General features: G+C 72.5%; 96 protein-coding genes, 1 tRNA gene and 5 pseudogenes. 44 read left to right on the top strand and 58 right to left on the bottom strand.

Annotated elements, in window-relative coordinates; translation table 11 throughout:
- Positions 1-38: 38 nt before the first annotated feature.
- The 4 genes and pseudogenes from ACZ4K2_RS05610 (at position 39) to ACZ4K2_RS05595 (ending at position 3,236) form a co-directional block, all read left to right on the top strand.
- Complete coding sequence (locus ACZ4K2_RS05610) at positions 39-545, top strand: SigE family RNA polymerase sigma factor (RefSeq protein WP_467474085.1); 507 nt, start codon at positions 39-41, stop codon at positions 543-545.
- A gap of 10 nt (positions 546-555) precedes the next feature.
- Entirely contained in the window at positions 556-1,119 is a 564-nt protein-coding gene (locus ACZ4K2_RS05605) for a hypothetical protein (RefSeq protein WP_467474084.1), read from the top strand.
- Between the two features lie 33 nt (positions 1,120-1,152).
- Positions 1,153-1,968 (top strand): annotated as a pseudogene (locus ACZ4K2_RS05600) (dolichyl-phosphate beta-glucosyltransferase); the annotation flags it as partial.
- Between the two features lie 23 nt (positions 1,969-1,991).
- Positions 1,992-3,236 (top strand): hypothetical protein, encoded by a 1,245-nt coding sequence (locus tag ACZ4K2_RS05595; RefSeq protein WP_467474083.1) that lies wholly within the window; start codon positions 1,992-1,994, stop codon positions 3,234-3,236.
- 16 nt (positions 3,237-3,252) lie between these two features.
- On the opposite strand, the pseudogene ACZ4K2_RS05590 reads toward ACZ4K2_RS05595, so the two are convergent.
- A pseudogene (locus tag ACZ4K2_RS05590) lies at positions 3,253-3,351 on the bottom strand (DNA-binding response regulator); the annotation flags it as partial.
- Positions 3,347-3,940: pseudogene (locus ACZ4K2_RS05585) on the bottom strand (ABC transporter ATP-binding protein); the annotation flags it as partial. The pseudogenes ACZ4K2_RS05585 and ACZ4K2_RS05590, both read right to left, overlap by 5 nt.
- Positions 3,941-4,063: 123 nt before the next feature.
- Between ACZ4K2_RS05585 and ACZ4K2_RS05580 the strand changes: the two are divergent.
- From ACZ4K2_RS05580 to ACZ4K2_RS05565, 4 genes are all read left to right on the top strand, one after another.
- Positions 4,064-5,863, top strand: a complete 1,800-nt coding sequence (locus ACZ4K2_RS05580; RefSeq protein ID WP_467474082.1) for an ABC transporter ATP-binding protein — start codon at positions 4,064-4,066, stop codon at positions 5,861-5,863.
- The gene (locus ACZ4K2_RS05575; protein ID WP_467474079.1) at positions 5,860-7,722 is read left to right on the top strand and encodes an ABC transporter ATP-binding protein; all 1,863 of its coding nucleotides are present in this window, start codon (positions 5,860-5,862) and stop codon (positions 7,720-7,722) included. Before ACZ4K2_RS05580 ends, ACZ4K2_RS05575 begins: the two co-directional genes overlap by 4 nt.
- A gap of 723 nt (positions 7,723-8,445) precedes the next feature.
- Complete coding sequence (locus ACZ4K2_RS05570) at positions 8,446-10,104, top strand: M4 family metallopeptidase (RefSeq protein WP_467474076.1); 1,659 nt, start codon at positions 8,446-8,448, stop codon at positions 10,102-10,104.
- A 71-nt stretch (positions 10,105-10,175) separates the two neighbouring features.
- The gene (locus ACZ4K2_RS05565; RefSeq protein ID WP_467474075.1) at positions 10,176-10,697 is read left to right on the top strand and encodes a DUF1990 domain-containing protein; all 522 of its coding nucleotides are present in this window, start codon (positions 10,176-10,178) and stop codon (positions 10,695-10,697) included.
- A 158-nt stretch (positions 10,698-10,855) separates the two neighbouring features.
- Here the strand turns inward: ACZ4K2_RS05565 and ACZ4K2_RS05560 are convergent, their stop codons facing one another.
- Positions 10,856-13,474, bottom strand: a complete 2,619-nt coding sequence (locus ACZ4K2_RS05560; protein ID WP_467474074.1) for a glycosyltransferase family 1 protein — start codon at positions 13,472-13,474, stop codon at positions 10,856-10,858.
- Between the two features lie 331 nt (positions 13,475-13,805).
- Between ACZ4K2_RS05560 and ACZ4K2_RS05555 the strand changes: the two genes are divergently transcribed.
- From ACZ4K2_RS05555 to glgB, 4 genes are all read left to right on the top strand, one after another.
- Complete coding sequence (locus ACZ4K2_RS05555) at positions 13,806-15,908, top strand: alpha-1,4-glucan--maltose-1-phosphate maltosyltransferase (RefSeq protein ID WP_467769946.1); 2,103 nt, start codon at positions 13,806-13,808, stop codon at positions 15,906-15,908.
- Positions 15,905-17,605 carry a maltose alpha-D-glucosyltransferase gene (gene treS / locus ACZ4K2_RS05550; protein ID WP_467769945.1) on the top strand — a complete coding sequence of 567 codons (1,701 nt, stop codon included), beginning with the start codon at positions 15,905-15,907 and terminating at the stop codon, positions 17,603-17,605. Before ACZ4K2_RS05555 ends, treS begins: the two co-directional genes overlap by 4 nt.
- Before the next feature lie 109 nt (positions 17,606-17,714).
- A complete protein-coding gene (locus ACZ4K2_RS05545; RefSeq protein ID WP_467479555.1) occupies positions 17,715-19,100 on the top strand; it encodes a maltokinase N-terminal cap-like domain-containing protein in 1,386 nt (461 codons plus the stop codon).
- A gap of 27 nt (positions 19,101-19,127) precedes the next feature.
- Complete coding sequence (gene glgB / locus ACZ4K2_RS05540; protein ID WP_467479553.1) at positions 19,128-21,494, top strand: 1,4-alpha-glucan branching enzyme; 2,367 nt, start codon at positions 19,128-19,130, stop codon at positions 21,492-21,494.
- A gap of 476 nt (positions 21,495-21,970) precedes the next feature.
- On the opposite strand, the gene ACZ4K2_RS05535 is transcribed toward glgB, so the two are convergent.
- Together ACZ4K2_RS05535 and ACZ4K2_RS05530 are read right to left on the bottom strand one after the other, a co-directional pair.
- Positions 21,971-24,202, bottom strand: coding sequence for a HelD family protein (locus ACZ4K2_RS05535; RefSeq protein ID WP_467479552.1), 2,232 nt, complete (start codon positions 24,200-24,202; stop codon positions 21,971-21,973).
- 210 nt (positions 24,203-24,412) lie between these two features.
- The gene (locus ACZ4K2_RS05530) at positions 24,413-26,086 is read right to left on the bottom strand and encodes an MFS transporter (protein ID WP_467479550.1); all 1,674 of its coding nucleotides are present in this window, start codon (positions 26,084-26,086) and stop codon (positions 24,413-24,415) included.
- 138 nt (positions 26,087-26,224) lie between these two features.
- Between ACZ4K2_RS05530 and ACZ4K2_RS05525 the strand changes: the two genes are divergently transcribed.
- Entirely contained in the window at positions 26,225-26,839 is a 615-nt protein-coding gene (locus ACZ4K2_RS05525) for a TetR/AcrR family transcriptional regulator (RefSeq protein ID WP_467479548.1), read from the top strand.
- A 319-nt stretch (positions 26,840-27,158) separates the two neighbouring features.
- Here the strand turns inward: ACZ4K2_RS05525 and ACZ4K2_RS05520 are convergent, their stop codons facing one another.
- Positions 27,159-28,547 (bottom strand): cation:dicarboxylate symporter family transporter, encoded by a 1,389-nt coding sequence (locus ACZ4K2_RS05520; protein ID WP_467479546.1) that lies wholly within the window; start codon positions 28,545-28,547, stop codon positions 27,159-27,161.
- A 152-nt stretch (positions 28,548-28,699) separates the two neighbouring features.
- Here ACZ4K2_RS05520 and ACZ4K2_RS05515 point away from each other — a divergent pair, with 152 nt between their 5' ends.
- Positions 28,700-30,379, top strand: a complete 1,680-nt coding sequence (locus ACZ4K2_RS05515; RefSeq protein WP_467479544.1) for a sensor histidine kinase — start codon at positions 28,700-28,702, stop codon at positions 30,377-30,379.
- On the top strand, positions 30,376-31,071 hold the full coding sequence (locus ACZ4K2_RS05510; protein ID WP_467479542.1) for a response regulator: 696 nt from the start codon (positions 30,376-30,378) through the stop codon (positions 31,069-31,071). The genes ACZ4K2_RS05515 and ACZ4K2_RS05510 overlap by 4 nt, the downstream gene beginning before the upstream one ends.
- 123 nt (positions 31,072-31,194) lie before the next feature.
- Here the strand turns inward: ACZ4K2_RS05510 and ACZ4K2_RS05505 are convergent, their stop codons facing one another.
- Positions 31,195-31,752, bottom strand: coding sequence for a hypothetical protein (locus tag ACZ4K2_RS05505; RefSeq protein WP_467479541.1), 558 nt, complete (start codon positions 31,750-31,752; stop codon positions 31,195-31,197).
- A gap of 33 nt (positions 31,753-31,785) precedes the next feature.
- On the opposite strand from ACZ4K2_RS05505, the gene ACZ4K2_RS05500 reads away from it, so the two are divergent.
- Both ACZ4K2_RS05500 and ACZ4K2_RS05495 read left to right on the top strand, forming a co-directional pair.
- Complete coding sequence (locus ACZ4K2_RS05500) at positions 31,786-32,628, top strand: 5'-methylthioadenosine/S-adenosylhomocysteine nucleosidase family protein (RefSeq protein WP_467479539.1); 843 nt, start codon at positions 31,786-31,788, stop codon at positions 32,626-32,628.
- A 166-nt stretch (positions 32,629-32,794) separates the two neighbouring features.
- Entirely contained in the window at positions 32,795-34,708 is a 1,914-nt protein-coding gene (locus ACZ4K2_RS05495; protein ID WP_467479538.1) for a tetratricopeptide repeat protein, read from the top strand.
- Positions 34,709-34,716: 8 nt separating this feature from the next.
- Here the strand turns inward: ACZ4K2_RS05495 and ACZ4K2_RS05490 are convergent, their stop codons facing one another.
- Positions 34,717-35,076, bottom strand: a complete 360-nt coding sequence (locus ACZ4K2_RS05490) for an ATP-binding protein (protein WP_467479536.1) — start codon at positions 35,074-35,076, stop codon at positions 34,717-34,719.
- Positions 35,077-35,280: 204 nt separating this feature from the next.
- Between ACZ4K2_RS05490 and ACZ4K2_RS05485 the strand changes: the two genes are divergently transcribed.
- Positions 35,281-35,994, top strand: a complete 714-nt coding sequence (locus ACZ4K2_RS05485; protein ID WP_467479534.1) for an XRE family transcriptional regulator — start codon at positions 35,281-35,283, stop codon at positions 35,992-35,994.
- A gap of 54 nt (positions 35,995-36,048) precedes the next feature.
- Here the strand turns inward: ACZ4K2_RS05485 and ACZ4K2_RS05480 are convergent, their stop codons facing one another.
- On the bottom strand, positions 36,049-37,074 hold the full coding sequence (locus tag ACZ4K2_RS05480) for an ATP-dependent 6-phosphofructokinase (RefSeq protein WP_467479532.1): 1,026 nt from the start codon (positions 37,072-37,074) through the stop codon (positions 36,049-36,051).
- A 213-nt stretch (positions 37,075-37,287) separates the two neighbouring features.
- Here ACZ4K2_RS05480 and pta point away from each other — a divergent pair, with 213 nt between their 5' ends.
- The 3 genes from pta to pyk all read left to right on the top strand — a co-directional run bounded on the left by pta (position 37,288) and on the right by pyk (position 42,098).
- Positions 37,288-39,378, top strand: a complete 2,091-nt coding sequence (gene pta / locus ACZ4K2_RS05475; RefSeq protein ID WP_467479530.1) for a phosphate acetyltransferase — start codon at positions 37,288-37,290, stop codon at positions 39,376-39,378.
- The gene (locus ACZ4K2_RS05470) at positions 39,375-40,586 is read left to right on the top strand and encodes an acetate kinase (RefSeq protein WP_467479528.1); all 1,212 of its coding nucleotides are present in this window, start codon (positions 39,375-39,377) and stop codon (positions 40,584-40,586) included. The genes pta and ACZ4K2_RS05470 overlap by 4 nt, the downstream gene beginning before the upstream one ends.
- Positions 40,587-40,670: 84 nt before the next feature.
- Positions 40,671-42,098, top strand: coding sequence for a pyruvate kinase (gene pyk / locus ACZ4K2_RS05465; protein ID WP_467479526.1), 1,428 nt, complete (start codon positions 40,671-40,673; stop codon positions 42,096-42,098).
- A gap of 69 nt (positions 42,099-42,167) precedes the next feature.
- Here pyk and ACZ4K2_RS05460 read toward each other — a convergent pair whose 3' ends face one another.
- From ACZ4K2_RS05460 to ACZ4K2_RS05440, 5 genes are all read right to left on the bottom strand, one after another.
- On the bottom strand, positions 42,168-42,557 hold the full coding sequence (locus ACZ4K2_RS05460; RefSeq protein ID WP_467479524.1) for a hypothetical protein: 390 nt from the start codon (positions 42,555-42,557) through the stop codon (positions 42,168-42,170).
- A 156-nt stretch (positions 42,558-42,713) separates the two neighbouring features.
- Positions 42,714-44,150, bottom strand: coding sequence for a hypothetical protein (locus ACZ4K2_RS05455; protein ID WP_467479522.1), 1,437 nt, complete (start codon positions 44,148-44,150; stop codon positions 42,714-42,716).
- The gene (locus tag ACZ4K2_RS05450) at positions 44,140-44,685 is read right to left on the bottom strand and encodes a DUF6114 domain-containing protein (protein ID WP_467479520.1); all 546 of its coding nucleotides are present in this window, start codon (positions 44,683-44,685) and stop codon (positions 44,140-44,142) included. Before ACZ4K2_RS05450 ends, ACZ4K2_RS05455 begins: the two co-directional genes overlap by 11 nt.
- Positions 44,686-44,802: 117 nt before the next feature.
- Positions 44,803-45,462, bottom strand: a complete 660-nt coding sequence (locus ACZ4K2_RS05445) for a DUF6230 family protein (RefSeq protein ID WP_467479518.1) — start codon at positions 45,460-45,462, stop codon at positions 44,803-44,805.
- A gap of 623 nt (positions 45,463-46,085) precedes the next feature.
- Positions 46,086-47,057 (bottom strand): tetratricopeptide repeat protein, encoded by a 972-nt coding sequence (locus ACZ4K2_RS05440; RefSeq protein ID WP_467479516.1) that lies wholly within the window; start codon positions 47,055-47,057, stop codon positions 46,086-46,088.
- Between the two features lie 207 nt (positions 47,058-47,264).
- Here ACZ4K2_RS05440 and ACZ4K2_RS05435 point away from each other — a divergent pair, with 207 nt between their 5' ends.
- Positions 47,265-47,930: a TetR/AcrR family transcriptional regulator gene (locus tag ACZ4K2_RS05435; RefSeq protein WP_467479514.1), complete on the top strand. Its 666-nt coding sequence runs from the start codon at positions 47,265-47,267 to the stop codon at positions 47,928-47,930.
- Positions 47,931-48,049: 119 nt separating this feature from the next.
- On the opposite strand, the gene ACZ4K2_RS05430 is transcribed toward ACZ4K2_RS05435, so the two are convergent.
- The 4 genes from ACZ4K2_RS05430 to ACZ4K2_RS05415 all read right to left on the bottom strand — a co-directional run bounded on the left by ACZ4K2_RS05430 (position 48,050) and on the right by ACZ4K2_RS05415 (position 52,022).
- Positions 48,050-49,750 carry an acyl-CoA mutase large subunit family protein gene (locus tag ACZ4K2_RS05430; RefSeq protein ID WP_467479512.1) on the bottom strand — a complete coding sequence of 567 codons (1,701 nt, stop codon included), beginning with the start codon at positions 49,748-49,750 and terminating at the stop codon, positions 48,050-48,052.
- Between the two features lie 95 nt (positions 49,751-49,845).
- Positions 49,846-50,184: a DUF3817 domain-containing protein gene (locus tag ACZ4K2_RS05425; RefSeq protein WP_467479510.1), complete on the bottom strand. Its 339-nt coding sequence runs from the start codon at positions 50,182-50,184 to the stop codon at positions 49,846-49,848.
- A gap of 43 nt (positions 50,185-50,227) precedes the next feature.
- Positions 50,228-50,737, bottom strand: a complete 510-nt coding sequence (locus ACZ4K2_RS05420; RefSeq protein ID WP_467479508.1) for a MarR family winged helix-turn-helix transcriptional regulator — start codon at positions 50,735-50,737, stop codon at positions 50,228-50,230.
- A 22-nt stretch (positions 50,738-50,759) separates the two neighbouring features.
- The gene (locus ACZ4K2_RS05415; RefSeq protein ID WP_467479506.1) at positions 50,760-52,022 is read right to left on the bottom strand and encodes an MFS transporter; all 1,263 of its coding nucleotides are present in this window, start codon (positions 52,020-52,022) and stop codon (positions 50,760-50,762) included.
- A gap of 100 nt (positions 52,023-52,122) precedes the next feature.
- Between ACZ4K2_RS05415 and ACZ4K2_RS05410 the strand changes: the two genes are divergently transcribed.
- Positions 52,123-53,103: an ArsR/SmtB family transcription factor gene (locus ACZ4K2_RS05410; RefSeq protein ID WP_467479504.1), complete on the top strand. Its 981-nt coding sequence runs from the start codon at positions 52,123-52,125 to the stop codon at positions 53,101-53,103.
- Positions 53,104-53,415: 312 nt separating this feature from the next.
- Here the strand turns inward: ACZ4K2_RS05410 and ACZ4K2_RS05405 are convergent, their stop codons facing one another.
- From ACZ4K2_RS05405 to ACZ4K2_RS05385, 5 genes are all read right to left on the bottom strand, one after another.
- Entirely contained in the window at positions 53,416-54,063 is a 648-nt protein-coding gene (locus tag ACZ4K2_RS05405) for a TetR/AcrR family transcriptional regulator (protein WP_467479502.1), read from the bottom strand.
- A complete protein-coding gene (locus tag ACZ4K2_RS05400) occupies positions 54,060-54,740 on the bottom strand; it encodes a DUF4166 domain-containing protein (RefSeq protein WP_467479500.1) in 681 nt (226 codons plus the stop codon). Before ACZ4K2_RS05400 ends, ACZ4K2_RS05405 begins: the two co-directional genes overlap by 4 nt.
- Complete coding sequence (locus ACZ4K2_RS05395; RefSeq protein WP_467479498.1) at positions 54,737-55,489, bottom strand: hypothetical protein; 753 nt, start codon at positions 55,487-55,489, stop codon at positions 54,737-54,739. The genes ACZ4K2_RS05400 and ACZ4K2_RS05395 overlap by 4 nt, the downstream gene beginning before the upstream one ends.
- A 167-nt stretch (positions 55,490-55,656) precedes the next feature.
- The gene (locus ACZ4K2_RS05390; RefSeq protein ID WP_467479496.1) at positions 55,657-55,950 is read right to left on the bottom strand and encodes an MTH1187 family thiamine-binding protein; all 294 of its coding nucleotides are present in this window, start codon (positions 55,948-55,950) and stop codon (positions 55,657-55,659) included.
- Complete coding sequence (locus ACZ4K2_RS05385) at positions 55,947-56,291, bottom strand: DUF3817 domain-containing protein (RefSeq protein ID WP_467479495.1); 345 nt, start codon at positions 56,289-56,291, stop codon at positions 55,947-55,949. Before ACZ4K2_RS05385 ends, ACZ4K2_RS05390 begins: the two co-directional genes overlap by 4 nt.
- A 153-nt stretch (positions 56,292-56,444) precedes the next feature.
- Between ACZ4K2_RS05385 and ACZ4K2_RS05380 the strand changes: the two genes are divergently transcribed.
- The 4 genes from ACZ4K2_RS05380 (at position 56,445) to ACZ4K2_RS05365 (ending at position 59,103) form a co-directional block, all read left to right on the top strand.
- On the top strand, positions 56,445-57,077 hold the full coding sequence (locus ACZ4K2_RS05380; protein WP_467479561.1) for an AIM24 family protein: 633 nt from the start codon (positions 56,445-56,447) through the stop codon (positions 57,075-57,077).
- 1 nt (position 57,078) lies between these two features.
- Entirely contained in the window at positions 57,079-57,729 is a 651-nt protein-coding gene (locus ACZ4K2_RS05375; protein ID WP_467479494.1) for an AIM24 family protein, read from the top strand.
- Complete coding sequence (locus ACZ4K2_RS05370) at positions 57,726-58,535, top strand: AIM24 family protein (RefSeq protein ID WP_467479492.1); 810 nt, start codon at positions 57,726-57,728, stop codon at positions 58,533-58,535. Before ACZ4K2_RS05375 ends, ACZ4K2_RS05370 begins: the two co-directional genes overlap by 4 nt.
- A 91-nt stretch (positions 58,536-58,626) precedes the next feature.
- Positions 58,627-59,103: a MarR family winged helix-turn-helix transcriptional regulator gene (locus tag ACZ4K2_RS05365; RefSeq protein WP_467479490.1), complete on the top strand. Its 477-nt coding sequence runs from the start codon at positions 58,627-58,629 to the stop codon at positions 59,101-59,103.
- 42 nt (positions 59,104-59,145) lie between these two features.
- Here the strand turns inward: ACZ4K2_RS05365 and ACZ4K2_RS05360 are convergent, their stop codons facing one another.
- The 3 genes from ACZ4K2_RS05360 to ACZ4K2_RS05350 form a co-directional block, all read right to left on the bottom strand.
- Complete coding sequence (locus ACZ4K2_RS05360; RefSeq protein ID WP_467479488.1) at positions 59,146-60,375, bottom strand: MFS transporter; 1,230 nt, start codon at positions 60,373-60,375, stop codon at positions 59,146-59,148.
- 147 nt (positions 60,376-60,522) lie between these two features.
- Positions 60,523-61,479, bottom strand: a complete 957-nt coding sequence (meaB, locus tag ACZ4K2_RS05355) for a methylmalonyl Co-A mutase-associated GTPase MeaB (protein ID WP_467479486.1) — start codon at positions 61,477-61,479, stop codon at positions 60,523-60,525.
- A gap of 49 nt (positions 61,480-61,528) precedes the next feature.
- A complete protein-coding gene (locus ACZ4K2_RS05350) occupies positions 61,529-62,728 on the bottom strand; it encodes an acetyl-CoA C-acetyltransferase (protein ID WP_467479484.1) in 1,200 nt (399 codons plus the stop codon).
- Positions 62,729-62,877: 149 nt separating this feature from the next.
- Here ACZ4K2_RS05350 and mce point away from each other — a divergent pair, with 149 nt between their 5' ends.
- The 8 genes from mce (at position 62,878) to ACZ4K2_RS05310 (ending at position 73,111) form a co-directional block, all read left to right on the top strand.
- Positions 62,878-63,318, top strand: a complete 441-nt coding sequence (gene mce, locus ACZ4K2_RS05345; protein ID WP_467479483.1) for a methylmalonyl-CoA epimerase — start codon at positions 62,878-62,880, stop codon at positions 63,316-63,318.
- 206 nt (positions 63,319-63,524) lie between these two features.
- Positions 63,525-67,439, top strand: coding sequence for a polarized growth protein Scy (gene scy / locus ACZ4K2_RS05340; protein ID WP_467479481.1), 3,915 nt, complete (start codon positions 63,525-63,527; stop codon positions 67,437-67,439).
- Between the two features lie 183 nt (positions 67,440-67,622).
- Positions 67,623-68,558: a cellulose-binding protein gene (locus tag ACZ4K2_RS05335; protein WP_467479479.1), complete on the top strand. Its 936-nt coding sequence runs from the start codon at positions 67,623-67,625 to the stop codon at positions 68,556-68,558.
- Between the two features lie 140 nt (positions 68,559-68,698).
- Entirely contained in the window at positions 68,699-68,959 is a 261-nt protein-coding gene (locus ACZ4K2_RS05330; RefSeq protein ID WP_467479477.1) for a DUF3253 domain-containing protein, read from the top strand.
- 123 nt (positions 68,960-69,082) lie between these two features.
- Positions 69,083-70,036 (top strand): ATP-binding cassette domain-containing protein, encoded by a 954-nt coding sequence (locus ACZ4K2_RS05325; RefSeq protein ID WP_467479475.1) that lies wholly within the window; start codon positions 69,083-69,085, stop codon positions 70,034-70,036.
- 3 nt (positions 70,037-70,039) lie between these two features.
- The gene (locus ACZ4K2_RS05320) at positions 70,040-70,813 is read left to right on the top strand and encodes an ABC transporter permease (protein WP_467479473.1); all 774 of its coding nucleotides are present in this window, start codon (positions 70,040-70,042) and stop codon (positions 70,811-70,813) included.
- Positions 70,814-70,943: 130 nt separating this feature from the next.
- Positions 70,944-72,248 (top strand): ABC transporter ATP-binding protein, encoded by a 1,305-nt coding sequence (locus ACZ4K2_RS05315; RefSeq protein WP_467479472.1) that lies wholly within the window; start codon positions 70,944-70,946, stop codon positions 72,246-72,248.
- On the top strand, positions 72,245-73,111 hold the full coding sequence (locus tag ACZ4K2_RS05310) for an ABC transporter permease (RefSeq protein ID WP_467479470.1): 867 nt from the start codon (positions 72,245-72,247) through the stop codon (positions 73,109-73,111). Before ACZ4K2_RS05315 ends, ACZ4K2_RS05310 begins: the two co-directional genes overlap by 4 nt.
- 22 nt (positions 73,112-73,133) lie before the next feature.
- Here ACZ4K2_RS05310 and ACZ4K2_RS05305 read toward each other — a convergent pair whose 3' ends face one another.
- A complete protein-coding gene (locus tag ACZ4K2_RS05305; protein ID WP_467479468.1) occupies positions 73,134-73,466 on the bottom strand; it encodes an ATP/GTP-binding protein in 333 nt (110 codons plus the stop codon).
- A gap of 221 nt (positions 73,467-73,687) precedes the next feature.
- Between ACZ4K2_RS05305 and ACZ4K2_RS05300 the strand changes: the two genes are divergently transcribed.
- Positions 73,688-74,716, top strand: a complete 1,029-nt coding sequence (locus ACZ4K2_RS05300) for an LLM class flavin-dependent oxidoreductase (protein WP_467479466.1) — start codon at positions 73,688-73,690, stop codon at positions 74,714-74,716.
- Positions 74,717-74,837: 121 nt separating this feature from the next.
- Here ACZ4K2_RS05300 and ACZ4K2_RS05295 read toward each other — a convergent pair whose 3' ends face one another.
- The gene (locus tag ACZ4K2_RS05295) at positions 74,838-75,230 is read right to left on the bottom strand and encodes an SCO5389 family protein (protein WP_467479465.1); all 393 of its coding nucleotides are present in this window, start codon (positions 75,228-75,230) and stop codon (positions 74,838-74,840) included.
- A 276-nt stretch (positions 75,231-75,506) separates the two neighbouring features.
- On the opposite strand from ACZ4K2_RS05295, the gene nucS reads away from it, so the two are divergent.
- Positions 75,507-76,178 (top strand): endonuclease NucS, encoded by a 672-nt coding sequence (gene nucS / locus ACZ4K2_RS05290; RefSeq protein ID WP_467479463.1) that lies wholly within the window; start codon positions 75,507-75,509, stop codon positions 76,176-76,178.
- Positions 76,179-76,284: 106 nt separating this feature from the next.
- Here the strand turns inward: nucS and ACZ4K2_RS05285 are convergent, their stop codons facing one another.
- The 3 genes from ACZ4K2_RS05285 to ACZ4K2_RS05275 all read right to left on the bottom strand — a co-directional run bounded on the left by ACZ4K2_RS05285 (position 76,285) and on the right by ACZ4K2_RS05275 (position 80,577).
- Positions 76,285-78,963: an ATP-binding protein gene (locus tag ACZ4K2_RS05285; RefSeq protein ID WP_467479461.1), complete on the bottom strand. Its 2,679-nt coding sequence runs from the start codon at positions 78,961-78,963 to the stop codon at positions 76,285-76,287.
- A gap of 260 nt (positions 78,964-79,223) precedes the next feature.
- A complete protein-coding gene (locus ACZ4K2_RS05280; RefSeq protein WP_467479459.1) occupies positions 79,224-79,547 on the bottom strand; it encodes an STAS domain-containing protein in 324 nt (107 codons plus the stop codon).
- A gap of 181 nt (positions 79,548-79,728) precedes the next feature.
- Positions 79,729-80,577 (bottom strand): 3-hydroxyacyl-CoA dehydrogenase family protein, encoded by an 849-nt coding sequence (locus ACZ4K2_RS05275; protein WP_467479457.1) that lies wholly within the window; start codon positions 80,575-80,577, stop codon positions 79,729-79,731.
- Between the two features lie 610 nt (positions 80,578-81,187).
- Between ACZ4K2_RS05275 and ACZ4K2_RS05270 the strand changes: the two genes are divergently transcribed.
- A complete protein-coding gene (locus tag ACZ4K2_RS05270; RefSeq protein WP_467479456.1) occupies positions 81,188-81,760 on the top strand; it encodes a cob(I)yrinic acid a,c-diamide adenosyltransferase in 573 nt (190 codons plus the stop codon).
- A gap of 25 nt (positions 81,761-81,785) precedes the next feature.
- Here the strand turns inward: ACZ4K2_RS05270 and ACZ4K2_RS05265 are convergent, their stop codons facing one another.
- Entirely contained in the window at positions 81,786-82,328 is a 543-nt protein-coding gene (locus ACZ4K2_RS05265; RefSeq protein WP_467479454.1) for a hypothetical protein, read from the bottom strand.
- Positions 82,329-82,479: 151 nt separating this feature from the next.
- Between ACZ4K2_RS05265 and ACZ4K2_RS05260 the strand changes: the two genes are divergently transcribed.
- From ACZ4K2_RS05260 to ACZ4K2_RS05250, 3 genes are all read left to right on the top strand, one after another.
- On the top strand, positions 82,480-83,652 hold the full coding sequence (locus tag ACZ4K2_RS05260; RefSeq protein ID WP_467479453.1) for a sensor histidine kinase: 1,173 nt from the start codon (positions 82,480-82,482) through the stop codon (positions 83,650-83,652).
- Entirely contained in the window at positions 83,649-84,290 is a 642-nt protein-coding gene (locus tag ACZ4K2_RS05255; RefSeq protein ID WP_467479451.1) for a response regulator, read from the top strand. The genes ACZ4K2_RS05260 and ACZ4K2_RS05255 overlap by 4 nt, the downstream gene beginning before the upstream one ends.
- A gap of 125 nt (positions 84,291-84,415) precedes the next feature.
- Positions 84,416-86,236: a glycosyl hydrolase family 18 protein gene (locus ACZ4K2_RS05250; RefSeq protein WP_467479450.1), complete on the top strand. Its 1,821-nt coding sequence runs from the start codon at positions 84,416-84,418 to the stop codon at positions 86,234-86,236.
- Between the two features lie 97 nt (positions 86,237-86,333).
- On the opposite strand, the gene ACZ4K2_RS05245 is transcribed toward ACZ4K2_RS05250, so the two are convergent.
- The 25 genes and pseudogenes from ACZ4K2_RS05245 to ACZ4K2_RS05125 all read right to left on the bottom strand — a co-directional run.
- Entirely contained in the window at positions 86,334-86,780 is a 447-nt protein-coding gene (locus tag ACZ4K2_RS05245; RefSeq protein ID WP_467479449.1) for a DUF2550 domain-containing protein, read from the bottom strand.
- A 154-nt stretch (positions 86,781-86,934) separates the two neighbouring features.
- Entirely contained in the window at positions 86,935-87,309 is a 375-nt protein-coding gene (locus tag ACZ4K2_RS05240) for a F0F1 ATP synthase subunit epsilon (protein ID WP_362163079.1), read from the bottom strand.
- Positions 87,310-87,419: 110 nt separating this feature from the next.
- Positions 87,420-88,856, bottom strand: coding sequence for a F0F1 ATP synthase subunit beta (gene atpD, locus ACZ4K2_RS05235; protein ID WP_467479447.1), 1,437 nt, complete (start codon positions 88,854-88,856; stop codon positions 87,420-87,422).
- Positions 88,856-89,773, bottom strand: a complete 918-nt coding sequence (locus ACZ4K2_RS05230; protein WP_467479445.1) for a F0F1 ATP synthase subunit gamma — start codon at positions 89,771-89,773, stop codon at positions 88,856-88,858. Before ACZ4K2_RS05230 ends, atpD begins: the two co-directional genes overlap by 1 nt.
- 20 nt (positions 89,774-89,793) lie before the next feature.
- Entirely contained in the window at positions 89,794-91,386 is a 1,593-nt protein-coding gene (atpA, locus tag ACZ4K2_RS05225; protein ID WP_467479443.1) for a F0F1 ATP synthase subunit alpha, read from the bottom strand.
- Positions 91,387-91,521: 135 nt separating this feature from the next.
- Positions 91,522-92,337 carry a F0F1 ATP synthase subunit delta gene (locus tag ACZ4K2_RS05220; RefSeq protein WP_467479442.1) on the bottom strand — a complete coding sequence of 272 codons (816 nt, stop codon included), beginning with the start codon at positions 92,335-92,337 and terminating at the stop codon, positions 91,522-91,524.
- Positions 92,334-92,879, bottom strand: coding sequence for a F0F1 ATP synthase subunit B (locus tag ACZ4K2_RS05215; RefSeq protein ID WP_467479440.1), 546 nt, complete (start codon positions 92,877-92,879; stop codon positions 92,334-92,336). Before ACZ4K2_RS05215 ends, ACZ4K2_RS05220 begins: the two co-directional genes overlap by 4 nt.
- Before the next feature lie 42 nt (positions 92,880-92,921).
- Positions 92,922-93,155 carry an ATP synthase F0 subunit C gene (gene atpE, locus ACZ4K2_RS05210; RefSeq protein WP_467479438.1) on the bottom strand — a complete coding sequence of 78 codons (234 nt, stop codon included), beginning with the start codon at positions 93,153-93,155 and terminating at the stop codon, positions 92,922-92,924.
- A gap of 76 nt (positions 93,156-93,231) precedes the next feature.
- Positions 93,232-94,077, bottom strand: a complete 846-nt coding sequence (atpB, locus tag ACZ4K2_RS05205; RefSeq protein WP_467479437.1) for a F0F1 ATP synthase subunit A — start codon at positions 94,075-94,077, stop codon at positions 93,232-93,234.
- A 210-nt stretch (positions 94,078-94,287) separates the two neighbouring features.
- Positions 94,288-94,728, bottom strand: a complete 441-nt coding sequence (locus ACZ4K2_RS05200; RefSeq protein ID WP_467479435.1) for a hypothetical protein — start codon at positions 94,726-94,728, stop codon at positions 94,288-94,290.
- Positions 94,729-95,029: 301 nt separating this feature from the next.
- On the bottom strand, positions 95,030-96,361 hold the full coding sequence (locus ACZ4K2_RS05195) for an MraY family glycosyltransferase (RefSeq protein ID WP_467479433.1): 1,332 nt from the start codon (positions 96,359-96,361) through the stop codon (positions 95,030-95,032).
- A gap of 182 nt (positions 96,362-96,543) precedes the next feature.
- Positions 96,544-97,782, bottom strand: coding sequence for a serine hydroxymethyltransferase (locus ACZ4K2_RS05190; protein ID WP_467479431.1), 1,239 nt, complete (start codon positions 97,780-97,782; stop codon positions 96,544-96,546).
- Positions 97,783-97,943: 161 nt separating this feature from the next.
- Positions 97,944-98,621 carry an arsenate reductase/protein-tyrosine-phosphatase family protein gene (locus tag ACZ4K2_RS05185; protein WP_467479429.1) on the bottom strand — a complete coding sequence of 226 codons (678 nt, stop codon included), beginning with the start codon at positions 98,619-98,621 and terminating at the stop codon, positions 97,944-97,946.
- A complete protein-coding gene (locus ACZ4K2_RS05180; protein ID WP_467479428.1) occupies positions 98,618-99,265 on the bottom strand; it encodes an L-threonylcarbamoyladenylate synthase in 648 nt (215 codons plus the stop codon). The genes ACZ4K2_RS05185 and ACZ4K2_RS05180 overlap by 4 nt, the downstream gene beginning before the upstream one ends.
- 52 nt (positions 99,266-99,317) lie before the next feature.
- Positions 99,318-100,163: a peptide chain release factor N(5)-glutamine methyltransferase gene (prmC, locus tag ACZ4K2_RS05175; RefSeq protein WP_467479426.1), complete on the bottom strand. Its 846-nt coding sequence runs from the start codon at positions 100,161-100,163 to the stop codon at positions 99,318-99,320.
- A 35-nt stretch (positions 100,164-100,198) separates the two neighbouring features.
- Positions 100,199-101,266 carry a peptide chain release factor 1 gene (gene prfA, locus ACZ4K2_RS05170; protein WP_467479424.1) on the bottom strand — a complete coding sequence of 356 codons (1,068 nt, stop codon included), beginning with the start codon at positions 101,264-101,266 and terminating at the stop codon, positions 100,199-100,201.
- 121 nt (positions 101,267-101,387) lie between these two features.
- Positions 101,388-101,609: a 50S ribosomal protein L31 gene (gene rpmE / locus ACZ4K2_RS05165; RefSeq protein ID WP_467479423.1), complete on the bottom strand. Its 222-nt coding sequence runs from the start codon at positions 101,607-101,609 to the stop codon at positions 101,388-101,390.
- 142 nt (positions 101,610-101,751) lie between these two features.
- Positions 101,752-102,882, bottom strand: coding sequence for an LCP family protein (locus ACZ4K2_RS05160; RefSeq protein ID WP_467479421.1), 1,131 nt, complete (start codon positions 102,880-102,882; stop codon positions 101,752-101,754).
- A 425-nt stretch (positions 102,883-103,307) separates the two neighbouring features.
- Positions 103,308-105,278 (bottom strand): transcription termination factor Rho, encoded by a 1,971-nt coding sequence (rho, locus tag ACZ4K2_RS05155; protein WP_467479419.1) that lies wholly within the window; start codon positions 105,276-105,278, stop codon positions 103,308-103,310.
- A 403-nt stretch (positions 105,279-105,681) separates the two neighbouring features.
- Positions 105,682-106,599: a homoserine kinase gene (gene thrB, locus ACZ4K2_RS05150; protein WP_467479417.1), complete on the bottom strand. Its 918-nt coding sequence runs from the start codon at positions 106,597-106,599 to the stop codon at positions 105,682-105,684.
- A 275-nt stretch (positions 106,600-106,874) separates the two neighbouring features.
- Positions 106,875-107,933, bottom strand: coding sequence for a threonine synthase (gene thrC / locus ACZ4K2_RS05145; RefSeq protein WP_467479415.1), 1,059 nt, complete (start codon positions 107,931-107,933; stop codon positions 106,875-106,877).
- A gap of 6 nt (positions 107,934-107,939) precedes the next feature.
- Positions 107,940-109,232, bottom strand: a complete 1,293-nt coding sequence (locus tag ACZ4K2_RS05140) for a homoserine dehydrogenase (protein ID WP_467479413.1) — start codon at positions 109,230-109,232, stop codon at positions 107,940-107,942.
- 159 nt (positions 109,233-109,391) lie between these two features.
- Complete coding sequence (gene lysA / locus ACZ4K2_RS05135) at positions 109,392-110,783, bottom strand: diaminopimelate decarboxylase (RefSeq protein ID WP_467479411.1); 1,392 nt, start codon at positions 110,781-110,783, stop codon at positions 109,392-109,394.
- Between the two features lie 54 nt (positions 110,784-110,837).
- On the bottom strand, positions 110,838-111,905 hold the full coding sequence (gene nrtL / locus ACZ4K2_RS05130; RefSeq protein WP_467479409.1) for an ArgS-related anticodon-binding protein NrtL: 1,068 nt from the start codon (positions 111,903-111,905) through the stop codon (positions 110,838-110,840).
- A 526-nt stretch (positions 111,906-112,431) separates the two neighbouring features.
- Positions 112,432-112,878, bottom strand: a pseudogene (locus ACZ4K2_RS05125) (response regulator); the annotation flags it as partial.
- A gap of 166 nt (positions 112,879-113,044) precedes the next feature.
- Here ACZ4K2_RS05125 and ACZ4K2_RS05120 point away from each other — a divergent pair.
- From ACZ4K2_RS05120 to ACZ4K2_RS05110, 3 genes and pseudogenes are all read left to right on the top strand, one after another.
- Positions 113,045-113,116: transfer RNA gene (locus tag ACZ4K2_RS05120), tRNA-Arg, on the top strand.
- Between the two features lie 305 nt (positions 113,117-113,421).
- Positions 113,422-113,850, top strand: coding sequence for an ATP-binding protein (locus tag ACZ4K2_RS05115; protein ID WP_467479407.1), 429 nt, complete (start codon positions 113,422-113,424; stop codon positions 113,848-113,850).
- Positions 113,844-114,059, top strand: a pseudogene (locus tag ACZ4K2_RS05110) (hypothetical protein); the annotation flags it as partial. The gene ACZ4K2_RS05115 and the pseudogene ACZ4K2_RS05110, both read left to right, overlap by 7 nt.
- Positions 114,060-114,115: 56 nt before the next feature.
- On the opposite strand, the gene ACZ4K2_RS05105 reads toward ACZ4K2_RS05110, so the two are convergent.
- On the bottom strand, positions 114,116-114,268 hold a 153-nt coding region (locus tag ACZ4K2_RS05105; protein WP_467479559.1), incomplete at its 5' end, for a transposase.

Below are 114,268 nucleotides of genomic sequence, written 5' to 3'. Positions count from 1 at the left end.
CCTGGTGAGAGACAGCCGGCGAGGACAGGACCGTGAGGATGGAGCAGGCTCGGGCCGGTGAGTACGACGCGTTCGTGGCGGCCCGCTGGTCGGTGTTGTTCCATCTGGCCCGTCTGCTCACCGGCGGCGATCGGCACCGCGCCGAGGACTTGTTGCAGGAGTCCTTGGTCACGTTGTGGTTCGTCTGGCCGAAGGTCGCCGACGAGGCGCCGGAGGCCTACGTGCGCAAGGTGCTGGCGCGCGCCGCGGCGCGCTCGGCCCGCCGGCGCTGGTGGGGCGAGCGGCCGGTGGAGGAGCTGCCCGAGGCGGCGGCGGCCGGCGACCTGTCGGCGACCGTCGCCGAGCGCTCCCGGCTGGAGGCGGCGCTCGCGCAACTGAGCCCGCAGCAGCGGGCCGTCGTCGTCCTGCGCTACTACCAGGACCTGCCCGACCGGCAGGTCGCCGAGGCCCTGGGCTGCCCGGTGGGCACGGTCCGGTCCCACGCCGCGCGCGGGGTGGCCCGGCTGCGCCGGCTGCTGGCCGACGTCATCGAGCCGGTGGGGTGAGGGAGGACCCATGGACCGCAAGGACCGCGAGGACCGCACGGATCACGACGACCGCACGGATCCGGCGGAGCGCACGGATCACTTCGAACGGCAGCTGACCCGGCTCATGCACCAGGACGGCCGGCCGGCGCGCTTCGAGCCCCGGCACCGGGAGGCGCTGCGCGCCGGCGTGCGCACCCGGCGCCGGGTGCGCACGGTGCGCCGGGCCGCCGGTTCGGTGCTGGTGGTGGCCGGGGTCGGCCTGGGGCTGTTCCTGTGGCCGCACGGCCACACCGCGGACCGGCCCAGCGCGCCGCGGCCCGGGCCCGTGGTCAGCCCGGTGCCCGCGCCGAGCGCGTCCCCGTCGCAGACGCCGCCCCGGCCGCCGTCCACCACGGCGGCGACGCAGCTCCCGTCCCCGGACGGCAGCACGCCCACCAGCGAACCGCCCGCGACCGGCGGGAGCACGGCCACCGCCTCGCAGCCGCCGCCCACGGACACCGCACCCCCCGGCGGGCCGGGCGGCACGTACCCGGCCGACCCGACCACCGAACCGGCGGACCGCTCCCCGGCGACGGTCGGTCCGGGCGGCTAGCGCCGGCCGGTCCGTCCCGCCCGCGCCTCCGCCATGCCCGACACTCCAGAACAAACGGGGAACCACGTGACACACATCCGACCGAGCCGGCTCGCGGCCGGCACGCCGGCGCCCCGGCGCGCGCCCCTGGGTACGCCCCAGGAGGAGCCCGTCCTGGACGTGACCGTGCCGGTGTACAACGAGCAGAAGGACCTGGAGCCCAACGTCCGGCGGCTGCACGCGCACCTGCGGGACACGTTCCCCTACCCGTTCCGGATCACGATCGCCGACAACGCGAGCACCGACCGCACCCCGGCCATCGCCGCCCGGCTGGCCGCCGAACTCCCCGAGGTGGCCTCGCTGCGGCTGGCCGAGAAGGGCCGTGGCCGGGCGCTGCGGGCCGCCTGGTCGGGCTCGCGGGCACCCGTGCTGGCCTACCTCGACGTGGACCTGTCCACCGGGCTCGCCGCGCTGCTGCCGCTCGTCGCCCCGCTCATCTCCGGCCACTCCGACCTGGCCATCGGCACCCGGCTCGCCCCCGGGTCCCGGGTGGTGCGCGGGACCCGGCGGGAGGTCATATCCCGCTGCTACAACGTGCTGCTGCGCTGCACGCTCTCCGTCGGCTTCTCCGACGCGCAGTGCGGTTTCAAGGCGGTACGGCGCGAGACCGCCGAGCGGCTGCTGCCGCTGGTGCGGGACGGGGAGTGGTTCTTCGACACCGAACTGCTGGTGCTCGCCGAGCGGGCGGGGCTGCGGATCCACGAGGTGCCGGTGGACTGGGTCGACGACCCGGACAGCAGCGTCCACATCCTCGCCACCGCCCTGGCCGACCTGCGCGGCATCGCCCGCATGCGGCGCACCCTGGCCCGCCGCGCCCCGGGGCCGGTGGACCGGTGACCGCGACCCTGCCCGTCATACGCCCGGCCGCCCCCGCCGCGCCCGCCGGGTTCCGCTCCCGGTTCGAGGCCGCCGCCCGCCGGCACGGACCGGTCCTCGCGGTGTTCGGCACGCTGAAGCTGGCCGGTTTCTGCTCCTTCATGTACCTGCTGTCCTCCACCGGTGACTACCGTGCCCGGCACCCGCGGTTCGGCGGCGGCGCGCACGCCTGGGACGTGCTGGCCACCTGGGACGGCTGGTGGTACCAGCAGATAGCGCTGCACGGCTACGACCCGAGACTCGTCCCGGTCCCGGGCGCCACCGGCCTGATCACGCTGGAGGGCAACTCGGCGGCGTTCTTCCCGCTCTACCCGGCCCTGATCCGGCTGACCTCCACGGTCACCGGGCTCGGCTCGTTCGGCGCCGGCCTGCTGGTGTCGATCACCGCCTCCTTCGCCGCCGCGCTCGGCATCCACGCCGTCGCGGAGCGGTTCGGCGGCCGGCGGGCCGGGTTCGCGGCGGCCGGGCTGTGGGCGGTGTGGCCGGGCTCGGGCGTGGAGTGGGCCGTCTACTCCGACTCGCTGTACGTGGCCCTGGCCGCCTGGGCCTGTCACGCGGTGCTCACCCGCCGCTGGCTCACCGCCGGTGTGCTCACCTTCGCGGCGGGTCTCAACCGGCCCACGGCCGCCGCGCTGATCGCCGCGCTCGGCGTGGCCGCGCTGCTCTCCCTGCGCCGCCGCGAGGAGGGCGCGCTGCGCCCCCTGCTGGCCCTCGGCCTCGCCCCGCTCGGCCTGTTCGGCTACCTGCTGTGGGTCGGCGACCGCATGGGCGACCTGGGCGGCTACTTCAAGCTCCAGTCGGGTGCCTGGGCGCACAGCTTCGACTACGGCGAGCAGACGCTGGACGTGCTGACGTCCGTGCCCGTGGGCAAGTTCGACTACCTCTTCGCGTTCCCCTTCGCGGACGTCATCTCCGTCTGCGTCATCCTGCTCGCCTGTCTGCTGCTGCCGCTGCTGCTGCGGCTGCGCCCGCCGGCCGTGCTGGTCGTGTACACCGTCCTGACGCTGGCGCTGGTGCTCGGCAGCCAGCAGATCGTCGCCAACATCTCCCGCTACCTGCTGCCCTGCTTCCCGCTGTTCCTGCCGCTCGCGGTGGGGATGCGCCGGCTGAGCCTGCCCGTGCTGTGCACGCTGCTGGGCGTCGCGGCCCTGGCCTCGGGCTCGTACGCCGGCTACGCCCTCTTCGAACTGGGGGTGCCGTGATCCGCCCGGCGGCCCGTCAGCCGAGGATGCCCCGGTCGTAGCCCGCCGCCACCGCCGCCGCCCGGTCGCTGACGTCGAGTTTGGCGTAGAGGTGGGTGAGGTGGGTCTTCAACGAGCAGCACGGTGACCCCGTTCGCGCGGACGTCCTCGATCAGCGCCCAGGTGTCCCGCCGGGCGCGCGGGTCCAGGCCCGTGGTCAGCTCGTCGAGCACGACGACGCGCGGGTTCCCGATCAGGGCGAGCGCGATGAACAGCCGCTGCCGCTCGCCGCCGGACAGCGCGGCGAAGCGGGTGCCGAGCTTCGGCGCGAGTCCCAGGCGTTCGGCGAGGGGCCGCCAGTCGGCGGGGCGCGGGTGGAAGGAGGCGCACAGCTCCAGCGCCTCCCGGACGGTCAGCTTCGGCTGGAGTTCGCTCCGCTGGAGCTGGGCGCCGAGGATCGGCGCGACCTCGTCGTGCTCGGCGACCGGGTCCCGGCCGGCCACCCGGACCCGGCCGCCGTCGGGGACCCGCAGCCCCTCGACGCACTCCACGGTGGTGGTCTTGCCGGCGCCGTTCGGGCCGAGGACGCCGAAGATCTCGCCCTCCTCGACGGCGAAGGAGACGCCGTCGACGACGGGCCGGCCGCCGTACGCCTTGCGCAGATCGGTGACTTCGATGACGGATGGCATGTCCCGAGGATCGCGGCCGCCCGGGTCCCGGCACATCGGCCGGTCCGCTCGAAGCGGCATCCGCCGATCGGTTGATGCCCGCCTACGACCCCGCGCCGCGCCGGTGCCGCGGCCGAAACTCGGTGGGCGACGCCCGTGCCGGTCCGTACGCTCGCGGTGATGCCCACGACACGTGCGACCTCCCAGGACCGCTCCGCCGTCCGTACCCTGCTGCGCCTGTGGCCGTTCGTCCGCCCGGTGCGGGCGAGGATGTGCGCGGCCGCCCTCGTCGCGGTCGCCGCCTCCTGCACCGGTCTGGTGATCCCGCTCGTCCTGAAGTGGATGGTGGACGGGCCGGTCGCCCACCGGGACCCCTCCGGGGTGTGGCTCGGCGCGCTGTACCTGCTCGCCCTCGGGATCGCCGAGGCGGTGCTGTTCGGCATCCGGCGCTGGCTGGTGGCCCGGCCGCTGTCGCAGGTCGAGGCCGAGATGCGGGCCGCCCTCTACCGGCGGCTGCAACGGCTGCCCGTCGCCTTCCACGACCGCTGGGCGTCCGGCCAGCTGCTGTCCCGCGCCACCACCGACCTGATGCTGCTGCGCCAGTTCCTGGCCTTCCCCCTGACGTTCCTGTTCGTCAACGCCGTCACCATCGCCGTCGGCGTGCTGATCATGCTGTTGCAGGACTGGGTGCTGGGCCTGGTCATCCTGGTGCCCGCGATCCCGCTGATGTGGACCTGCGCGGTCTTCGAGCGGCGCTACTCCCAGGTCGCGCGCCGGGCGCAGGACCAGGTCGGCGACCTGACGACGGTGGTCGAGGAGAGCGTGCTCGGCATCCGCGTGATCAAGGGGTTCGGCAGGCACCGCAGCCAGGCGCGGGCGTTCCGGGAGCTGTCGGCCACCCTGCGCGGCACCGAACTGCACAAGGCGCGGCTGCTGGCCGTCATCTGGGGCGTCATCGTGACCCTGCCCGAGGTCGCCATCGGGGCGGCGCTGGTGCTGGGCGCCGTCCGGGTCGCCGACGGCGGGCTGTCGGCCGGCACCCTGGTCGCCTTCCTGAGCACGGCCCTCGCGCTGCGCTGGCCGGTGGACTCGATCGGGTTCCTGCTGGCCATGAGTCAGGAGGCGGCGACCGCGACGCAACGGTACTTCGAGGTGATGGACGAGGCGCCGGAACCGCGGACGGGTGCGGCCGCCGCGGCGGCGGACGGGGGACGGCCGGATCCGGGCGTCCGCACCGGACTCCGCTTCGAGGGCGTCCGGTTCCGCTACCCCGACGCGCCCCCCGACTCCCCGCCCGTGCTCGCCCACGTCGACCTGCACATCCGTCCCGGCGAGTCCATGGCGCTGGTGGGAGCCACCGGCAGCGGGAAGACCACGCTCACCGCGCTCGTGCCGCGCCTGCACGAGGCCACCGGCGGCCGGATCACCCTGGACGGCGTCGACATCACGACCCTGCCGCGCGAGGAGCTGCGCGCCAAGGTCGCCGTCGCCTTCGAGGAACCCACGCTGTTCTCCGCCAGCGTCGGCGAGAACGTCCTGATGGGCGCCGGGGACGACGCCCCGGCGGCCGACCTCGACCGCGCGCTCGCCGTGGCCCAGGCCGACTTCGCGCACAGCCTCCCCGAGGGCACCGCCACCCGGGTCGGCGAGCAGGGGCTCAGCCTGTCCGGCGGCCAGCGGCAGCGGCTCGCGCTGGCCCGCGCGGTGGTCGGGCGGCCGGAGTTCCTGGTGCTGGACGACCCGCTGTCCGCACTCGACGTGCACACCGAGGCCGCGGTGGAGGCCGCGCTGCGGCAGGTGCTCGCCGACACCACCGCGCTGATCGTGGCCCACCGGCCGTCCACGGTGCTGCTCGCCGACCGGGTCGCCCTGCTCTCGGGCGGCCGGATCGCGGCCGTCGGCACCCACCAGGAACTGCTGCGCACCAGCGCCGAGTACGCGCACCTGATGTCCGGGGACGACGAGGAGGACCACCGTTGAGCGCGCCGACCGCCGCCACCTCCACCGCCGAGGACGACGAGCGCTCCCGGCCGGGCGCCGACGGCGGCGGGGACGACTTCGACCGCGACCTGCTGCCCACCGAGCCGGGGGCGACGGCCGCCCTGCTGCGTTCCCTGCTCGCGCCCCTGAAGGCGTGGACCGCCGTGACCGCCCTGCTGCTGCTGTTGCAGCAGGCGGCGGTCCAGGTGGGCCCGCTGCTGGTGGCGTACGCCATCGACACCGCCGTACCCGCGTTGCGCGACCACCGGACCGGTCCGCTGGTCGCGGTGGCCGTCGGCTACCTGCTGTGCGCGCTGCTGTCCGGCGCGCTGCAGTTCGCGTTCATCAGGACCTCCGCCCGGGTCAGCCAGGACGTGCTGCTGGACCTGCGGGGCCGGATCTTCCGGCACGCGCAGGCGCTGAGCGTCGACTTCCACGAGCGGTACACCTCGGGCCGGCTGATCTCCCGTTCCACCACCGACGTGGAGTCGCTGCGCGAGCTCCTGGAGGAGGGCCTCCAGGAGCTGGTGACCGTCGTGCTGTCCTTCGTCTACATCTCGGCGCTGCTGCTGTGGCTGGATCTCGGTCTGGGCGCGGTCGCGGTGGCCTCCTTCGCGCCGCTGTACCTGCTCGTGCGCGTCTACCGGCGGCGGGCGGGCCGGGTGTACCGGGCCCGGTCCACGGCGATCGCCGCGGTGATCGTGAAGTTCGTCGAGACGATGAACGGCATCCGCCCGGTGCGCGCCTTCCGGCGGGAGGACGCCAACGACGCCGCGTTCGCCGTCCTCAACCGGCGCCACGCGCACACCAACGGCGACGCCCTGCTGGAGATGGCCCGCTACGTGGTGGGCTCCCGGCTGGTGGCGAACACGGCGGTCGCCGGGATCGTGCTGTGGGGCGCCCACCGGGTGGCGTCCGGCTCGCTGGAGCTGGGCGTGCTGGCGGCTGCGGTGCTGTACCTGCGCCGGCTCTACGACCCGATCGACCGGCTGGGGATGTTCCTGAACTCCTACCAGTCGGCCGCGGCCTCGCTGGAGAAGATCGCCGGGCTGCTGGCGCAGACGCCGACCGTGCCGGAGCCGGCGGCCTCGCGGGAACTGCCGCCGGCGAAGGGCGGTCTCCCGGGCCGGGAGGTCGTCTTCGAGGGGGTCCGGTTCGCCTACCGCACCGGCGGCGAGGTGCTGCCCCGCTTCGACCTGGCGCTGCCGGCCGGGCAGACGGTCGCCGTGGTCGGTTCCACGGGGGCCGGCAAGTCCACGCTCGCCAAGCTCCTCGCCCGGTTCTACGACCCCACGGAGGGCCGCGTCCTGCTGGACGGGGTGGATCTGCGCGAGCTGTCCGTGGCGGAGCTGCGGCGCGGGGTGGTGATGGTGACGCAGGAGGCGTTCCTGTTCTCCGGCACCGTCGCGGACAACATCGCCATCGGCCGGCCGGACGCCGGCCGCGCGGAGATCGAGCGGGCCGCGAAGGCGATCGGCGCGCACGAGTTCATCAGCGCCCTGCCCGACGGCTACGACACCGACGTCCGCAAGCGCGGCGGGCGCATCTCGGCCGGGCAGCGCCAACTGGTCTCCTTCGCCCGCGCGCTGCTCGCCGACCCCGCGGTGCTGATCCTGGACGAGGCGACCAGCGCGCTGGACGTGCCGGGCGAGCGGGCGGTGCAGCGGGCGATGTCGACGGTGCTGCGGGGCCGTACGGCGGTGGTGATCGCGCACCGGCTGTCCACGGTGGAGATCGCGGACCGGGTCCTGGTGATGGAGCGGGGCCGGATCGTGGAGGACGGCCGCCCCGACGAACTGATCGCCGGCACGGGCCGGTTCGCGTCCCTGCACCAGGCGTGGCGGGACAGTCTCGCCTAGGAATGCCGGGGCGGCCCGGCCTGCCGGGCCGCCTGCGTGGCGCGGCGGGTGTCCGGTTCGCATACCGGACCGGAACATCCGGTCAACGGGACCTTTCCGGCCAACTTCATGACGCGGTCCTGACAGGCGGGGAGATCCCCTGTCACTCTTCCCGGACCGACTCACAGCGACCCCACGGCTCCCGTGCCGCCGCGTGAGCCGGCCCGGCACCCGTACGCGTACAGCACTGCACCGCACCTGGTTCCGCATGACGCCCCGTTCTGCCCGGACGCCCCGGACGGCTGTCCGGTCCCCCCGGCCGCGCGCGCCGCGGTCCCGCAGAAGGAGTCCAGTGTTGAGAAGCAGCTCCCCCCGCGGACACGCCGCCACGCCACGATCCGGCGAACCGGGCGTCGGCATGCGGACATTGCGGGGACGGAATCAGGCCACGCACGACACCGCGACGGTCGACGACCGGAAGCCGACGTTCCCGTGAACCGCCCGGCGCGGACCCGGGACAACGGCGTTACGCGAGGCCACGGCACCCGCGGACGGCACCCGTTCACACCCCCGAAATGTTCATCGCCCTGTCGAGTTTCAGCCAACATCACTTCAGGGTCCTGACATGTACGCGCCGCTGATGTCACTCTCTCTCCACCCGCCGCAGCACAGCATCCTCACCACCCCACACAGCCGGCCAGTGACCCCACTCGGGCCGGACTCCCCACCTGAAGGAGAGCTTGCGTGAGCCCCCTCCACACGCGCCACAAGCGCGCCACCCTGGCCATCGCCACCGCTGTCGCCGCCGGAGCCCTCCTGGCCACCGGCGTGACCACCACCGCCAGCGCGCAGACCCCGGCGGGCACCTCCGCCCGGACCCTGGCGGCCGCCCCCACCACGCTGTCCGCCGCCGCCCGCACCACCCTGATCCAGCAGGCGCAGACGGGTGCGGCCGAGACCGCGCGGCACATAGGCCTCGGCACCCAGGAGAAGCTGGTCGCCAAGGACGTCGTCAAGGACGTCGACGGCACCCTCCACACCCGCTACGAGCGCACCTACGCGGGCCTCCCGGTGCTCGGCGGCGACCTGATCGTCCACACCGCCAAGTCCGGCGCGACCGAGGGCGTCACCAGAGCGAACAACTCCGCCATCAAGGTGGCCTCGCTCAGCCCGCGGGTCACCGCGGCCAAGGCCGAGCAGCAGGCGGTGTCCGCCGCCAAGTCCCTCGGCTCCGCCAAGACCGCCGCGGACGGCGCCCGCAAGGTGATCTGGGCCGGCAGCGGCAAGCCCGTCCTCGCCTACGAGACGGTCGTCGGCGGCTTCCAGGAGGACGGCACGCCGAACCAGCTGCACGTCATCACCGACGCCGTCACCGGGAAGAAGCTCTTCGAGTACCAGGGCGTCGAGAACGTCACCGGCACCGGCAAGACGCTGTACTCGGGCACCGTCAGCCTCAACACCAACCTGTCGGGCTCGACGTACCAGCTCTACGACACCTCGCGCGGCGGCCACAAGACGTACAACCTGGCGCGCGGGACCTCCGGCACCGGCACCCTGTTCACCGACGCCGACAACGTCTGGGGCACGGGCGCGGCCTCCAGCTCCTCCGCGGACCAGACGGCCGCCGCGGACGCCGCCTACGGCGCGCAGGAGACCTGGGACTTCTACAAGAGCGCCTTCAACCGCAGCGGCATCAAGAACAACGGTGTCGGCGCCTACTCCCGCGTCCACTACGGCAGCTCCTACGTGAACGCGTTCTGGGACGACAGCTGCTTCTGCATGACCTACGGCGACGGCTCGGGCAACACGCACCCGCTGACGGCGCTCGACGTGGCCGGCCACGAGATGAGCCACGGTGTCACCTCCAACACCGCGGGCCTCAACTACAGCGGCGAGTCCGGCGGCCTGAACGAGGCCACCTCGGACATCTTCGGCACGGGCGTGGAGTTCTTCGCCGGCAACGCCTCCGACGTCGGTGACTACCTCATCGGCGAGAAGATCAACATCAACGGCAACGGCACCCCGCTGCGCTACATGGACAAGCCCAGCAAGGACGGCGCCTCGGCGGACAACTGGTCCTCCACCGTCGGCAACAAGGACGTGCACTACTCGTCCGGCGTCGCCAACCACTTCTTCTACCTGCTGTCCGAGGGCAGCGGAACGAAGACGATCAACGGCGTGACCTACAACTCGCCGACGTACAACGGCTCCACCGTCACCGGCATCGGCCGGGACAAGGCGCTGCAGATCTGGTACAAGGCGCTCACGACGTACATGACGTCGACGACCAACTACAAGGCCGCCCGCACGGCGACCCTGAACGCGGCGTCCGCGCTGTACGGCTCCACCAGCGCCGAGTACAAGGCCGTCGGCGCCGCCTGGTCCGCGGTCAACGTCGCCTAACGGCACCCGCTCCGGCGACGGGCGGCACCCGGGAGGTCCTCCTCCCGGGTGCCGCCCTACCCTTGTGTCCCATGTCCTCGGCGCCCTTCACCTACGAGCCGGTCGGCACGACCCGTGACGACCTGACCTCGTGCCCGCCCGGCTTCCACCCCATGTTCGTCCGCACCCGCCTCGGCGAGGGGCGCCAGGTGTTCCAGCGGGCCGCCGAGGCGGTCCTGACCTGGGAGATGCACCGCGCGCTGGGTGTCGGCATCGACGCCACGGCCGACCGCGCGGCCCCCGGCGTCGACGTCACGGTCACCCTGGCCGGCGTCGTCAAGGCCCCCTGCCGCATCGTCTGGACGGCCGAGGAGCCCCGCCGCGCCGGCTGGGCCTACGGCACCCTCGAAGGCCACCCCGAGTGCGGCGAGGAGGCCTTCGTGGTCGACCGCACCGGTGACGGCACGGTCTGGCTCACCGTCGCCGCGTTCAGCCGGGCGGCCAAGTGGTACGCCCGCGCGGGCGGCCCGGCGACCCGCGGCCTCCAGCACGCCTACGCCCGCCGCTGCGGCACCGTCCTGCGCAGGCTCTGCACCGGCCTGTCCGAGGACTGACCCGCCCGCACCCGGCCGGACCGCGGGCGTGGGGGGGGGGGGGGGGGGGGGCGGGGCGCCCCCGCCCCCCCCCCCCGCGGCCCCCCCCCCCCCCCCCCCCCCCGGCCCCCCCGGGGGGGGGGGGCCCCCGGGGGCGGGGGGCCCCCCCACGCCGGGCGTCACCTGAGCACCATCCCCGCCCCCTCCACCACCTCCTGCGAGGGGAGCGCCAGCAGGCCCGGTTCGGCGCCGGAGGCGAGGAGGCGGTGGGTGGGCAGGACGCGGACCGTGTAGCCGTAGGGGCCCGTGCGGTCCAGGGCGAGCGGCCCCTCGTACAGCACGCGGCCCTCCAGGTCGGGGGCCCCGGCCGGCTTCAGCGGCACGACGTTGGCATCGGTGATGCGGTCCTCCGCGTCCACCCGGCCGGACACCGCCTGCACCTCCACGTCGTCCGGGCCCAGCTCGCCCAGGGCCACCCGCACCCGCAGCCCCACCGTGGCGCCCAGCTCCGCCGTGGCCGTCGGCGCGGTCGTCTCCACGTGGTCGACGCGCACCCCCGGCCAGGCGGCCCGCACCCGGGCCTTCCACCCGGCCAGCTCCCGCGCGGTGTCCGGGGTCAGCGCCCGGTGCGCCTGCGCGGCCGGGGCGTAGAGCCGCTCGACGTACTCGCGGACCATGCGGCCGGCCAGCACCTTCGGGCCGAGCAGGGAGAGGGTCTGGCGGACCATCTCGATCCAGCGGTCGGGCAGCTCGTCCCGCCCGCGCTCGTAGAAGCGCGGGGCGATCCGCTGTTCGAGGAGGTCGTACAGGGCCGCGGCCTCGATGTCGTCCCGGCGGTCGGGGTCGGTGCCGGCGCCGTCGGCGGTCGGGATGGCCCAGCCGAAATCCGGCTTGAACCATTCGTCCCACCAGCCGTCCAGCACCGACAGGTTGAGGCAGCCGTTGAGGGCCGCCTTCATCCCGCTCGTGCCGCACGCCTCCAGCGGGCGCAGCGGGTTGTTCAGCCAGACGTCGCAGCCCGGGTACAGCTTCTGCGCCATCGCCATGCCGTAGTCGGGCAGGAAGACCAGCCGGTGCCGTACCCGCGGGTCGTCGGCGAACCGCACCAGCTCCTGCACCAGCCGCTTGCCGCCGTCGTCCGCCGGGTGCGCCTTGCCCGCGACCACGATCTGCACCGGCCGCTCCGGGTGCAGCAACAGCTCGGTCAGCCGCTCGCGGTCCCGCAGCATCAGGGTCAGCCGCTTGTACGACGGCACCCGGCGCGCGAACCCGATCGTCAGCACGTCCGGGTCCAGGACCCCGTCGATCCAGCCCAGCTCGGCGTCGCCCGCGCCGCGCTGCCGCCAGGACGCGCGCAGCCGCTCGCGCACCTCCAGCACCAGTTGCTCGCGCAGGGTGCGGCGCAGCTCCCAGACCTCCTGGTCCGGGATGCCCGCGACCGCGTCCCAGCGCTCGGAGCCGCCGACGGACAGCGCGTCCTCGGCCCGCTGGGCGCCGATCTGCCGGGCCCCGAGCCGCAGCACCTCCGGCGCCACCCAGGTCGGTGCGTGCACCCCGTTGGTCACCGAGGTGATCGGCACCTCCTCGGCGTCGAACCCCGGCCAGAGTCCCGCGAACATGCCCCGGCTGACCTGCCCGTGCAGCAGGGACACCCCGTTGGCCCGCTGGGCCAGCCGCAGTCCCATCACGGCCATGTTGAAGAGGTTCTCCTCGCCGCCCGGGTAGGTCTCCTCGCCCAGCGCCAGGACGCGCCCCACGTCGATGCCGGGGAGTTCGGCGTCCGGGCCGAAGTGCCGGCCGACCAGCTCCCGGTCGAAGCGGTCGATGCCGGCCGGGACCGGGGTGTGCGTGGTGAACACCGTGCCGCCCCGCACGGCCTCCAGCGCCGAGTCGAAGTCCAGCCCGCCGGCGCACAGTTCGGCGATCCGCTCGAGCCCGAGGAAGCCGGCGTGCCCCTCGTTGGTGTGGAAGACCTCCGGCACCGGGTGCCCGGTGAGCCGGCAGTACGCCCGTACGGCGCGCACACCTCCTATGCCGAGCAGCATCTCCTGGAGCAGCCGGTGCTCGCCGCCGCCGCCGTAGAGCCGGTCGGTCACGCCGCGTTCGCCGGGGGCGTTCTCCTCCACGTCCGAGTCGAGCAGCAGCAGCGGCACCCGGCCCACCCGCGCCAGCCAGATCCGGGCGCGCAGCGCCCTGCCGCCCGGCAGCGCGAGCGCAATCCGGGCCGGGGTGCCGTCCGGCTCCTCGAGCTGGGTGAGCGGCAGTTCGTTGGGGTCGAGGACCGGGTAGTGCTCCTGCTGCCAGCCGTCCCGCGAGAGGGTCTGGCGGAAGTAGCCGTGCCGGTACAGCAGGCCCACCCCGATCAGCGGCACCCCCAGGTCGCTGGCCGCCTTCAGGTGGTCGCCGGCGAGGATGCCGAGGCCGCCGGAGTACTGCGGGAGCGCGGCCGTGATGCCGAACTCCGGGGAGAAATAGGCCACGGCGGCGGGCAGGCCGTCCGACTGCGCCTGGTACCAGCGGTCGCCGGTCAGGTAGTCGTCGAGGTCGTCCGCGACCGCGGTGAGCCGGCGCAGGAACCGCCGGTCCCCGGCCAGCTCGGCCAGCCGGTCCGGCCGGACGCTGCCCAGCAGCCGCACCGGGTCGCCGCCGGCCGCGGCCCATGCCCCGGCGTCGACGGTCTGGAACAGATCACGTGTTTCCGCGTGCCAGGACCAGCGCAGATTGCGCGCCAGGTCGCTCAGCGGCCGGAGGGGGTCGGGGAGAACGGGACGGACGGTGAACCGACGGATCGCCTTCACATTCCTACCTCGGGACGCGTTGCGGGGAGACGCACACGCTGTACGCCTCGTCGTCGTCTTCGACGGTAGTGGTTACCGCGCGGTCGGTGGGGACGTACCGGCCGGGGGTGTCGAGGGGGCGTCAACACCCGGACACCGGGCACCTGGAAGGAGGGACCGGTCTTGTGCGTAGCCATACGCGTGAGTAGTTAACAAGGTGCCGGGTTGCCCACCCGAACCGGGTGGGCAGGCTCCTTCGGTGCGACCCCACAGGCGCACCACTGCACGACAGCAGGACCCACCTCCCCATATCCATCCGCCCACACCGAAGTTGATGCGGACAGGAGCGGTCATGCCCGCCACGCACCACTCGTCAGCACCTCCGACCAGCAGCAAGGCCGGGGCCGCACGGCAGACGCCGGGCGGGAAGGGCCCGGCACCGGCCGGCGCCGGGGGACGGTCGTCCCCGGACGCGGCCACGAGCCTGGGCCGCATCCCGGTCCTCGACGTACGCCCCGTGGTCCAGCACGGCCGCAGGCCCGCCAAGGCGGTGACCGGGGAGTCGTTCGAGGTGTCGGCCACCGTGTTCCGGGAGGGCCACGACGCCGTCGCGGCGAACGTGGTGCTGCGGGACCCGGCGGGGCGGCCCGGCCCCTGGACGCCGATGCGGGAACTGGCCCCGGGCACCGACCGCTGGGGCGCCACCGTCACCGCGGGCGAGCCCGGCCGCTGGACCTACACCGTGGAGGGCTGGTCGGACCCGCTCACCACCTGGTGGCACCACGCCGGGATCAAGATCCCGGCCGGCATCGACAGCGAACTGGTCCTCACCGAGGGCGCACTGCTGTACGAACGGGCCGCCGCCGGGGTGCCGGAGGAGCACCGCGGGACCGTCCTCGACGCGGCGGCCGCGCTGCGGGACGAGGCCCGGCCGCCCGCCTGGCGCCTCGCCGCGGCGCTGTCGCCGGAGGTGCGGGGGGTGCTCGCCCGGTATCCGCTGCGGGAGCTGGTGACCGCCTCGGACCCGATGCCGCTGCTGGTGGAACGCGAACGCGCCCTGTACGGCTCCTGGTACGAGTTCTTCCCCCGCTCCGAGGGCACCGCCGAGCAGCCCCACGGCACCTTCCGCACCGCGGCCCGCCGGCTGGAGGCCATCGCGGCGATGGGCTTCGACGTCGTCTACCTGCCCCCCGTCCACCCCATCGGCACCACCTTCCGCAAGGGCCGCAACAACACCCTCACCGCCGGCCCCGACGACGTCGGCGTGCCCTGGGCCATCGGCTCCCCCGAGGGCGGCCACGACGCCGTGCACCCCGCGCTGGGCACCCTGGAGGACTTCGACTTCTTCGTCGCCGAGGCCCGCGCCCACGGCCTGGAGGTCGCCCTCGACTTCGCGCTCCAGTGCTCCCCGGACCACCCGTGGGTCCACAAGCACCCCGAGTGGTTCCACCACCGCCCCGACGGCTCCATCGCCCACGCGGAGAACCCGCCGAAGAAGTACCAGGACATCTACCCCATCGCCTTCGACCAGGACATGGACGGCCTGGTCACCGAGACGGTCCGGGTGCTGCGGCACTGGACGGACCACGGGGTGCGGATCTTCCGGGTGGACAACCCGCACACCAAACCGGTCGTCTTCTGGGAACGGGTGATCGGCGAGGTCAACCGCGAGGACCCCGACGTGATCTTCCTCGCGGAGGCGTTCACCCGGCCCGCGATGATGCACACGCTCGCCCAGATCGGCTTCCAGCAGTCGTACACGTACTTCACCTGGCGCAACGACAAACAGGAGCTGACCGAGTACCTCACCGAGCTGTCCGGCGAGGCGGCGGCCTGGATGCGGCCCAACCTCTTCCCCAGCACCCCCGACATCCTGCACGCCTACCTCCAGCACGGCGGCCGCCCCGCCTTCGAGGTCCGCGCCGTCCTCGCCGCCACCCTCTCCCCCTCCTGGGGCGTCTACAGCGGCTACGAACTCTGCGAGAACACCCCCCTGCGGGAGGGCAGCGAGGAGTACCTGGACTCGGAGAAGTACCAGCTCAGGCCCCGCGACTGGGAGGCCGCCGCACGCGAGGGCCGCACCATCGCCCCCCTGATCACCCGGCTCAACGAGGTACGCAGGACACACCCCGCGCTGCGGCAGTTGCGCGACCTGCACTTCCACCACGCCGACCAGGACGCGGTGATCGCCTACTCGAAGCGGAGCGGACCGGACACGGTCCTCGTGGTCGCCAACCTCGACCCGCAGCACACCCAGGAGGCCACGGTCTCGTTGGACATGCCGCAACTCGGCCTGGACTGGCACGAGTCCGTGCCGGTGCGCGACGAGCTCACCGGCGAGACCTACTCCTGGGGCAGGGCCAACTATGTGCGCCTCGAACCGGGCCGCCGGCCCGCGCACGTCTTCACCGTCCTGCGACCGTCCAACCCGCAGACCGGAGGGTCACCCACATGATCGTCAACGAGCCCGTTCAGGACACTTTCGAGGACACCCCCGCCAAGGACCGGGACCCGGAGTGGTTCAAACGCGCCGTCTTCTACGAGGTCCTGGTCCGCTCCTTCCAGGACAGCAACGGCGACGGCGTCGGCGACCTGAAGGGCCTGACCGCGAAGCTGGACTACCTCCAGTGGCTCGGGGTGGACGTCCTGTGGCTGCCGCCGTTCTTCAAGTCCCCGCTGCGGGACGGCGGTTACGACGTCTCCGACTACACCGCCGTGCTCCCGGAGTTCGGCGACCTGGCCGACTTCGTGGAGTTCGTGGACGCCGCCCACCAGCGCGGCATGCGCGTGATCATCGACTTCGTCATGAACCACACCAGCGACCAGCACCCGTGGTTCCAGGAGTCCAGGCGGGACCCGGACGGCCCCTACGGGGACTACTACGTCTGGGCCGACGACGACAAGCAGTACCAGGACGCGCGGATCATCTTCGTCGACACCGAGGTCTCCAACTGGACGTACGACCCGGTGCGCAAGCAGTACTACTGGCACCGCTTCTTCTCGCACCAGCCGGACCTGAACTACGAGAACCCGGCCGTGCAGGAGGAGATGATCTCCGCGCTCAAGTTCTGGCTGGACCTCGGCATCGACGGGTTCCGGCTGGACGCGGTGCCCTACCTGTACCAGCGGGAGGGCACCAACTGCGAGAACCTGCCGGAGACCCACGACTTCCTCAAGCGGGTCCGCAAGGAGATCGACGAGCAGTACCCGGACACCGTGCTGCTCGCCGAGGCGAACCAGTGGCCCGAGGACGTCGTCGACTACTTCGGCGACTACGGCGCGGGCGGCGACGAGTGCCACATGGCGTTCCACTTCCCCGTCATGCCGCGCATCTTCATGGCCGTGCGCCGCGAGTCGCGGTACCCCGTCTCGGAGATCCTGGCCAAGACGCCGGCCATCCCCACCCACTGCCAGTGGGGGATCTTCCTGCGCAACCACGACGAGCTGACCCTGGAGATGGTCACCGACGAGGAACGCGACTACATGTGGGCGGAGTACGCCAAGGACCCCCGCATGCGCGCCAACATCGGCATCCGCCGGCGCCTGGCCCCCCTGCTCGACAACGACCGCAACCAGATCGAGCTGTTCACCGCGCTGCTGCTGTCCCTGCCCGGCTCGCCGATCCTCTACTACGGCGACGAGATCGGCATGGGCGACAACATCTGGCTCGGCGACCGCGACGCGGTGCGCACCCCCATGCAGTGGACACCCGACCGCAACGCGGGCTTCTCCTCCTGCGACCCCGGACGCCTCTTCCTGCCCACGATCATGGACCCCGTCCACGGCTACCAGGTCACCAACGTGGAAGCCTCCATGTCGTCCCCGTCCAGCCTGCTGCACTGGACCCGCCGCATGATCGAGATCCGCAAGCAGAACCCCGCCTTCGGACTCGGCACCTACACCGAACTGCCGTCCTCCAACCCGGCGGTGCTGGCGTTCCTGCGCGAGTACGAGGACGACCTCGTGCTCTGCGTGCACAACTTCTCCCGCTTCGCGCAACCCACGGAGCTGGATCTCAGCCGGTTCGAGGGGCGGCACCCCGTCGAGCTGTTCGGCGGGGTCCGGTTCCCGGCGATCGGCGAACTGCCGTACCTGCTCACCCTCGCGGGCCACGGCTTCTACTGGTTCCGGCTGCGCCAGGACGCCGTGTAGTCCCGGCCGTCGGCCGACCGGGCGGGGCGGAGCCGCGTTTCCACCGCCCCGCCCGGGGCACGCGCTAGTAACACCCCGACGACCTTCCGGGGAAAGGACGTGTCGCCCCATGGCGCAAACGGTCACCCCTTCCGGCACCACCGGCCCCCTGCTCGACTCGCTCGACCCCCTGCTGCGCGCGTGGCTGCCCCGGCAGCGCTGGTTCGCCGGCAAGGGGCGCCCGGTCACCGGTTTCACCCCGGTGGCCGTCACCGAACTGCTGCCGACCGACGGCCGGCTGGGCCTGTACCACCTGCTGCTGCGCGTCCACCAGCCGGCCGCGCAGGGCGGCCCGCCCGGCCCGGGCGACTGCTACCAGCTCCTCATAGGCGTGCGCGAGGCGCTGCCGCCCCGGTTGGCGCCCGCGCTGATCGGCCACGTCACCGAGGGCCCGCTCGCGGGGTCCACGGTGTACGACGCCCTGTACAACCCCCGCCCGGCCGAGGTGCTCCTGGAGGCCCTGCGCACCGGGGCCCGGGTCGGCGTGCTGCGCTTCGAGCGGGACGCCGGGCAGGAGATCCGGCCGGGTCTGGCGGCCCGGCTGATGACCGCCGAGCAGTCCAACTCGTCGGTGGTCTACGGAGATACGTTCATCCTCAAGTTGTTGCGCCGGGTCGTGCCGGGCGTCAACCCCGACCTGGAGATCCCCCTCGCACTGGCCCGCGAGGGCTGCCCCCGGGTGCCCGCGCCGACCGGCTGGCTGCGCGCCGAGCCGGGCGGGGAGCCGTACGTGCTCGCCGTGCTCCAGCCCTTCCTCAACGGCGCGAGCGACGGCTGGGAGCTGGCCCTGAGCGAGCTGGCCAAGGGCGGGGACTTCGCCGCGGAGGCCCGCGCCCTGGGCCGGGCCACCGCCGAGGTGCACACCGCCCTCGCCCGGGCCCTGCCGACGGTGACCCTCGGCCACGCCCAGCTCGGGCTGCTGGTCGACGGCATGACCGAGCGGCTGGCGGCGGCCGTGCGGGCGGTGCCCGCGCTGCGGCCGTACGAGGGCGGACTGCGCTCGGCGTACACGGCGCTGGCCGCGCTGGCCACCGAGGGCCGCACCTGGACCGCCCAGCGCGTCCACGGCGACCTGCACCTCGGGCAGTGCCTGCGCGCCCCGTCCGGCGACTGGTCGCTGATCGACTTCGAGGGCGAGCCGGCCCGCCCGCTGGCCGAGCGGCGCATGCCCCAGCCGCCGGTGCGGGACGTCGCGGGCATGCTCCGCTCCTTCGACTACGCGGCCCACGCGGCGGATCCGCCCGCCCCCGACTGGGCGCACGCCTGCCGGGCCGCCTACTGCTCCGGTTACGCGGAGGCATCCGGCGGCGACCCGCGCACCGACCCGGTGCTGCTGCGGGCCTACGAGACCGACAAGGCGGTCTACGAGGTCGTCTACGAGGCCCGGCACCGCCCCGACTGGCTCCCCGTACCGATGTCGGCGATCCGCCGCCTCGCCGCGTCCGACCCGACCTGACCCGCATCTCGCCCGGGAGACCCGCTCGTGACGTCCAAGAAGCCAGCCACCAGGAAGAAGTCAGGCAAGTCCGGCAAGACCGAGGCCGCCAGGACGGCCGGGCGGACGCCCGGCGGCGCCGAGGCCGAGAGGAGGGCGGAGGAGGCACGGCAGCCGCGGGCCGGGCAGGTGCCGCCGCAGCCGGCGCCGCCCGTGCTGGAGACCGCCGCCTCCCCCGCCCTCGACGCCGCCGACCGCGAGCGGCTGCTGCACGGCACCCACCACGCCCCGCACTCCGTCCTCGGCGCGCACCCGGTGCCCGGCGGGGTCGCCTTCCGGGTCTTCCGCCCGCACGCCCAGGCGGTCACGGTGGTCTCCGGCGAGGTGCGGGCGGTGCTGCACGCCGACGGCGACGGGTTCTTCTCCGGACTGCTCCCGCTCACCGACGTCCCCGCCTACCGGCTGCTCGTGACCTACGACGGCACGGTCCACGAGGCCGAGGACCCCTACCGCTTCCTGCCCACCCTGGGCGAGCTGGACCTGCACCTGATCGGCGAGGGCCGGCACGAGCAGCTCTGGCAGGCGCTCGGCGCGCACGTCACCACCCACCAGGGCGTGACCGGCACCCGGTTCGCGGTGTGGGCGCCGAACGCGCGGGGCGTGCGGGTCACGGGCGGCTTCACCTTCTGGGACGGCACCGGCTTCCCGATGCGCTCGCTCGGCGGCACCGGGGTCTGGGAGCTGTTCGTGCCGGGGATCGGCGAGGGCGAGCTGTACAAGTTCGAGATCACCCGCCCGGACGGCTCGCGGACCCTGCGCGCCGACCCGATGGCCCGCCGTACCGAGGTACCGCCGGCCACCTCCTCGGTCGTGCACGTCTCCCGGCACGAGTGGGGCGACGCGCAGTGGCTGGCCGACCGGGGCCGCACCCCGGTCCACGAGGCCCCCTTCTCGGTGTACGAGGTGCACCTGCCGTCCTGGCGGCCGGGCCTGTCCTACCGCCAGCTCGCCGAGCAGCTCCCCGCCTACGTCACCGAGATGGGCTTCACGCACGTCGAGCTGATGCCGGTCGCCGAGCACCCCTTCGGCGGCTCGTGGGGCTACCAGGTCACCGGGTTCTACGCCCCGACCGCCCGTCTCGGCACCCCCGACGACTTCAAGTACCTGGTGGACCGGCTGCACCAGGCCGGTATCGGGGTGCTGATGGACTGGGTGCCGGCGCACTTCCCGCGCGACGAGTGGGCGCTGGCCGCCTTCGACGGGCGCCCGCTGTACGAGCACCCGGACCCGCTGCGGGCCGCCCATCCCGACTGGGGCACGCTGGAGTTCGACTTCGGGCGGCGCGAGGTGCGCAACTTCCTGGTGGCGAACGCCGTGTACTGGTGCGAGGAGTTCCACATCGACGGGCTGCGGGTGGACGCGGTCGCCTCGATGCTCTACCTGGACTACTCGCGCGAGCCGGGCCAGTGGACGCCGAACGAGCACGGCGGCCGGGAGAACCTGGACGCGGTCGCCTTCCTCCAGGAGATGAACGCCACGGTGTACCGGCGCTGCCCGGGCGTGGTGACCATCGCCGAGGAGTCCACCGCCTGGGACGGCGTCACCCGCCCCACCCACCAGCGGGGCCCGAGCGGCTTCGGCGGCCTCGGCTTCGGCCTGAAGTGGAACATGGGCTGGATGCACGACTCGCTCCAGTACATGAGCCACGACCCCGTGCACCGCCGGCACCACCACGGCGGGCTGACGTTCTCGATGGTGTACGCCTACAGCGAGAACTACGTCCTGCCCATCTCCCACGACGAGGTGGTCCACGGCAAGGGGTCCCTGGTGTCGAAGATGCCCGGCGACTGGTGGCAGCAGCGCGCGAACCACCGCGCCTACCTGGCCTATATGTGGGCCCACCCGGGCAAACAACTGCTGTTCATGGGACAGGAGTTCGCCCAGGGCGCCGAGTGGTCCGAGGTGCACGGCCCCGACTGGTGGCTGCTCGATCCGGCGTACGGCGCCGAGGCGGACCACCGGGGCGTGCGGGACCTGGTCCGGGACCTGAACGCGCAGTACCGGGCGGCCCCGGCTCTGTGGCAGCGGGACACCGATCCGGCGGGCTTCGAGTGGATCGCCGGGGACGCGGCGGACGACAACGTCCTCGCCTTCCTGCGGCTCGACGCCGACGGCACCCCGCTGCTCGCGGTCTCCCACCTGGCGCCGGTGGTCCGCACCGACTACCGGATCGGGGTGCCGGAGTCCGTGCCGGCCTGGGCGGAGGTGCTGAACACGGACGCGGCCCGCTACGGCGGCGGCGACCTCGTCCACCCCGAGCCGGTCAAGCCGGAGCCGCAGGGCGCGCACGGCCGCCCGGCAAGCATCCGGCTGACCCTCCCGCCCCTGGCGACGGTGTGGCTGCGACCGGCTTGAGCGGGGCGGGGAGATATCGGCCTGAACGGGGGCGGGGCACCCGGGCGGCCTGAGCGGAGGCGGGAGCGGGCGTGGCGGGCCGCGGCGGTCCTGGCGCGTGACTGCCGGTCCGCCGGCCCGCCGGGCTGGGTGTCCGACCAGGTGGCCGGGCGTCCGCCGGTACCGGTGACGGGCTGCGCCCGGAGCGGTCCGGCGCGCGTCCCGCGTCCCCGCCGGACGGCGACCGCGACCGCAGGCACGCCGGAGCCGGGCTCGGTCCCGGTCCGGTCGGCATGCCCGGCGGCCGCTTCCCGGCGCGCGGGGGGACCGAGGGCGAACCGGAACCCGCCGGGGAGACCGGGAGACCGGCGGGCGCCGGTGCCGGGGCGGCCCGGACTTCCTGCGGGCCGCCCGCACGCACCCGCCACCGCGCGTGGCCACCGGACGACGGCGGGCACCGTACGCGGCCCCCGCCGTCATCCCCCGGCGGGGCCGCGTCACGCGGTGGCGGTCAGTGCCTTCGGCGGTTCCTGCGTGTACAGCACCCCGAGCTGCTGCGTCGCCCGGGTGAGGGCCACGTACAGGTCGCTCGTGCCGTAGGCGGCCGGCTCCACCACCAGGACGGAGTCGAATTCGAGGCCCTTGGCCTGGCGGGGGTCGAGCAGGACGACCGTCCGGGTCAGGTCCGGCTCGGCGCCCGCGGTGACCCCGTCCAGGCGCGCCGCCAGGGAGCGGTGCAGTGCGCGCGGCGCGATCACCGCGAGGCGGCCCTCGGCCGGGGTGAGTTCGGCGACCGCCTCGGCCACCGCGCCGGGCAGGTCCCCGGCGGCCCGGCGCACCCAGGGACGCACTCCCGTGGAGCGGACGGAACCGGGCGGCTCGAAGTCCGGGTCGCCCTCGCGGACCACGGCCGCCGCCAGGTCCATGATCTCCGCCGGGGTGCGGTAGTTGACGCCCAGGCGGGTGTGCTCCCAGCGGTCCTCGACGTAGGGGGCGAGGATGTCCGCCCAGGAGCCGACGCCGGCCGCCTCCGCCGTCTGGGCGGGGTCGCCGACCAGGGTCATCGAGCGGGTCGGGCTGCGTCGCATCAGCAGCCGCCAGGCCATCGGCGACAGCTCCTGCGCCTCGTCGACGATGATGTGCCCGAACGCCCAGGTGCGGTCGGCCGCGGCCCGCTCGGCGGCGCTGCGGTGGTCCGCCTCCTCCTGCCGCTCGGCGAACCGCTCGGCGTCGATGATGTCGTGCGCGGACAGCACCTCGGACGCCTCCGGGTCGTCCTCCTCCTTGTCCTCGAACTCGTAGGTGCGGGAGGCGTAGGAGACGTCGAGGACGCCCTGGGCGTAGGCGATCTGGGTCTCGCGTTCGCGCTCCGCGCGGGCCCGCGCCGGCCGGTCGTCCTCGCCGAGGAGTTCGGCGGCCTCGTCCAGCAGGGGTACGTCGGCGACGGTCCAGGCGCGGGTCACCGGACGGCGGATGGCGTCGGCGTCCGCGGCCGGGAGGTACCCGTCCGGGTCGGCGAGGAAGTCGGCGACCAGCCGCTGCGGGGTGATCCTGGGCCAGAGCCGGTCGACGGCGTCCCACAACTCGGGGTTCTCGGCGATCTCGTCGCGGATCTGGGTGACGTCGGAGGCGTCGAGCAGGCTGCTGCCGTCGTAGGGGTCGGTGCCGACGCGTTCGGCGTACAGCTCGGTGAGCGTGTTGAGGATGTACCCCTCGAAGTACTCGCGGGCCGCGTTGTGCGGCAGACCGGCCGCCCGGGTGCGCTCGCGGGCGACGCGGACCAGGCCGTCGTCCAGCATGAGCACCTCCCGGTCGTGCGCGACGGCGACGACAGGGTCGGGCAGGGCCTGCCGATCACGGACCGCGGCGGCGAGCGCGTCGGCCATCCGGGCACCGCCCTTGACGGCGGCGGCCTCGGGGGTGTCGACGGCGGTGGCCTTCACGCCGGGGAACAGCTCGCCGACGGTGGCCAGCAGGACCCCGGTCTCGCCGAGCGAGGGCAGCACCTCGCCGATGTAGCCGAGGAAGGCCGGGTTGGGGCCGACGATGAGCACGGCCCGGCGGGCCAGCAGGTCCCGGTACTCGTACAGCAGGTAGGCCGCGCGGTGCAGGGCGACCGCGGTCTTGCCGGTGCCGGGCCCGCCCTCGACGACCAGTACGCCGCGGTGGGGCGCCCGGATGATCCGGTCCTGCTCGGCCTGGATGGTCTGCACGATGTCGCCCATGCGGCCGGTGCGGGCCGAGTTCAGCGCGGCCAGCAGCACGGTGTCGCCGTTGTGGTCCTCGTGGCCGGTGCGGGTGGCGTCGCCGAGGTCGAGGATCTCGTCGTGCAGCGAGGTGACGGCCCGGCCCTCGGTGGCGATGTGCCGGCGGCGGCGCAGCCCCATCGGGGTGTGGCCGGTGGCCAGGTAGAAGGGACGGGCGACGTCGGCCCGCCAGTCGACGAGGACCGGGGTGCGCTCGGCGTCCTCCGTGCGCAGCCCGATCCTGCCGATGTGGTGCCTGGTGCCGTCGCCGAGGTCGATCCGGCCGAAGCACAGCGAGCCGTCCACGGCGTTCAGCGCGGCGAGCAGGTCCGAACGCTCGGCGACCAGGATGTCCCGCTCCAGCCGGGCCTGCATGGGCTTGTCGCCCTGGGCGAGCGCGTCGGCGACGGCGGTCTCGGTCGCGCCGCGCAGCACGTCCACGCGCGCGTACAGTCCGTCGATGAATTCCTGCTCGTCCCGCATTTCATCGTCCGGAAATTGGCTGTTCGACAGATCCGCGTTTGACAATTCCGCTCCCACCCGAATATACTGTGGTCATTGAACTTCCCCGCGACCGGAATACCTGATCCGTGGAATTCGAGTCGCGAACCATTGAATATACGCACGGAAATCCCCCGGACGCAATTGTCCGGGGGATTTCCGTTTGCGTCGGGGGACGCGGGGTCGGGAGGGTCAGCCGGCCGTGCTCCTCGCCGGCTCCCGCTCCTCGTCCCGAGTCTCGGGGGCGCCGGAGCCGCGGCGCGGCAGCAGGATCGCCACCAGGACCGTGCCGACGCCGAGGACCACCGCGCCGACCAGGCTGGTGTGGGCCACCGCGTCGGAGAAGGAGGAGCTGACCGCGTCGGCCATCTGCCGGGCGCCGGCCGCCAGCTCGCCGGCCTGCTGCTTGAGCTGCGCGGCCTGCTGCGGGTCGGTCGCCTGCTGGGCCCGCGCCGCGGCCTGGTGCGCCTTCTCGCCGATGCCCTGCGCGACGGCGTACCCGGCGCCGACCGAGTCCTGGGCGGTGTCCAGCGCCCCGGCCGGGAGCTTGCTGCCCGCGGTGGCGTCGCCGAGGTGGTCACCGTACGACGTGGCGAGGAGCGAGCCGAGGATGGCGATGCCGAGGGAGCCGCCCAGTTCCAGCGAGGTGTCGTTGACGGCGCCGCCGACACCCAGCTCGGACTCCGGGAACGCGCCCATGATGGCGTCGGTGCAGGGCGAGAGGGCGAGGCCGATGGCGAGGCCCAGGATGACCAGCGGGGCCACGAAGTCGCCGTAGGTGGAGCCCGCGTCGACCCGCGTCAGCAGGGCCAGCGCGGTGGTGCCGGCGACCATGCCCGCGGTGACGGTCCACTTCATGCCGACCCGCGGGGTGAGCCAGCCGGTCAGCGCCGAGCCGGCGAACACGGCACCGGCGAGCGGCAGCATGCGCACACCGGTCTCCAGGGCGTCGTAGCCGAGGACGAACTGGAGGTGCTGGGTGAGGTAGTAGAAGGCGCCGAAGACCGCGAGGAAGAACAGGGCGACGGCGAGGTTGGAGCCCGCGAACCGGCGGCCGGCGAAACGGCGGACGTCCAGGATCGGGCGCGGGTGGCGCAGCTCCCACAGGACGAAGGCGACCAGGCCCGCGCCCGCGACGACCGCCGCGCCGACGGCCTTGGCGTGCCAGCCGAAGTGCGGGCCCTCGATGATCATGTAGACCAGCGCGCCGGTCCACAGCACGGACAGCAGTCCGCCGACGTAGTCGATGCGGTCGTGGTGCCCGGCCCGGGACGGCGGTACGAGGACGAAGGCGGCGACGATCGCGACGGCCGCGACCGGCACGTTGATCAGGAAGGTCGAGGACCAGCCGTGGTCGCGCAGCAGGGCGCCGGCGACCACCGGCCCGGCGGCGATGGCGAGCCCGGCCGTGGCGGTCCACAGGGTGATCGCCTTGGCGCGTTCGGTGCGCGGGAAGGTCGCGGCGAGCAGCGAGAGCGTGGCCGGCATGATCAGCGCGGCCCCGACACCCATGACGGCACGGGCGGCGATGACGGTCGCCGCGCTGTCCGCGAGGTAACCGAAGACGGCGCCCGCGCCGAACACGACGAGGCCGAGGACGAGCGCCCCGCGGCGGCTGTACTTGTCGCCGATCGCGCCGAGCAGCAGCATCAGCGCCGCGTACGGGACGGTGTAGCCGTCGATCACCCATTGCAGGTCGGCGCTGGAGAGGCCGAGGCCCTTCGTCATGTCGGGCGCCGCCACCGTGAGGGCGGTGTTGGCCATCACGATGATCAGCAGGCTGAGGCAGAGCACCAGCAGCGCCCACCAGCGCCGGGCGTAGGGGCGCTCCATCCTTTCGACCGGTTCGGTCATGACGAGTCGCATGGCAGGGGTCGCCTTCCTCGGGTACGCGACAGTACTTGCACAGCAGCGTACAATTGCACAACGATGTGCAATGTACGCCGTTGCACAGTACTGTGCAAGCCGGGCCGAGGCCCTCCGCGCGAACTCCGGGGAGGCACAATGACCGCCATGACCACGGGTAGCACCAGCCGCGCCGACGCAAACCGGCGCCGCATCCTCGACGTCGCCCTCGCCGAACTGCTGCGCGATCCGGACGCGTCCATGGACCAGATCGCGCGCGCCGCGGGGGTCGTACGGCGGACGGTGTACGGCCACTTCCCCAGCCGGGAGGCGCTGATCAGCACCCTGATGGACGGGGCGGTGGAGGCGCTGGTGGACGCGGACTCGCGGGCCCGCGCCGGTGTGAGCGACCCGGCGGAGGCGGTGGCCCGCTCGGTGCTCGCGCTGTGGCCGGTCGCCGACCGCTACCGGCTGCTGATCGCCCTGGCCCAGCGGACGGTCACCGTGCAGGGCATCCGCGAACGCCTCGCCCCGCTGCGCGAGAACAAGATCCGCCTGCTCCAGCGGGGTCTCGACGAGGGCGTCTTCAGCTCCCCGCTGCCCGCGCCGGCCCTCGCGTACGTGCACGAGCAGATGCTGTTCGCGGTGATGGAGGCGGTGAACGACGGCCTGGTGCCGGCCGGCGACGCGGGCCGCGCCGCCACGGTCGCCGTCCTGACCGCCGCGGGGGTACCGACCGCCGCGGCCACCGCCCTGGTGGCCGAGGTGTCGTAGCCCGCGCCGCGCCCCGGGACCGCGAAGGGCAGACCGGCGCGGCAGCCGCCGGACGCCGGAGCACGGGATCGGGCCCCGCCGCGTCGCCCCGCACTGCCGGGGCGGAAGGGTCCCGCGACGCACCGCGAGCGACCGGGCGCGGATGCGAGGCCCGGCGCGGGGGGACGGAGGGAAGGCAGACGGCCGGGGCCGGACCGGGCCAGGGTGCCGTCGGCGCCGACGTGCCGGCCGGGGCCGGCGTGCGGGGCCGTGTTCGCGGTGATGGCCGGGCGCCCGGCCCGGGTTCAGGCCGGGCCGGGCGTCCGGGGCTTCGGTGGTGTCAGACCCCGGCCGGCTCCTTCTCGCCGTCCTCGCGGGCCGTGGGCTCCTCGCCGGTCGCCGGGCGGCCCTCGTCCAGCAGGGTCGTCTCGTCGAACGGCAGCTCGCCGGCGAGCACCCGCCGTACCCGTACCGTGTCGATCTCCTTGGTCCAGGTGCCCACGAGCACGGTCGCGACCGCGTTGCCCGCGAAGTTCGTCAGCGCCCGCGCCTCGCTCATGAACCGGTCGATGCCGACGATCAGCCCGACCCCGTCCACCAGCGCGGGCTTGTGCGACTGGAGGCCGCCGGCCAGCGTGGCGAGCCCGGCGCCGCTGACCCCGGCCGCGCCCTTGGACGCCAGCAGCAGGAAGAGCAGCAGCGGGATCTGCTCACCGACCGACATCGGCGTGCCCAGCGCGTCCGCGATGTACAGGGACGCCATGGTCATGTAGATCATCGTGCCGTCGAGGTTGAACGAGTAGCCGGTCGGCACCGTGATGCCGACGACCGGCCGGCTGACGCCCAGGTGCTCCATCTTCGCGATCAGCCGCGGCAGCGCGGACTCCGACGAGGACGTGGACAGGATCAGCAGGAATTCCCGGGCGAGGTACTTGAACAGGGAGAACACGTTCAGACCGGCGACGATCCGCAGCAGCGCGCCGAGCACGAGGAAGACGAACAGGAAGCAGGTGAGGTAGAAGCCCAGCATCAGCACGGCGAGGCTCTTGAGCGCGTCGACGCCCGCGGAGCCGACCACGGCCGCGATCGCCCCGAACGCGCCGACCGGCGCGGCCCACATCACCATCGACAGGATGCGGAAGACGAGCCGCTGGACGTGCTCGATGCCCCGCAGCACCGGCTGCCCGGCCGTCCCCAGCGCCTGGAGCGCGAACCCGGCGAGCAGCGCCACGAGCAGTGTCTGGAGCACCTGGCCCTCGGTGAACGCGGACACGAAGGTGGTCGGGATGATCGACAGCACGAAGTCCACCGGGGGCAGCGCGTCGCTCTCGATCTGGGCGTGCCCGGTCTGCCGGAGCGCGTCGGTCAGGTGGAGCCCGTCACCGGGGTGCAGCACGTTGCCGACCACCAGCCCGATGGCGAGCGCGACGAGGGACATCACGAGGAAGTAGCCGAGGGCGATGCCGCCGACGGCCCCCACCTTCGCGGCCTTCCGCACGGAACCGATGCCGAGCACGATCGTGCAGAAGATGATCGGCGAGATCATCATCTTGATCAGGTTCACGAATCCGGTGCCCAGCGGCTTCAGCTCCACCGCGGCGTCGGGCCAGATCAGCCCCACGGCGATGCCGAGCGCGACCGCCGCGATGACCGCGATGTACAGGTAGTGGGTCCGGTCCCGCTTCACGCGGGGTGCGGCAGGTGCCGTACCGGGGGTGCTGGCGGCCACGACTGCCCTCCTTGACGTCTTCGTCGGCGAACAACCGGCGTGCGGCTCACGTCCGGGCGTTGGGGGAACGCCTGGACTATCTCCCGGGCTGTGAGGGCGGTCACCCTTCCGTTCATTGAGTTCACGCCGGACCGCGGAGGCAGACTGCTGGCATGCGCCTGACCCCCCTCCCGCGACCCCGCAGCCTGGCCGGCCAGCTCTTCGCCGTGCAGGCCGTGCTGATCGCGCTGGTCGTGGCCGGGTGCGCGCTGTTCACCTACGTCAGCGACCAGCGCCAGGCCGAGGGCTCCGCCGCCCGGCAGGCCTCGGCGGTGGCCCGGTCGGTGGCCGACTCGCCGTCGGTCCGCACGGCGATCCGCACCGCGGACCCCACGGCCCGGCTGGAGCCGTACGCCCTCCAGGTCACCCGGGACGCCAGCGTCGACTTCGTCACGATCATGGACCCGTCCGGTATCCGCTGGACCCACCCCGACCGCGGCCAGATAGGCCGGCCCTTCCTCGGCACCATCGAACCCGCCCGGCACGGCCGCACCTTCACCGAGACCTACACCGGCACGCTCGGCCCGTCCGTCCGCGCGGTGACCCCCGTCACGGACCACGGCCGGATCGTCGGGCTGGTGAGCGCCGGGATCAAGGTGGAGACGATCAGCGCCCGGGCCCAGGACCAGGTCGCGGCCCTGCTCGGGGTGGCCGGCGGCACCCTGCTGCTGGGCGCGGTCGGCACGTACGTGGTCAACGCCCGGCTCCGCCGCCACACCCACGGCATGAACGCCGGCGAGCTGAGCCGGATGCACGACTACCACCAGGCGGCACTGCACGCGGTCCGCGAGGGGCTGCTGATGCTGGACGGCCAGTACCGGGTGGCGCTCGTCAACGACGGCGGCCGGGATCTGCTCGGGGTGGGGCCGCGGGAGGAGGTGGTGGGCCGGTCGGTGGCGGACCTCGGTCTGCCGGCCCCGCTGACCGGTGCCCTGCTGTCCTCGGCGTCCCGGGTGGACGAGGTGCACCTGACGGCGTCCCGGGTGCTGGTGGTGAACACCTCCCCCGTGTCGGGCGGCGAGCGGCGGGGCACGGTCGTCACCCTGCGCGACGTGACCGAGCTCCAGTCGCTGATGGGCGAGCTGGACTCGGAGCGGGGCTTCAGCCAGGCGCTCCGCTCGCAGGCGCACGAGGCGGCCAACCGCCTGCACACCGTCGTCTCGCTGATCGAACTGGGCCGCGCCGAGGAGGCGGTGGAGTTCGCCACCGCCGAACTGGAGCTGGCGCAGGCCCTCACCGACCAGGTGGTGGCGGCGGTCGCCGAACCGGTGCTGGCCGCCCTGCTGCTGGGCAAGGCCGCGCAGGCGAACGAGCGGGGCGTGGAGCTGGTGGTCTCGCCGGACAGCCGCCTGGACGACGGCCTGCTGCCGCCCGGGCTGTCCACGCGGGACCTGGTCACGATCCTCGGCAACCTGATCGACAACGCGGTGGACGCGGCGCGGGGGACGGCGGGGGCCAGGGTGACGGTGACGGTGTACGCCGGGGCCGCCGAACTGGTGCTGCGCGTGTCCGACACCGGCCCCGGGGTCGATCCGGCCCATGCCGGCCTGGTGTTCCAGCGGGGGTTCTCCACGAAGCCGGCCGGGCCCGGCGGGCGGGGGCTCGGACTGGCCCTGGTCCGGCAGGCGGCGATCCGCCACGAGGGCACGCTGACGGTGGCGGAGAACGCTGAGAGCGGCGAGAGCGATGAGGGCGGCGGGGACGGCGGGAGCGGAGCGGTGTTCGAGGTGCGGTTGCCGTTGCGGCCGGGGGCGGGCGCCGCGCGGGTGCCGTCCGGGGAGAGCACCCGATGACGGGCGGGCGGCAGCCGATCCGCGTCCTGGTCGTCGAGGACGACCCGGTGGCCGCCGACGCGCACGTGCTGTACGTCGGCCGGGTGCCCGGGTTCGTCGTGGTCGGCAGGGCGCACACCGGCGCGGAGGCGGGACGGGTCCTGGACCGGACGCCGGTGGACCTGCTGCTCCTGGACCTGCACCTGCCGGACGTGCACGGACTCCGGTTCGCCCGCTCGCTGCGGGCGGCCGGGCACCACGTGGACGTGATCGCGGTGACGTCGGCGCGGGACCTGGCGGTGGTGCGGGAGGGCGTCTCGCTGGGCTTCGTCCAGTACGTGCTGAAGCCCTTCACCTTCGCGACGCTGCGGGACCGGCTGGTCCGCTACGCCGAGTTCCGCGCGGCGGCGGGCGAGGCGAGCGGCCAGGACGAGGTGGACCGGGCGCTGGGGGTGCTGCGGGCGCCGTCGCCCGCGGCCCTGCCGAAGGGGCTGAGCGGGCCCACGCTGGAGCGGGTGACGGGGGCGCTGCGCGATACGGCCGCGGAAGGGCTCACGGCGGCCGGGGTGGCCGAGGCCGTGGGCATCTCGCGGATCACCGCCCGGCGCTACCTGGAGCACCTGGTGGACGCGGGCCGGGCGGTGCGCAGTCCGCTGTACGGGCAGGTGGGCCGCCCGGAGCTGGTGTACCGGTGGGTGCCGCAGGGGCGGTGAGCGCGACGGCCCCGGCGGCTCGCGCGGGTGCGTCGGCACGGATGCGTCGGCACGGGTGCGGGGCCTCCGCCTCGCCGATGACCGGCGCGCGGGAGTCCCCGCCCCGGAATCCGGCGGCGTCGCTCAGCCGCCCCCGCTGCCCGGCCCGAAGGGCACGGCGTACTGCACCACGCGCACCCCCAGCCCCACGACCGCGGCCGCCTCCAGCACGGACACCGTCACCAGCCCGGCCGGGGCGTCACCTCCCGCCCAGTACACGACGAGCGCGCTCAACGGCACGACGCAGAAGGCGAGCAGGTCGACCACGCACTGGGTGACCTTCCGCGAGAAGCGCCGGGCGTCCCCCCGGTGCGCGGTCTCCCAGCGGAAGACCTCACCGCCCTCGGCCTGGGCCAGTGCGGCGAGCCGGGGACCCAGCTCGGTCCGGACGTACGCCCCTATCGCCGAGATCTTCTGGTCGTTGACCAGGTACGTCCAGCCCAGCACGACGCTCACCGGCGGCAGCGCGAGCAGCATCACCGGCTGCTCGGCCTGGGCCGCCGCGGCGATGACGGCCGCCACCACCGTGAGGGTGACGTACAGCAGGTTGTCCCGGAACCCGATCCGGGTCTTCTGCTCGTCCTTCACCGTCTGGTATTCGGTGAGCAGCAACTGCCCCACGGTGACGTCTCGTTCCGGCACACGGACTCCTTCCCCCGGCACTACCCTAAGAGTGTGCCGCAGACTCGACCCACCGTCCTGGTCCTGACCGCGCTGCCCCTGGAGTACGCCGCCGTGCGGGCGTACGTCCCCGAGCGGGAGGAACTCGTCCACGCCAAGGGGACCCGGGTCGAGACGGGCCGGCTGCCGGACAGCGGCTGGCACCTGGCGATCAGTGAACTGGGCGTCGGGGCCGAGCGCGCCGCCGCCCTCACGGCCCAGCTCATCGACTGGCTGCACCCCGAGGCCGTCCTCTTCGTGGGCGTCGCGGGGAGCCTGAAGGACGACATCGGGATCGGTGACGTCGTGGTCGGCACCCAGGTCTACGAGATCCACGGCGGCAAGCAGGCCCACGACGGCTTCAAGGTGCGCCCGCGCGCGCTGCCCGGCTCGCACGCGCTGGAGCAGGCGGCGCGTTCCGCGGCGCGGGACCTGCCGGACGTCCGGGTGCACTTCGCGCCGATCGCGACCGGTGACGTCGTACTGGCCGACTCCCGGTCCGGCATCGCCCGGCACATCGAGGCGCATTACAACGACGCGGGCGCCATCGAGATGGAGGGCTCCGGAGCGGCCCAGGCGGCGCACCTGAGCGGGCAGGTGGACATCCTCGTCGTGCGGGGCATCAGCGACCGCGCGGACCGGGACAAGCAGCGGGCCGACGCGGGCGGCTCGCAGCAGCGGGCGGCCGCGCACGCGGCGACCGTGGCGGCCGCGACGCTGCGCAGGCACCGGCCCCGCCGTACCGGCCCCGGCGACTCCGAGGAGGGGCCCCAAGGGGGTTACGGGGGCGACCACATCGACTTCCGGGGCGGGGTCTTCCACGGGCCCGTCATCGGCAAGCGGGTCGGAGACCGGTAAGGGCCCGGCCCACGGCCCGGTCCCGCGCGCGACCACCGTCCTGCCGCCCCGCCCCTTCGGCTTCACCGGCCGGTCGGCGGAGCTGGACCGCCTGCTCCCCCGCCTCGCGCCCGTCGAGGACGGCACGACGACCGCGCTGCCGCTGCTCGTCTTCGCCGTCACCGGCATGGGCGGCATCGGCAAGACCGCGCTCGCCCTGGAGGCGGCGCACCGGGCGCGCGCGCAGGGCTGGTTCCCGGGCGGGACGCTCTTCGTGGACCTGCGCGGGTACGACGACGACCCGGTCACGGCCGACCAGGCGGTCCTGGCCCTGCTCGACGCGCTCGGCGTACGGGACCGGGACCTGCCGCCCACGGCCCAGCGCCGGTACGACGCGTACCGCGCGCTGCTCGCCGGGCGGCGGGAGCGGACGCTGCTGGTCCTGGACAACGCGTCGGACCCGTCCCAGTACGTGCCGCTGCTGCCCGGCACGGACCGGCACCGGGTGCTCATCACCTCTCGGGACCGCCCCGACGCCCTTCCGGTACGCCTGATCGACCTGGAGACACTCGATCCGGACGAGTCGGTCGCCCTGGTGACCCGCGCCCTGCACGGCACCGACGAACGGGACGACCGCCCGGCCCGCGAAGCCGCCGCACTACGGGAACTGGCGGAACTCTGCGGCCACCTGCCCCTGGCTCTGCAGATCGCGGCGGGGATGCTGCGCCGGCGCCGCCACCGGGACATCGCCTCCCTGGTGACGGAGATCCGGGACGCGGGGGACCCGGCCGCCGTCCTCGACCACGGCAGTCCCGGCGCGGACCTGTACGGGCGCTCACTCGTCCTGCGCCCCGTACTGGAGACCTCCTACCGCCGGCTGCCGCCCGGCCAGGCCCGTCTGCTGCGCCTGCTCTGCCTGGCTCCGGGCGCGGAGACCGGGACGGAGGCGGTCGCGGCCCTGACGGGCCTCGGCGCGGAGTCCGCGCTGTCACTGCTGGAGGAGCTGGCCGCCACCCACCTCGTCGCGCCGGTACGGAGCGGCGACGGCACGGCTTCCGCGCTCCGGTGGCGGCTGCACGACTTCGTGCGGGGGTTCGGGGCCGGTGTGGTGGCGGGGGACGCGGAATTGCGGGAGGAGGGGGAGGCGGCACGGGAACGGGTGCTGGAGTTCTACCGGCGATGGACGGAGGCGGCCGACAACCGGTTGCGGTGGGCGCCGGAGGTGGCGGAGCCGGACCGGTTCGGCAACTGGGAGGAGGCCCTGGCCTGGCTGGACGGGGAACGGGCGGGCCTGGTCGCCGCGGTGGAGTGGGGGCGGGAGAAGAGGCACGCGTTGCCTGCGATGGTGCTGGCTCAATGCCTGGCGAAATACCTGCTCCGGCGACGGTATTTCGACGACTGTCTCACCGTCGCGGACGCGGAGCGGGAAGCCGCCCGCCTTGTCGGACACCGGCTGGGCGAGGCCGTCGCGTGGAACAACCTCGGCAATGCCCTGATGTCGACGGGCCGGGTGGAGGAGGCGATCGACGCCCTCACCCGGGCCCGCCGCCTGTACCAGGATGCCGGAGACCACCACCGCGAGGCGATGGCGTGGGACAGTCTCGGCCTCGTCCTACGGAGCGCGGGCCGGGTACGGGAGGCGATCGAGGCCCTCACCCGGGCCCACCGCCTGTACCGGACCGTAGGGGACCAGCACGGCGAGGCAGGCGCGATGAACAACCTCGGCATCGCCCTGCGGATCACGGACCGGCTGCGGGAGGCGGTCGACGCCTTCACCCGGGCCCGCCACCTGTTCCGGACCGCAGGGGACCGCCGGAGCGAGGCCGCGGTGTGGCACAACCTCGGCCTCGCCCTGTACATGGAAGGCAACGTGGGAGCGGCGATCGAGGCGTACGGCAAGGCACTGGAACTGGGACAGGAGTTCGACGACTGGTACCGCGACGGTCAGACCTTCTACACCCTGGCCATCGCCCACCAGGCCGCCCACTCCCCCGCCGGGGCACGCGCCGCCTACCTGCTGTCCGCCGACGCCTTCACCCGCGCCAACGCCCCCGACCAAGCCGCCCGAGCTCGCGCAGCGGCCACCGCGCTACCGGAGTAGCGTCCGCGTCACTCCGCGCACCCCCGGGCCTCCGGCCAGGGCAGCACCGCCCACATCCGCGTCCCGCCGCCGGGTTCGCGCGCCTCCCCGAACCCCCACTCCCCCGCCCCCGCCCCCGCCCGCACCACGCACCCGAGCACCCGCAGCGCCGCCCGCCTGCGGGTGTCGCAGGCCGCCGCCAGCCGGGGGTGGGAGTGCCGGGGGTGTCCGTCGTAGACGATCACGCGTACGGCGCCGTCCCGGTACCGCAGGGACACGTAGACCTCGCTGTCAGGGGTGAACTTGCAGGCGCAGGAGACCAGTTCGGACACCACGTGGACCACCGCGCCCTCACCGACTCGCGCGAAGCCCTCCGCGCCCTCATCCACGGCATCAAGGCCGGGGAGGCGGACCACCCGCTGTAGCGCGCCGTGGTGCGATCCGGGCGTCGCGAGCATGAGTAACGCGAGGTAACCGCAGGTCACCCGGGTGACACGAAGTGCCAGGTCACCCGGCGCGATCACCCCGTACGTTCCTACGATGCGTGATCTCGGCCGAACCGACCGTAGTCAGGATGCCCGCGCCCCCCTACCTTGTCCCGGGTGCGCCACTCAGCCCGACCGAACCCCCCGGCTCCCCCGTTCAACGCCCCCGCGGCCCGCCGGCTGCGCGCCGCGCTGGGCATGCGGCCCGAGCACGTCGCCTACGGAATGCGTGCCTCGTACGGCCTGCCCTACGTCACGCCCGATCTCGTGATCGCCTGGGAGCGTGGCACCGTCGCGCCCGGCAACCCCGAACTGACCGCGCTGGCGGGTGTCCTGTGGTGTTCGCCGGGCGAACTCATCGGCCGGCCGCGGACGCTGCGCGAGCACCGCATCGCCCGGGCGGTCGCCCCGGAGGACGTCGCCCACGCCGTCGGCATGGAGCTGCGCGCGTACCAGCGGGCGGAGGAGAGCGGGCAGTGGCGGGGCAACGAGCGGCAGTCGGCCGCGCTGGCGCAGATCCTGGACCTCGCCCTGCCCGACTTCGTCGCCGTCACCGGCCGGGAGGCGAAGCTGACCGATCTGCTGCACAGCGCGGTGACCACCCGCTGGCAGGCGTACGTGCGGCCGGTGATGCGGATCGTCCCGCTCGACAAGGAGGTCCTGGAGTACGTGCTCCAGGAGCTGCACCAGGACTACCAGGGGCACATGACCGCCACCCTGAGCTGGGGCGGCGGCAGCAGGAGCGCGAGCGAGACCGGGGAGAGGTTCCTGGAGGGGATCGTCGGCAACTTCTGGGCGGGGGTGGCGGCGAGGACCGGCTGACGGCGGCCGGCGGGGGTGCCGCCGGCCGCGGTCCGGTCCCGGGCGCCGTACCGGTCAGAAGACCGACTCGGCCTCGTCCATCCGGTTCCTCGGCACCCGCTTCAGCTCGGTGACCGCGTCGGCGAGCGGCACCATGACGACGTCGGTGCCGCGCAGCGCGGTCATCCGGCCGAACTCGCCGCGGTGCGCGGCCTCGACGGCGTGCCAGCCGAAGCGGGTGGCGAGGACGCGGTCGTAGGCGGTGGGCACGCCGCCGCGCTGGACGTGGCCGAGGATGACCGGCTTGGCCTCCTTGCCCAGGCGGCGCTCCAGCTCGTAGGCGAGGGCGGTGCCGATGCCCTGGAACCGCTCGTGGCCGTACTGGTCGATGTCGCCCTTGCCGTAGTCCATGGTGCCCTCGGCGGGGTGGGCGCCCTCGGCGACGCAGATGACGGCGAACTTCTTGCCGCGGGCGAAGCGCTCCTCGACCATCTTGACCAGGTCGGCCGGGTCGAAGGGCCGCTCGGGCAGGCAGATGCCGTGGGCGCCGGCGGCCATGCCGGACTCCAGGGCGATCCAGCCGGCGTGCCGGCCCATGACCTCGACGACCATCACGCGCTGGTGGGACTCGGCCGTCGTCTTCAGACGGTCCATGGCCTCGGTGGCCACGCCCACGGCGGTGTCGAAACCGAAGGTGCGGTCCGTGGAGGAGATGTCGTTGTCGATGGTCTTGGGCACGCCGACGACCGGCAGGCCGGCGTCGGAGAGCATGCGGGCCGCGGTCAGGGTGCCCTCGCCGCCGATCGGGATCAGCGCGTCGATGCCGAACTCCTCGACCATGTCGGCGGCGCCCTCGCAGGCCTCGCGCAGCCGGTCGCGCTCCAGCCGGGAGGAGCCGAGGATGGTGCCGCCGAGGGCCAGGATGCCGCTGACCGCGTCGAGGTCGAGGGCCCGGTAGTGGCGGTCGAGCAGACCGCGGTAGCCGTCCTCGAAGCCGATGACCTCGTCGCCGTACTGGGCGACGGCCCGGTGCACGACCGAGCGGATCACGGCGTTGAGGCCGGGGCAGTCGCCGCCTGCGGTGAGCACTCCGATGCGCATCGTGCTGTGTCTCCTGCTCGCTGTGGGTGCCGGTGAGCCAGTGCCGATTGTTCCACGTCCGCCGGACCGGTGAAATTCTTGACGGGCGCCCTATCCGGCGACAGGGGTATTGTCAAGAGGTCTCTGCTCACCTCGGTGGGTGATTTTTATGCTGAAAACGCCACACAAGCGACATAAAAAGCGCCATGACGACATGAGAAACGGAGTGGACGCGTGACGCGCAGCGTGTACGTGACCGGGATCGACCGGGGTGACGGCCGGCAGGTCGTGGAGTTGGGGGTCATGGAACTCCTGACCCGGCAGGTCGACCGGGTGGGGGTGTTCCGTCCGCTGGTCCACGACGGCCCCGATCGCCTGTTCGAGCTGCTGCGGTCCCGCTACCGCCTCTCCCAGGACCCGTCGACCGTCTACGGCATGGACTACCACGAGGCGTCCGCGCTCCAGGCCGAACAGGGCACCGGCGAACTGGTCTCCGCCCTCGTCGACCGCTTCCACCTGGTGACCCGCGCCTACGACGTCGTCCTGGTGCTCGGCACCGACTTCGCCGACACCCAGCTCCCCGACGAGCTGTCCCTGAACGCGCGCCTCGCCAACGAGTTCGGCGCGTCGGTGATACCGGTGGTCGGCGGCCGCAGGCAGACCACCGAGTCGGTGCTGGCGGAGACGCGCAACGCCTACCGCGCGTACGAGGGGCTCGGCTGCGACGTGCTGGCCATGGTCACCAACCGGGTGGCCCGCGAGGACCGCGACGAGATCGCCGAGCGGCTCGCCGACCGGCTGCCGGTGCCCTGCTACGTGGTGCCGGACGACCCCGCGCTGTCCGCGCCGACCGTCTCCCAGATCGCCCACGCCCTCGGCGCCAGGGTGCTGCTGGGCGACGACTCGGGGCTCGCCCGGGACGCGCTGGACTTCGTCTTCGGCGGCGCCATGCTGCCCAACCTGCTGGGCGCGCTGACCCCGGGCTGCCTGGTGGTGACCCCGGGCGACCGCGCCGACCTGGTCGTCGGCTCGCTGGCCGCGCACAGCGCCGGCACCCCGCCCATCGCCGGCGTGCTGCTGACGCTGAACGAGGTGCCGCGCGACGAGATCCTCACCCTCGCCGCCCGCCTCGCCCCGGGCACCCCGGTGCTCTCCGTGGCCGGCAACAGCTTCCCCACCGCCGAGCGCCTCTTCTCCCTGGAGGGGAAGATGACCGCGGCCACCCCGCGCAAGGCGGAGACCGCGCTCGGCCTGTTCGAGCGGTACGCCGACACCGCCGGCCTGGCCCGCCGGGTCGAGGCACCGAGCAGCGACCGGGTCACCCCGATGATGTTCGAGCACAAGCTGCTGGAGCAGGCCCGCGCGGACAAGCGGCGGGTCGTGCTCCCCGAGGGCACCGAGGAGCGGGTGCTGCACGCGGCCGAGGTGCTGCTGCGCCGGGGCGTGTGCGACCTGACCCTGCTCGGCCCCGAGGACCGGATCCGCAAGCAGGCCGCCGACCTCGGCATCGACCTCGGCGACGCCCGGCTGATCGACCCGGCCACCTCCGAACTCCGCGACGCCTTCGCCGAGAAGTACGCGCGGCTGCGCGCGCACAAGGGCGTCACGGTCGAGCTGGCCTACGACGTCGTGTCGGACGTCAACTACTTCGGCACCCTGATGGTGCAGGAGGGCCTGGCCGACGGCATGGTGTCCGGCTCGGTGCACTCCACGGCGGCCACCATCCGCCCGGCCTTCGAGATCATCAAGACCAGGCCGGACTCCTCGATCGTCTCGTCGGTGTTCTTCATGTGCCTGGCCGACAAGGTGCTGGTCTACGGCGACTGCGCGGTCAACCCGGACCCGAACGCCGAGCAGCTCGCGGACATCGCCATCCAGTCGGCGGGCACGGCGGCCCGGTTCGGCGTCGAGCCGAGGATCGCGATGCTGTCGTACTCCACCGGCACCTCCGGTTCGGGCGCCGACGTCGACAAGGTGCGCGAGGCGACCGAGCTGGCGCGCTCGCGCCGGCCCGACCTGAAGATCGAGGGCCCGATCCAGTACGACGCGGCCGTGGAGCCGTCCGTGGCCGCCACCAAACTGCCCGGCTCCGAGGTGGCCGGGCAGGCCAGCGTGCTGATCTTCCCCGACCTCAACACCGGCAACAACACCTACAAGGCCGTGCAGCGCTCGGCCGGCGCGATCGCCGTCGGCCCGGTCCTGCAGGGACTGCGCAAGCCGGTCAACGACCTGTCCCGGGGCGCCCTCGTCCAGGACATCGTCAACACCGTCGCCATAACGGCGATCCAGGCCCAGACCCCCAGCGAGAAGGCGTCCGCGCAGTGACCTCCCCCACCCGTGTCCTCGTCCTCAACTCCGGCTCCTCGTCCCTGAAGTACCAGCTCCTGGACATGCGGGACGGCAGCCGTCTCGCCGCGGGCCTGGTCGAGCGCATCGGCGAGCAGACCTCCCGCCTCAAGCACACCTGCCTCACCGGCGACGACACCCGCGAGCACGCCGGGCCGATCGCCGACCACGACGCCGCCCTCAAGGCGGTCGCCGGCGAGCTGAGCCGGGACGGTCTCGGCCTGGACTCCCCCGACCTGGCCGCGATCGGCCACCGGGTGGTGCACGGCGGGCTGTTCTTCACCGAGCCCACCGTCGTCGACGACGGGGTGCTGACCGAGATCGAACGGCTGATCCCGGTGGCCCCGCTGCACAACCCGGCCAACCTCACCGGCATCCGCACGGCCCAGGCGCTCCGCCCCGACCTGCCCCAGGTCGCGGTCTTCGACACCGCGTTCCACACGACGATGCCGGAGTCGGCGGCGCGCTACGCGATCGACCCGCGGATCGCCGACCGCCACCGGATCCGCCGCTACGGCTTCCACGGCACCTCGCACGCGTACGTGTCCCGGGAGACCGCGCGGCTGCTGGGCAAGGACCCGTCCGAGGTCAACGTGATCGTGCTGCACCTGGGCAACGGCGCCTCGGCCTCCGCCGTCGAGAAGGGCCGGTGCGTGGACACCTCCATGGGGCTGACGCCTTTGGAGGGGCTCGTGATGGGTACGCGCTCGGGTGACCTGGACCCGGCCGTCATCTTCCATTTGGCCCGTGTCGGCGGAATGTCCATGGACGAGATCGACACTCTCCTCAACAAGAGGAGCGGACTGTTCGGTCTGTGCGGGGACAACGACATGCGGGAGATCCGCCGCCGGATCGACGAGGGCGACGAAGAGGCCGGACTCGCCTTCGACATTTACATTCACCGGCTCAAGAAGTACATCGGCGCCTATTACGCGGTGCTCGGCACGGTGGACGCGGTCGCCTTCACCGCGGGGGTCGGCGAGAACGCGGCACCGGTGCGGGAGGCCGCGATCGCGGGCCTGGAAGGACTCGGCCTCGCGGTCGACGCCGAGCGCAACACCGCGCACGGCGGCGGGCCGCGGCTGATTTCACCTGAATCCGCCCGGGTTGCGGTCGCCGTGGTGCCGACGGATGAAGAACTGGAGATCGCGACGCAGACCTACGCACTGGTCGGAAAGAACAACTGAATAGCACCTGAGCGGTGTGGCACTCATTTGTATCTTCCGCCAGACGGAATATTCCGTAGCGAAACAAACCGATAGGATCGCCCCATGCGCCGTTCGAAAATCGTCTGTACCCTCGGCCCCGCGGTCGACTCCCACGAGATGCTCGTCGCCATGATCGAGGCGGGCATGAACGTTGCCCGTTTCAACTTCAGCCACGGCACCCACGCCGAGCACCAGGCGCGGTACGACCGCGTCCGCGCCGCCTCCAAGGAGACCGGCCGCTCCATCGGCGTCCTCGCCGACCTCCAGGGCCCGAAGATCCGGCTGGAGACCTTCGCCGAGGGCCCGGTCGAGCTGAAGCGCGGTGACGAGTTCGTCATCACGACCGAGGACGTGCCGGGCGACAAGCAGATCTGCGGCACGACGTACAAGGGGCTGCCGGGCGACGTGTCCCGGGGCGACCAGGTCCTCATCAACGACGGCAACGTCGAGCTGAAGGTGCTGGACGTCGAGGGCCCGCGGGTGCGGACGATCGTCATCGAGGGCGGTGTCGTCTCCGACCACAAGGGCATCAACCTGCCCGGCGCGGCCGTCAACGTGCCCGCGCTGTCGGAGAAGGACGTCGAGGACCTGCGCTTCGCCCTCCGCATGGGCTGCGACATGGTCGCCCTGTCCTTCGTCCGCGACGCCAAGGACGTCCAGGACGTGCACCGCGTCATGGACGAGGAGGGCCGCCGCGTCCCCGTCATCGCCAAGGTGGAGAAGCCGCAGGCGGTGGAGAACATGGAGGACGTCGTCGCGGCGTTCGACGCGGTGATGGTGGCCCGTGGCGACCTCGCCGTCGAGTACCCGCTCGAAAAGGTCCCCATGGTGCAGAAGCGCCTCATCGAGCTGTGCCGACGCAACGCCAAGCCGGTGATCGTCGCGACCCAGATGATGGAGTCGATGATCACCAACTCCCGCCCGACCCGCGCCGAGGCCTCCGACGTGGCCAACGCCATCCTGGACGGCGCGGACGCGGTCATGCTGTCGGCGGAGTCCAGCGTGGGCGCCTACCCGATCGAGACGGTCAAGACCATGTCGAAGATCGTCACGGTCGCCGAGCAGGAACTGCTCTCCAAGGGCCTGCAGCCCCTCGTCCAGGGCAAGAAGCCGCGCACCCAGGGTGGTTCGGTGGCCCGTGCCGCCGCCGAGATCGCCGACTTCCTCGGCGGCAAGGGCCTGATCGCCTTCACCCAGTCCGGTGACACGGCGCGCCGGCTGTCCCGCTACCGCGCGACCCAGCCGATCATCGCGTTCACCACGGACGAGGGCACCCGCAACCAGCTCACCCTGAGCTGGGGCGTGGAGTCGCACGTCGTGCCGTTCGTGAACACCACCGACGAGATGGTCGACCTGGTGGACCAGGAGATCGCCCGCCTCGGCCACTTCGACGCCGGCGACACCGTCATCATCACCGCCGGCTCGCCCCCCGGCGTCCCCGGCAGCACCAACATGCTCCGCGTCCACCACCTGGGCGGCCAGAACAACTGACCCACCCGACACACCACCGAGGGCGCCCACCTGACCCAGGGGGGCGCCCTCAGTGGTCGGCGGCGGGTGTCACACCCCGGCCGCCGCCTCCATGAGAGCGTGCGCCAGGGCGTCGAGGTTCTCCCGGAAGAAGCCCAGCCGGGTGTGGAACGGCTCCTGCGCGAACACGCCTCCGCGCACGAGGAACAAGGTGGGCACGGCCGTCAGCGCGCTGTGCACCGTGTGCAGTTCCGCCAGGGTCAGCCGGACGTCACTCGACTCCGTGCGCGGGCCGGCCAGCCGTTCCAGCAGCCCGTCGACCGTCTCCCGGCCCGCTCCCACCAGCAGGGTCAGCTCCGTGTCCCCGCACTCCCGCTCCCGCAGGTGGCTCAGCGCCTCGTACATCGCCGACACCTGGGAGGGCGCGAGCCGCGCGACGAACGCGTCACCGTCGCGGGTCAGCTGCAACTGTGTCCTCACTCGTCACTCCGTTCCGCGTCGGTTCTGGCCGATGGACACGTAACGCCCGCCGTTGTGGGCCCGGGCCGGAGGCGTGCGCATGACCGTGCCCCGTCGGGTGGGTTCCCGGCGGGGCACGGTCGCGGCTCCCGGAAGGGGTCTTCGCGAAGGAGGCGGTCAGCCCTCGACGTACTGGCGCATCCCGGGGATGGTCAGGGTGCCGCCGAACTGGGCCGCCTGGGTCACCTTCACGTTGGTGAAGTAGATGTACGGGATGTTCAGCGGGGGCGGGCTGTCGGGGCTGAACGTCACGGGGATCAGTCCGAACAGGTTGCCCGAGATGCTCTCGGTGTACATCACCGTGTCGCCGTCCTTGATGACTGACTGAGAGCCCTTGGCCGCCTGGACGTGGTACGTCTTGTCCGTCCGCTTGTCCTTCACGATCTGGTGCAGGTCACCGATGTCGGTGCCGCCGGAGATGACGTACTTGAGCACCTTCTTCGTGGTGCCGCCGGCCGTCTTCACCTCGACGATGCCCTGGTAGTCGGCCTTCTTGAGGTACAGCGAGCTGGCGTTCAGGTACCAGGGGTCGTCCGCCACCAGCACCTTGTTGTCGACACCGCCCTGGTCCTCGGTGGCGGCCTCGCAGTCCTCCGCCGAGGCGGACGGGTCGGGGCTGGGCGACGTGCTGTCGGCGGCCGGTGACCCGGTGGCCTCCGCCGTCTTCCCGCCCGCGTCCTCGGCCGTCTCCTTCGCCTTGTCCCGGGCCGGGTCCGCCGTCTTCTCCGCCTTCTCCGCCTTCTCCGCACGGTCCTCCGTGGAACCGGCGGTCCCGCCGCCGTCCGCCGGGGAGGCGCTGGAGGAGGGGGCCGGGGAGGACGACTGCGACGGGGACGGCTCCGGAGTGGTGGACGGCGCCGGGGTGTTCGCCGGGGCGGGGGTCTCCGCGGGGGTGCCGGAGTCCTTGTGGCCGCCGGTGAGGACGTCCCCGATCGTGTCACCGATGGTGTCGAGGATGTTGCCGCTCTTGTCCGCGGTCTTCTCCGGTGCCGGCTTCGCCGGGTCGCCGGTGGACTCCGTGCCCGGTGCCGAGCCGGAGGTGCCGCCGGAGCCGGACGTGTCGGCCGACGGGCTGTGCGTGGGTTCCGCCTTGTCGCCGGAACCTGAATCCGGCGAAGAGGAGTTGCCCGTGCCCCCGGTGTCCCCGGCGTTCCCGGGGTCCTCGGTCTCCTTGCCGTCCGCGCCGCCCTGCGGGTCCTTCTCGTCGTCGGCCGAGGCGGACGGCGACGGGGAGGGCGAGGCGCTGTCGGAGGCCGACGGCGACGGCGAGGCGGAGGGGTCCTCGTTGCCGTCCAGTTGGTTGAGGCAGTCCTTGTAGTCCTCGGCCTGCTGGCTGTTGGACGGGGACGGGCCGCCGTTGTCGGCGAGGGCCAGTGACGATGTGAACCCGAGGCCCATGAGGACCGCGGTCGGCATCGCCACGGTGGCTATCGCCTTGCCGGCCGGCATGTGGAATCTGGTGAACAGCGGCTTCTTCGGGGCCGCGTGCCGCGGCCCGGTTCTCGCACGGGACGTGTCCGCGGCGGCCCCGCGGGTCACCTCGTCAGCCGGCACTGTGCCTCCCGTTCGCCCCGTAGGCCGGGCTCGTTCCTGACAGATCGTTTGCCTCGTCCACCCGGTGGTCCGCCTCGGGCAGCCCGTCACCGGGTGCCCCGTCGCCGTCCGCGGGGGACGTCCCGGCCGGCTGCCCGCCCGCCTTGACGGGCGCCCAGGACACCGCCATGGCTCCGCCGAGCAGCGCGAGCAGGAAACCGACGATGAAGCCGCCGAAGTTGGAGACCGGGAGGGACACCAGCGCGAGCAGGATCGCGGCGACGCCGGCGAAGACCCGTACGTGCTGCTGGAACCAGAGCGTCAGACCCAGGACGACGAGGAGCACGCCGATGATCAGGGATCCGGCGCCCGCGGTGGTCGACATCGCCAGCGTGAGCGCGCCCAGTTTGATGTGCGCGTACGGGAAGTACATGATCGGAAAGCCACCGAGCATGACGTACAGGCCCGCCCAGAACGGACGGTTGCCCCGCCAGGCGCGGAACTGCTGCCTGCGGCGGGTGAACTGGCCGGGGGCGGCAGAGGTCTCGGCGCTCATGGAAAACAGCTCCCTGGTGCGGCGTTGCGCTGTGAAGTGGTGCGGGGGTGGAACGGCCGGTGAGGGCAGGGAGGGGAGGCGGGGAAGCCGGTGGCTTCCCCGCCCGTCATCGGGTGCCTAGTAGCACTCCTTGCCCTCGCCGCTGCCCCACACCAGCCCCATGTGCAGGTTGGCCAGCTTGAACGTGCCGGCGGTGGTCGCCCACGCCGTCTGCTGCACGTCGGTCAGAATCGCCTTGTCGGCCTGCTGCGCGAAGCCGAAGGGGCTGGAAGCGCCCTTCTGGTACTCCTCCGCCTTGGGCTTGGGGCCCTTCGTGACGCTGCCCGCCGCGACACCGATGTCCATGCTGGTGAACTCGGCCTGGGTGGAGTCGAGGTTGGAGACGTCGATGTAGAGCCCCGTCGCCTCGACATTCGTGCCCTTGTCACCCGCGGTCAGCCTGAGGGTGACGCTCTTCCCCAGAAGCGGGATCGGAGTGACCACCGACTGGCACATCTTGGTGATGCTGGCCTTCTCGAAGGCCGAGACCGCCACCGGGTGGGCCTCGTCGCTCTTGCCGTCCAGGCTCTTGCCCGTGTCGAGCGAGCCGTACTGGCTGAAGCCCGTACCGACGAGCTGACCGGCCTTCACCTTGAACTCCTGACCGGACACGCTGAACGAGGCCGCCAGCGCACCCTGCGCCAGCGCCACGCCTATCGCGGCCGTCGCGGCGACGCTGGGCACCATGACCACAGCGAACCGCTTCCATCTGGTCCCGCCACGCACCTGGGACTCCATATTTCCTCCTTCTCGGACGTACATCTCCTGGCCCGGACTCACGACCCGTCAGGGGGCGCGGCCGGACAGGGATGGGAGAAGTGCTACGTCCTCGGAAAGGAGAGCGCCCGTACCCGAAAGGCGCGTCCGCGCCCGAATCACCGGCGATCACCCCCGAGCGACAACCACTGGTCGCGCCTGACACGCATCACGCACAACCTTGCTGGACAGGCTTCGCCGTGCGGCGAAGACCCCCCTGCCCTAGGGTCGGCGCCACTGCCGCCGGCCCTGCTCGGTGGGGACCCAGAGTCTCCCGCGGCCCGACCGGATGCCGGGTACGGGAATGGACCGAGCGTCGCCGATCGTGGTGCATTCTCGGCCCGGACACAAGGGGGTTCGTTACTGGCTAGTAACGGTGGGATAACCGGAAGACGACCCACCGGTCTCGGAAAGCGACCCTCGGTGGCATTTCTGGGCAGAGCAAAGCCGTTGATCCCTGGACGAATCCAGACAGACCAACGGCTTCGACTTACTCGGAGTAACAGGGGCCGCGATTACCAAGTTTTGGTAAAGCGCGGCCTCCCTGACGCCCCGTCGGCCAATCTTTCACCCCGGCATCACACACCGTGGTGTTTAACGACTGGTCAGAACAGGGCGCGTGCAAGGGCCCTGCGAGCCCCGACCACTCGGGGGTCGTCCGGGCCCACGACCTCGAACAACTCCAGCAACCGGAGCCGTACGGCGTTCCGGTCGTCGCCGGCCGTGCGCTGCACGGTGTCGATCAGCCGCGCGAACGCGTCCTCGACGTGACCGCCCACCAGGTCCAGGTCGGCGGCGGCGATCTGCGCCTCGGCGTCCTTCGGGTTCGCGGCGGCCTCCCCGCGCACCTTCTGCGGGTCCATGCTCTGCACCCGCTGGAGCAACTCGGCCTGCGCCAGGCCCAGTTTGGCCTCGGGGTGGGCCGGGTCGTCGGCCAGCACGTTCTGGTACGCCCGGACGGCGCCGCCCAGGTCGCCCGCGTCCAGCGCCTGCGCGGCGGCGTTCAGCGCGGCCTCGTACGGCCCCTCGACCGGCGCGGCCGGCGCTGCACCGCCCGGCTCGGCGTCCGGGTCGACGGTCAGACCGGTCAGCCCGAAGCGCTGCTCGGCGACGGTCACGAGCTGGTCCAGGGTCTGGCGGATCTGCTCCTCACTGGCCGCTCCCTGGAAGAGCGGCAGCGCCTGGCCCGCGACGACGGCGAAGACGGCCGGGATGCCCTGCACCCCGAACTGCTGCATCAGCATCTGGTTGGCGTCGACGTCGATCTTGGCGAGGAGGAAGCGCCCGTCGTACTCGACGGCCAGCCGCTCCAGGACCGGGCTGAGCTGCTTGCAGGGCTGACACCACTCGGCCCAGAAGTCAATGACGACGGGCACTTCGGCGGAGCGCTGCAGGACATCCTGCTCGAACCCCGCCTCGTCGACGTCGATGACGAGATCGGCCGGGGAGACGGCCCCCATGCCGCCCTGCCGGGCGGCTTCGGCGCGCGTCTGCTCGGCCTTGGCCTTGGCCTCCTGGGCCGCCTTCACCGCGGCGAGGTCGACGACACCGCTCATGGACATGTTCCGTGGCTGCATGCGTCTATCCTCCCCCGATCTCGCGCCTGAGTGAAAAAACGGTGTGCGGCGCCGGGTCCCCACCCGCGCCGGACGGTCGTCGCCCGTGCACGTCCCGCACGGGCTTTCGCTACGAGTCGTAGCGTAATGCCATGGGCGGGCCGCGCGACACCACATCCCGGTGATCTCCCTCACGACGCCACACGAACCGCCGGTTATGGTCGGGGGATGCAGAGCCGCACCCCCGCCAGCCGTACCGGACGCCCGCGCAGCGCCGCGGCGGACGCCGCGATCCTGGCCGCCACCCGGGAGGCTCTCGTCGAGCTCGGCTGGTCCAAGCTGACGCTGGGGGACGTGGCGGTGCGGGCCGGGGTCGCGAAGACCACGATCTACCGGCGCTGGGCCGGCAAGAACGAACTGGTCGTGGACGCCGTCGCGGAACTCTTCGACGAACTGGAACTGCCCGACCGCGGCAGTCTCGCCGACGACATCGAGGGCGTCGTCCTGCAGTTCGCGGCCATTCTCGCCCGGCCCGAGGCGAAGAGCGGCCTGATGGCGGTGGTCGCCGAGTCCACCCGCGACGACGCCCTGCGCGAGCGCATCCGCGCCTCCATCGTGGAACGCCAGATGGACCTGGTCCTGGAGGGCCGCGCACGGGCCCAGCGGCGCGGCGAACTCCCCGCGGAGCCGGACCCCGGGGAGTCCGCCCGCACGGTGGACCTGATCTTCGACATGGTGGCGGGCGCGGTGGTCCACCGCACCCTGGTGAGCGGCAAACCGGCGGACGAGGAGTGGGTGGGCGACCTCACCCGGGTACTGCTGCTGGGACTCTCCGCCGAGCCGGACCCGGGCCGGCCGGATCCCGCCCCGGGAACCCGCCCGGAGGGCGCCTGACCGAACCGATACGAACCCGCCCGGACCGGATCGGTCCGAGCGGGTTGGGTCCGCTCCGGTCCGGGTGAGCGGACCGGAGCGGACGCACGCGCGGAGCAGGGGCGTAGGGGCAGGAGGGGTCAGAAGCCCGGCGGCTCCGTGTACACCCCCCACTCGTCCCGCAGCACTCCGCAGATCTCGCCCAGCGTGGCCTCGGCGCGCACCGCGTCCAGCATCGGCTCGATCATGTTCGCGCCCGACCGGGCCGCGGACAGCATGCCGTCCAGCGCGGTACGCACCGCGCCCTCGTCCCGCGCGCCCTTGCGCTCCGCGAGGACGCGCACCTGCTCACGTTCCACCTCGTGGCTGACGCGCAGGATCTCCAGGTCGCCGGTGACCGACCCGGTGGCGACGTTGACGCCCACGACCCGCTTGTCCCCCTTCTCCAGGGACTGCTGGTAGCGGAACGCCGACTCGGCGATCTCGCCGGTGAACCACCCGTCCTCTATCCCGCGCAGGATGCCGGAGGTGACCGGGCCGATCGGGTGCCGGCCGTCCGGGTGCGCCCGCAGGCCCCGCTCCCTGATCTGCTCGAAGATCTTCTCGGCGTCCGCCTCGATCCGGTCGGTGAGCTGCTCGACGTACCACGAACCGCCCAGCGGGTCGGCGACGTTGGCGACCCCGGTCTCCTCCATCAGCACCTGCTGGGTGCGCAGCGCGATCTCCGCGGCCTGCTCGCTCGGCAGCGCGAGGGTCTCGTCCAGGGCGTTGGTGTGCAGCGAGTTCGTCCCGCCGAGCACGGCGGCCAGCGCCTCCACGGCCGTCCGCACCACGTTGTTGTAGGGCTGCTGGGCGGTCAGCGACACCCCGGCGGTCTGCGTGTGGAACCGCAGCCACTGCGCCTTCTCGCTCTTCGCGCCGTACACGTCCCGCATCCAGCGGGCCCAGATGCGCCGGGCCGCCCGGAACTTGGCGATCTCCTCGAAGAAATCCACGTGGGCGTCGAAGAAGAAGGACAGGCCGGGGGCGAAGACGTCGACGTCGAGCCCGCGGCTGAGCCCCAGCTCCACGTACCCGAAGCCGTCGGCGAGCGTGTAGGCCAGCTCCTGGGCGGCCGTGGCCCCGGCCTCGCGGATGTGGTAGCCGGAGACGGAGAGGGGCTTGTACGCGGGGATGCCCGCCGCGCAGTGCTCCATCAGGTCGCCGATCAGCCGCAGGTGGGGCTCCGGCTGGAAGAGCCACTCCTTCTGCGCGATGTACTCCTTGAAGATGTCGGTCTGGAGGGTCCCGTTGAGCACCCCCGGGTCGACTCCCTGGCGCTCGGCGGCGACCAGGTACATGCAGAAGACGGGCACGGCCGGCCCGCTGATGGTCATGGAGGTCGTGACCTCCCCCAGCGGGATGTCCTTGAACAGCACCTCCATGTCGGCGGCCGAGTCGATGGCGACCCCGCAGTGCCCGACCTCGCCCAGCGAGCGCGGGTCGTCGGAGTCGCGCCCCATCAGCGTCGGCATGTCGAAGGCGACGGACAGGCCCCCGCCGCCGGCGGCGAGGATCATCTTGTACCGCTCGTTGGTCTGCTCGGCGTTGCCGAACCCGGCGAACTGGCGGATCGTCCAGGTACGGCCGCGGTAGCCGGTCGGATGGAGCCCGCGGGTGTAGGGGTACTCACCCGGCCAGCCGATCCGCTCGAATCCCTCGTACGTGTCACCCGGTCGGGGCCCGTACACCGGCTCCACGGGGTCGCCGGAGAGCGTGGTGAAGTCCGCGTCGCGCTTGCGCGCCGCGTCGTAGCGGGCCTGCCAGCGCCGGCGGCCCTCCTCGATGGCATGAGCATCCATGCCTCGAATTTACTTGGACGTCCTAGTACATGTCGATGGCTGACCGCCGTACGGGTCCGTACGGCGGTGTGTGCCGCGTCTCGTTTACGGCCGCGCTACGCCTCGGCCACGGCCGGGGTCCGGCCCTCGACCCTGCCGTCCAGCTCGCGGCTGATCCTGCGCTCGACGAAGAAGGCGGCGGTCGGGATGGTGCCCGCCAGCAGCACCCACAGCTGCTTGCCGACCGGCCACTTCGCCTTGGAGCCCAGGTCGAAGGCGAAGACCAGGTAGACGACGTACAGCCAGCCGTGGGCGATGGCGACGACCCGCGTGAAGTCGGCGGCACCGCTCATGTCGAGCCCGTACTTCGCGATCATGCTCAGGCACAGCAGCACCAGCAGGACGCCGGTGGTGTAGGCCAGCACGCGGTAGCGGGTCAGCACGCTCTTTTTCATGGGGTCGAGCGTAACCACCTTTTCCGGGAGATCTTGCCCCGGGTCACCCCTCGTCGAAGTCGTGCGCGGCGATCCGCAGCGGGCGGAGCATGGCGAAGATCTCCCGGCACTCCTCGGCGTCGTACACCCCGAGCCCGAAGTCCATGGCCATCAGGTCGCGGGTGGCCGCGTCGACCACCTCGCGGCCCTTCTCGGTGATGACGGCGAGGGTGCCGCGGCCGTCCTTCGGGTTCGGGCGCTTGGCGACCAGGCCGGACCTCACCAGCCGGTCCACGGTGTTCGTCACGGACGTCGGGTGCACCATCAGCCGTTCGCCGATCTTGGACATCGGCAGCTCGCCGGCCTTGGAGAAGGTGAGCAGCACCAGTGCCTCGTACCGGGCGAAGGTCAGCCCGTACGGCTTGACCACCGCGTCCACCTCGGCGAGCAGGATCTGCTGGGCGCGCATGATCGAGGTGATCGCGGCCATGGACGGCACGCCTCCCCACCGCTGCTTCCAGAGTTCGTCGGCGCGGGCGATGGGGTCGAACGGGAGGCTGAGAGGCTTCGGCACGGCATCAGACCCTACCGGCCGGTCATATGCCGGGCAGCTCCGTCTCGGCTTTCGGTCCGTCCCCGTCCGCCCGGGCGTCCGGCGCGCCCGCGCGGGCGGCCAGGGCGAGGGCGCAGCAGCACAGCGCGCCGAGCGCGCCGGCGCCCGCCACGGCCGCGCGCACCCCCACCGCCTGGGCCGCCGCGCCGGCCAGCGCCATGCCCGCGCCCTGCACGGTCATCAGCCCGGCGCTCAGCACGGTCATGGCCCGCCCGCGCAGCTCCTCCGGCACCGCCCGCACGAACCACTGGTCCAGGCCCAGGGTGTAGGCGGAGCCGGCCCCGGAGACCAGCAGGAGCAGCAGGGACACGGCGAGACCGGGGTGCAGGGCGTAGCCGAGGTACGGCAGCGGGGACAGGCAGAGCAGGGGGAGTGCGAGGCGTTCGCGGGCCGCGGGCCGCAGCCGGGCGCCCGCGTACAGCTCCCCCGCCACCGTGCCGGCGGGCAGCGCGCACATGAGCAGGCCGAGCCCGGCGGGGCTGCTGCCGAGGGCGTCGGCGTACGGCGCGGCGAGCGCCTCGGGGACGACGGCGAAGGCCGACGGCAGCCAGAAGAGCAGGAGCAGCAGCCGGATGCGGGGGTGCGCGAACAGGGTGCGCAGTCCGGCCGGGGTGCCGGTGCGGGCGTGCGCCCGGGCGGGCCTGCGCCGGGTGCCGAGGCGGAGCAGGGCGGCCGAGGCGAGGAAGGTGCCGACGGTGACGAGCAGGGCGTGGCGGGGGGTGACGGCGGTGAGCAGCAGGCCGCCGAGGCCGTAGCCGGCGAGCAGGGCGCTCTGGGCGACGATCCGCAGCAGGGAGCGGCCGAGCACGAACAGGTCACCGTCGCCGAGGACGTCGGCGAGCGTGGCCATGCGGGTGCCGGCGAACACCGGGGAGACGACGGCGAGGCCGCAGCGCAGCGCGAGCAGGACGGCGATCCCCGTGCCGGGTGCCGCCATGGCGGCCACGCCGCCCGCGCAGAGGAGATCGCAGGTGACGAGCACCCGCCGGGCCGGGAAGCGGTCGGCGACCGGGGCGAGCAGGGTGCCGCCGAGGGCGTACGGCAGGAAGCCCAGGGCGAAGGTGAGCGCGCTCAGCAGGGGCGAGCCGGTGCGGTCGTAGACGAGGACGGAGAGGGCGACCTCGCTGATGACCACGCCGAATATGGACAGGACGTGCGCGGCGAAGACGGCCCGGAACTCGGGCACGGCGAAGACGCGGCCGTACCCGGCGGGGCGCGCCGGGGCCGCCTGGGGCGATGCGGACATGGGGGCAGCGTGCCGGGGCGCGGCGGCCCTGCCTAGAGTTTCGTCCCCGGCCGAATGTTCCGGCCCCGGGCGTTGTCCGTGAACCGGCGAGGAGGTGACCGTGCCCTCGCTCCTGCGCTTCCGCGAGGACGACTTCCTGCGCTGCCGGTTCGCGGTGTCCCCGCTGTGGGAGACGCAGGAGGCGGTGCGGACCCTGAAGCGCCCGGACCGGCACGGGTACCACGCGCCGTGGCTGCGGCGGATCCGCGCGGCGGCGGCCGGGCTGGACCTCGCCCCGCTGTGGCTGCTGATGCCGCGGTGGGGGCATTCGCCGGACTGGCTCGGTCCGCCGCCGCTCGGGCCGGGCACCACGTTCGAGGAGGAGATCGCGGCCGTACGGGCGTCCGACCCGGAGGCGGCCCGTGCGGACACCGCCCGCGCCCTGGCCTGCACCCCGGGGGCGCCGGAGTCGGCGCGCGGCCGGGCCTGGCTGGCGGATCCGGCGCGAATGGTGCGGGAACTGGCGGACGCCCTGGCGCAGGCATGGCGGGTGCTGGTCGAGCCGGACTGGCTCCGGCTGCGGGCCCTCCTGGAGGCGGACGTGGCGTTCCACTCCCGGCGGCTGGCCGAGGTGGGACTCGGCAGGCTGCTGCCGGAGCTGGACCCGCGGCTGTCCTGGAACGGCCGGACGCTGACGCTCGCGCAGCGCGGCCAGTACCGCCGCGACCTCGGCGGCCAGGGGCTGGTGCTGATGCCGAGCGTGTTCTCGTGGCCGGACGTGATCACCGGCTTCGAGGCGCCGTGGCAGCCCACGGTGGTCTACCCGGCCCGCGGCGTCGCCGGCCTGTGGACCGGGCCCGGCGCCCGGGTGCCGGGGGCGCTGGTACGGCTGCTGGGGCGCAACCGGGCGGCGGTGCTGGCCGCGCTCGACGATCCGGCGTCGACCTCCGCGCTGGCGCACCGGCTGGGGCTGGCCGCGTCGTCGGTGTCGGCCCACCTGGCGGTGCTGCGCGACGCGGGCCTGCTCACCTCACGGCGCTACGGCCACCAGGTGCTCTACGAACGCACCCCTCTGGGCGCAGCCCTGACCACCCAGCCCTGACCCCGACAGCCGACCACCGTCAACCCCCAGGGACGCGGGGAACCACGCGACCACCCCCACCTCACCCGCCCCCGCGCAACCACCACACCATCCATCCCGCCGGGCGCCCCCGCCCGACCACCGCGCGCCCCTCCAACACGACCGGACCAACCGCCCCAGCCACCCCAAGCCGCACCCGAAACCCCGACCACCCCACCCCACCCAAGGGGCGCGGGGAACCGCGCGACCAGCCCCACCCCACCCGCACCCGCGCAACCACCACACCACCCGCCCCCGCAGGCGCCCCGCCCCACCCTGGCGGCAGCCAAGCCGTTATCCCGTCCGCCGCCGCAACTGGTGCCGCACCGCCCGCTGGGCCACCGGCCCCAGGGACTCCACCGCGGCCACCAGCGCGCCGAGCTGCGCCAGGGCGTCCAGCGCGGCGTGCGCGCCCGCCTCGTCGGCCCCCTCGTACAGCTCGATGCCCACGAAGGACGCCGCGACCGCCCGCGCCAGCCCCGCCGGGTCGGTGAACTCGCCGAACGGCGTCGCCGCCAGCACCCGTCGCAGCACACCCTCGATCTCGGTGATCCACAGGTCGAGGCCGGCCGCCGCGGCCGGGCCCAGCGCCGCGTGCGTCGGCGCGCCGGCCAGGAGCTGGCCCAGCAGCGCCACGTGCCCGGCCGCGCGCTCGTGCTCGTGGATCTCGCGGCCTACCGTCAGGAGTTCGGACAGCGAGCCCACCTCGGCGAACCGATCCCGGTACCGCCTCACCGACTTCTCCGCCCCGTACCGGCACGCCGCGGCGAGCAGCTCGTCCATGGATCCGAAGTGGTAGAAGACCAGCGCCTGGTTGACACCGGCCGCCGCCGCCACCGTACGGGCCGAGGTCCTGGCGATCCCCTGCTCGGTGAGTGCCCGCAGCGCCCCCTCCAGGAGCTTGTGCTTGGTCTCCAGGGACTTGGCGGTCTCCGGGCTCACGCGCGCGCCTCCTCGCGCACCGGCCGCAGCCCCGGCCGCACCCCGCGGCGCCGGACCCCGGTGTACGACGCCGTGAAGGAGCCGTGGTAGCCGAAGAGGGGGCCGAAGTACCGGTTCACCACCCGCACCCGGATGCGGAAGCGGCCGGCCGCGTCGTCGTAGGACTCGCGCACCTCGGCGGTGGCGCCGATCAGCTCGGGCACGCGGACGTCCACCGGCCCCTCCCGGAACCGGTGCTCGCCGGAGCGGATGAGCAGGGAGCCGTCGGGCTCGGCCCGCAGGTGCAGCTCGCTGGCGAGGTGCTGGTGGGTGCCGAGGTAGTCGAGGATGCGGTCGCCCTTGGGGCTGAGCACCATCTGGGCGTCGAACCGGCGGGGGCGTCCGGGCAGGTCGAAGGTGCGCACGAAGCTCACCGTCTCACGGCCGTGGGTGTCCGTGTAGGGCACGTTCTCGATGACGAACGGGATGTCGCGGCCGGCCTCGGGGACCAGGATGTTGCGGGTGGCGCCGACGGCCAGGAACGGCTTCACGAAGGCGGGGCCGTGCCAGACGCGCTCCATCACGCCCCGGCCGGTGCACGCCTCGCCGCCGGCCAGGCCGACCGAGAAGCGGCGCTGGAGCTGGGGGTGCAGCCGGTCGAAGGCGGGGCCCAGCACGGTGCGGAACATCGAGGTCACGTCTGCTTCTCCAGGGTGTGCAGGAGCCGTGGGGCGCGGGTCCGGGCGGGCGGGGTGCGCAGGCAGCGTCGGGCGGCCGGGGTGCCCGGGAGCGGGCCCTTGAACAGGGCCAGGAAGACGCCGACGACCAGCAGCAGCGGGAACACGAAGGCGATGGCGTCCGCGAGGGGGCCGGCCGGGCCGGGGAGCGTCCCGTGGACGAGCCCGGCCAGGCAGAGGGCGAGGACGAGGGCCCGCGCCGCCAGCTCGGCCAGCCAGCGGTACAGGGCTTGCTCGGGGGTGATGCCCCGCTCCAGCCAGAGCCGCAGCCGGTCGAAGGACCAGGCCGTCGCCCAGCCCATGAGCGGACGGAACACCAGCCGGTCGACGAGCGCGCCGGGGGCACCCCAGCGGGGGCGGTAGTCGTAGCCGGTGAGGAAGCGGACGCCGTCGGCGACCGGGACGTAACGCCAGTAGCCGCTGCCCTCGGCCAGCGGGGAGAGGGGGTGCGGGCAGGCGAAGCGCAGGGCGGAGGTGCGGGTGCCGTCGGGGCGTTCCCTCTCCCCCGCCGAGATCCCGGTGCCCGCGACGGTGAGGAACGGCAGCACGCGGGTGGCGTACCGGAAGCGCTGCGGTTCGCCCTCCGCGCGCGGGAGGTAATGGATCTCGGAGAAGCGCAGGTCCCAGCGTTGGTGCCGGGCGGGGTCCTGGGTGCGGACCCACAGCTCGTCGAGGTCGGCGCGGATGTGTGCCTCTATGTAGAGACCCAATGTGTTCCCCCACGTCAGTAGCTTGCCGGAAGCTCACTGGAAGTGTTTGAGCGACCGCTCAAATCATCTGGCGCTGAAGGTACACCGATTTGAGCGGTCGCTCAATCACTGGGGACGGAGAAACCCCGGCCGTTACCGGCCGGGGTTCGCGCGCGATGTGGTGAGCCTCAGCCGGCGAGGTGCCGCTCGACCGTCTCCACCTTGGAGGTGAGCCCGTCGGTCACCCCGGGCCTGATGTCGGCCTTGAGGACGAGCGAGACGCGCGGGGCGCGCCCCTCGACCGCGGCGACGGCCCTGCGGACGACGTCCATGACCTCGCCCCACTCACCCTCGACCGAGGTGAACATGGCGTCGGTGCGGTGGGGCAGGCCCGACTCGCGGACCACGCGCACCGCGTCGGCGACGTACTCCCCCACGTCCTCGCCGACGCCGAGGGGCGTCACGGAGAAGGCGACGATCATGCGTTCACGACTCCTTCCTGGCGGGCGCGCGCGGCGATGAGCGCGTCCTCGGCCTCGCGGCGCAGCCGGCGCTCGGCGAAGAAGCCGCCGGTGGGCAGCACGGAGAGGACGAAGTACAGGGCCGCCGTGCCCAGCGGCCACTTGGCGCGGTTCCAGGCGTCGGCCCAGAAGACCACGTACAGCACGAACAGCACGCCGTGGACGGCGCCCATCACGGGGACCGCGTTGAAGTCCGAGGTCCGCTTGAGCACCGAGCAGAGGAGCAGGATCAGGAAGGACACGGCCTCCGGGGCCGAGACCAGTCGGAGACGGCGGAGGGCGGTGGCGGTCTTGATGTCCACGGTTCACCTTCGGTGGGAGTAATCGTTTGTGAACGCACGCACAAGCGTGGCTCCATTGTGGCAAACCGCGCCTCTGGGGGTCCGCTCAGGGTGGTTCTCCACCCGTGGGAGCTGTTCCGCGCACCGCCCGGCCGCTACTTTCGCAGCGTGGCGATGTTCCGACTCCAAGGGAGCAAGGTGCTCGCCGTCGACATGACCGGGGACGCCGTGAAGGCGAAGAACGGCTCGATGGTCGCGTACGACGGGCAGATGGCCTTCAAGAAACTGACCGGTGGCGGTGAGGGGCTGCGCGGGATGGTGACCCGGCGGCTCACCGGCGAGCAGATGACGGTGATGGAGGTGAAGGGGCGCGGGACCTGCTGGTTCGCGGACCGGGCGGCCGAGATCAACCTGGTCGGCCTCCAGGGGGACAAGCTCTACGTCGAGGCGGGGAACCTGCTGGCGACGGACGCGGGGCTGCGCACGGGCACGACGTTCACGGGGCTGCGCGGCGCCTCGCAGGGCAACGGCCTGTTCACGACGACCGTGGAGGGCTACGGCCAGGCCGCGATCCTCTCCGACGGTCCGGCGGTCGTCCTGCGGGTGACCCCGCAGTACCCGCTGACCGTCGACCCGGGTGCCTACGTCGCCCATCAGGGTGACGTCCGGCAGTCCCTCCAGTCCGGCGTGACGTTCCGCACGCTCCTCGGGGAGGGCGGCGGCGAGGCCTTCCAGATCCGCTTCGAGGGCGACGGGCTGGTGTACGTGCAGCCGAGCGAGCGCGACACGATCGCGGGGGACCTGTGAGATGACCTTCCGAGAGATCAACTCCAAGATGGTCGAGGCGACCGTGCTGCCGGGGCAGCGGCTGTTCAGCCAGCGCGGGGCGATGCTCGCCTACCGGGGGGAGGTGTCCTTCACGCCCAGCGTCCAGGGCGGCCAGGGCGGGCTGATGTCCATGATCGGCCGCCGGGTGGCCGGCGAGGCGACCCCGCTGATGACCGTGGAGGGCAGCGGCACGGTCTTCTTCGGGCACGGCGGCCACCACGTCCACGTGATCGGCCTCTCCGGCGACACCCTCTACGTCGAGGCCGACCGGCTCCTCGCCTTCGAGGGCACCCTGCGGCAGGGCACGATGTTCATGGGCTCGCAGGGCGGGGTCATGGGCCTGGTGCGGGGGCAGGTCACCGGGCAGGGGCTGTTCACCACCACCCTCCAGGGCAGCGGTGCGGTGGCCGTGATGGCGCACGGCGGCGTCTTCGAGATCCCGGTCAGCCCCCAGCGCCCGGTACACGTCGACCCCCAGGCCTACGTCGCCCACCACGGCGACCTGCGCAACAGGCTGTCCACCGCGCTCGGCTGGCGCGACATGGTGGGCCGCGGTTCCGGCGAGGCGTTCCAGCTCGAACTGAGCGGCAACGGCACGGTGTACGTACAGGCGTCGGAGGAGAAGCTGTGAGCACCTACGGAACTCCGGGCGCCGGGCCGGTCGTGCACGACCCGATGACGCTGCCCGCCGACGACAACGTGAACGCGTACACCTTCTGTGTCGAGCTCAAGAGCGGGCAGTGGTTCCTCCAGAAGGGGAAGATGATCGCCTACTACGGGACGATCGAGTTCAACGGCATCGGGCACGGCCGGCTCGACCGGCTCGTGCGCACCTCGTTCCATTCGCCACTGCACGCGAGCGACTGGGTCGTGGCGGAGGGCTCCGGCAAGATGCTGTTGGCCGACCGGGCCTTCGAGGTCAACTCCTTCGACCTGGACGACGGGAACCTGACCATTCGCGCGGGCAATCTGCTCGCTTTTCAGCCAAGTCTCTCGTTGAAGCAATCGATCGTGCCGGGTTTCCTGACCCTCATCGGAACCGGAAAGTTCGTGGCCGCATCCAACGGGCCGGTGGTGTTCATGGAGCCCCCGCTCCGGGTCGATCCGCAGGCGCTCGTGGGGTGGGCCGACTGCCCGTCCCCGTGCCACCACTACGACCACGGCTACCTGACGGGTGTGCTGGGCGGTCTACGTGCGATGACGGGCTTCGGCGGGGTCTCCGGCGAGGAGCACCAGTTCGAGTTCGCGGGCGCCGGGACGGTCCTGCTCCAGTCGACGGAGACGCTCATGGCCGAGGTGGCGACGGGCGCGGTCCCGGACGAACCGGGGGTGCCGGCCGGTGGCGGACCGGCACCGGGTGGGCACGGTCCGCAGTCGCCCGGCGCACCGCGCCTTCCCGGACAGCTCGGCGACCTCCAGCGTCGCTTCGGTCTGTGAGCGGTAGTCTGCGGAGTGTGACGTCGAACGGTGCGCACCGTCACATGGCCAGAAGTAGTTCGTCATTCAACTTCTTAGGTAGACTTCATTCATGGAGACCGAAACGGCCACGCGCTGGCTGACCGATGCGGAGCAGTGCGCCTGGCGCACCCACCTGGAGGTCAACAGGCTGTTGACGTACCAGCTCGAAAAGGACCTGCAGCCGTTCGGCCTGACGATGAACGACTACGAGATCCTGGTGAACCTGTCCGAGTCGGAGGACGTGCGGATGCGGATGAGCGACCTCGCCTCCGCCACCATGCAGTCCAAGAGCCGGCTCTCGCACCAGATCACGCGCATGGAGAACGCCGACCTGGTGCGCCGGGAGAACTGCGACACCGACCGGCGCGGGCTGTTCGCCGTCCTCACGGACCACGGCCTGGAGACCATGCGGAAGGTGGCGCCGCACCATGTGGCGTCGGTGCGGCGGCACTTCATCGACCTGCTGTCACCGGAGGCGCTGGCCGAGCTGGAGAAGGCGCTCAAGCCGATCGCCGGGCACCTCAGGGGGCAGCGGGGACGCCCCTGAGCCTTCGGGGAGGCCCGGGGCGGTGACACCCGGGTGACGCCGTCACCGGCTCAGGGCCTCCCGCGGGCTCGGCCGGCGGGGAGTGTCCCCGGCGCCCACCCGGGCCACGGCCGCGACGGCCGCGGCCGGCAGGACGGTCGCACCGGCCGCCAGGAAGCACAGCTCCAGGGGGAACCGGCCGATCAGCAGCCCTGTCACCAGGGCTCCCCCGGAACTTCCCGCGTTCACCGCCATGTTCACCCAGGCCCCGGCCTGCGTGCGGCCGTCCGCCGGGACCGACTCGTCGGCCAGGAGGTACGCCGTCGTCAGGGCCGGGGCGATGAACGCGCCCGCGAGCGCCATCGCCGCGGTGAACGCCCACACGCCGGGCGCCAGGCCCGCCGCCGCGACCACCAGCCCCATGGCCGCCGCGAACGCGCACAGCCGGGCGCGCGCCGGAGCCCGCCACGCCACCGCGCCGTTGACCAGACCGCCCACGGCGCTGCCGGCGGACAGCGCGCCCAGGATCCAGGGCACCAGCGCGGTGTCGTACGACCGCTCGGCGGCGAACGCCAGCGCCAGGAGGTCGACCCCGCTCAGGGCCAGCCCGACCCCCAGGGCCACCGCGACCGGGGCGAGCAGGCCGCGCAGCGGTCCGCGCCGGGCGCCGCCGGAGGCGGGACGCGGACCGGGCAGCGCCGGGGACGTGACGAAGACGCAGGTGCCGCCCACCACCAGCGCCGCGCTCAGCAGGACCGCGGCGGCCGGCGGGGCGAAGCCGATCAGCACGCCGACCAGCGCCGGACCGGAGACGTAGAGCAGTTCCTCGGCGACGCCGTCCAGGCTGTAGGCGCGCTGCAACAGGGCGCGGTCCGGAGCCAGTTCGGCCCACAGGGCGCGCATGGTCGGGCCGAGCGGGGGCGCGCAGGCCCCGGCGAGCGCGGCCGCCCCGGCGAGCGCCGCGGACGGCGCCCCGGGGCGCCAGGTGAGGGCGGCCAGGGCGCACAGCAGGACGCCGTACAGCACCGCCATGGGCAGCAGGGCCCGGCGCGGGCCGTGGCGGTCGATGAGCAGGGCCCGCAGCGGCATCAGGAAGACCGTCATGGCCCCGAACAGGGACAGGACGGCGCCGGAGACGGCGTACGAGCCGGTGGCCCGGGTGACGGACAGCAGGAGGGCCGGCGCCACCGTCCCGTAGGACAGCCGGGCCACGAGGGCGGCCGGGAAGGCGCGGCGGGCATGGGGCAGGCGAAGGACGGCGGCGTACGAAGGCCGCGAAGGGTGCGTGGACACGCGGACGTTCCTCTGTGGAAGGCGTGGAAGAGGGGACACCGAGGGCCGCGGTGGCCCGTCGACGGGCCCCGCGCACCGGGTGCGCTCTACGCCAGGGGGAGGAACATGCGGGTCAACCTAGCAGCGCCGGACGGGAGACGGCCGGGTTCAGCCCTGGGTGAGCTCCTCGACCAGCTCGTCCGCCGCGCGGTACGGGTCCAGTTCGCCGGCGACGATCCGCTCGGCGAGGGCGCCGAGGCGGCGGTCGCCGTGCAGGTCGCCGATGCGTTCGCGCAGCGTGGTGACGGCGATGGTCTCGACCTCGCGGGCCGCGCGGGCCCGGCGGCGCTCGGCGAGGACGCCCCGCTCCTCCATCCAGGCCCGGTGCTTCTCCAGGGCCTCCACGACCTCGTCGACGCCCTCCGCGCGGGCCGCGACCGTCCTGACGATGGGCGGCCGCCAGTCGCCGGGGCCGCGGGTCTCGCCGAGCCCCAGCATGTGGTTCAGCTCGCGGGCCGTGGCGTCGGCGCCGTCCCGGTCGGCCTTGTTGACCACGTAGACGTCGCCGATCTCCAGGATTCCGGCCTTCGCCGCCTGGATGCCGTCCCCCATGCCGGGGGCCAGCAGCACCACGCTCGTGTCCGCCTGGGAGGCGATCTCCACCTCCGACTGGCCGACGCCGACCGTCTCGACCAGGATCACGTCGCAGCCCGCCGCGTCCAGCACCCGGATGGCCTGCGGGGCCGCCCAGGCCAGCCCGCCGAGGTGGCCGCGGGTGGCCATCGAGCGGATGTAGACGCCGGGGTCGGAGGCGTGGTCCGACATCCGGACGCGGTCGCCGAGCAGGGCGCCGCCGGAGAACGGGGACGACGGGTCGACGGCGAGGACGCCGACCCGCCTGCCCTGCTTGCGGTACGCGGTGACGAGCGCGGAGGTGGAGGTCGACTTGCCGACCCCGGGCGAGCCGGTCAGGCCGACCACGTAGGCGTTGCCGGTCAGCGGGGCCAGCGCCGCCATGACCTCCCGGAGCTGCGGGGACGCCCCCTCCACGAGGGAGATCAGCCGGGCCACGGCCCGCGGCCGGCCTTCCCTGGCCTGGGCCACCAGAGAGGAGACGTCCTGCATCAAACTGCTCCGTTCGCTTCGCTACGAGGGTCGGTCCGGGTACGCGGGCTCAGGCCTTCGGCACCCGCAGGATCAGGGCGTCGCCCTGGCCGCCGCCGCCGCACAGGGCGGCCGCGCCGACGCCGCCGCCGCGCCGCTTGAGTTCGAGCGCCAAGTGGAGCACGAGACGGGCGCCGGACATGCCGATCGGGTGACCGAGGGCGATCGCACCACCGTTCACGTTCACCTTTTCGGTGGACACGCCGAGATCCTTCATGGACTGCACGGCGACCGCGGCGAAGGCCTCGTTGATCTCGATGAGGTCGAGGTCGGACACCTCCAGGCCGTCCTTCCCCAGGGCGTGCAGGATGGCGTTGGACGGCTGGGACTGGAGGCTGGTGTCCGGACCGGCCACGTTGCCGTGCGCGCCGATCTCGGCGAGCCAGGTCAGGCCCAGTTCCTCGGCCTTGGCCCGGCTCATCACGACCACGGCCGCCGCGCCGTCCGAGATCTGCGAGGAGGTGCCGGCGGTGATCGTGCCGTCCTTGGTGAAGGCCGGACGCAGCCTGGCCAGGGACTCGGCGGTGGTGTCGCCGCGGATGCCCTCGTCCTTGCTGAACAGCACCGGGTCGCCCTTGCGCTGCGGGATCTCCACGGGGGTGATCTCGGCCTCGAACAGGCCGTTCTTCTGCGCGGCGGCGGCCCGCTGGTGGGACAGGGCGGCGATCTCGTCCTGCTCGGGACGGCCGATGCCGAGGCGGGTGTTGTGCTGCTCGGTGGACTCGCCCATCGGGATGTTCGCCCACGGGTCGGTCAGGCCGTCGTAGGCCATCGCGTCGAGCATCTGGACCGCGCCGTACTTGAAGCCGTCGCGGGACTTGGGGAGCAGATGCGGGGCGTTGGTCATCGACTCCTGGCCGCCCGCCACGACGATGTCGAACTCGCCGGCCCGGATGAGCTGGTCCGCGAGGGCGATGGCGTCGAGGCCGGAGAGGCAGACCTTGTTGACGGTGAGCGCCGGGACGCTCATCGGGATGCCGGCCTTGACCGCGGCCTGGCGGGCCGGGATCTGGCCCGCGCCGGCCTGCAGCACCTGGCCCATGATCACGTACTGCACCTGGTCGCCGCCGATCCCCGCACGGTCGAGGGCGGCCTTGATCGCGAAGCCGCCGAGGTCGGCTCCGGAGAAGGACTTCAGCGAGCCCAGCAGCCGCCCCATGGGCGTCCGTGCGCCCGCGACGATCACCGAGCTGGTCGTTCCAGAAGACATGAGGTGCGATCCCCTTCCAGCTGCGCAGAGCCGAGGAGTGAACGAGGGTTTACTTCGAATGTACTGATCGGTCGAGCGCGGCGTCACCGGCCCGTCGGTGTGATCGCGCGCACGTTGCGTAACCACCGCGGGAGCGCTGCACTGAGACCATGCTGACGCGAATCGACCACATCGGGATCGCCTGCCACGACCTCGACGCGACCGTCGAGTTCTACCGGTCCACGTACGGCTTCGAGGTGTTCCACACCGAGGTCAACGAGGAACAGGGCGTGCGCGAGGCCATGATCAGGATCAACGGCACGTCGGACGGCGGCGCCTCCTACCTCCAGCTCCTCGAACCGGTCCGCGAGGACTCCGCCGTCGCCAAGTGGCTCGCCAAGAACGGCGAGGGAGTCCACCACATCGCCTTCGGCACGGCGGACGTGGACGCCGACTCCGAGGAGATCCGGGGCAAGGGCCTGCGCGTGCTCTACGACGAGCCGCGACGCGGCTCCATGGACTCGCGGATCACCTTCCTGCACCCCAAGGATTGCCACGGCGTCCTGACAGAACTGGTCACTTCGGCCCCTGTTGAGTCGCCCGAGCACTGACCCCCGTACATATGGGCCGGTAGGGTTGGGGGCGGTCGTCCCTCGAAGCGGGGCGACCGCATGCCGGGGTCCGGGTTTCGGGGGACGAGCGTCGGGGCAGCAGCCCGTGCTATGCCGTTGATCTGACACCATTCCCCGGGGGCCCCGTCCGGCGGATGGACGGGGCTCGTTGGAGAAGCTGACCAGGGGACGGATGGGACCGCGCAGTGCGGGGCTACGAGAGCCAGGAGCGAGAGCCGGCGGCTGACGTCGACCACCTCTCTCGGTTCGAGGCCGAGATGAAGCGGCTGAGGACCGAGCGGGAGAAGGCGATCCAGCACGCCGAGGACCTCGGCTACCAGGTCGAGGTGCTGCGCGCCAAGCTGCACGAGGCGCGGCGCACCCTCATGACCCGGCCCGCCTACGACGGCGGTGACATCGGCTACCAGGCCGAGCAGTTGCTCCGCAACGCCCAGATGCAGGCCGAGCAGCTGCGCCAGGACGCCGAGCGGGAGCTGAGCCAGGCCCGGGCGCAGACCCAGCGCATCCTCCAGGAGCACGCCGAGCAGGCCGCCCGGCTCCAGGCCGAGCTGCACCAGGAGGCGGTGACCCGGCGCCAGCAGCTCGACCAGGAGCTGGCCGAGCGCAGGGCCACCGTCGAGTCGCACGTCAACGAGAACGTGGCGTGGGCCGAGCAGTTGCGCGCCCGTACCGAGCAGCAGGCCCGCCGACTGCTGGACGAGTCCCGCGCGGAGGCCGACCAGGCGATGGCCGCCGCCCGCGCGGAGGCCGAGCGGCTGACCCGGGAGGCCCGGGAGCGGCTGCGCGGCGACGCCGAGGCCGCCCGCGCGGAGGCCGAGCAGCTCCTGCGCCGGGCCCGCGCGGACGCCGAGCGGCTGCTGAACGCGGCGTCGGCGCAGGCCCAGGAGGCCACCGAGCACGCCGAGCAGGTGCGCAGCGAGGCGGTCGGCGAGTCGGACGCCGCGCGGCGGCAGGCCGCCGAGCTGAGCCGGGCCGCCGAGGAGCGGATGACGGCGGCCGAGGAGGCGCTGCGCAAGGCGCAGGCCGAGGCCGAGAAGGTGCAGACGGAGGCGAAGGAGACCGCCGCCAAGGCCCTCGCGAGCGCCGAGGCGGCGAACGAGACGCGCACCCGCACCGCCAAGGAGCAGGTCGCCCGGCTGGTCGGGGAGGCCACCAAGGAGGCCGAGCAGGCCCGGTCCGAGGCCGAGCAGCTCGTCACCGACGCCCGCGCCGAGGCCGACAAGATCGTCGCCGGGGCCGCCGAGAAGGCCCGCTCGATCACCGCCGAGGAGACGGCCACCCAGCTCTCCAAAGCGGCCAAGACCGCCGAGGACGTGCTCAACAAGGCGTCGGAGGACGCCCGGAAGACCACCCGGGCCGCCGCCGAGGAGGCCGAGCGGATCCGCACGGAGGCCGAGGCCGAGGCGGACCGGCTGCGCGCCGAGGCGCACGACATCGCCGAGCAGCTCAAGGGCGCGGCCAAGGACGACACCAAGGAGTACCGTGCCAAGACGGTCGAGCTGCAGGAGGAGGCCCGCCGGCTGCGCGGCGAGGCCGAGCAGCTGCGCGCCGACGCGGTCGCCGAGGGCGAGTCCCTCCGCGCCGAGGCCCGCCGCGAGGCCGTCGCGCAGATCGAGGAGGCCGCGAAGTCGGCCGAGGGGCTGCTGGCCAAGGCCAAGGCGGACGCCGACGAGCTGCGCACGAGCGCGGCCGCGGACAGCGACCGGGTCCGCACCGAGGCCGCCGAGCGGGCCACCGGACTGCGCCGGCAGGCCGAGGAGACCCTGGAGAGCGCCCGCGCGGAGGCCGCGCGGCTGCGCGCCGAGGCCGAGGAGCAGGCCGAAACGGCCAGGTCGGACGCCGAGCGGGCGGCCCGGGAGCTGCGCGAGGAGACCGAGCGGTCCGTCGAGGCCCGCCGCGGTGAGGTCGCCGAGGAGCTGACCCGCCTCCAGGGGGAGGCGCAGGAGCGGCTCGCCTCGGCCGAGCAGGCGCTGTCCGACGCCCGCGAGGAGGCCGCCCGGATCCGGCGGGAGACCGCCGAGGAGTCCGACCGGCTGCGCGCGGAGTCCGCCGAGCGGATCCGTGCGCTCCGGCAGCAGGCCGAGACCGAGGCCGAGCGACTGCGGGACGAGGCCGCGGCCGACGCGTCCGCCTCCCGCGCCGAGGGCGAGACCGTCGCCGTACGGTTGCGGTCCGAGGCCGCCGCCGAGGCCGAGCGGCTGAAGGCGGAGGCCCAGGACACCGCCGACCGGGTGCGCGCGGAGGCGCAGGCCGCCGCCGAGCGGCTGGGCGCCGAGGCGTCGGAGACGCTGGCCGCGGCGCAGGAGGAGGCCGCCCGGCGCCGCCGCGAGGCCGAGGAACTCCTCGGCGCCGCCCGCGAGGAGGCCGGCCAGGAGCGGCAGCGGGCCCGCGAGCAGAGCGAGGAGCTGCTGGCCTCCGCCCGCAAGCGGGTCGAGGACGCCCAGGCCGAGGCGACCCGGCTGGTGGAGGAGGCCGACCGGCGCGCCACCGAGATGGTCGCGGCCGCCGAACTCCACGCCCAGCAGGTCCGGGACTCCGTCGCGGGGCTGCACGAGCAGGCGCAGGAGGAGATCGCCGGGCTGCGGTCGGCCGCCGAGCACGCGGCGGACCGTACGAAGCGGGAGGCCGAGGAGGAGGCGGACCGGGTCCGCGCCGACGCCTACGCCGAGCGGGAGCGGGCGAGCGAGGACGCCTCCCGGGTCCGCGGCCAGGCGAACGAGGAGTCGGAGGCCGCCAAGGCGCTGGCCGAGCGGACGGTCGCGGAGGCGGTGGCGGAGGCCGGGCGGCTGCGCTCGGACGCGGGTGAGTACGCCCAGCGGGTGCGCACCGAGGCGTCGGACGCGCTCGCCGAGGCCGACCAGGCGGCCGCCCGCACCCGGGCGGACGCCCGCGAGGACGCCAACCGCATCCGGTCCGACGCGGCGACCCAGGCGGACACCCTCATCACCGAGGCGCGCAACGAGGCCGAGCGGCTCCAGACGGAGACGATCGCGGAGGCCGAGCGGCTCCGGACCGAGACCGCCGCCGAGGCCGACCGGGTGCGCACCGAGGCGCTGGCCGAGGCGGACCGGGTCCGCGCGGAGGCGGTGGCGAGCGCCGAGCAGCTCGTCGGGGACGCCACCGGCGAGGCCGAACGGCTGCGCGCGGAGGCCGCCGAGACCGTGGGCTCCGCCCAGCGGCACGCGGAGCGGGTGCGGTCGGAGGCCGAGCGGCTCAAGGCGGACGCGGAGGCCGAGGGCGAGCGGCTGCTCAACGCCGCCCGCGGCGAGGCCGAGCGGACCCTGGACGAGGCCCGCAAGGAGGCCAACAAGCGGCGCTCGGAGGCGGCCGAGCAGGTCGACACGCTCATCACGGAGACCACGGCCGAGGTCGACAAGCTGCTCGGCGAGGCGCAGGAGCAGGCGCTGAAGACCACGGCGGACGCCGAGTCGCAGGCCGACACGATGGTCGGCGCGGCCCGCAGCGAGGCCGGGCGGATCGTCTCCGAGGCGACCATCGAGGGCAATTCGCTGGTGGAGAAGGCGCGGACGGACGCGGACGAGCTGCTGGTCGGCGCGCGCCGGGACGCCACCGCCATAAGGGAGCGCGCGGAGGAGCTGCGCGAGCGCATCACCACCGAGATCGAGGAGCTGCACGAGCGGGCCCGCCGCGAGGCCGCCGAGACCATGAAGTCCACCGGCGACCGCTGCGACGCGCTCATCAAGGCCGCCGAGGAGCAGTTGGAGAAGGCCAGGGCGAAGGCCGAGCAGCTCACCTCGGACGCGGACTCCGAGGCGGGCAAGGTGCGCATCGCCGCGGTCAAGAAGGCGGAGGGCCTGCTCAAGGAGGCCGAGCTGAAGAAGGCCAGGCTGATCAAGGAGGCCGAGGAGCTGAAGGCGGAGGCGATCCGCGAGGCCCGCCGCACGGTCGAGGAGGGCAAGCGGGAGCTGGAGGTCCTGATGCGCCGGCGCGAGGACATCAACGCCGAGATCTCCCGGGTCCAGGACGTGCTGGAGGCGCTGGAGTCGTTCGAGGCCCCGGCGTCCGGCAAGGACGGCGGGGTCAAGGCGAGCGCCTCGGTGGGCGCCCCCCGGTCGGGTGGCAAGTCGTCAGAAGGCTAGCGTCCGGGGTACGTTGGGGTGTGTTCTGGGGGCTTTGCCCGACTCCCCGGCGAGCCGTCGGACGGTCGGCCACCCGAAAGGGGTGGCATTCTCCAGATCAAAACCGTATCCGCTCGATGACACACCGCTTCGGCCCCTAGGATTCCCCTTATCACCTCACCGGTCTCATTCGACAGGAACCCCATGAGCGACACTTCCCCCTACGGCTTCGAGCTTGTGCGGCGTGGGTACGACCGCGCTCAGGTGGACGAACGAATCTCCAAGCTCGTCTCCGACCGTGACAGCGCTCTCGCCCGCATCACCGCCCTGGAGAAGCGCATCGAGGAGCTGCACCTCGAAACGCAGAACGCCCAGGCTCAGGTCAGCGACGCCGAGCCGTCGTACGCGGGTCTCGGCGCGCGGGTCGAGAAGATCCTGCGCCTGGCCGAGGAAGAGGCCAAGGAGCTGCGTGAGGAGGCCCGGCGAGCGGCCGAGCAGCACCGCGACCTCGCGGAGTCGGCGGCCCAGCAGGTCCGCAACGACGCCGAGTCCTACGCCGCCGAGCGCAAGGCCAAGGCCGAGGACGAGGGCGTCCGGATCGTCGAGAAGGCCCAGTCCGAGGCGACCCAGCTCCGGGCCGAGGCGCAGAAGGACGCGCAGTCCAAGCGCGAGGAGGCGGACGCCCTCTTCGAGGAGACCCGGGCGAAGGCCGCGCAGGCCGCCGCCGACTTCGAGACCAACCTGGCCAAGCGCCGCGAGCAGTCCGAGCGCGACCTGGCCTCGCGTCAGCAGAAGGCGGAGAAGCGCCTCGCCGAGATCGAGCACCGGGCCGAGCAGCTCCGCCTGGAGGCGGAGAAGCTGCGCACGGACGCCGAGCGCCGGGCCCGCCAGACGGTGGAGACCGCGCAGCGCCAGGCCGAGGACATCGTGGCCGACGCCAACGCCAAGGCGGACCGGATCCGTTCGGAATCCGAGCGGGAGCTGGCGGCGCTCACCAACCGCCGCGACAGCATCAACGCCCAGCTCACGAACGTCCGCGAGATGCTCGCCACGCTGACCGGCGCCGCGGTGGCCGCGGCCGGCACGTCGACGGACGACGAGCCGATCTCCCGGGGCGTTCCGGCGCAGCAGACCCGGTAGGTTCCGTCCCGGCCGGACCGGGCGGAGGTACGACACCGTGAGGGGCGGTGGGATCCGGTCCCACCGCCCCTTTCGTGTGCGTGCGGGCCGGTGGCGCGTAGCGTGGGGGGAGTACGCCGTCCACCGGGAAGGGGGCCCGCGTGTCCGTGACCGACCGGTCCCTGGAGGAGGCGGTCCTGGCGCTGCTCGACCGGCGGGCGCCGGGGGCGTCGGTGTGTCCCTCGGAGGTGGCCCGGGCGGTGCACGGGTCCGGCGGCGAGGGGTGGCGCGAGCTGATGGAGCCCGTCCGCCGGGCGGCGGCCCGGCTCGCCGCCGAGGGCCGGGTGGAGATCACCCAACGGGGTGTCCCGGTGGACCCCGGCCACGTCCGCGGTCCCGTCCGGATCCGCCGCCGCGGCTGACCGCGGCCCGGGGTGCGCCGGCGGTGTCGGTGCCGGTGCCGCCTGCCGGCGGGGCCCCCTGAGGGCCGGTGCCCGCGGTCCCTTCGAGTGGCAGGGCCCCGGACCGCGGCCTAGCGTGGCCGCATGATCGAGCTGGAGGGGCTGACCAAGCGGTACGGCGAGAAGGTGGCGGTCGACGACCTCACCTTCTCGGTCGGGCCGGGCATCGTGACGGGGTTCCTCGGGCCCAACGGCGCCGGGAAGTCGACGACCATGCGGATGATCCTCGGGCTCGACCACCCCACCGCGGGCGACGTCCGGATCGACGGCCGGCACTACGACCGGCTCAAGGACCCGTTGACGTACATCGGCGCCCTGCTGGACGCCAAGGCGGTGCACGGCGGCCGGAGCGCCTACCACCACCTGCTGTGCCTCGCGCAGAGCAACGGCATCCCGGAGCGCCGGGTGGCCGAGGTGCTGGAGACCGTCGGGCTGAGCGCCGTGGCCCGGAAGAAGGCGAAGGGGTTCTCGCTCGGCATGGGGCAGCGGCTCGGCATCGCCGGGGCGCTGCTCGGGGACCCGCGGATCCTGATGTTCGACGAGCCGGTGAACGGTCTGGACCCGGAGGGCATCCACTGGATCCGGACACTGATGAAGTCGCTGGCCGCGGAGGGCCGGACGGTGTTCGTGTCGAGCCATCTGATGAGCGAGATGGCGCTGACCGCGGAGCACCTGGTGGTCATCGGGCAGGGACGGCTGCTCGCGGACACCTCCATGGCCGACTTCATCCGCGCCAACTCGCGCTCCTGCGTCCGGATCCGCTGTCCGCAGCGCGAGCGGCTGCTCGACGTGCTGCACCAGGCCGGGATCACGGTCGTGGAGGCGGCCGGCGGGGCGCTGGAGGTGGCGGGCGGCAAGGCCGAGCAGATCGGTGAGCTGGCCGCGCGGTACGGGCTCGTGCTGCACGAGCTGAGCCCGCAGCAGGCCTCGCTGGAGGAGGCGTTCATGCGGCTGACGGCGGAAGCGGTGGAGTACCACTCGCGGACCGCTCCTCATCCCGCCCCGCAGGACTGGCGCGCCGGCTGGAAAGGGGCCTGAGCCATGGCGGCCGTCCAGGTCATCCGCTCCGAGTGGACCAAGATCCGGTCGGTGGCGTCCACCGTGTGGACGCTGTCGCTGGCCCTGGTGGTGACCGTCGCCCTCGGGATGCTGATCTCCGCACTGTCGAACAGCCAGTACGAGAACATGCCCGTGCGCGAGCGGCTCTCCTTCGACCCCACGGTGATCAGCTTCGCCGGCATGACCCTCGGCCAGCTCGCGATGATCGTGTTCGGTGTGCTGGTCGTCGCGAACGAGTACAGCACCGGCATGATCCGGGTGTCGCTGGCCGCGGTGCCGCGGCGCGGGGCCTTCCTGTCCGGCAAGGTCGTGGTGGCCGCCGCGCTGGCGCTGGCCGTCGGCATGGTCACCAGCTTCGCCGCGTTCTTCCTCGGCCAGGCGATGCTCGGCCCGCACCGGGCCGCCATCGGCGACCCCGGAGTGCTGCGCGCGGTGTTCGGCGGCGGGCTGTACATGATGCTGATCGCGATGTTCTCGATGGGCGTCGCCGCGATGCTGCGCTCGCCGATGCTCTCCCTCGGCATCCTGATGCCGTTCTTCTTCCTGATCTCCAACATCCTCGGCAACGTGCCGGCGACGAAGCGGGTCGGCCGGTTCCTGCCGGACCAGGCGGGCAGCCGGATCATGCAGGTGGTGCCGCGCGTCGGGGACGACACCCCCTACGGGCCCTGGTCCGGGCTCGGCATCATGGTGCTGTGGGTGATCGCCGCGCTGGCGGGCGGCTACGTCCTCCTCAGGCGCCGGGACGCCCAGTAGGACCGCGGTCACCGAGGGTCGCGCCCCGGCTTTACCCTCTCTTGGGCGGAACCGTCAGCACCTCGATATCCTCCTAACCCTTACGGGGGCGTGTGCCCCGCTGTCCTGAACCTTTCGATGGGTGCGGAGCATGATCGAGGCTGTCGGCCTGACCAAGCACTACGGCGGCAAGACCGCCGTGTACAACCTTTCCTTCCAGGTGCGGCCGGGGGCCGTCACCGGCTTCCTCGGCCCGAACGGCTCGGGCAAGTCCACGACGATGCGGATGATCCTCGGGCTGGACAACCCCTCGTCCGGGTCGGTGACCATCGGCGGCCACCCGTACCGCAGGCTGCCCAACGCCCCCCGGCACGTCGGCGCGCTGCTCGACGCCAAGGCCGTGCACGGCGGCCGGACCGCCCGCAACCACCTGCTGAGCCTCGCCCAGCTCTCGGGCATCCCGGCCCGGCGCGTGGACGAGGTGCTCGGCGTCGTCGGCCTCCAGGAGGTGGCCCGCAAGCGCTCCAAGGGCTTCTCGCTCGGCATGGGCCAGCGCCTCGGCATCGCCGCCGCGCTGCTCGGCGACCCGCAGGTGCTGCTCTTCGACGAGCCGGTCAACGGCCTCGACCCCGAGGGCATCCTCTGGGTCCGCAACCTGATGAGAGCCCTCGCGGCCGAGGGCCGTACGGTCTTCGTCTCCTCCCACCTGATGAGCGAGATGGCGCTCACCGCCGACCACCTGATCGTCATCGGCCGCGGGCAGCTGCTGGCCGACATGAGCGTCAAGGACTTCATCTCGGCGAACTCGGCGGACTTCGCGCGCGTGCGCACGCCGGACACCGAGCCGCAGCTCCGCGAGAAGCTGTCCTCCGCGCTCGCCGAGGCCGGCGGCCACGTCATGCCGGAGCAGGACGGCGCGCTGCGGGTGACCGGGCTGCCGCTCCCCCGGATCAGCGACCTCGCGCACGACGCGGGCGTCCGGCTCTGGGAGCTGTCGCCGCACCAGGCGTCGCTGGAGGAGGCGTACATGCGGATGACGCAGGGCGCCGTGGACTACCGCTCGACCATCGACCAGAAGGCGGGCCTCCAGCAGCCGCTACCGCCCGGCGCCCAGCCGCCCGCGCCGGTGCCCGGCCAGGGCCAGCCCGGCTGGTACGCCCCGCCGCCGCCCCGGCAGAGCGGGCAGCCCTTCACCATGCCGGCCGCGCCCGCGGGGCCGTACGGCGCTCCGGGGGCGGCCCCGCAGCCCGACAACCCGTACGCCCGGCCGGGCGCCCCGGCCCAGCCGGCCGCGCCGCAGCAGCCCGCCCAGCCGCCGGCCCTGACCAAGGAGAGCCCGGCCACGCCGGCCCCGGCCGCCGCCCCGCAGGCTCCCGCCGCGGCTCCCCCGGCCCCCGCCGCCGGTACCGCCGCTCCCGCCCCCGCCGACCCGACCCAGCCCGAGGACGCCCGATGAGCACCCACCAGCCCCCGATGCCGCAGGCCCCGGCAGTCGCGCCCGGTGGGCCGTACCCCGGCTACACCTCCCCCATCCCGGTCGTGCGCACCCACCTCGGGCACGCGCTGGCCTCCGAGTGGACGAAGATCAAGTCGGTGCGCTCCACGATGTGGACGCTCGGCGTGTTCGCGGTGCTCGTCCTCGGCATCGGCCTGCTGGCCGGCGCGATGATCGACGCCCACTCCGACCCGGAGAGCCTGTCCGGCGAGAACCCGCTGTCGTTCGGCTTCTTCGGCCTGCTCCTCGGCAGCATCTGCATCATCACGCTCGGCGTGCTGACCACGGCCTCCGAGTACGGCACGGGCATGATCCGCACGACGATGACCGCGTGCCCCAGCCGGTCCCGGGTGCTCGCCGCGAAGTCGATCGTGTTCTTCCTCGTCGCCTTCGTCGCGACGCTGGTCACGTCCGGCTTCGTGGCCCTGGTCCAGGTGTCCATGCTGGAGAGCTCCGGCGCCCGCACCCCGTCCGGCTCGGACTGGTTCAAGGCCACCGTCGGCATCAGCCTCTACATGGCGCTGCTCGGACTGCTCTCGCTGCTCATCGGCTCGGTCATCCGGCACTCCGCGGGCGCCATCACCATCATGATCGGCGTACTGCTCGCCCCGCTGGTGCTCGCGCTGTTCATGGCGACGGACTCGCTCAGCAAGCTGCGCGACTGGCTCTTCGAGTACTCGATCCCGAGCCAGCTCAGCGTCTTCTACTCGACCTCCCCGGGCCAGTCCGGCCCGACCGGCTGGGACCCGCTGTGGATCATGCTCGGCCTGTCGGCGGCCGTGTACGCGGGCGCGTACGCGCTGCTGCGGGCCCGGGACGTGTGACGCCCGCCCCCTACGGAACGCCCTAGAACCTGGGCGCGTTACGGGACCGCTGCACCCGCGTGGTGCGGCGGTCCTTCGCGTTCCAGCACGCCTTGTGCCAGTGCCGGCGGTCGTCGACGCCCGCGTGCTCCGGCCAGGCCACCACGTGCGGAACGCCGGAGAGGATCAGCTGGTCGCAGCCCGGGCAGCGGTAGGTCTTGCCCTGCGCGCCGGCCCCGGCGACATGCCGTACGCTCCAGTCCTCGCCCTGCCAGCTCTCCGTGGACTGCCAGCCGCCGTACCGGCCGGCGTGGTCGTCCTCGGCGCTCCGGCCCGACGATCCGGCTGCCTTCGGTCGGTTGTGACGCGGTGACACGGGACACCTCTCGGGGCTGTACGGGGACGGGGGCCACGTCCCAGCCTACGCGCCGCCGGCCGGGGTACGCGTACGGAACCAACCCGTGCAAGTCCCCCTCAGCAGCGACTCATTCTGCAGACAATCGGCAAATCCCTCCGCCGCACCGTGTCCTGGGCACGTGTCAGACGGTTATGCCGGGCGGGGGAGCTCCGGGTCGGAGCCAAGGAAGCAGGAAGACGATGCGCGTAGGAAGTTTTGTGCTGGCCGCCCAGTTCCCGGGCCAGGGTCCGGGTGAGGCGCTGCACCGGGCGGTCCGCTCGGCCGAGGTCGCCGAGGAGGCCGGTCTCGACGCGGTGTGGCTGGCCGAGCACCACTTCGTGCCCTACGGCACGTGCCCGTCCGCGATCACCCTGGCCGCGCTGCTGCTCGGCCGCACCCGCCGCATCCGGGTCGGCACGGCGGTGAGCGTCCTGCCCACCGCCCACCCGGTCGCCCTCGGCGAGCAGGCCGCGCTGCTGCACCTGACCAGCGGCGGGCGGTTCACGCTGGGCGTCGGGCGCGGCGGCCCCTGGGTGGACCTGGAGGTGTTCGGAATGGGCCTGGAGGCGTACGAACACGGGTTCCCGGAGTCCCTCGATCTGCTGCTGCGCTGGCTGGGCGAGCCCGCCGTGGCCGCCTCCGGCGAGCGGTTCTCCTTCCGCGAGGTGCCGGTGGTGCCCCGCCCGTCGGAGGCCCTGACGGAGGCCCCCGGCCCGGAGGTCGTGGTCGCCTGCACCTCGCCGTCGAGCGTCCGGCTGGCCGCCGAACGCGGACTGCCGATGCTGCTCGGCATGCACGTCGGGGACGAGGAGAAGGCCGAGATGATCGCGCTGTGGCGGCGCTGCGCCTCCTCGGCGGGCCGGCCCGGCGAGGAGATCGAGGGCGCCGCCCACGTCTCCGCCGGGGTCTGCCAGCTCGCCGACCGCCGCACGGACGCGACGGAGGCGCTGCTGAAGGCCATGCCGGGCTGGCTGCGGCAGGGGCTCGACGCCCATGTGACGGTGGACGGACGGGCGCGCGCGATGCGCGACCCGTACGCCTACACCGAACTCCTCTGCGGCCTGCACCCCGTGGGCCCGCCGCGGCTCGCCGCCGACCGGCTCGCCGCCACCTCGGAGCGCACCGGCATCACCCGCTTCGCCCTCCTGGTGGAGGGCTCGGGCGACCTCGCGGCCACCGAGGAGAACCTGCGGCGCCTCGGCACCGAGGTACTGCCCCGGCTGCGCTGAACGGCCCCGAGGCGCGGGCCGTCCGCGAGCCTGCCGCCCCGGTGACGCGTGCACCTCCCACCGGGGAGCGGCAAGCCGACCGCTCTCCGTCCCGCGCCCCGGGCCGCACCGCGGCCGGGCGTCAGCAGTCCCGGAACTCCGGCGACTGGTTCAGCAGTTGGCTGCGCACCGACGTGAAGCGGGCCAGCGTCTCGTCCACCGAGGCGTCCGGCGGGAAGACCGCCACGCGGTGGCAGTTCTGGAAGGCGAGCCGCACGCCGAAGTGCCGCTGGAGCGCGCCGCGGATGGCGTCACTCGCGAGCGCACGCAGCAGCTGGCCCCGGGCCTGCTCGTCCGGCGGGGGCGTCTGGTTGTCGGCGAAGGGTCCGCCGTCCACCTTCAGCTGGGCCACCAGGGAGCTGATCATCTCCCATGCGTAGGGCAGGGAGGTCCGGACGCAGTCGACGAATTCTGCTTCGTCGACCTCGCCTCGCTCGGCCTGTTCGAGTAGGGCCGGTGAGACGTCGAGCGACATGGGTTCTCCTCTCGCACCCCCGAGGCGCAGGGGTTGCCGGACAGATAAGGGAGTTCGCGATGTCGATCACGCTCGGTACCGGGTCCGCAACCTCCCGTTCCCTACGGTAGGCAACCGTCGGTGACCACACCAGCAGAATGCGTATATGGAACGATCCCGTTGCGCCCACAATCGGCCAGGGATGAACAAGAGTTTCCAGGGACAAATGGGGCGATGCGTCGGCAGCGGGACGGGCGGATCGCGAGCACCCGCGGCCGTCGAGTAGCGTTGCCGACCATGCGTCTCGTCATTGCCCGATGCTCGGTCGACTACGCCGGCCGGCTCACCGCCCACCTGCCCTCGGCGCCCCGACTGATCCTGGTCAAGGCGGACGGCAGCGTCTCCATCCACGCCGACGACCGGGCCTACAAGCCGCTCAACTGGATGTCGCCGCCCTGCACCCTGAAGGAGGGCTCGGGCGAGGACGAAGGCGTGTGGACCGTCGTCAACAAGGCGGGCGAGAAACTGATCATCACGATGGAGGAGATCCTCCACGACTCCTCGCACGAACTCGGTGTGGATCCCGGCCTGATCAAGGACGGCGTGGAAGCGCACCTCCAGGAACTGCTCGCCGACCGCATCGAGACGCTGGGCGAGGGCTACACCCTCATCCGCCGCGAGTACATGACCGCGATCGGCCCGGTGGACATCCTGTGCCGGGACGCGGACGGCGGGACCGTCGCGGTGGAGATCAAGCGCCGGGGCGAGATCGACGGTGTGGAGCAGCTCACGCGCTACCTGGAGCTGCTGAACCGCGATCCGCACCTGGCCCCGGTCCGCGGCGTATTCGCCGCGCAGGAGATCAAGCCGCAGGCCCGCGTCCTCGCCACCGACCGCGGCATCAACTGCCAGATCCTGGACTACAACGCCCTGCGCGGCATCGAGGACGACAAACTGCGCCTGTTCTAGCCCGCGGCGCGACTCCCCGCCCCGGCACCCGGCCCCGGCATCCGCGGCCGGATGCCGGGGCGCCGCCGTTCCGGGGCGGGGACGGGCCCCGGGCGGGCGGCGGCCGTCAGATCGTGGTGACGCCCGTCCCCGGGGTGCCCTGCGGCGCCGACGCGCTGCTCGACGTGCCCCCGGCGGAGCCTTCCGTGCCGCCCGTCGTGGTCCCGGCGGTGTCGCCGCCCGTGGTGTCGCCCGTGGTGCCGGTCGAGCCGCCCGCCGCGCCCCCGTCGGCCGTACCGCCCGTGGTGCCGGTCGAGCCGCCCGTGGACCCGCCGGTGGTCCCGCCCGTGGACCCGCCGGTGCCGCCACCGGTGCCGGTGGAGCCGCCGGTGCCGCCCGTGGCCGTACCGCCCGTGCCGCCCCCCGTCGGGTCGCCCGTGCCACCCGTGCCGCCCGTCGAGCCGCCGCCGGACGCGTCGCCGCCGGTGGTGCCGCCGGTCGGCTCCCCCGAGGTACCGCCGCTCGGCGAACCGCTCGACGAGCCGCCCGATCCGGACGGGTCGGGCGACTGCGACGGCGCACCGGACGACGAGTCGGGGCCGGACGGGTCGGCGCTCTCCGACGGCCGGGCCGTGCTCGCGGGCGGCGCCGGGTCCCCCGCCGGGTCGAAGCCGCCGCCGGACCCGGTCTCGGCCGGCCGGACGGCGTCCTCACCGGTGCCGCCGTCGCCGCCGGCGTCGGTCGGTCCCGCCTCCGTGCCGCCGTCCCCCAGGTCCTGGCTCACCGACGGGTTGTCCTCCACCTTGCCCGCCGGGTTGCCGTCGCCGTCCCCGCCGGACGTCATGCCGAGCGTGATGACGGTGCCGAGCACGGCGGCGAGCAGCGCTCCCGAGCCGACGGCCACCAGGTTGCGCCGGACCAGGCTCCGGACCCCGCCCGCCCGCGCCGGCACCCGCGGTATCCGCTGGGTGGCCAGGGTGTCGCCCGCGGGGACGTACGGCACCGGCGCCGACATCTCCCGCCGTACCTCCGGCACCGCGTCCGCGGTGAGCGCCGGCAGCCCGGGCGCCGTGCCGGAGCGGTCGGCGAGCAGCGCCAGGGCGCGCCGGCCGGCGACCGCGCCCCGCTTGTCGGCGAGGGCGCCGCGCAGCGCGCCCGACGCCTCCAGCTCGGCGCGGGCCCGGTCGAACTGTCCGGCACAGAGCGCGAGTATGCCCAGTTCGTGGTGGAAATAGGCTTGTTCGGGCACCTCACCGGTGATCCGGGAGGCCTCCGAGCCGGACCGCAGGGCCCGTTCCCAGGCGCTCCAGTGCAGTCCGGCGGCGAACGCGGGCGCGGCCGTGCGGGCCAGCCGTACCGCCCCGCCCTCCTCGTCGGCGTCCTGGGGCGTGCGCGGTACGACGGCGGCCAGCGCGGCCAGGACCGCGTCGGCCTCGGCGCAGACCCGGTCCGGGGTGACCGAGGGGTGGCCGGCCCACCAGGAGTAGTGCCGGGCGGCGGTCAGGGCGTGCCCGGCGGCGTCGTCGGCGTACCCGGCGGCCTCCAGCTGGGTCTGCACACCGGCCGCGAGCCGGTAGCGGGAGCCGACCGGGGAGACCAGGCCGCAGCTCGCCAGTTCGCCGAGCGCGGCGTCGGCGTGGGTGTCGCCCACCAGCGCGGGCAGGTGCGCCTGGTGCGGGACCTCGCCGCCGAGGGCGACCGCGAAGCGCAGGGCGGCGCGGGCGGCCGGGGTGAGCCGGGAGGCGAGCAGCGGGGCGGGGGCCGCGGCCTCGCCGAGGGACGGCAGCGGCACGTCGTCCGCCGGTTCCCCGGGCGGGTCCGCGGCCGGGCGCGCGTCCTCGAAGACGCCGTACTCGTCCGTGTCCTCGGGCTCGGACCCGGCCCGCAGTTCGTCGCGCTGCCGCAGCAGGGCGCCCGCCTGGACGAAGCGCAGGGGCAGTCCCTCGGACTCGAACCACAGGTCGCCCGCCCAGTTGGCCTCCTCCTCGGTGAGCACCCGGCCGACGCTCCGCTCCAGGATCTCCACGCCGGCGGCACGGTCGAGGCCGGCCAGGAAGACCTCCTCGACCTCCGACTCGGCCAGGGGCGCGGGCACGCCGGGGGCAGCGCCGAGCACGAAGGCGCACTCGGGGGTGGCGTCGAGGAACCCGGCGAGGGCGGTGCCGCCGAACTCCAGGTCGTCCAGGACGACGACCGCGCCGATCTCCCGGACGCAGGCGGCCAGTTCCGCGGGGTCCGGGCGGTACCGGGGGGCGTCGTACACGGCGTGGAACAGGTCGTGCAGGAGGTCGGACGCCGTGCGGTGGAAACCGTCGAGCCGGACGACTCCGTCGGGGGCGAGGTCGAGGCAGTCCTCGGCGACCAGGTCGAGCAGGGCCGTGCGGCCGGAGCCCGCGGGGCCGGTGACGCGGACCGAGCGGCCGGCGGCCAGGAGGCGGGTCAGGCGCTCGCGTTCGTCCTGGCGTTCCAGCAGGGACGGCGCGGGCCGCGCGGGTCCGGGCGGCACCGGCGGGCGGGCGGCGCGCTCGGCCTCGTCGCGCTCGCCGGGGGCGCGCTTGCGGGGCCTGCCGGGGAGTTGGGCCGGCGGGCAGGGTTCTATCTCGCTGCCGTCGACCGGGTTGACGGTGACCTGGAGTTCACCGGCGACGAGTTGTGCCATGCGCGCGGGCACGGGCGAGCCGGGGGCGAGGTCGGAGGCGAGGGCGTCCCGGGGCGGGCGGCGGCCGTGCGTCCGGCCGTGTTCCCCGGCTCCCGGTTCGATCGGGTCGATCGGGTCGATCGGGTCCGTCTTGTCGATCGGATCCATGGGTTCCAGCCCCCAAAAGCGTCGTGTGCCCGTGAATTCGGCCCTCCCGGCCTTGTCGCACACCGCGCTGTCGCTTCTGGTCCGGGCCCGCTCGGTCGAGGGTTGCGAGGTGGCGGGCGACCGCACCCTAATCCTTCGGCCAGTATCTCCGACAGGGCGGGGTGCCGTGCGGTCCGAGACGTCACGGTCTCATGAGGATTGCCCCGCCGTGCGCTCGGGCAGCAGCGCCCGGGGCCCGCCCGCGGGCCGTCGCGAGCGGCTCAGACGCGGGGCAGCGACTCCACGCCGATGCCGCCCTCGATGGCGAGGATGCGGTGCAGCCGGGTGGCGACGAGCAGGCGCTGCATCTGCGGGGGTACGTCGCGCAGCACCAGGCGGCGCCCGCAGCGGCCGGCCCGCCGGTGGGCGCCCATGATCACCCCGAGCCCGGTGGCGTCCCAGGAGTCCAGTTCGGACAGGTCGAGCACCAGGTCGCCGATCCCGGTGTCGACGGCCGAGTGCAGGGCCGTACGGGCGTCCGCCGCGCTGCGGACGTCGAGGCGGCCCCCGACGACCAGCTCGGCATGGTCGCCCCTGATGTGCATATGCGCTCCCCGTTGAGTGCGGTTGGCGTGCTCCGTGACGGTGCTGTGCACCTTCTGACTGCGCGAGTGGCGATACGGTTGCTGTTTGTAAGCGAACCGATACCGAATTCACCCACGGGGGTGAAAACTCCCGGGGTCGTCGGACGTCGGCGGGCCGGCTCGGTAGGTGCTCGGTGCGTACTCAGTACGTGTAGAAGCCCTGCCCGCTCTTGCGGCCGATGTCACCGGCGTCCACCATCCGGCGCATCAGCTCCGGCGGGGCGAACTTCTCGTCCTGGGTCTCGGTGTAGATGTTGCCGGCGGCGTGCAGCAGGATGTCGACGCCGGTGAGGTCCGTGGTGGCGAGCGGGCCCATGGCGTGGCCGAAGCCGAGCTTGCAGGCGAGGTCGATGTCCTCGGCGGTCGCGACGCCGGACTCGTAGAGCTTGACGGCCTCCACCACGAGGGCCGAGATCAGCCGGGTGGTGACGAAGCCGGCCACGTCGCGGTTGACGACGATGCAGGTCTTGCCGACGGACTCGGCGAACTCGCGGGCGGTGGCCAGGGTTTCGTCGCTCGTCTTGTAGCCGCGGACCAGCTCGACGAGCTTCATCATCGGCACGGGCGAGAAGAAGTGCACGCCGACGACCCGCTCGGGGTGCTCGGTGGCCGCCGCGATCTTGGTGATCGGGATGGCGGAGGTGTTGGAGGCGAGCACGGCGTCCGGGCGCACGATCTTGTCGAGCGCGCGGAAGATCTCGTGCTTGACCTCCAGCTTCTCGAAGACGGCCTCCACGACGACGTCGGCGTCGGCGGCGGCGTCCAGGTCGGTGGTCGGGGTGATGCGCGCGAGGGCGGCCTCGGCGTCCTCGGCCGTCAGCCTGTCCTTGGCGACGAACCTGTCGTAGCTGGCCCTGATGCCGTCGGTGCCGCGCTTCAGTGCCTCGTCGGTGACGTCCCGCAGGACGACCTCCCAGCCCGCCTGCGCGGAGACCTGGGCGATGCCGGAACCCATGAGACCGGCCCCGATGACGGCGAGCTTCCGTGCCACTCCGACTCCCTGAACACTCTGGACATCTGCTTCTTCGGCGGACCATAGCGCTCGCGCGACCACTTGAGGACGGTAAGTAATGCGTGTCACTGTCTCAGGGGGTGAGACCCCGGTCACGTCCCGCGCGCCGGGCGCGGCGGCCGTCCCGCCGGCCGGCCCGGTGGCATTCCGGCCGCAATGGCCGAAGCGTCAAATCCTCCCCGGTTCGGGCCGGTTGGCGCTCCGCCGCGACCCGGCCCGGCGGCGGGCGCGGACCGCCCTGACGGGCGCCCGGCCGGGGGCGGCGGGAGCCCGAACGTCCAGCCCGCCACCCGGACGGCGTAGTTGGGCACCGCCTCGCCCGACAGGTGCACGACGCCGTCCGGGAGGGCGAGCGCCCGTCGAGCACTTCCGGCCGACGACCGCCCCGCCCCGTTCGAGGACGGCCCGTACCTCCGGGCCGGGCGCCCCCGCCCCTCGCGCCGTTCCGCGACCCGATGGACGCCGTCCGTGACACCGGCGCCGGGCAGTGCACGAGCGCGCACGCGCCGTACGGCGCCCGGCCGCCGCCGGGGCCTTGAGCGGCGGGGACGGGTGTTCCGCACGGCCGGGGGCTAACTACGCTGTCCGCATGGTCAATCTGACACGCATCTACACGAGGACCGGCGACCAGGGCACCACCCACCTCGGTGACATGAGCCGGGTGCCCAAGACGGATCTGCGGATCTCGGCCTACGCGGACGCCAACGAGGCCAACGCGGTGATCGGCACCGCCCTGGCCCTGGGCGGCCTGGAGGAGGAGATCGCCGCGGTCCTCACGCGGGTCCAGAACGACCTGTTCGACGTCGGCGCGGACCTGTCGACGCCGGTGGTGGAGGACCCGAAGTATCCGCCGCTGCGGGTGGAGCAGTTCTACGTGGACCGGCTGGAGGCGGACTGCGACCGCTTCAACGACCGGCTGGAGAAGCTGCGCTCCTTCATCCTGCCGGGCGGCACGCCGGGTGCGGCCCTGCTCCACCAGGCGTGCACGGTCGTCCGCCGGGCCGAGCGTTCCACCTGGGCGGCCCTGGAGGCGCACGGCGAGACGATGAACCCGCTCACCGCGACCTACCTCAACCGCCTCTCCGACCTGCTGTTCATCCTGGCCCGCTGCGCCAACCTGGAGACCGGTGACGTGCTGTGGGTGCCGGGCGGGGAGCGCTGAGCCTCCGGCGGCGCCGCCCGGCCGTTCACCGCTTCGCCGGTTCCTTCTTCGGGAAGAGGGTGTAGCTGCCGGCGATGACCACGTTGATGCCGATCACCCAGAGCATGCGCGCCTGCCAGGCCCGCAGCGAACCGGTGTCGCCGTCGTCGCCCACGTACCAGGCGGCGCCCTGGAGCAGGGCGATGGCGACCGCGCACGCCAGGATCCAGCGGCCGGCGACCTTCCACTCGTGCACCGCGCGGGCCGTGCCGTACCGGGGCGGCCCGACCGGGGGCGGACCGCCGGCGAAGCGGTGGGCCACCCGGGCGTCCGCCCACCTGATGGTGGAGTGGCCGAGTCCGACCGTGAAGCCGATGTAGACCGCGGCGAGGCCGTGCCGCCAGTCCGGGGCGGCGCCGTTCCTGAGGTCGATCACGGTGACGACGAGGAGCACGACCTCCAGGAGCGGCTCGCACAGCAGCAGGGCCAGGCCGGTGCGGCGCATCCGCAGCCCGTACCGGAAGGCCAGTCCGGCCGCCAGCAGCACCCAGAAGGCCACCTCGCAGGCGATGATCAGTCCGACGATCACGGTTCGCTCCCCTCGTTCACCCTTCCAGGCTCCCGCGGACCGGCGCGCGGTTCGTCGTCGCCGCAGAGGAGACCGCCGTAAGCGAAAGTCGCAGCCGGGGACCCTCCCCGGGGCGCAGGCACGCCGGCCGGTGGCCGTGTTGGATGGGGGCATGCCCCTCGCACTCCCCCGCCCGCACCGCGACGACTGGCGCATCGCCGCGGGCGGACTGGCCGGCGGGGTGCTGCTGTGGGCGCTCGGCATCCACCCCCGCATCGCCGGGGACGCCCTGGTGCTGTGGCACGCGCCCTGGGCCCCGCTGGTGCCGCTGGCCGTGACGGCCGGCTGCGAGCCGCTGCGCCGCATCGCGCCCCGCGCCGGTGTGCTGATCGGCACGGCGGCGCTGGTCCTCGACACGGTGACCCTGGGCAGCATCGTCACGCTCGTGCTGTACACGGACCTGATGTACGCGGCCGTGCTGTACGGCACCCCGGCCGCCGCGCGCCGCATCCCCTGGGTGACGGGGATGCTGACGGTGGTGGCCGCGATCGTGCCCGCCGCGCTGTGGCGGAACCCGCAGGGGCTGCTGATCGGGGTGGGCGTCGGGGTGGTCGCGTTCGGGCCGGCCGCCACCGGCGTGCTCGTGCGGGACCACCGCGACGCCGCCGAGGCCGCCCGGCTGCGCGCCGAACAGACCGCGCTGCTGGCCGAGATGGACCGTTCGCAGGCGGTCGTCGCCGAGCGGTCGCGGATGGCGCGCGAGCTGCACGACATGGTCGCCAACCACCTGTCCGCCATCGCCATCCACTCCACGGCGGCGCTCTCCATCGACGACCCCGGGACCACCCGGGACGCGCTGTCCGTCATCCGCGAGAACAGCGTGGCGGGGCTGGCCGAGATGCGCCGGCTGATCGGCATCCTGCGGGACGGCTCCGGCGACCGGGAGCCCGCCGCGTCCCCCACGCTCGACGGCCTCGGGGCACTGGTCGACGGCGCCCGCGCCAACGGCCTGGCGGTGGAGCTCGACGCGGGGCACGGCAAGGTGCCGGCGCCGGTCGAGCTGGCGGCCTACCGGATCGTGCAGGAGGCGCTGACCAACGCCCTCAAGCATGCCGCCGAGGGAGGCGTCGAGGTCTTCCTCCGCCAGGCGGACGGGGCGCTGGACGTCCGGGTGAGCAGCCCCTACCGGCCCGGTGACGTCCCCCGGGCGCCCGGTGCCGGTCAGGGCCTGACCGGGATGCGGGAGCGCGCCGCGCTGCTCGGCGGCACGTTCGAGGCCGGGCCCCGGGGCGGCCGGTGGACCGTACGGGCCGTTCTTCCGCTCACCGAAGGAGATCCCCGGTGATCCGTGTCCTGGTCGCCGAGGACCAGTCGGCCGTCCGGGCCGGGCTCGTCCTGATCCTGCGCAGCGCGCCGGACATCGACGTGGCCGGTGAGGCGGCGGACGGTGAGCGGGCGGTCGAGCTGGCCCGGAGCCTGCGGCCCGACGTGGTGCTGATGGATGTGCAGATGCCGCGGCTGGACGGGGTGTCCGCGACCCGGCGGATCGTCGACGAGGGGCTCGCCGACGTGCTGGTGCTGACCACGTTCGACCTGGACGAGTACGTGTTCGGGGCGCTGCGGGCGGGGGCGGCCGGGTTCCTGCTGAAGCACGCCGAGGCGCGGGACCTGCTCGCGGCGGTGCGGACGGTGGCGCGCGGGGAGGGGATCGTGGCGCCGGCCGTGACCCGGCGGCTGATCGCCGAGTTCGCCTCGACGCCGGTCCGCCGCCCCGAGGCCGGGAGGACCGTCCTGGACGGTCTCACTCCGCGGGAGCGGGAGGTACTCGGGTGCATCGGTGAGGGGCTGTCGAACGCGGAGACCGCGGCCCGGCTGGACATGGCGGAGGGAACGGTGAAAACGCACGTCAGCCGCCTGCTGGCCAAGCTGGAGCTGCGCAGCCGGGTGCAAGCGGCCGTTCTTGCGAGAGAGTTGGGGCTGTAGCGGAGCCGCCTCCGAGAATGGTCCAGACCTATTGACGAGTGGTCCAGACCTTTCTACCCTCGCAGCACTTGGGGCGTGAAGGCTCAGTCACGTCCCGGACACCCCCGATGACGAGGAGGCGCACCATGCGCTTCAGACACAGAGCCGCGGCGGCGTTCGCGACCCTGCTGCTCCCCATGGCCGGCGCGGTCGGTCTGGCGAGCGACGCCCAGGCCGCGGGCAACGCCACGGCCACCTTCACCAAGACCAGCGACTGGGGCACCGGCTTCGGCGGCCAGTGGACCGTCAAGAACACCGGCACCAGCGCCATCAGCTCCTGGACCATCGAGTGGGACTTCCCCTCGGGCACCAAGGCCGGCTCGGCCTGGGACGCCACGGTCACCAACTCCGGTGACCACTGGACCGCCAAGAACGTCGGCTGGAACGGCAACATCGCCCCCGGTGCCTCCGTCTCCTTCGGCTTCAACGGCACGGGCTCCGGCGCCCCGCTGAACTGTAAGCTGAACGGCGACAGTTGTGACGGCGCCACGGTCCCCGGCGACGCCGCCCCGTCGGCCCCCGGCACCCCGACCGCCTCCTCCGTCACCGACACCTCGGTGAAGCTCTCCTGGAGCGCGGCCACCGACGACAAGGGCGTCAAGAACTACGACGTCCTGCGCGACGGCAAGAAGGTCTCCACGGTCACCACCACGTCGTACACCGACACCGGTCTGACCGCGGGCACCGACTACTCCTACACCGTGCAGGCCCGCGACACCGCCGACCAGACCGGTCCGGTCAGCGGCGCCGTCAAGGTGCACACCACGGGTGGCGGCGGACAGCCCCAGCCCTCCGGTGACAAGATCAAGCTCGGCTACTTCACCGAGTGGGGCATCTACGGCCGGAACTACAACGTCAAGAACCTGGTGACGTCCGGTTCCGCCGCGAAGATCACGCACATCAACTACGCCTTCGGCAACGTCACCGGCGGCAAGTGCACGATCGGTGACTCCTACGCCGACTACGACAAGGCGTTCACCGCCGACAACTCGGTCAGCGGCGTCGCCGACACGTGGGACCAGCCGCTGCGCGGCAACTTCAACCAGCTGCGCCAGCTGAAGGCCAAGTACCCGAAGATCAAGATCCTGTGGTCCTTCGGTGGCTGGACCTGGTCCGGCGGCTTCGGTGACGCGGCCAAGAACCCGGCGGCCTTCGCGCAGTCCTGCTACGACCTGGTCGAGGACCCGCGCTGGGCCGATGTCTTCGACGGCATCGACATCGACTGGGAGTACCCGAACGCCTGCGGTCTCACCTGTGACACCAGCGGCCCGGCCGCCTACAAGAACCTGATGGCCGCGCTGCGCGCCAAGTTCGGTTCCAACAACCTCATCACCGCCGCCACCACGGCCGACGCCACCACCGGCGGCAAGATCGACGCCGCCGACTACGCGGGCGCCGCGCAGTACCTCGACTGGTACAACGTGATGACGTACGACTTCTTCGGTGCCTGGGACGCGAAGGGCCCGACCGCCCCGCACTCCCCGCTGACCTCGTACAGCGGCATCCCGAAGGAGGGCTTCACCACCGCCGACGCGATGGCGAAGTTCAAGGCGATCGGCGTTCCCGCCAAGAAGCTGCTCATCGGCATCGGCTTCTACGGCCGCGGCTGGACCGGCGTCACCCAGGACGCTCCCGGCGGCACCGCCACCGGCGCCGCTCCCGGCACCTACGAGGCGGGCATCGAGGACTACAAGGTCCTGAAGACGTCCTGCCCGGTCACCGGCACCATCGCCGGCACCGCGTACGCCAAGTGCGGCAGCAACTGGTGGTCCTACGACACCCCCGCCACCATCAAGAACAAGATGGCCTGGGCCAACAGCCAGGGCCTCGGCGGCGCCTTCTTCTGGGACTTCACCGGCGACACCGCCAACGGTGAACTCGTGAGCGCCATCAGCGACAACCTGTAGGGAAGCCCCGCGGGGAAACCCGCAGGGAAAGCACCAAGCGACCCTGTCGCTCCCCCGGACCCCGTCCGGGGGAAACCCACACAGCGGGTGAACGTGGCTACGCCACGTTCACCCGCTGTCCTGGTGGGGCCGCCTCCAGCCAGGCGAGGAACCCGGTCAGCGCGTCTTCGCTCATGGCCAGTTCGAGGCGCGTGCCCCGGTGCGCACAGGCGAGGACCACCGCGTCGGAGAGCAGCGCCAGCTCCTCCTCGCCCTCGGGCAGCCGGCGTCCGGCCACCTCGATCTGCGCCCGCTCCAGGACGCGGCGGGGGCGGACGGCGTACGAGAAGACCCGGTACCACTCGATGCGGTCGCCGTTGTAGCGGGCCACGCCGTAGTTCCAGCCCTTGCCCCCGGCGTCCGGTTTCTCCGGCACGTCCCAGCGCAGCGAGCAGTCGAAGGTGCCACCGGAGCGCTGGATGAGCCTGCGGCGCAGGCCGAACAGGAACAGTCCCGCCACCACGAGCGCGACCACGATCCCGCACACAGTCAGAGCGAGGACCATCGGCACCGACCTCCTCGTCTCCCGGGCAGCTGCGCTGCTCTCGTCACTGGGTAATGAAACCTAAAAAACGCCCACATCTGCCTCAGCCGCGACCGGCACCGGATTGCTCCGGGCCGGCCGCGGCTGAGTGACGTCAACGTACCGTGCGACTGGGTCAGCGCCCCGTCGCCGCACGCAGGCGGACATCCGCGCGGCGTTCGGCGGCGGCATCGCCCTCCGCCTTCGCGCGCTCCAGTTCCCGCTCCGTGCGCTGGACATCGATCTCGTCCGACAGTTCGGCGATCTCGGCCAGCAGGGACAGCTTGTCGTCCGCGAACGAGATGAAACCGCCGTGCACCGCGGCGACGACCGTTCCACCATCACTCGTACGGATGGTCACCGGGCCCGACTCCAGCACACCGAGCAGCGGCTGGTGACCGGGCATGACGCCGATGTCGCCGGACGTGGTGCGCGCGACGACCAGGGTGGCCTCGCCGGACCAGACCTGGCGGTCCGCGGCGACCAGCTCGACGTGCAGCTCAGCAGCCAAGGGTGGCTCCTCGGGTCACCACCCGGCCGTAGTGCCGGGTGTTGGGGTCAATTCTAGTAGGCGTGACAGAGGGGGCGGGACGCGCCCGCCCCCTCAGACGAGCACGGGGCTCAGGAGACGCCCAGCTCCTTGGCGTTGGCCTTGAGGTCCTCCAGGCCACCGCACATGAAGAACGCCTGCTCGGGGAAGTGGTCGTACTCACCGTCGCAGATCGCGTTGAACGCGGCGATCGACTCGTCGAGCGGCACGTCCGAACCGTCCACGCCGGTGAACTGCTTGGCGACGTGGGTGTTCTGGGACAGGAAGCGCTCCACACGACGGGCACGGTGGACGACGAGCTTGTCCTCTTCGCCCAGCTCGTCGATACCGAGGATCGCGATGATGTCCTGGAGGTCCTTGTACTTCTGCAGGATCGTCTTCACGCGCATGGCCGCGTTGTAGTGATCCGCCGTGATGTAGCGCGGGTCCAGGATCCGGGACGTGGAGTCCAGCGGGTCCACGGCCGGGTAGATGCCCTTCTCGGAGATCGGACGGGAGAGAACCGTCGTCGCGTCGAGGTGGGCGAAGGTGGTGGCCGGGGCCGGGTCGGTCAGGTCGTCCGCGGGGACGTAGATCGCCTGCATCGAGGTGATCGAGTGACCGCGGGTCGACGTGATGCGCTCCTGGAGGAGGCCCATCTCGTCGGCCAGGTTCGGCTGGTAACCCACCGCGGACGGCATGCGGCCGAGCAGCGTGGAGACCTCGGAACCGGCCTGCGTGAAGCGGAAGATGTTGTCGATGAAGAACAGCACGTCCTGCTTCTGGACGTCACGGAAGTACTCGGCCATGGTCAGGCCGGCCAGCGCGACGCGCAGACGGGTGCCCGGGGGCTCGTCCATCTGGCCGAAGACCAGGGCGGTCTTGTCGATGACGCCCGAGTCCGACATCTCCTCGATGAGGTCGTTGCCCTCACGGGTGCGCTCACCGACACCGGCGAACACGGAGACACCGTCGTGGTTGTTGGCGACGCGGTAGATCATCTCCTGGATGAGCACCGTCTTGCCGACGCCGGCACCGCCGAACAGGCCGATCTTGCCGCCCTTGACGTACGGGGTCAGCAGGTCGATGACCTTGACGCCGGTCTCGAACATCTCCGTCTTCGACTCGAGCTCGTCGAAGTTCGGGGCCTTGCGGTGGATGCCCCAGCGCTCGCCCTCGTAGCGCTCGTCGACGTTGAGCACCTCACCGAGGGTGTTGAACACCTTACCCTTGGTGAAGTCGCCGACGGGCACCGTGATGGAGTTGCCCGTGTCGACCACCACGGCCTGGCGGACCAGACCGTCGGTGGGCTGCATGGAGATGGTGCGGACCAGGCCGTCACCCAGGTGCTGGGCGACCTCCAGGGTCAGCGTCTTCCTCTCGCCGGCGTTGGCCGGGTCGGCCACCTCGACGTGAAGGGCGTTGTAGATGTCCGGCATCGCGTCGACGGGGAACTCCACGTCGACGACCGGGCCGATGACCCGGGCGACGCGGCCCGTGGCCGCCGCGGTCTCAACAGTGGTGGTCATTATCGGTCACTCCCCGCGGTCGCGTCGGCCAGGGCGCTGGCGCCTCCGACGATCTCGCTGATTTCCTGGGTGATTTCGGCCTGGCGGGCCGCGTTGGCAAGACGGGACAGCGTGTTGATCAGCTCGCCCGCGTTGTCGGTGGCCGACTTCATCGCGCGCCGCGTGGCGGCGTGCTTCGAAGCGGCCGACTGGAGCAGCGCGTTGTAGATCCGGCTCTCCACGTAGCGCGGGAGCAGGGCGTCGAGGACGTCCTCCGCCGACGGCTCGAAGTCGTAGAGCGGGAGGATCTCGCCCTGCGGCTTGGCCTCCTGCGCGACCTCGTCGAGGCGCAGCGGCAGCAGCCGGGCGTCGAGCGCCGTCTGCGTCATCATCGAGACGAACTCGGTGAAGACCATGTGGAGCTCGTCCACGCCGCCCTCGGCGGTGTCCTTCTCGATCGCCTCGATCAGGGGCGCCGCCACCTTCTTGGCGTCCGCGTACGACGGCTCGTCGGTGAAGCCCGACCACGACTCCGAGACCTTGCGCTCACGGAAGTTGTAGTGGGCGACACCGCGCCGGCCGACGATGTACGTGTCGACCTGCTTGCCCTCGCGCTCCAGGCGCGCGGTGAGCTGCTCCGCCGCCTTGATGGCGTTGGAGTTGAAGGCACCGGCCAGACCGCGGTCGCTCGTGAGGAGCAGGACCGCGGCACGGCTCGGGTTCTCCGTCTCCGTGGTCAGCGGGTGCTTGGTGTTCGAACCCGTACCGACCGCCGTGACCGCGCGGGTCAGTTCCTGCGCGTACGGCGTGGAGGCCGCCACCTTGCGCTGCGCCTTGACGACGCGCGAGGCGGCGATCATCTCCATCGCCTTGGTGATCTTCTTGGTCGCGGTGACGGATCGGATGCGACGCTTGTAGACCCGGAGCTGGGCTCCCATGAGTCAGGTCCTTCCTTACGTCACTTGGCGGCAGCGGCCGGAGTGTCCTCGCCGAGCAGCTTGCCGTCCGAGGTCTCGAACTGCTTCTTGAAGTCCGCGACGGCGTCGGCGACGGCCGTGAGCGTGTCGTCGGACATCTTGGCGCCCTCCCGGATGGAGGTCATGAGGCCCTGCTCCTGGCGGTGCAGGTACTCCAGCAGCTCCTTCTCGAAGCGGCGGATGTCGGCGACCGGCACGTCGTCCATCCGGCCGGTGGTGCCGGCCCAGACGGAGACGACCTGGTCCTCGGTGGCCATCGGCTGGTACTGGTTCTGCTTCAGCAGCTCGACCATGCGCTGACCGCGCTCCAGCTGGGACTTCGAGGCCGCGTCCAGGTCGGAACCGAAGGCGGCGAACGCCTCCAGCTCACGGAACTGGGCGAGGTCGACGCGGAGGCGGCCGGAGACCTGCCTCATCGCCTTGTGCTGCGCGGATCCACCGACTCGGGAGACGGAGATACCGACGTTCAGCGCGGGGCGCTGACCGGCGTTGAACAGGTCCGACTCCAGGAAGCACTGGCCGTCGGTGATGGAGATGACGTTGGTCGGGATGAACGCCGAGACGTCGTTGGCCTTGGTCTCGACGATCGGCAGACCGGTCATCGAACCGGCACCCATGTCGTCGGAGAGCTTGGCGCAGCGCTCCAGCAGGCGGGAGTGCAGGTAGAAGACGTCACCCGGGTAGGCCTCACGGCCCGGCGGGCGGCGCAGCAGCAGCGACACGGCGCGGTAGGCGTCGGCCTGCTTCGACAGGTCGTCGAAGATGATGAGGACGTGCTTGCCCTCGTACATCCACTGCTGACCGATGGCCGAACCGGTGTAGGGCGCCAGGTACTTGAAGCCGGCCGGGTCGGACGCCGGGGCGGCGACGATGGTCGTGTACTCCAGCGCGCCGTTCTCCTCCAGCGCACGGCGCACGCCGGCGATGGTGGAGCCCTTCTGGCCGATGGCGACGTAGATGCAGCGGACCTGCTTCTTCGGGTCGCCCGAGCGCCAGTTGTCGCGCTGGTTGATGATGGTGTCGACAGCCAGGGCGGTCTTGCCGGTCTGGCGGTCACCGATGATCAGCTGGCGCTGACCGCGGCCGATCGGGGTCATGGCGTCGACGGCCTTGTAACCCGTCTCCATGGGCTCGTGCACCGACTTGCGCTGCATGACCGTGGGGGCCTGCAGTTCCAGCGCACGGCGGCCGGACGTCTCGATCTCGCCGAGGCCGTCGATCGGGTTGCCGAGCGGGTCGACGACGCGGCCGAGGTAGCCCTCGCCGACCGCGACGGAGAGGACCTCACCGGTGCGCTGCACCGGCTGACCCTCCTCGATGCCGCTGAACTCACCGAGGACGATGGCACCGATCTCGCGCTCCTCGAGGTTGAGGGCGAGGCCGAGGGTGCCGTCCTCGAACTTCAGCAGTTCGTTGGCCATGGCCGAGGGCAGGCCCTCGACCTTCGCGATGCCGTCGCCGGCAAGGGTGACCGTACCGACCTCCTCGCGCGAGGCCGCGTCCGGCTTGTACGACTGGACGAAGTTCTCCAGCGCGTCCCGGATCTCCTCCGGCCGGATCGTGAGCTCCGCCATCTGGGTTCCCTGCTCTCCTTGTTGGGCCCGAAGTTTCACTTTGGGGGGATGGGGACTCCCCCCAACAGGAGGTGAATCCTCTGCACGGCCCAACCAGGGCCGTAAGTACGTACTGCTTTGGATGTCGAGTTGCTGCTAGCTCGCCATGCGGCGGGCGGCCTCGTCGAGCCGGTCCGCGATCGAGCCGTTGATGACCTCGTCGCCGACCTGCACCCGGATGCCGCCGACGACCTCGGGGTCGACGTCGAGGTTCAGGTGCATCGGGCGCCCGTAGAGCTTGGCCAGGGCAGCGCCGAGGCGCTCCCGCTGTCCGTCGCTCAGCGGCACCGCCGAGGTGACGACGGCGACCATGCGGTTCCGGCGCTCCGCGGCGAGCTTGGACAGGGACTCCAGTCCCGACTCCAGGCTACGTCCACGCGGCGCGGTCGCCAGGCGCGTCACCAGACGCTCGGTGGCCGGCTTGGCCCGCCCGCCCAGGAGCCGGCTCAGCAGCTCGGACTTGGCCTGGGCGCCGGCGGCTCGGTCGGTGAGCGCGGCGCGCAGCCCGGTGTTGGAGGAGACGATCCGGCCGAACCGGAACAGCTCGTCCTCGACGTCGTCGAGGGTGCCCGTCTTCTCCGCCGCCGTCAGGTCGGCGACGTCCGCCAGCTCCTCCAGCGCGTCCACCAGGTCGCGGGGCTGCGACCATCGGGACCGGGCCAGCCCGGACACCAGGTCGGCGGTGGCACCGCTGACCTGGCCGCCGATCAGGCGCTGGACCAGCTGGGCCTTCGCCTCGGAGGACTGCGCCGGGTCGGTGAGGACCCGGCGCAGGCCGGCCTCGCGGTCGAGCAGCGCGGTGACGGCCGCCAGCTCGTCGGCGAGCCTCACGGCGTCCACGGACGTGGAGTCCGTCAGCGCGTCGAGACGCTCGCGTGCGGCTGCCAGGGCCTCGCGGCTCGCTCCGTTCATCGCGTGGCCTCGGCCTTCTCCTCGAGCTCGTCGAGGAAGCGGTCGATCACACGGCTCTGGCGGGCGTGGTCCTCGAGGGACTCGCCGACGAGCTTGCCGGCCAGTTCGGTGGCGAGCCTGCCGACGTCCTGGCGCAGCGCGGACGCGGCGGCCTTGCGGTCGGCGTCGAGCTGGGTGTGACCGGCGGCGACGATCTCCTCGCGCTGCCGCTGGCCCTCGGCCCGCATCTCGGCGATGAGGGTGGCACCCTGCTCCTGCGCCTCCTGGCGCAGCCGCGCGGCCTCGTGCCGGGCTTCGGCGAGCTGGGCCTTGTACTGCTCCAGGACGCTCTGGGCCTCGGTCTGCGCGGCCTCGGCCTTTTCGATACCGCCCTCGATGGCCTCGCGACGCTCTTCCAGAACCTTGTTGATGTTCGGGAGGAGCTTCTTGGCGAGGAAGCCGAAGACGATGACGAAGGCGATCAGGCCGATGACGAGCTCCGGCCACGGCGGAATGAGAGGGTTCTCCTTCTCCGCCGCAAACTGAACCCATGAGTGGGTCATCTCAGTGCCTTTCGTCGAATAGGGCTGTCTCTGACGTTCGTCTTAGTAGACGAACGGCATGACGAGGCCGATCAGGGCCAGCGCCTCACAGAACGCGAAGCCCAGGATCTGGTTGGCACGGATCAGACCGGCCGCCTCGGGCTGACGGGCGAGCGCCTGGGTACCGTTACCGAAGATGATGCCGACGCCGACGCCGGGGCCGATCGCGGCGAGACCGTAACCGACGGAGCTGAGCGAGCCGGTGACGCCATCAGCAGCAGCGAGGATCTGGGACATGCCAGTTCTTCCTTTTCTGTACGGACCGGTGGGGGTTGGCCACCGGACGACTGTGGGAGCGAAAGCAGGGGTGCTCTCAGTGGTGTTCGGCGAGCGCGCCCTGAATGTAGGAGCAGGTCAGCAGCACGAAGACGTACGCCTGGACAGCCTGGATGAACAGCTCGAAGGCGGTCATGACGATCGTCATCACGAACGAGACGCCGGAGTAGGCGATGCCGATGCCGTTCAGCATGTACCAGCTGGCGACCGTGAACAGCACCAGCAGCGTGTGACCCGCGAACATGTTCGCGAAGAGTCGCACGGCGTGGGTGAACGGCCGGACGAGGAGGTTGGAGAAGAACTCGATCGTCATCGCCAGGGGCAGCACCGGGCCGAGCGACTTGTCGTAGCCGGTGAAGTTCTTGAAGGCGCCGACGAACCCGTGCCTCTTGAAGGTCAGCGGCACCCAGACCAGGTAGACGATCGCGGCGAGGACGATCGGGTAAGCGATGATCGACGTCACCGGGAACTGGGCGACCGGGACGATCGACCAGAGGTTCATCATCCAGACGAAGAAGAACAGCGCGACGACGAGCGGGACGTACTTCTCGCCTTCCTTCTTGCCGATCGTCTCGTAGACGATGCCACGGCGGACGAAGTCGTAGCCGGCCTCGGCGATCAGCTGGAGCTTGCCCGGGACCACCTTGGGCCTCGCGAACGCCGCCCAGAAGAAGACCACCACGACGATGGAGCCCAGCAGCGCCAGCAGCATCGGCTTGTTGAAGTAGAAGCCGTTGCCGTCTGCGTTGCCCCAGAGCGGCTCGAAGAGGAACGAGTGCAGGCCCGGAGCGACGTTGTCAAAGCCACACCCGTTGAACAGGTGACAGCTCGAGTCGAAAGCGAGCGTCTGCGTCGGGTCAGCACTCACCGAGGGCTCCTTCATCGTGGCGCATAGATACGGCAACCTCGTTGTGTCGGCGCGGCGCACAGCCGCGGGTCGGCACGGGACTGGTGTTACGGATGTGGGGGCGACTGGGGGGCATCTCGCCTCGCGATCGAGCAGGCGTCAGCTCAGATGCCCGCGCCCGCGATGCCGCAGTTGGCACCGGACGATAGCAGCATCTCTCGTGCGCCCTTATCCCGGCCCTACCTCTCACGACGAGTGCCCTGTCTTCTCGGGCTTGTCGCCCTTCGACGAGGCATCGGGATCGACGTAGAAGATCTTGGCCTTCATGTGCGCCCGCGCCTGGGCGGCGATCCACACCAGGGTGGAGGCGACGAGCGTGATGGCGAAGGCCCGGGGGTTGAACAGCGTGGTGTTCTTGAACAGGGCGACGAAGACGACCATCAGCAGCAGCTGGGCCGCGTAGAGCATCAGGCCCATCATCTGGAACAGCTGCGGAAAAGATTTTGCGGTGCGCTGGAGCACGTAGAGGCCGAGACCCATGAACACGAGCACGACCAGCGTTCCGACGACTGCCCCGACCGCTCCCTTGCCGCCCGCGACCACACCGCTGACGACGGCGGCAATCGCGCCGGCGGCAGCCGTGGGTACGGCGGCTTGGGCCAGGATCCGGGCGTCATTGGACGGCATGGCGGCAACTCCGCTTTCACAGGGGGCAGGTGTCGTCATGGACGAGCGTAGTCCCGGGCTGAGTGATCGAGACCTCACACCTTCGGACCCTCGCAGTGGGGTCCATCGGCTCTATCCGGGGTTCTCGTGAACCGTATCACAAACTATTTGATGAGGTCTTTACCTGCTTGGTGTGCTGGCTGTCACACATGAGAGTGACGGCGCCCGTCTGTGCAAAAACCGAGCCGTCTTGTCTGGTATTAGGGGGCTTCGTTCCCCCACGTCTTGGCAATGCTCTAGTCAGATTCTTACCTTGGGCGTCTCAACGACGATCAACGAAACGCGAACGAGCGCCGATCGCGGTCGCCCCGTTGACGCCCGAGACACCGGCCGGAACGGGCGCGCACTCCGCCGCGCCGGCGGCCTCCCGCGCCACCGCGTCCGACGCCTCCACCGACTCCGCCGCCTGCTCCTCGGGCGACCGGCGCCGCCTCCGGTACCGCGGCGGCACGAACCGCTGCGCCCACACCGGCACCCGCGGCCGGAAGCGCGGGAGCAGCAGCAGGACGAGTCCGATCGCGCTGAGGAAGACGACACCCAGCACGATCCACATGGACGCCGAGTTGACCGAGTAGGCGAGCGCGCCGAAGGCGATCAGCGCCGACCAGAAGTACATGATCAGCACGGCCCGGCTGTGCGAGTGCCCGATCTCCAGCAGCCGGTGGTGCAGGTGGCCGCGGTCCGCGGCGAACGGGGACTGGCCGCGCCAGGTGCGCCGGACGATCGCCAGGACCAGGTCGGCCGTCGGCACGGCGATGATCGTCAGCGGGAGCAGCAGCGGGATGTAGACCGGCACCGTCTGGTGCACCGCCGCCTTCTCCGAACCCGCGTACAGGTTCAGCGCGTCCGGGTCCACCTGGCCGGTGATGGAGATGGCGCCGGCCGCCAGCACCAGGCCGATCAGCATCGAGCCCGAGTCGCCCATGAAGATACGCGCGGGGTGCATGTTGTGCGGCAGGAAGCCCAGGCACATGCCCATCAGGATCGCCGCGAACAGCGTGGCGGGGGCGGCGGCCTCGATGCCGTAGGACACCCAGACGCGGTAGGCGTAGAGGAAGAACGCCGCCGCGGCGATGCACACCATGCCGGCGGCGAGGCCGTCCAGGCCGTCGACGAAGTTCACCGCGTTGATCGTGATGACGACCAGCGCCACCGTCAGCAGCGTGCCCTGCCACTGGGTCAGCGCCACGTTGCCGACGCCGGGGACGGGCAGCCACAGGATCGTCAGTCCCTGCATGACCATCACGCCCGCGGCGATCATCTGGCCGCCCAGCTTGATCAGGGCGTCGATCTCGAACTTGTCGTCCAGGACGCCGATCAGCCAGATCAGGGCGGCGCCGGAGAGCAGGGCCCGCGGCTCGTTGGACTTGGCGAAGACCTCGTTGAGGTTGGTCAGGTGGTCCGCGGCCAGCAGGCCCGCGCACAGACCGAAGAACATCGCGATACCGCCGAGCCGCGGAGTGGGTTCCCGGTGCACGTCCCGGGCCCGGATCTCCGGCATCGCCCCGGCCACGATCGCGAACTTCCGTACCGGCCCTGTCAGCAGATACGTCACCGCGGCCGTGATGCAGAGCGTCAGCAGGTATTCACGCACGGGCTTCCCCACAGGTCTCGCTGGCCATCACCGCCCCACACCCTAGCGACGGATGCATATGGATGAGGACTGCCGGGTAGCGACGATGGTTGCACGTGGTGCTGTGCGCCACGCTCCGCCGGACCCCGGGCGCCCCGCAAAACGGGACACACCGGGGTGTACGGGATGGCGTTCACCCCCGCTCAGCCGGGATACGGCGGGAACCGGCCGGTGAGCACGCGCACCTCCTCGCGGGCCGCGGCCGGTTCTGTCTCCGCCCGCAGCACGGCCGCGAGCAGCGCCGCGATCCGGACCATCTCCGGCTCGCCCATGCCCTGGGTGGTCACCGCGGCCGTGCCCAGGCGCAGGCCCCGGCCGTCGCCGTGCGGCAGCACGCAGCAGTCCAGCACGAGGCCGGCCGCGAGGAGCCGGCCGCGCGCGCTGCGGCCGTCCACGCCGAGCGGGGCCGGGTCCGCGGTGATCAGGTGGGTGTCCGTGCCGCCGGTCGTCACGGCCAGCCCCTCCGCGGCCAGGTGGCCGGCCAGCACCCGGGCGTTGGCGACCACCCGGTGCGCGTACGTGGTGAAGGCCGGTGCCGCCGCCTCGCCGAACGCGACCGCCTTGGCCGCGATGGTGTGCATCTGGGCGCCGCCCTGGGTGAACGGGAACACGGCCCGGTCGACGCGCTCGGCCAGCTCGGCCCCGCACAGGACCATCCCGCCGCGCGGACCGCGCAGCACCTTGTGGGTGGTCGCGCACACGATGTCCGCGTACGGCACCGGGTTGGGTGCCGCTCCCCCTGCGACCAGCCCGATCGGGTGCGCCGCGTCCGCGATCAGGTACGCGCCGACCTCGTCGGCGACCTCGCGGAAGAAGGCGTAGTCGAGGTGGCGGGGGTAGGCGATGGAGCCGCACACGATGGCCTTGGGCCGGTGGTTGCGGGCCAGGTGGCGCACCTGGTCGTGGTCGATCAGCCCGGTCTCGGCGTCGACGCCGTAGCCGACGAAGTCGAACCAGCGGCCGGAGAAGTTCGCCGGTGAGCCGTGGGTGAGGTGCCCGCCGTAGGGCAGGCCGAGCGCGAGGACGGTGTCGCCGGGGCGCAGCAGCGCGGCGTAGGCGGCGAGGACGGCGGAGGAGCCGGAGTGCGGCTGGACGTTGGCGTGCTCGGCCCCGAACAGGGCCCTGGCCCGCTCGACGGCGGCGCGCTCGGCGACGTCGACGATCTCGCAGCCGCCGTGGTGCCGGGCCGCCGGGTAGCCCTCGGCGTACTTGTTGGCGAGGGGCGAGCCGAGGGCGGCGAGCACGGCCGGCGAGCAGAAGTTCTCGGCGGCGATCAGCTGGAGCGTGGTGGACTGCCGGGCCAGCTCCCCGAGCAGGATCTCGGCCATCGCCGGGTCCTGCCGCCGCAGGACGTCGGTCTCGTGGGCGGTGGTGACCGACATGGCGGACTCCGGGCGGTCGACGGTGGCGTATCCCCAATGTAGGCCCGGGGTGCGGCGGGCGCGCGGCCGTCCCGGCCGGGCTCGTCCACCCGGGTCCACCCCGGTCCGGCCCGGTCCGGCCCGGTCCGCACGGGCCCGTCCGCCGGTCGCGCGGGCCCGGCTCAGGTGTGGGCGGCCACGCCCGTCAGCGCGGTGACGACCGGGTCCAGCGCCTCCCGTATCTCGTCGCCGATGGACCGGAAGAAGGGCAGCGGGGCGCCGTACGGGTCGTACACCTCGTCCGCGTCGGCGGTCGGGGCGAGCAGCCAGCCGCGCAGCGCCGCCGCCGCGCGCACCAGCGCCCGGGCCCGCATGACGACCCCGTCCTCCAGCGGCGGCAGGGTGGCCGGGTCTATCGCCCGGACCAGACGGGTGAACTCCTTCAGGGTGAAGGTGCGCAGGCCCGCCGAGTGCCCCATGGAGATGACCTGGGCGCGGTGGTCGCGGGTGGCGGTCAGCACCAGGTCGGCCATGATGACGTGCTCGTCCAGCAGCTCGCGGCCGGTGAAGCCGGCGGCGTCCGCCCCGAACTCGGCGAGTACGGCCTCCGCGTTGGCCTCCATGGGCGCACCCTCGTGCCCCCAGGTGCCCGCGCTCTCCACGATCAGCCCGCCGCCGAGTACGCCGAGCCGCTCCGCGACGAAGTGGCGGGTCAGCCGCTCGGTGATGGGCGAGCGGCACACGTTGCCGGTGCTGACGTGGAGGATGCGGAAGGTGTCACGGGGAAACCCGAACGTCGTCGTCTCCTCCGCGCTGTAGCTCCCGCCGCCTATGCCACGCCCCGCTTCAGGGGCCGTCAATTCGCCACCTCAAGGTCGGGTACGACCTTGCGCAGCTCCTCCGCGGAGAGCGCGCCCTGGCGCAGCAGCACCGGCACCTCGCGGGAGACGTCCACGATGGACGACGGGACGTTGCCCGGGGTGCGGCCGCCGTCGAGGTAGACGGAGACGGAGTCGCCGAGCATCTGCTGGGCGGCGTCGCAGTCCTCGGGCGCCGGGTGGCCGGTGAGGTTGGCGGAGGAGACGGCCATCGGGCCGAACTCGGTGAGCAGCTCGATGGCGACCGGGTGCAGCGGCATGCGCACGGCCACCGTGCCGCGGGTGTCGCCGAGGTCCCACTGGAGGGACGGCTGGTGCTTGGCGACGAGCGTCAGGGCGCCGGGCCAGAACGCGTCGACCAGTTCCCAGGCCATCTCGGAGAAGTCCGTGACGAGGCCGTGCAGGGTGTTCGGGGAGCCGATGAGGACGGGTGTGGGCATGTTGCGGCCCCGGCCCTTGGCGGCGAGCAGGTCGGCGACCGCCTCCGAGGAGAACGCGTCGGCGCCGATGCCGTACACCGTGTCGGTCGGCAGCACCACCAGTTCGCCCCGGCGGACGGCGGACGCGGCCTCGCGCAGACCCGTCACACGGTCGGTCGCGTCATTGGTGTCGTATCGCCGTGCCATGTCTAGCGGGCCTCCTCGTACACGTACTGCGGGGTTGAAGTCAGCGGGATGGTCACGGCAGCGCCTTGCGGGCGGTGGCGAAGCGTGGCCGGTTGTTGAGGTCGGGGTGGTCGGCCGCGTCGGCCCAGCCCCGCTCCTCGGTGAAGATCCACGGCACCTGGCCGCCCTGGGTGTCGGCGTGCTCGATCACGACGACACCGCCCGGTCGCAGCAGCCGGTGCGCGGTGCGTTCGATGCCCCGGATCAGGTCGAGCCCGTCCTCACCGGAGAACAGCGCCAGCTCGGGGTCGTAGTCGCGGGCCTCGGGGGCGACGTACTCCCATTCGGTGAGCGGGATGTACGGCGGGTTGGAGACGACCAGGTCGACCTGGCCGTCGAGGTCCGGGAAGGCGGTGAGCGCGTCGCCCTGGCGCAGGTCGACCCGGGACCCGGCGACGTTCTTCCGGGTCCACACGAGGGCGTCCTCGGACAGCTCCACGGCGTGCACGCGCGAGCGCGGGACCTCCTGGGCGAGGGCGAGCGCGATGGCGCCGGAGCCGGTGCACAGGTCGACGATGCACGGCTCGACCACGTCCATGGCGCGGACCGCGTCTATCGCCCAGCCGACCACGGACTCGGTCTCCGGCCGAGGCACGAACACCCCGGGCCCGACCTGAAGCTCCAGGTACCGGAAGTAGGCGCGGCCGGTGATGTGCTGGAGCGGCTCGCGCTGTTCGCGCCGGGCGATGACCTCCCAGTACCGGGCGTCGAAGTCCGCGTCCTTCACGGAGTGCAGTTCACCGCGCTTCACTCCGTGCACGAACGCGGCCAGCTCCTCCGCGTCGGTGCGCGGCGAGGGCACGCCGGCGTCGGCCAGCCGCTGGGTGGCCTGGGCCACCTCGGCGAGCAGCAGGTTCACGCGAGTCCTCCGTGTCGTGCTGGTGCGTGCTTGTGTTACGCGGCGGCGAGTTTCGCCGCCGAGTCGGCGTCGACGCAGGCCTGGATGACGGCGGCGAGCTCGCCGTCCAGGACCTGGTCCAGGTTGTACGCCTTGAAGCCGACGCGGTGGTCCGAGATGCGGTTCTCCGGGAAGTTGTAGGTGCGGATCTTCTCGGAGCGGTCGACGGTGCGGACCTGGCTGCGGCGGGCATCGGCGGCCTCCCGCTCCGCCTCCTCCTGCGCCGCGGCCAGCAGCCTGGAGCGCAGGATACGCAGTGCCTGCTCCTTGTTCTGGAGCTGGCTCTTCTCGTTCTGGCAGGAGGCCACGACACCGGTCGGGAGGTGCGTGATGCGCACGGCGGAGTCGGTGGTGTTCACGGACTGGCCGCCCGGGCCCGAGGACCGGTAGACGTCGATGCGGAGGTCGTTGGGGTTGATCTCGACGTCGACCTCCTCCGCCTCCGGGGTGACGAGGACACCGGCCGCGGACGTGTGGATGCGGCCCTGGGACTCGGTCGCCGGCACCCGCTGCACGCGGTGCACACCGCCCTCGTACTTCAGCCGGGCCCAGACGCCCTGCCCCGGTTCGATCTGCCCGCGGGCCTTCACCGCGACCTGGACGTCCTTGTAGCCGCCCAGCTCGGACTCGGTGGCGTCGATGATCTCGGTCTTCCAGCCGACGCGCTCGGCGTAGCGCAGGTACATCCGCAGCAGGTCGCCGGCGAACAGGGCGGACTCGTCGCCGCCCGCGCCCGCCTTGATCTCGAGGATGACGTCCTTGTCGTCGCTGGGGTCGCGCGGGACGAGCAGCAGCCGCAGCTTCTCGGTCAGCTCCTCGCGCTGCTTCTCCAGGTCCTTGACCTCGGCCGCGAAGTCGGGGTCCGCGGCGGCGAACTCGCGTGCGGTCTCGATGTCGTCACCGGTCTGCTTCCAGGAGCGGTACGTGGCGACGATCGGGGTCAGCTCGGCGTAGCGCTTGTTCAGCTTGCGCGCGTTCGCCTGGTCGGCGTGGACCGACGGATCGGCGAGCTTCTTCTCCAGGTCGGCGTGCTCGGCGACGAGTTCCTCGACGGCCTCGAACATCTTTCGGCTCCTGTACTGCGGTGACTGCGGTGGAGAGGGAAGGAGGGGCGACCAAAAACGCCGGTCCCGGGCACACCCCCGGGAAAAGGGGCGCGGCCGTGGACCGGCGGAATGGGGCTCGCTACTTCTTGGAGCCGGCAGCCTTGCCGAAGCGGGCCTCGAAGCGGGCCACACGGCCACCGGTGTCGAGGATCTTCTGCTTGCCCGTGTAGAACGGGTGGCACTCGGAGCAGACCTCGGCCCGGATGGTGCCGGACTCGATGGTGCTGTGGGTGGTGAACGACGCGCCACAGGTGCAGCTGACCTGCGTCTCGACGTACGCGGGGTGGATGTCGCGCTTCAAGGTTTCTCCTAGGTTTCGGGAGGGCTCCGGGTCGCCGCCGCGGGATGCGGGGAGCGTGAACCGGGGCCGACGTACCAGTCTGCCAGGACTGGGGCCATCCACCCAAACCGGGGGTGCGGTTGTTCTATTCCGGGTCGCGCGGTCAGCGCACGACGCCCTGGGCCTCGCCGGTGGCCGTGCCCTCGGTGGCCGCCGCGGGGATCGGCCGGTCGGCCTTCAGGGCGTCCCACACCAGCGCGGCCTTGTCCTGTTCGAGGAGGACACGGTTGGGGTTGGCCGGGTCGTACCGGACCGGCATCGTGACCATCTTCATGTGGGACGGGCCGATGCCCTTCAGGCCGTCCGCGAAGTCCATCAGCGAGTTGACCGAGCCGAGGTCGGAGTCGGTGGTGACGGCCTTGGTGGCGGTGTCGGCGAGGTCGTACAGCTTCTTCGGGTTCGTGAGGACGCCGACGTGCCTGACCTGGTCGAGCAGTGCCTTGACGAACGCCTGCTGGAGCTGGATGCGGCCCAGGTCCGAGCCGTCGCCCACGCCGTGCCGGGTGCGGACCAGGCCGAGGGCCTGCTCGCCGTCCAGGGTGTGGGAGCCCGCCTTGAGGTCCAGGTGGCTGCGCGGGTCGCGGATGTCCTCGGTGGTGGTGATCCGCACGCCGCCGAGGTCGTCGACGAGCTGCTGGAAGCCCTCGAAGTCGACCTCCAGGTAGTGGTCCATGCGGATGCCGGAGACGGCCTCCACGGTCTTCACCGCGCAGGCCGCGCCTCCGGTGGAGTACGACTCGTTGAACATCACGCCGGACGCGGCGGGGTGCGTGCCGCCCTGGGTGTCGGTGCACTCGGGGCGGTCGACGAGGGTGTCCCGGGGGATGGAGACGACACTGGCCCGCTCGTGGCCCTCGTCCACGTGGACGATCATCGCCGTGTCGGAGCGGGCGCTGCCGTCGTCGGTGCCGCCGCCGAGCTTCCTGTTCGTGCCGGAGCGGCTGTCCGAGCCGAGGACCAGGATGTTCTCGGAGCCGTTGTCGATCTTCGTGGGCCGGTCGGCGCCGAGGGCCTGGTTGATGTCGACGCTGCGGAGGTTGCCGTTGAGCTTGAAGAACACGTACCCCGCGCCGGTGCCGCCCAGCACGATCACGCCCGCGGCCGTCCAGGCCGCGGCGCGCAGGGCCTTGCGGCCCCTTCCGGACACCTTGCGCCGGCGTCCCTTGCCCCGTCGGCGGGGTCCGGTCGTGCCCGGTCCGGTTATCCCGGGCCCGGGCGTGCTCTCGGCGGCCACATCGCTCCTAGTCTCGGCTTCGGGTTACTCCCTGCGGTCGGGGTCGGGTGCGGTCCTCACCGCTCCATCGTCGCTCCGCACGGACAGACGGGGAAACTCGGGACAGGGTTGCACGCCGCGAAGGGCCCACCGCCCGGGGCGACGGGCCCGGTACCCGGCCGGACGAGCCGGGCGAACCCGGCTCACCTGCGTTTTCGGCCAAGGGCGCGGTCCTGTCGCAAACCCGCCCGGGCGGCCCGGGGTGTGGCGAAGGTCTCGCGGGCGCGCCCGGCACCGTACCGCTCGCGCGGACCGCCCGGCGCGCACCGGGCCCGGGCCGCCCGGCCTCGTACCGGACGCGGGCCGGCGACGGCGGGGAGGCCGTGGAAACGGCTCGGCCGGCCACGGGGAACCGTGGCCGGCCGAGTGTGTCACCTCGACGGCGGTCAGTCGCCGTTGCCCGGCGTCGGCGTCGTCTTCTGGATCTGCATCAGGAACTCGCCGTTCGACTTGGTCTGCTTCATCTTGTCGAGGAGCAGCTCGATCGCCTGCTGCTGGTCGAGCGCGTGCAGCACCCGGCGGAGCTTCCAGACGACGGCCAGCTCGTCGTTGCCGAGCAGGATCTCCTCCTTGCGGGTGCCGGACGCGTCGACGTCCACCGCGGGGAAGATGCGCTTGTCGGCGAGCTTCCGGTCGAGCTTGAGCTCCATGTTGCCGGTGCCCTTGAACTCCTCGAAGATCACCTCGTCCATGCGGGACCCGGTGTCCACCAGGGCGGTGGCGAGGATGGTCAGCGAGCCGCCGTCCTCGATGTTCCGCGCCGCACCGAAGAACCGCTTCGGCGGGTACAGCGCGGTCGAGTCGACACCACCGGACAGGATGCGGCCGGAGGCGGGCGCGGCCAGGTTGTAGGCGCGGCCCAGACGGGTGATGGAGTCGAGCAGCACGACCACGTCGTGGCCCAGTTCCACCAGGCGCTTGGCGCGCTCGATGGCCAGCTCGGCGACCGTGGTGTGGTCCTCGGCCGGGCGGTCGAAGGTCGAGGAGATGACCTCGCCCTTGACCGACCGCTGCATGTCGGTGACCTCTTCCGGACGCTCGTCGACCAGGACGACCATCAGGTGGCACTCGGGGTTGTTGTGCGTGATCGCGTTGGCGATCGCCTGCATGATCATGGTCTTGCCGGTCTTCGGCGGGGCCACGATCAGACCGCGCTGGCCCTTGCCGATCGGCGAGACCAGGTCGATGATGCGGGTCGTCAGCACGCCCGGGTCCGTCTCCAGGCGGAGGCGGTCCTGCGGGTAGAGCGGGGTCAGCTTGTTGAACTCCGGGCGGCCGCGGCCGTGTTCGGGCGCCATGCCGTTGACGGAGTCGAGGCGGACCAGCGCGTTGAACTTCTCCCGGCGCTCGCCCTCCTTCGGCTGGCGGACCGCACCGGTGATGTGGTCGCCCTTGCGCAGGCCGTTCTTGCGGACCTGGGCGAGGGAGACGTACACGTCGTTCGGGCCCGGCAGGTAGCCGGAGGTCCGGATGAAGGCGTAGTTGTCGAGGATGTCGAGGATGCCCGCGACGGGGATCAGCACGTCGTCGTCGGCGACCTGCGGCTCGGCGATCTCGTCGCGGCCACGACGGCCACGGCGGTCGCGGTAGCGACCGCGACGGCCACGGCGGCCGCCCTCGAAGTCGTCGTCGTCCTGCTGCTGCTGCCGGTCCTGCCGGCCGCCGCCCTGCTGCTGGCCCTGCTGCCGCTGGCCGCCCTGCTGGTCGTCACCCTTGTTGCGGCGGTCGCGGTCGCGGTCGCGGTCGCGGCCGCGCTCACGGCGGTCGCGGCGGCCACGGCCCTCGCCGTCACCGGCGTCGCCCTTGGCGTCGCCCTGCTGCTGCGCGGGCGCCTCGGCCCTGGCCTCGCCCTTGCCCTCGGCGGCGGACTCGGCGCCGTTCTGGGCCGGGCTGCCCGCCTCGGCGGTGGCACGGCGGCGGCGGCGCTCGGCCGGGGCGTCGTCGGACGCGGGCTGACCGGGGATCTCGATCTGCTGCTGGGCCTTCTCGGCGGCGGCCTCGGTCTTGCCCTCCGCCTTCTTCTCGGCGTCCTCGCCGGTGCGGGCCTTGGAGGTGGCCCGGCGCTTCGGCTTGGTCTCGGTGGCGTCGCCGGCGGGGGCGGCCGCCGCCTTGGGGGCGCCGCCGGCGGCCTGCGCCTCCTTGATGACCTCGATCAGCTGGCTCTTGCGCATGCGCGCGGTGCCCCTGATCCCGAGACCCGAGGCAACCTGCTGCAACTCGGCCAGCACCATGCCCTCGAGGCCGGTACCACGGCGCCGCCGGGAGCCGGCACCGGAGGCAGGCGCGGAGGCGTCCGTGGCGGGCGCGGCAGCGGTCTCCTCGACACGTGCGCCCATCAGATCGGTGGTGTCGCTCACGAAGGGTCCTTCCCTGGAGCGGACGTCGGCCTGTCTGGCTCGGCGACCGGTTGTGCTGTCCGGCTACGGTCCTGTCTTCGGTGAACCGTGCCGGGGCGGTGGTCCGCCAAAACGGCGGAGGAAATGTGCGGTGACGGCGCTTCCGCGAGTCGTGGCACCCGGTGTCACGCGGCGTGGTAGCACCTGTTCCGAAGTGTGCCCGGCGGCCCGCTCAGCGCTCGCATACGACGTACTGCCCAGGTACGGCGCAGGGAACACGGAGTGGCGCGGGAGGCTCCCGGAAGAATGTCTGTCCCGGACGGGGACACGAGGCACCTCGCCATGGTGAGGTCGGGTGCAGACTTGAGATTAACACTACCGGATCCAACAAACATTCCCCCTCTCCATATCCGGCAACCGTGTCTCAGGTCGCGAGCGGCAGCACGCTCGCTCCCTGTACGTCCAGGTCCAGCCGGTTGGCGGCCCAGCCCGCGCCCGCGAGGTGGGACACCTTGTCGGCGCTCCCGGTGTCGGCGAGCGCCATCACGGTCGGCCCGGCGCCGGAGATGACGGCCGGGATGCCGTCGGCGCGCAGCCGCTCCACCAGCGCGGCGCTGTCCGGCATGGCCGGGGCGCGGTACTCCTGGTGGAGGCGGTCCTCCGTGGCGGGCAACAGCAGCTCGGGACGCCTGGTCAGCGCTTCGACCAGCAGGGCGGCGCGGCCCGCGTTGGCGGCGGCGTCGACGTGCGGCACGGTGCGCGGGAGCAGGCCGCGCGCGGTCTCGGTCAGTACCGGCTTTCCGGGCACGAAAACCACCGGAACGATGGAATCGTGCGGGTCCATCCTGATGGCCCGGGCGGTGCCGGCCTCCATCCAGGACAGGGTGAAACCGCCGAGCAGACAGGCGGCCACGTTGTCCGGGTGGCCCTCGATCTCGGTGGCCAGTTCCAGCAGGGCCGCGTCGTCCAGACGGGCCTCGCCGCCTATGGTCACGGCGCGGGCGGCGACGATGCCGGCGCAGATGGCGGCGGAGGAGGAGCCCAGACCGCGACCGTGCGGGATGCGGTTGGCGCAGACGATCTCCAGGCCGCGGGGCTGCCCGCCCAGCAGGTCGAAGGCGGTGCGCAGGGAACGGACGAGGAGGTGGCTCTCGTCGCGCGGGAGGGTCTCGCCGCCCTCGCCCGCGATGTCGATGTGCAGCCCGGAGTCGGCCACCCGGACGACGACGTCGTCGTACAGCCCCAGCGCGAGGCCCAGGGCGTCGAAGCCCGGGCCGAGATTGGCGCTGGTGGCGGGAACGCGCACCCGGACGGCGGCGGCGCGGAAGGCGGGACCGGCCATCGCTCGAAGACTCTCCTTGGACTGCTTGGGGGGCGGATGACGCTCGGGGATCCGATGGTCATCCGGTGGACTGCCGGCGGTTCGACGTGCGAGGACCCGTGGGACCGCGGAGACGGCGCGGCACCGTGCCCCACGCGGGGGCATATGCGGCAGGCGGGTTCCACCACAGCTTATCGAAGGAAGGTTCTGCGGCGACATAGGGCGCACAGGAGGCGCACGATGCGTGTCGCAAGCCCCCTGTGCCCCGTGTCAGGGATTCACCGGACCGGCGGCGCTCAGGCGAGGCCGAGGCGCTCGGCGGCGGTGGCCGCGTCGACCGGGACGGTGACCGGCTGCGGCGCGCCGGCGACGGCCCAGTCGGGGTCCTTCAGGCCGTTGCCGGTGACCGTGCAGACGATCCGCTGGCCCGGGTCGACCCTGCCCTGCTCGGCCGCCTTCAGCAGACCGGCCACGGAGGCGGCGGAGGCGGGCTCCACGAAGACGCCCTCCTGCGCGGCCAGCAGCCGGTAGGCGCGCAGGATCTCACGGTCCGTCACCTCGTCGATGGCGCCGCCGGACTCGTCCCGCGCGGCCAGCGCGAAGTCCCAGGAGGCCGGGTTGCCGATGCGGATGGCGGTGGCGATGGTCGACGGGTCCTTCACCACCTCGCCGCGCACGATCGGGGCGCTGCCGGAGGCCTGGAAGCCCCACATGCGGGGCTTCCGGGTGGCGATGCCGTCGGCGGCGTACTCCTTGTAGCCCTTCCAGTAGGCGGTGATGTTGCCCGCGTTGCCCACCGGGAGGACGTGGATGTCGGGCGCGTCGCCGAGCATGTCGACGATTTCGAAGGCGGCCGTCTTCTGCCCCTCGATGCGCACCGGGTTGACCGAATTCACCAGCGCCACGGGGTAGTTCTCGCTCAGCTCCCGGGCGAGGGTGAGGCAGTCGTCGAAGTTTCCGTCGACCTGGAGGATCTTCGCTCCGTGCACGAGGGCCTGGCCCATCTTGCCGAGGGCGATCTTGCCCTGCGGCACCAGCACGGCGGACACCATGCCCGCCCGCACCCCGTACGCCGCGGCGGAGGCGGAGGTGTTGCCGGTGGAGGCGCAGATGACGGCCTTCGCGCCCTCCTCCTTGGCCTTGCTGATGGCCATGGTCATGCCGCGGTCCTTGAAGGACCCGGTGGGGTTGGCCCCCTCCACCTTGAGGTGGACCTCACAGCCCGTCCGCTCGGAGAGCACCTGCGCGGGGACGAGCGGCGTGCCGCCCTCGCGCAGCGTCACGACCGGCGTGGTGTCGGAGACCGGCAGCCGGTCCCGGTACTCCTCGATGATTCCGCGCCACTGGTGGGTCATTGCTGGTTACTCTCCTTCAACCCGCATGATGCTGGCGACACCCCGCACGGTGTCGAGCTTGCGCAATGCCCCGACGGTCCCGGACAGGGAGGCGTCGGAGGCCCGGTGGGTGACGACGACGAGGGAGGCCTCGCCGTCCTTGCCCTGCTGCCGAACGGTGTCGATCGACACCCCGTGCTCGGCGAAGACGGTCGCGACCTGGGCGAGCACACCCGGCTTGTCCGCGACGTCCAGGCTGATGTGGTACCGCGTGACGACCTCGCCCATCGAGGAGACCGTCAGGTCGGCGTACGCCGACTCGCCGGGACCGGTGGCACCGTTCAGCCGGTTGCGGCAGACGGCGACGAGATCCCCGAGGACGGCGGAGGCGGTGGGCGAACCGCCGGCGCCGGGGCCGTAGAACATGAGCTGCCCGGCGGCGTCGGACTCGACGAAGACGGCGTTGTACGCGCCGCGCACCGAGGCGAGCGGATGGCTCAGCGGGATCATGGCGGGATGCACGCGCGCGGTGACCGAGGCGCCGTCCTTGGACCGCTCGCAGATGGCGAGCAGCTTGATGGTGCAGCCCATCTCCTTGGCGGAGCGGAAGTCGGAGGCGGTGACCTCCGTCATGCCCTCGCGGTAGACGTCGTCCAGCCGCACGCGCGTGTGGAAGGCGATGCCGGCCAGGATGGCGGCCTTGGCGGCGGCGTCGAAGCCCTCGACGTCGGCGGTCGGGTCGGCCTCCGCGTACCCGAGGGCGGTGGCCTCGTCCAGCGCCTCCTGGTACCCGGCGCCGGTGGAGTCCATCTTGTCGAGGATGAAGTTGGTGGTGCCGTTGACGATGCCGAGCACCCGGTTGACCTTGTCGCCGGCGAGCGACTCGCGCAGCGGCCGGATCAGCGGGATCGCGCCGGCGACGGCGGCCTCGTAGTAGAGGTCCTTGCCGTGCCGCCCGGCGGCGGCGTGCAGGGCGGCGCCGTCCTGGGCGAGCAGCGCCTTGTTGGCGGAGACGACCGAGGCACCGTGCTCGAAGGCGGTGGTGATCAGCGTCCGGGCGGGCTCGATGCCCCCGATGACCTCGACCACCACGTCGATGTCCCCGCGTTTGACGAGGGCGGTGGCGTCGGTGGTGACGAGCGCGGGGTCGATGCCCTCGCGCTCCTTGCCGGTGCGCCGTACGGCCACACCGGCGAGTTCGACCGGGGCCCCGATACGGGCCGCGAGGTCGGCGGCGTGCGTCGTCATGATGCGCGCCACCTCTGAGCCGACCACTCCACAGCCCAGCAGCGCCACCTTCAGCGGACGCGTACGCATCATCCGACCTCGTTTCCTCATACCGTGTTCGGTTCGACCAGTCTCACTCACCGGACGGGAGTTTCTACCCTTCGTCCGGATCGTGAGACATCTATTTCATTTCTACGGGACGGCTGGACCGGAGATCTTCCGGCCCTTGACCTCCCGGCCCGGCGCAGTGCGTCACCCGACGTCGAGACGCAGCAGATCCTCCTCCGTCTCACGACGGACGATCACCCGGGCGGCCCCGTCCCGTACGGCGACGACGGGCGGCCGGAGCACGTGGTTGTAGTTGCTGGCCATGGACCGGCAGTACGCGCCGGTGGCCGGCACCGCGATCAGATCGCCCGGCGCCAGGTCGGCCGGCAGGAACGCGTCCTTCACCACGATGTCCCCGCTCTCGCAGTGCTTGCCCACGACCCGCGCGAGCATCGGCTCGGCGTCCGAGGCGCGGGAGACGAGCGCGACGCTGTACTCCGCGTCGTACAGCGCGGTCCGGATGTTGTCCGACATGCCGCCGTCGACGGAGACGTACGTCCGCAGCCCGTCCAGCGGCTTGACGGTGCCCACCTCGTAGAGGGTGAAGGCGGTCGGGCCGACGATGGCCCGCCCCGGCTCCACGGAGATCCGCGGCGTGCGCAGCCTGGCCGACTCGCACTCCCGCGTGACGATCTCGGTGAGCGCCTTGGCGATCTCGTGCGGCTCGCGGGGGTCGTCGCCACTCGTGTAGGCGATGCCGAGCCCGCCGCCGAGGTCGATCTCGGGCAGCTCGACCCCGTGCTCGTCCCGGATGTCCTTGAGCAGCCCGACCACCCGGTGCGCGGCCACCTCGAAGCCCGACATGTCGAAGATCTGCGACCCGATGTGCGAGTGGATCCCGATCAGTTGCAGCCCGTCGAGCCGCAGGGCCCGCCGTACGGCCTCGGCGGCCTGCCCCCCGGCGAGCGGGATGCCGAACTTCTGGTCCTCGTGGGCGGTGGCGATGAACTCGTGCGTGTGCGCCTCGACGCCCACGGTGATCCGGATCTGGACCTTCTGCCGCTTCCCGAGCGACTGCGCCGTGTGGGCGACCCGCACGATCTCCTGGAAGGAGTCGAGCACGATCCGCCCGACGCCCGCCTCCACGGCCCGGCGGATCTCCTCGACGGACTTGTTGTTGCCGTGGAAGGCGATGCGCTCGGCGGGCATCCCGGCGCTCAGCGCGGTGGCCAGCTCACCCCCGGAGCACACGTCGAGGTTGAGCCCCTCCTCGTGCAGCCACCGCACGACGGCCCGGGAGAGGAACGCCTTCCCGGCGTAGAAGACGTCGGCGTCCGGACCGAACGCGGTACGCCAACTACGCGCCCGGGACCGGAAGTCGGCCTCGTCCAGGACGTACGCGGGCGTGCCGAACTCCTCGGCGAGCCGGGTGACGGACACGCCCCCGACGGTGACCGCGCCGTCCTCGTCCCGGCCGACGGTCTCGGCCCACACCTTGGGGTCGAGGACGTTCAGGTCGGCGGGCGGCGCGGAGTAGTGCCCCTCGGGCAGGACGTCGGCGTGACGGGGTCCTGCGGGGTGGGCGGAACGGCTCATGACGTGACTCTCAGACTCTCTGTCTCTCTCCGGGACGCATCTGCTCGCGGCGCCTCAGAGATGTTCGGGTGCGTCGATGCCGAGCAGGGACAGGCCGCCGGCCAGCACCGTCCCGGCGGCTTCGGCGAGCGCCAGCCGGGCCCGGTGGGCGGCCGAGGGTTTCTCCTCGCCGACGGGAAGCACGAAGGGCAGCAGCGGCAGCACGGCATCGGCGACGGTGACGAGATGCCGGGCAAGCCGGTCCGGGGCACGACGGGTGGCGGCCACGGCGAGGATGCGGGGGTGGTCGACGAGGGGGGTCAGGAGGGGATGGGGGGCGGGGGAAGTGCGGGGGGCGCGGGGGCTGTTCGGGGCGTGGGGGGTGTGCGGGGCGTTCCGGCTGACGGCGGGACCGTTGTCCTCGTCGAGGGCCGTGACGGAACCCGGCTCCGCGGTGAAGCCGAGACGGGCGGCGTTGCGGCCCAGGGAGCGGACGCGGGCGTGCGCGTACCGCACCCGGAAGAGCGGATTGCCCTCCCGCTGGACCAGGTGCTCGGCGGTGATCCGGGGCCGGTCGTGCGGGGCGGGGTGGAGCAGGGCCCACCGGGCGGCGTCGGGCCCGAGCGGGGCGGGGTCCTCCGGCGCGGGCACGGGCCGCAGGTCGGCGGGCTCGCCGTGCTCGACGGTGGCGCGGCCGCCCTGGGCCCGCACGAGCCGTACGACGGCGTCGGCGACGACCTCGGCCCGCACCTCGTACGGCACGCGCAGCGCGACGACCTGCCCGGCGAGGGCGTCCCCGTGCCCGTACCGCGGGCCCTTCGCGCGGATCTCCCGCACCAGCCCGGTGACGGGATCGGCCTGCGCGTCGAGGCTGATGTTGAGGAACCCGGGCCCGGTGACGACGACGTCCCGGACGCCGGCGGCCGCGGCGAGGCGGGCGCGCAGGATCTCGGCGACCCGCAGCGGCGGCTGTCCGGCCGGCCGGGCGAGCCGCAGCGCGATGGTCGTGGAGAAGTCCCCGCACCCCCCGGGCCCCGGCTCGGTCACCACGGCCCGCTCGGGAACGGTCACGCTCAGCTCCCCGTCGCCGACGGCACGGCGCACGGCGTGCAGCACGGTCCGGGAGAGCTCGACGGGGGTCACGGGACAAGCGTAGGGGAGGAGGGGGGTGGGTAGGCGACCCGGTTACGGCCGTACGCCCCGCGCTGCCCTACCCGCCGAAGGCCAGACCCCCCGAGACCCCGTCGGACAGGGCCCCGTCACAGGAAACCCCCGGCCGCCCGGATCCGGTACCTCTGGCTTCCCCGCCCGGGGAAGCACCCTCGCCTGCCGGCGGTCCGTCGGCTGCGGAGGGGGTTGCTTGGCCGGGGGGACTTACCTGGTCGAAGGGGGTTGGTTGGCCTGGATGGGTCCCTTGCCCTGAGGGGGTGCCTTGACGGGGGACGCCGGGCGGACGGGGGGTGGTGGGGGCGTCGGGGGTGCCGGCAGGGGCGGGGTTGCCGGTGCTGGCGGGGTCGGGGGTGCTGGGATCGTCGGCGGCGCTGGGGGGACTGGGGATACCGGTGGCGCTGGGAGGGCCGGCGAGGCTGGAAGCAGCAGAGCTGCCAGCGGCATCGGGACCGGGATCGATGGCGGAGCCGGGAACACCAGGGACGCCCTCCTGGCCGTCACCTTCCCGCCCACACCCCCCATCACCACTGCCTCCACCCCGGCCCCCGCCGCCCGCTCCCCCACGCCCGCTCTCCCGCTCGATGAGGTGCTTGACGAGCCGTACGAGCTCGGCGGGCTCGAAGGGCTTGGCGAGGAAGGCGTCCACACCGACGTCGAGGCCGGCCTCGACGTCGTGCTGGGTGCACGCGCTGATGATGGCGAGGGGCAGGTGGCGGGTACGGGGGTCGGCCCGAAGCCGGGCGGCGGTGCGCAGCCCGTCCAGCCGGGGCATGACGACGTCGAGCGTGACCAGGTCGGGCTGGACCTGGTGCACGACTTCAAGACACTCGGCACCATCGGCCGCGGTCACGACCTCCAGCCCTTCCAGCTCGAGGTTGACCCTGATCAACTGCCGGATGACCTTGTTGTCGTCCACAACAAGCACCCGACCCGAAGCGCCTGGCACACATCGAGAGTAGGTCGGGACCAGCCACCGCGTCCGGGTTTTCCCCACTTCCACCCCCTACAGGGGACGCGCCCGCCCACCGCCCCGGGAAACGGGTTCCTGATCACCCCGCCGGACCTGCTAGTGTTCTACCCGTCGCCGCGAGCAAGAGCTCAACGCAAGACACGCCCCCGTAGCTCAGGGGATAGAGCAACGGCCTCCGGAGCCGTGTGCGCAGGTTCGAATCCTGCCGGGGGCACCCAGCATGAGGTGCCCAAAGACCCCGTCACCAGCGGAAACGCTGAGGCCGGGGTCTTCGCGTATGTGCAGGCGTATGCGACCCGAAGCGGCCGTATGCCGGGGTCTGTGGACGAGGCGTGGACGGGATCTTGGGGCATCGCCGCAGGTGAGGTCCGTGAAAGGGCGAGGCCGGCACCGCCGCCAGGCGCCGCCGCTTTGATACACATCACCACGCCACCAGGGCTACCAGCGGGCTCCCACGAGGACTGCCGACACCGCCCGTACCCGCTGCACATGGCGGCCTACCAGCACGAAGGAACTTGTATGCTCGAGTATACGAGTACGGCCCGGGTCTGGGGGCTCAGTTGCCCAGGATTCCCGGAAGAGGTGAGCCGGGCCCGCCGATGGACCCGCGACATCCTGCGAGGCTCGCCCTTAGCCGAGGACGCCGAGCTGATCGTGAGCGAGCTGAGCGCGAACGCAATTCTCCACACGGCCAGCGGCCAGGCATACGGCAGCTTCCACCTGGCCGTTGCGGTCTCAGCGCAGGTGGTCGCCCTATCTGTCACGGACGACGGAGGCGCCGGCACAGCACCCAAGGTCGAGCACCAGGACCAGGACGCCGAGCACGGCCGGGGACTGGGCATGGTCAGCGCGATCGCACACCGAGTCGTCGTCCACGACAGCGACCAGGGGCACACGGTCACCGCGGAGCTGTACTCGGACGCCCGGCGGGGAGGCTACCCGTGCTGACGAAGCCACCACAGTGGGGTTACTGGTGCGAGTGCTGGACCGAGGACCTGGCGACCGATGGCTGGCAGCCGGCACTGCTGGCAGCGTTTGACGCCTACTCGGCGCCCCAGGCCGACCGTTGGGTAGCCGTCACGCTGCGCACGATCTCACCAGCACTGGACTCGGACGCGTCCGACGAGGCTTGGGAGTGGCTGTACGAGGGCCGCATCTAGACGGTGTCCCGTAAATGCTTCGGATCATGCTTGTTGACCTGCTCGTTTGCCTGTCATCCGGTGAGGGTGAGGTTGTGCAGGCGAGCAATGCCGAGCATGGCGTGGTGGACGCCTTCGCCTCTGAGGCGGCAGTCGCGCAGGATCTTCCAGCTCTTCATGCGGGCGAAGGTGTGCTCGACGCGGGCGCGGACCTTGCGGTGGGAGGC

Source organism: Streptomyces sp. NPDC025833, assembly GCF_055558055.1.
The sequence above is the reverse complement of the archived record's forward strand: the minus strand, read 5'-3'. Positions and strand labels throughout refer to the sequence as shown.

What these genes read in the sequence shown, in the direction of transcription:
- ACZ4K2_RS05610 (WP_467474085.1), top strand. Translation starts at nt 39, where the DNA reads ATGGAGCAGGCTCGGGCCGGTGAGTACGACGCGTTCGTGGCGGCCCGC.
- ACZ4K2_RS05605 (WP_467474084.1), top strand. Translation starts at nt 556, where the DNA reads ATGGACCGCAAGGACCGCGAGGACCGCACGGATCACGACGACCGCACG.
- ACZ4K2_RS05580 (WP_467474082.1), top strand. Translation starts at nt 4,064, where the DNA reads ATGCCCACGACACGTGCGACCTCCCAGGACCGCTCCGCCGTCCGTACC.
- ACZ4K2_RS05565 (WP_467474075.1), top strand. Translation starts at nt 10,176, where the DNA reads ATGTCCTCGGCGCCCTTCACCTACGAGCCGGTCGGCACGACCCGTGAC.
- ACZ4K2_RS05555 (WP_467769946.1), top strand. Translation starts at nt 13,806, where the DNA reads ATGCCCGCCACGCACCACTCGTCAGCACCTCCGACCAGCAGCAAGGCC.
- treS (WP_467769945.1), top strand. Translation starts at nt 15,905, where the DNA reads ATGATCGTCAACGAGCCCGTTCAGGACACTTTCGAGGACACCCCCGCC.
- ACZ4K2_RS05545 (WP_467479555.1), top strand. Translation starts at nt 17,715, where the DNA reads ATGGCGCAAACGGTCACCCCTTCCGGCACCACCGGCCCCCTGCTCGAC.
- ACZ4K2_RS05535 (WP_467479552.1), bottom strand. Translation starts at nt 24,202, where the DNA reads ATGCGGGACGAGCAGGAATTCATCGACGGACTGTACGCGCGCGTGGAC.
- ACZ4K2_RS05530 (WP_467479550.1), bottom strand. Translation starts at nt 26,086, where the DNA reads ATGCGACTCGTCATGACCGAACCGGTCGAAAGGATGGAGCGCCCCTAC.
- ACZ4K2_RS05525 (WP_467479548.1), top strand. Translation starts at nt 26,225, where the DNA reads ATGACCGCCATGACCACGGGTAGCACCAGCCGCGCCGACGCAAACCGG.
- ACZ4K2_RS05515 (WP_467479544.1), top strand. Translation starts at nt 28,700, where the DNA reads ATGCGCCTGACCCCCCTCCCGCGACCCCGCAGCCTGGCCGGCCAGCTC.
- ACZ4K2_RS05510 (WP_467479542.1), top strand. Translation starts at nt 30,376, where the DNA reads ATGACGGGCGGGCGGCAGCCGATCCGCGTCCTGGTCGTCGAGGACGAC.
- ACZ4K2_RS05495 (WP_467479538.1), top strand. Translation starts at nt 32,795, where the DNA reads ATGGGCGGCATCGGCAAGACCGCGCTCGCCCTGGAGGCGGCGCACCGG.
- ACZ4K2_RS05480 (WP_467479532.1), bottom strand. Translation starts at nt 37,074, where the DNA reads ATGCGCATCGGAGTGCTCACCGCAGGCGGCGACTGCCCCGGCCTCAAC.
- pyk (WP_467479526.1), top strand. Translation starts at nt 40,671, where the DNA reads ATGCGCCGTTCGAAAATCGTCTGTACCCTCGGCCCCGCGGTCGACTCC.
- ACZ4K2_RS05450 (WP_467479520.1), bottom strand. Translation starts at nt 44,685, where the DNA reads ATGAGCGCCGAGACCTCTGCCGCCCCCGGCCAGTTCACCCGCCGCAGG.
- ACZ4K2_RS05445 (WP_467479518.1), bottom strand. Translation starts at nt 45,462, where the DNA reads ATGGAGTCCCAGGTGCGTGGCGGGACCAGATGGAAGCGGTTCGCTGTG.
- ACZ4K2_RS05440 (WP_467479516.1), bottom strand. Translation starts at nt 47,057, where the DNA reads ATGCAGCCACGGAACATGTCCATGAGCGGTGTCGTCGACCTCGCCGCG.
- ACZ4K2_RS05435 (WP_467479514.1), top strand. Translation starts at nt 47,265, where the DNA reads ATGCAGAGCCGCACCCCCGCCAGCCGTACCGGACGCCCGCGCAGCGCC.
- ACZ4K2_RS05430 (WP_467479512.1), bottom strand. Translation starts at nt 49,750, where the DNA reads ATGGATGCTCATGCCATCGAGGAGGGCCGCCGGCGCTGGCAGGCCCGC.
- ACZ4K2_RS05425 (WP_467479510.1), bottom strand. Translation starts at nt 50,184, where the DNA reads ATGAAAAAGAGCGTGCTGACCCGCTACCGCGTGCTGGCCTACACCACC.
- ACZ4K2_RS05415 (WP_467479506.1), bottom strand. Translation starts at nt 52,022, where the DNA reads ATGTCCGCATCGCCCCAGGCGGCCCCGGCGCGCCCCGCCGGGTACGGC.
- ACZ4K2_RS05390 (WP_467479496.1), bottom strand. Translation starts at nt 55,950, where the DNA reads ATGATCGTCGCCTTCTCCGTGACGCCCCTCGGCGTCGGCGAGGACGTG.
- ACZ4K2_RS05380 (WP_467479561.1), top strand. Translation starts at nt 56,445, where the DNA reads ATGTTCCGACTCCAAGGGAGCAAGGTGCTCGCCGTCGACATGACCGGG.
- ACZ4K2_RS05375 (WP_467479494.1), top strand. Translation starts at nt 57,079, where the DNA reads ATGACCTTCCGAGAGATCAACTCCAAGATGGTCGAGGCGACCGTGCTG.
- ACZ4K2_RS05365 (WP_467479490.1), top strand. Translation starts at nt 58,627, where the DNA reads ATGGAGACCGAAACGGCCACGCGCTGGCTGACCGATGCGGAGCAGTGC.
- meaB (WP_467479486.1), bottom strand. Translation starts at nt 61,479, where the DNA reads ATGCAGGACGTCTCCTCTCTGGTGGCCCAGGCCAGGGAAGGCCGGCCG.
- ACZ4K2_RS05350 (WP_467479484.1), bottom strand. Translation starts at nt 62,728, where the DNA reads ATGTCTTCTGGAACGACCAGCTCGGTGATCGTCGCGGGCGCACGGACG.
- mce (WP_467479483.1), top strand. Translation starts at nt 62,878, where the DNA reads ATGCTGACGCGAATCGACCACATCGGGATCGCCTGCCACGACCTCGAC.
- ACZ4K2_RS05335 (WP_467479479.1), top strand. Translation starts at nt 67,623, where the DNA reads ATGAGCGACACTTCCCCCTACGGCTTCGAGCTTGTGCGGCGTGGGTAC.
- ACZ4K2_RS05325 (WP_467479475.1), top strand. Translation starts at nt 69,083, where the DNA reads ATGATCGAGCTGGAGGGGCTGACCAAGCGGTACGGCGAGAAGGTGGCG.
- ACZ4K2_RS05320 (WP_467479473.1), top strand. Translation starts at nt 70,040, where the DNA reads ATGGCGGCCGTCCAGGTCATCCGCTCCGAGTGGACCAAGATCCGGTCG.
- ACZ4K2_RS05315 (WP_467479472.1), top strand. Translation starts at nt 70,944, where the DNA reads ATGATCGAGGCTGTCGGCCTGACCAAGCACTACGGCGGCAAGACCGCC.
- ACZ4K2_RS05310 (WP_467479470.1), top strand. Translation starts at nt 72,245, where the DNA reads ATGAGCACCCACCAGCCCCCGATGCCGCAGGCCCCGGCAGTCGCGCCC.
- ACZ4K2_RS05300 (WP_467479466.1), top strand. Translation starts at nt 73,688, where the DNA reads ATGCGCGTAGGAAGTTTTGTGCTGGCCGCCCAGTTCCCGGGCCAGGGT.
- ACZ4K2_RS05295 (WP_467479465.1), bottom strand. Translation starts at nt 75,230, where the DNA reads ATGTCGCTCGACGTCTCACCGGCCCTACTCGAACAGGCCGAGCGAGGC.
- nucS (WP_467479463.1), top strand. Translation starts at nt 75,507, where the DNA reads ATGCGTCTCGTCATTGCCCGATGCTCGGTCGACTACGCCGGCCGGCTC.
- ACZ4K2_RS05285 (WP_467479461.1), bottom strand. Translation starts at nt 78,963, where the DNA reads ATGGATCCGATCGACAAGACGGACCCGATCGACCCGATCGACCCGATC.
- ACZ4K2_RS05280 (WP_467479459.1), bottom strand. Translation starts at nt 79,547, where the DNA reads ATGCACATCAGGGGCGACCATGCCGAGCTGGTCGTCGGGGGCCGCCTC.
- ACZ4K2_RS05270 (WP_467479456.1), top strand. Translation starts at nt 81,188, where the DNA reads ATGGTCAATCTGACACGCATCTACACGAGGACCGGCGACCAGGGCACC.
- ACZ4K2_RS05260 (WP_467479453.1), top strand. Translation starts at nt 82,480, where the DNA reads ATGCCCCTCGCACTCCCCCGCCCGCACCGCGACGACTGGCGCATCGCC.
- ACZ4K2_RS05250 (WP_467479450.1), top strand. Translation starts at nt 84,416, where the DNA reads ATGCGCTTCAGACACAGAGCCGCGGCGGCGTTCGCGACCCTGCTGCTC.
- ACZ4K2_RS05245 (WP_467479449.1), bottom strand. Translation starts at nt 86,780, where the DNA reads ATGGTCCTCGCTCTGACTGTGTGCGGGATCGTGGTCGCGCTCGTGGTG.
- atpD (WP_467479447.1), bottom strand. Translation starts at nt 88,856, where the DNA reads ATGACCACCACTGTTGAGACCGCGGCGGCCACGGGCCGCGTCGCCCGG.
- ACZ4K2_RS05230 (WP_467479445.1), bottom strand. Translation starts at nt 89,773, where the DNA reads ATGGGAGCCCAGCTCCGGGTCTACAAGCGTCGCATCCGATCCGTCACC.
- atpA (WP_467479443.1), bottom strand. Translation starts at nt 91,386, where the DNA reads ATGGCGGAGCTCACGATCCGGCCGGAGGAGATCCGGGACGCGCTGGAG.
- ACZ4K2_RS05220 (WP_467479442.1), bottom strand. Translation starts at nt 92,337, where the DNA reads ATGAACGGAGCGAGCCGCGAGGCCCTGGCAGCCGCACGCGAGCGTCTC.
- ACZ4K2_RS05215 (WP_467479440.1), bottom strand. Translation starts at nt 92,879, where the DNA reads ATGACCCACTCATGGGTTCAGTTTGCGGCGGAGAAGGAGAACCCTCTC.
- atpE (WP_467479438.1), bottom strand. Translation starts at nt 93,155, where the DNA reads ATGTCCCAGATCCTCGCTGCTGCTGATGGCGTCACCGGCTCGCTCAGC.
- atpB (WP_467479437.1), bottom strand. Translation starts at nt 94,077, where the DNA reads ATGAAGGAGCCCTCGGTGAGTGCTGACCCGACGCAGACGCTCGCTTTC.
- ACZ4K2_RS05200 (WP_467479435.1), bottom strand. Translation starts at nt 94,728, where the DNA reads ATGCCGTCCAATGACGCCCGGATCCTGGCCCAAGCCGCCGTACCCACG.
- ACZ4K2_RS05190 (WP_467479431.1), bottom strand. Translation starts at nt 97,782, where the DNA reads ATGTCGGTCACCACCGCCCACGAGACCGACGTCCTGCGGCGGCAGGAC.
- ACZ4K2_RS05180 (WP_467479428.1), bottom strand. Translation starts at nt 99,265, where the DNA reads ATGGCACGGCGATACGACACCAATGACGCGACCGACCGTGTGACGGGT.
- prfA (WP_467479424.1), bottom strand. Translation starts at nt 101,266, where the DNA reads ATGTTCGAGGCCGTCGAGGAACTCGTCGCCGAGCACGCCGACCTGGAG.
- thrB (WP_467479417.1), bottom strand. Translation starts at nt 106,599, where the DNA reads ATGGCCGGTCCCGCCTTCCGCGCCGCCGCCGTCCGGGTGCGCGTTCCC.
- thrC (WP_467479415.1), bottom strand. Translation starts at nt 107,933, where the DNA reads ATGACCCACCAGTGGCGCGGAATCATCGAGGAGTACCGGGACCGGCTG.
- ACZ4K2_RS05140 (WP_467479413.1), bottom strand. Translation starts at nt 109,232, where the DNA reads ATGATGCGTACGCGTCCGCTGAAGGTGGCGCTGCTGGGCTGTGGAGTG.
- lysA (WP_467479411.1), bottom strand. Translation starts at nt 110,783, where the DNA reads ATGAGCCGTTCCGCCCACCCCGCAGGACCCCGTCACGCCGACGTCCTG.
- ACZ4K2_RS05115 (WP_467479407.1), top strand. Translation starts at nt 113,422, where the DNA reads ATGCTCGAGTATACGAGTACGGCCCGGGTCTGGGGGCTCAGTTGCCCA.